Origin of the sequence: Burkholderia sp. IMCC1007 (genome assembly GCF_027257875.1) — a bacterium.
GTDB lineage: Bacteria > Pseudomonadota > Gammaproteobacteria > Burkholderiales > Burkholderiaceae > Burkholderia.
Map to the genome: position 1 here is coordinate 1 of NZ_JAPVQY010000018.1, position 113,990 is coordinate 113,990.

Annotated in this window: 102 protein-coding genes, 6 pseudogenes and 1 riboswitch (1 of these 109 running past the window's edge); of the genes and pseudogenes, 63 read left to right on the forward strand and 45 right to left on the reverse strand. The window is 65.5% G+C overall.

The features are described from left to right. The 4 genes from O1Q03_RS17390 to O1Q03_RS17405 all read left to right on the forward strand — a co-directional run. A partial coding sequence (locus O1Q03_RS17390) for an ABC transporter ATP-binding protein (RefSeq protein WP_269505016.1) occupies positions 1-1,090 on the forward strand: 1,090 nt, incomplete at its 5' end. Between the two features lie 10 nt (positions 1,091-1,100). Beyond that, positions 1,101-2,087 carry an ABC transporter permease subunit gene (locus O1Q03_RS17395; RefSeq protein WP_269505017.1) on the forward strand — a complete coding sequence of 329 codons (987 nt, stop codon included), beginning with the start codon at positions 1,101-1,103 and terminating at the stop codon, positions 2,085-2,087. Next, positions 2,084-2,923: an ABC transporter permease subunit gene (locus O1Q03_RS17400; protein ID WP_207997808.1), complete on the forward strand. Its 840-nt coding sequence runs from the start codon at positions 2,084-2,086 to the stop codon at positions 2,921-2,923. The genes O1Q03_RS17395 and O1Q03_RS17400 overlap by 4 nt, the downstream gene beginning before the upstream one ends. 154 nt (positions 2,924-3,077) lie before the next feature. Further along, positions 3,078-3,512, forward strand: coding sequence for a GNAT family N-acetyltransferase (locus O1Q03_RS17405; RefSeq protein WP_269505018.1), 435 nt, complete (start codon positions 3,078-3,080; stop codon positions 3,510-3,512). A 164-nt stretch (positions 3,513-3,676) separates the two neighbouring features. Here the strand turns inward: O1Q03_RS17405 and O1Q03_RS17410 are convergent, their stop codons facing one another. Then, positions 3,677-4,573, reverse strand: coding sequence for a LysR family transcriptional regulator (locus O1Q03_RS17410; protein ID WP_269505019.1), 897 nt, complete (start codon positions 4,571-4,573; stop codon positions 3,677-3,679). Between the two features lie 119 nt (positions 4,574-4,692). On the opposite strand from O1Q03_RS17410, the gene tam reads away from it, so the two are divergent. After that, positions 4,693-5,478 (forward strand): trans-aconitate 2-methyltransferase, encoded by a 786-nt coding sequence (gene tam, locus O1Q03_RS17415; protein WP_269505020.1) that lies wholly within the window; start codon positions 4,693-4,695, stop codon positions 5,476-5,478. A gap of 322 nt (positions 5,479-5,800) precedes the next feature. Here the strand turns inward: tam and O1Q03_RS17420 are convergent, their stop codons facing one another. The 3 genes from O1Q03_RS17420 to O1Q03_RS17430 form a co-directional block, all read right to left on the reverse strand. Next, positions 5,801-7,282, reverse strand: a complete 1,482-nt coding sequence (locus O1Q03_RS17420) for an aldehyde dehydrogenase family protein (protein ID WP_269505021.1) — start codon at positions 7,280-7,282, stop codon at positions 5,801-5,803. 277 nt (positions 7,283-7,559) lie between these two features. After that, positions 7,560-8,510 (reverse strand): agmatinase, encoded by a 951-nt coding sequence (speB, locus tag O1Q03_RS17425; protein WP_269505022.1) that lies wholly within the window; start codon positions 8,508-8,510, stop codon positions 7,560-7,562. 160 nt (positions 8,511-8,670) lie between these two features. Beyond that, entirely contained in the window at positions 8,671-9,570 is a 900-nt protein-coding gene (locus tag O1Q03_RS17430; protein ID WP_269505023.1) for a helix-turn-helix transcriptional regulator, read from the reverse strand. Between the two features lie 198 nt (positions 9,571-9,768). On the opposite strand from O1Q03_RS17430, the gene O1Q03_RS17435 reads away from it, so the two are divergent. The 4 genes from O1Q03_RS17435 (at position 9,769) to O1Q03_RS17450 (ending at position 14,059) form a co-directional block, all read left to right on the forward strand. Beyond that, on the forward strand, positions 9,769-10,113 hold the full coding sequence (locus O1Q03_RS17435; RefSeq protein ID WP_269505024.1) for a cupin domain-containing protein: 345 nt from the start codon (positions 9,769-9,771) through the stop codon (positions 10,111-10,113). Between the two features lie 232 nt (positions 10,114-10,345). Further along, positions 10,346-11,806: an NAD(P)/FAD-dependent oxidoreductase gene (locus O1Q03_RS17440; protein ID WP_269505025.1), complete on the forward strand. Its 1,461-nt coding sequence runs from the start codon at positions 10,346-10,348 to the stop codon at positions 11,804-11,806. Between the two features lie 88 nt (positions 11,807-11,894). Then, a complete protein-coding gene (locus O1Q03_RS17445) occupies positions 11,895-13,004 on the forward strand; it encodes an MFS transporter (RefSeq protein WP_269505026.1) in 1,110 nt (369 codons plus the stop codon). 134 nt (positions 13,005-13,138) lie between these two features. Next, entirely contained in the window at positions 13,139-14,059 is a 921-nt protein-coding gene (locus O1Q03_RS17450) for a LysR family transcriptional regulator (protein ID WP_175691324.1), read from the forward strand. A gap of 41 nt (positions 14,060-14,100) precedes the next feature. Here the strand turns inward: O1Q03_RS17450 and O1Q03_RS17455 are convergent, their stop codons facing one another. Continuing rightward, complete coding sequence (locus O1Q03_RS17455; RefSeq protein ID WP_269505027.1) at positions 14,101-14,931, reverse strand: helix-turn-helix transcriptional regulator; 831 nt, start codon at positions 14,929-14,931, stop codon at positions 14,101-14,103. 228 nt (positions 14,932-15,159) lie between these two features. Here O1Q03_RS17455 and O1Q03_RS17460 point away from each other — a divergent pair, with 228 nt between their 5' ends. The 4 genes from O1Q03_RS17460 (at position 15,160) to O1Q03_RS17475 (ending at position 21,059) form a co-directional block, all read left to right on the forward strand. Continuing rightward, the gene (locus O1Q03_RS17460) at positions 15,160-16,884 is read left to right on the forward strand and encodes an amidohydrolase (RefSeq protein WP_269505028.1); all 1,725 of its coding nucleotides are present in this window, start codon (positions 15,160-15,162) and stop codon (positions 16,882-16,884) included. Between the two features lie 202 nt (positions 16,885-17,086). Next, entirely contained in the window at positions 17,087-18,202 is a 1,116-nt protein-coding gene (locus O1Q03_RS17465) for a polyamine ABC transporter substrate-binding protein (protein ID WP_269505029.1), read from the forward strand. A 91-nt stretch (positions 18,203-18,293) separates the two neighbouring features. Next, entirely contained in the window at positions 18,294-19,895 is a 1,602-nt protein-coding gene (locus tag O1Q03_RS17470) for a DUF3138 family protein (protein ID WP_269505030.1), read from the forward strand. A gap of 87 nt (positions 19,896-19,982) precedes the next feature. After that, positions 19,983-21,059, forward strand: a complete 1,077-nt coding sequence (locus O1Q03_RS17475; protein WP_269505031.1) for a C45 family autoproteolytic acyltransferase/hydolase — start codon at positions 19,983-19,985, stop codon at positions 21,057-21,059. 55 nt (positions 21,060-21,114) lie between these two features. On the opposite strand, the gene O1Q03_RS17480 is transcribed toward O1Q03_RS17475, so the two are convergent. The 4 genes from O1Q03_RS17480 to O1Q03_RS17495 form a co-directional block, all read right to left on the reverse strand. Next, complete coding sequence (locus O1Q03_RS17480) at positions 21,115-22,506, reverse strand: MFS transporter (protein ID WP_269505032.1); 1,392 nt, start codon at positions 22,504-22,506, stop codon at positions 21,115-21,117. 141 nt (positions 22,507-22,647) lie between these two features. Further along, positions 22,648-22,857 carry a hypothetical protein gene (locus tag O1Q03_RS17485; RefSeq protein ID WP_269505033.1) on the reverse strand — a complete coding sequence of 70 codons (210 nt, stop codon included), beginning with the start codon at positions 22,855-22,857 and terminating at the stop codon, positions 22,648-22,650. Between the two features lie 33 nt (positions 22,858-22,890). Next, entirely contained in the window at positions 22,891-23,259 is a 369-nt protein-coding gene (locus O1Q03_RS17490; RefSeq protein WP_269505034.1) for a hypothetical protein, read from the reverse strand. A gap of 22 nt (positions 23,260-23,281) precedes the next feature. Next, positions 23,282-23,659: a winged helix-turn-helix transcriptional regulator gene (locus O1Q03_RS17495; RefSeq protein ID WP_269505035.1), complete on the reverse strand. Its 378-nt coding sequence runs from the start codon at positions 23,657-23,659 to the stop codon at positions 23,282-23,284. A gap of 136 nt (positions 23,660-23,795) precedes the next feature. Between O1Q03_RS17495 and gstA the strand changes: the two genes are divergently transcribed. After that, on the forward strand, positions 23,796-24,434 hold the full coding sequence (gene gstA / locus O1Q03_RS17500) for a glutathione transferase GstA (protein WP_269505036.1): 639 nt from the start codon (positions 23,796-23,798) through the stop codon (positions 24,432-24,434). A 42-nt stretch (positions 24,435-24,476) separates the two neighbouring features. Here the strand turns inward: gstA and O1Q03_RS17505 are convergent, their stop codons facing one another. After that, positions 24,477-25,487 (reverse strand): sodium:calcium antiporter, encoded by a 1,011-nt coding sequence (locus O1Q03_RS17505; protein ID WP_269505037.1) that lies wholly within the window; start codon positions 25,485-25,487, stop codon positions 24,477-24,479. A gap of 82 nt (positions 25,488-25,569) precedes the next feature. Further along, positions 25,570-25,745, reverse strand: a riboswitch (yybP-ykoY riboswitch). A gap of 283 nt (positions 25,746-26,028) precedes the next feature. On the opposite strand from O1Q03_RS17505, the gene O1Q03_RS17510 reads away from it, so the two are divergent. Next, a complete protein-coding gene (locus O1Q03_RS17510; RefSeq protein WP_269505038.1) occupies positions 26,029-27,840 on the forward strand; it encodes an ExeM/NucH family extracellular endonuclease in 1,812 nt (603 codons plus the stop codon). Between the two features lie 30 nt (positions 27,841-27,870). Continuing rightward, positions 27,871-27,987, forward strand: a pseudogene (locus tag O1Q03_RS17515) (2-oxoglutarate dehydrogenase); the annotation flags it as partial. Positions 27,988-28,207: 220 nt separating this feature from the next. Here the strand turns inward: O1Q03_RS17515 and glyA are convergent. Both glyA and O1Q03_RS17525 read right to left on the reverse strand, forming a co-directional pair. Beyond that, positions 28,208-29,455: a serine hydroxymethyltransferase gene (gene glyA, locus O1Q03_RS17520; protein ID WP_269505039.1), complete on the reverse strand. Its 1,248-nt coding sequence runs from the start codon at positions 29,453-29,455 to the stop codon at positions 28,208-28,210. A 581-nt stretch (positions 29,456-30,036) separates the two neighbouring features. Next, complete coding sequence (locus O1Q03_RS17525; protein ID WP_269505040.1) at positions 30,037-31,029, reverse strand: GlxA family transcriptional regulator; 993 nt, start codon at positions 31,027-31,029, stop codon at positions 30,037-30,039. Between the two features lie 89 nt (positions 31,030-31,118). On the opposite strand from O1Q03_RS17525, the gene O1Q03_RS17530 reads away from it, so the two are divergent. Next, a complete protein-coding gene (locus tag O1Q03_RS17530) occupies positions 31,119-32,234 on the forward strand; it encodes a DJ-1/PfpI family protein (RefSeq protein ID WP_442865810.1) in 1,116 nt (371 codons plus the stop codon). A 12-nt stretch (positions 32,235-32,246) separates the two neighbouring features. Here the strand turns inward: O1Q03_RS17530 and O1Q03_RS17535 are convergent. The 4 genes and pseudogenes from O1Q03_RS17535 to O1Q03_RS17550 form a co-directional block, all read right to left on the reverse strand. Next, positions 32,247-32,409 (reverse strand): annotated as a pseudogene (locus tag O1Q03_RS17535) (superoxide dismutase); the annotation flags it as partial. A gap of 129 nt (positions 32,410-32,538) precedes the next feature. Next, positions 32,539-34,023 (reverse strand): aminotransferase class V-fold PLP-dependent enzyme, encoded by a 1,485-nt coding sequence (locus tag O1Q03_RS17540; RefSeq protein WP_269505042.1) that lies wholly within the window; start codon positions 34,021-34,023, stop codon positions 32,539-32,541. A 243-nt stretch (positions 34,024-34,266) separates the two neighbouring features. Continuing rightward, positions 34,267-35,748: a virulence factor gene (locus O1Q03_RS17545; protein WP_269505043.1), complete on the reverse strand. Its 1,482-nt coding sequence runs from the start codon at positions 35,746-35,748 to the stop codon at positions 34,267-34,269. A 122-nt stretch (positions 35,749-35,870) separates the two neighbouring features. Then, positions 35,871-36,104: pseudogene (locus tag O1Q03_RS17550) on the reverse strand (T6SS effector phospholipase Tle3 domain-containing protein); the annotation flags it as partial. Between the two features lie 815 nt (positions 36,105-36,919). Here O1Q03_RS17550 and O1Q03_RS17555 point away from each other — a divergent pair. The 10 genes from O1Q03_RS17555 (at position 36,920) to O1Q03_RS17600 (ending at position 46,350) form a co-directional block, all read left to right on the forward strand. Next, positions 36,920-38,170, forward strand: coding sequence for an MFS transporter (locus O1Q03_RS17555; protein ID WP_269505045.1), 1,251 nt, complete (start codon positions 36,920-36,922; stop codon positions 38,168-38,170). Positions 38,171-38,308: 138 nt separating this feature from the next. Beyond that, positions 38,309-39,238, forward strand: coding sequence for a LysR family transcriptional regulator (locus tag O1Q03_RS17560; protein WP_269505046.1), 930 nt, complete (start codon positions 38,309-38,311; stop codon positions 39,236-39,238). A 112-nt stretch (positions 39,239-39,350) separates the two neighbouring features. Continuing rightward, positions 39,351-39,845, forward strand: a complete 495-nt coding sequence (locus O1Q03_RS17565; RefSeq protein ID WP_269505047.1) for a hydroxyquinol 1,2-dioxygenase — start codon at positions 39,351-39,353, stop codon at positions 39,843-39,845. Positions 39,846-39,896: 51 nt separating this feature from the next. After that, positions 39,897-40,916 carry a hydroxyquinol 1,2-dioxygenase gene (locus tag O1Q03_RS17570; RefSeq protein WP_269505048.1) on the forward strand — a complete coding sequence of 340 codons (1,020 nt, stop codon included), beginning with the start codon at positions 39,897-39,899 and terminating at the stop codon, positions 40,914-40,916. Positions 40,917-40,948: 32 nt separating this feature from the next. Continuing rightward, the gene (locus O1Q03_RS17575) at positions 40,949-42,415 is read left to right on the forward strand and encodes an aldehyde dehydrogenase family protein (protein WP_269505049.1); all 1,467 of its coding nucleotides are present in this window, start codon (positions 40,949-40,951) and stop codon (positions 42,413-42,415) included. 7 nt (positions 42,416-42,422) lie between these two features. After that, complete coding sequence (locus O1Q03_RS17580; protein ID WP_269505050.1) at positions 42,423-43,490, forward strand: maleylacetate reductase; 1,068 nt, start codon at positions 42,423-42,425, stop codon at positions 43,488-43,490. A 28-nt stretch (positions 43,491-43,518) separates the two neighbouring features. Beyond that, positions 43,519-44,391, forward strand: coding sequence for an intradiol ring-cleavage dioxygenase (locus O1Q03_RS17585; protein ID WP_269505051.1), 873 nt, complete (start codon positions 43,519-43,521; stop codon positions 44,389-44,391). Between the two features lie 5 nt (positions 44,392-44,396). After that, entirely contained in the window at positions 44,397-44,708 is a 312-nt protein-coding gene (locus O1Q03_RS17590) for a YciI family protein (RefSeq protein ID WP_269505052.1), read from the forward strand. Positions 44,709-44,710: 2 nt separating this feature from the next. Next, positions 44,711-45,046, forward strand: a complete 336-nt coding sequence (locus O1Q03_RS17595; RefSeq protein ID WP_269505053.1) for a Rieske (2Fe-2S) protein — start codon at positions 44,711-44,713, stop codon at positions 45,044-45,046. Positions 45,047-45,261: 215 nt separating this feature from the next. Further along, entirely contained in the window at positions 45,262-46,350 is a 1,089-nt protein-coding gene (locus O1Q03_RS17600; RefSeq protein WP_269505054.1) for a porin, read from the forward strand. Positions 46,351-46,419: 69 nt separating this feature from the next. Here the strand turns inward: O1Q03_RS17600 and O1Q03_RS17605 are convergent, their stop codons facing one another. After that, positions 46,420-47,082, reverse strand: a complete 663-nt coding sequence (locus O1Q03_RS17605) for a glutathione S-transferase family protein (RefSeq protein WP_269505055.1) — start codon at positions 47,080-47,082, stop codon at positions 46,420-46,422. 142 nt (positions 47,083-47,224) lie between these two features. On the opposite strand from O1Q03_RS17605, the gene O1Q03_RS17610 reads away from it, so the two are divergent. The 3 genes from O1Q03_RS17610 (at position 47,225) to O1Q03_RS17620 (ending at position 50,461) form a co-directional block, all read left to right on the forward strand. After that, the gene (locus O1Q03_RS17610; RefSeq protein ID WP_269505120.1) at positions 47,225-48,040 is read left to right on the forward strand and encodes a DUF6597 domain-containing transcriptional factor; all 816 of its coding nucleotides are present in this window, start codon (positions 47,225-47,227) and stop codon (positions 48,038-48,040) included. A 127-nt stretch (positions 48,041-48,167) separates the two neighbouring features. After that, positions 48,168-49,010, forward strand: coding sequence for a hypothetical protein (locus O1Q03_RS17615; protein ID WP_332112540.1), 843 nt, complete (start codon positions 48,168-48,170; stop codon positions 49,008-49,010). 704 nt (positions 49,011-49,714) lie between these two features. Continuing rightward, positions 49,715-50,461: an H-NS family nucleoid-associated regulatory protein gene (locus O1Q03_RS17620; RefSeq protein WP_269505056.1), complete on the forward strand. Its 747-nt coding sequence runs from the start codon at positions 49,715-49,717 to the stop codon at positions 50,459-50,461. Between the two features lie 384 nt (positions 50,462-50,845). Here O1Q03_RS17620 and glmS read toward each other — a convergent pair whose 3' ends face one another. After that, the gene (glmS, locus tag O1Q03_RS17625) at positions 50,846-52,675 is read right to left on the reverse strand and encodes a glutamine--fructose-6-phosphate transaminase (isomerizing) (protein WP_269505057.1); all 1,830 of its coding nucleotides are present in this window, start codon (positions 52,673-52,675) and stop codon (positions 50,846-50,848) included. 145 nt (positions 52,676-52,820) lie between these two features. Between glmS and O1Q03_RS17630 the strand changes: the two genes are divergently transcribed. Continuing rightward, complete coding sequence (locus O1Q03_RS17630; protein WP_269505058.1) at positions 52,821-53,312, forward strand: Lrp/AsnC family transcriptional regulator; 492 nt, start codon at positions 52,821-52,823, stop codon at positions 53,310-53,312. Between the two features lie 102 nt (positions 53,313-53,414). Here O1Q03_RS17630 and O1Q03_RS17635 read toward each other — a convergent pair whose 3' ends face one another. After that, a complete protein-coding gene (locus O1Q03_RS17635; RefSeq protein WP_269505059.1) occupies positions 53,415-53,954 on the reverse strand; it encodes a methylated-DNA--[protein]-cysteine S-methyltransferase in 540 nt (179 codons plus the stop codon). Next, positions 53,951-55,420, reverse strand: coding sequence for a DNA-3-methyladenine glycosylase 2 family protein (locus tag O1Q03_RS17640; RefSeq protein ID WP_269505060.1), 1,470 nt, complete (start codon positions 55,418-55,420; stop codon positions 53,951-53,953). Before O1Q03_RS17640 ends, O1Q03_RS17635 begins: the two co-directional genes overlap by 4 nt. Before the next feature lie 355 nt (positions 55,421-55,775). Between O1Q03_RS17640 and O1Q03_RS17645 the strand changes: the two genes are divergently transcribed. Beyond that, positions 55,776-57,068, forward strand: a complete 1,293-nt coding sequence (locus O1Q03_RS17645) for an MFS transporter (protein ID WP_269505061.1) — start codon at positions 55,776-55,778, stop codon at positions 57,066-57,068. Positions 57,069-57,165: 97 nt separating this feature from the next. Here the strand turns inward: O1Q03_RS17645 and O1Q03_RS17650 are convergent, their stop codons facing one another. Continuing rightward, positions 57,166-58,269 carry a LacI family DNA-binding transcriptional regulator gene (locus tag O1Q03_RS17650; RefSeq protein WP_269505062.1) on the reverse strand — a complete coding sequence of 368 codons (1,104 nt, stop codon included), beginning with the start codon at positions 58,267-58,269 and terminating at the stop codon, positions 57,166-57,168. A gap of 87 nt (positions 58,270-58,356) precedes the next feature. Between O1Q03_RS17650 and O1Q03_RS17655 the strand changes: the two genes are divergently transcribed. After that, positions 58,357-59,193, forward strand: a complete 837-nt coding sequence (locus tag O1Q03_RS17655) for an NAD-dependent epimerase/dehydratase family protein (RefSeq protein WP_269505063.1) — start codon at positions 58,357-58,359, stop codon at positions 59,191-59,193. A gap of 27 nt (positions 59,194-59,220) precedes the next feature. Here O1Q03_RS17655 and O1Q03_RS17660 read toward each other — a convergent pair whose 3' ends face one another. Both O1Q03_RS17660 and O1Q03_RS17665 read right to left on the reverse strand, forming a co-directional pair. Beyond that, positions 59,221-59,541 carry a DUF1330 domain-containing protein gene (locus O1Q03_RS17660; protein ID WP_269505064.1) on the reverse strand — a complete coding sequence of 107 codons (321 nt, stop codon included), beginning with the start codon at positions 59,539-59,541 and terminating at the stop codon, positions 59,221-59,223. Positions 59,542-59,745: 204 nt separating this feature from the next. After that, positions 59,746-60,213 (reverse strand): MerR family transcriptional regulator, encoded by a 468-nt coding sequence (locus tag O1Q03_RS17665; protein ID WP_269505065.1) that lies wholly within the window; start codon positions 60,211-60,213, stop codon positions 59,746-59,748. A 77-nt stretch (positions 60,214-60,290) separates the two neighbouring features. Between O1Q03_RS17665 and O1Q03_RS17670 the strand changes: the two genes are divergently transcribed. The 4 genes from O1Q03_RS17670 to O1Q03_RS17685 all read left to right on the forward strand — a co-directional run bounded on the left by O1Q03_RS17670 (position 60,291) and on the right by O1Q03_RS17685 (position 63,522). After that, entirely contained in the window at positions 60,291-61,535 is a 1,245-nt protein-coding gene (locus O1Q03_RS17670; protein ID WP_269505066.1) for an NADH:flavin oxidoreductase/NADH oxidase family protein, read from the forward strand. A 243-nt stretch (positions 61,536-61,778) separates the two neighbouring features. Beyond that, positions 61,779-62,117 (forward strand): DUF2946 domain-containing protein, encoded by a 339-nt coding sequence (locus O1Q03_RS17675; RefSeq protein ID WP_269505067.1) that lies wholly within the window; start codon positions 61,779-61,781, stop codon positions 62,115-62,117. 105 nt (positions 62,118-62,222) lie between these two features. Continuing rightward, positions 62,223-63,140 (forward strand): hypothetical protein, encoded by a 918-nt coding sequence (locus O1Q03_RS17680; protein ID WP_269505068.1) that lies wholly within the window; start codon positions 62,223-62,225, stop codon positions 63,138-63,140. Positions 63,141-63,156: 16 nt separating this feature from the next. Then, positions 63,157-63,522 carry a copper resistance CopC family protein gene (locus O1Q03_RS17685; protein ID WP_269505069.1) on the forward strand — a complete coding sequence of 122 codons (366 nt, stop codon included), beginning with the start codon at positions 63,157-63,159 and terminating at the stop codon, positions 63,520-63,522. 247 nt (positions 63,523-63,769) lie between these two features. Here the strand turns inward: O1Q03_RS17685 and O1Q03_RS17690 are convergent, their stop codons facing one another. The 4 genes from O1Q03_RS17690 to O1Q03_RS17705 form a co-directional block, all read right to left on the reverse strand. Continuing rightward, entirely contained in the window at positions 63,770-65,491 is a 1,722-nt protein-coding gene (locus O1Q03_RS17690; RefSeq protein WP_269505070.1) for a PepSY-associated TM helix domain-containing protein, read from the reverse strand. Positions 65,492-65,739: 248 nt separating this feature from the next. After that, a complete protein-coding gene (locus O1Q03_RS17695; protein ID WP_269505071.1) occupies positions 65,740-66,228 on the reverse strand; it encodes a hypothetical protein in 489 nt (162 codons plus the stop codon). Beyond that, a complete protein-coding gene (locus O1Q03_RS17700; RefSeq protein ID WP_269505072.1) occupies positions 66,225-66,560 on the reverse strand; it encodes a hypothetical protein in 336 nt (111 codons plus the stop codon). Before O1Q03_RS17700 ends, O1Q03_RS17695 begins: the two co-directional genes overlap by 4 nt. A 70-nt stretch (positions 66,561-66,630) precedes the next feature. After that, the gene (locus tag O1Q03_RS17705; protein ID WP_269505073.1) at positions 66,631-66,954 is read right to left on the reverse strand and encodes a DNA-binding protein; all 324 of its coding nucleotides are present in this window, start codon (positions 66,952-66,954) and stop codon (positions 66,631-66,633) included. A 600-nt stretch (positions 66,955-67,554) separates the two neighbouring features. Between O1Q03_RS17705 and O1Q03_RS17710 the strand changes: the two genes are divergently transcribed. Further along, complete coding sequence (locus tag O1Q03_RS17710; protein ID WP_269505074.1) at positions 67,555-68,187, forward strand: LysE family translocator; 633 nt, start codon at positions 67,555-67,557, stop codon at positions 68,185-68,187. A gap of 478 nt (positions 68,188-68,665) precedes the next feature. Here the strand turns inward: O1Q03_RS17710 and O1Q03_RS17715 are convergent, their stop codons facing one another. Then, on the reverse strand, positions 68,666-70,294 hold the full coding sequence (locus O1Q03_RS17715; RefSeq protein ID WP_269505075.1) for an NADP-dependent glyceraldehyde-3-phosphate dehydrogenase: 1,629 nt from the start codon (positions 70,292-70,294) through the stop codon (positions 68,666-68,668). Positions 70,295-70,843: 549 nt separating this feature from the next. Beyond that, positions 70,844-71,794, reverse strand: a complete 951-nt coding sequence (locus O1Q03_RS17720) for a LysR family transcriptional regulator (protein ID WP_269505076.1) — start codon at positions 71,792-71,794, stop codon at positions 70,844-70,846. A 218-nt stretch (positions 71,795-72,012) separates the two neighbouring features. Here O1Q03_RS17720 and O1Q03_RS17725 point away from each other — a divergent pair, with 218 nt between their 5' ends. Continuing rightward, entirely contained in the window at positions 72,013-73,038 is a 1,026-nt protein-coding gene (locus O1Q03_RS17725; protein WP_269505077.1) for a DUF1338 domain-containing protein, read from the forward strand. Positions 73,039-73,301: 263 nt separating this feature from the next. On the opposite strand, the gene O1Q03_RS17730 is transcribed toward O1Q03_RS17725, so the two are convergent. The 3 genes from O1Q03_RS17730 to O1Q03_RS17740 form a co-directional block, all read right to left on the reverse strand. Next, complete coding sequence (locus tag O1Q03_RS17730; RefSeq protein ID WP_269505078.1) at positions 73,302-73,499, reverse strand: CsbD family protein; 198 nt, start codon at positions 73,497-73,499, stop codon at positions 73,302-73,304. Positions 73,500-73,554: 55 nt separating this feature from the next. Continuing rightward, the gene (locus O1Q03_RS17735) at positions 73,555-73,905 is read right to left on the reverse strand and encodes a BON domain-containing protein (RefSeq protein WP_269505079.1); all 351 of its coding nucleotides are present in this window, start codon (positions 73,903-73,905) and stop codon (positions 73,555-73,557) included. Positions 73,906-73,977: 72 nt separating this feature from the next. Further along, the gene (locus O1Q03_RS17740; RefSeq protein ID WP_269505080.1) at positions 73,978-74,142 is read right to left on the reverse strand and encodes a hypothetical protein; all 165 of its coding nucleotides are present in this window, start codon (positions 74,140-74,142) and stop codon (positions 73,978-73,980) included. A 383-nt stretch (positions 74,143-74,525) separates the two neighbouring features. On the opposite strand from O1Q03_RS17740, the gene O1Q03_RS17745 reads away from it, so the two are divergent. The 8 genes from O1Q03_RS17745 (at position 74,526) to O1Q03_RS17780 (ending at position 83,284) form a co-directional block, all read left to right on the forward strand. Continuing rightward, complete coding sequence (locus tag O1Q03_RS17745; protein ID WP_269505081.1) at positions 74,526-76,061, forward strand: helix-turn-helix transcriptional regulator; 1,536 nt, start codon at positions 74,526-74,528, stop codon at positions 76,059-76,061. Positions 76,062-76,281: 220 nt separating this feature from the next. Continuing rightward, positions 76,282-76,485, forward strand: coding sequence for a CsbD family protein (locus O1Q03_RS17750; RefSeq protein WP_269505082.1), 204 nt, complete (start codon positions 76,282-76,284; stop codon positions 76,483-76,485). A gap of 408 nt (positions 76,486-76,893) precedes the next feature. Beyond that, positions 76,894-78,045 (forward strand): branched-chain amino acid ABC transporter substrate-binding protein, encoded by a 1,152-nt coding sequence (locus tag O1Q03_RS17755; RefSeq protein WP_269505083.1) that lies wholly within the window; start codon positions 76,894-76,896, stop codon positions 78,043-78,045. A 208-nt stretch (positions 78,046-78,253) separates the two neighbouring features. After that, on the forward strand, positions 78,254-79,426 hold the full coding sequence (locus tag O1Q03_RS17760) for an NAD(P)/FAD-dependent oxidoreductase (protein WP_269505084.1): 1,173 nt from the start codon (positions 78,254-78,256) through the stop codon (positions 79,424-79,426). A 383-nt stretch (positions 79,427-79,809) separates the two neighbouring features. After that, positions 79,810-80,556, forward strand: coding sequence for a carbonic anhydrase family protein (locus tag O1Q03_RS17765; RefSeq protein ID WP_269505085.1), 747 nt, complete (start codon positions 79,810-79,812; stop codon positions 80,554-80,556). Between the two features lie 389 nt (positions 80,557-80,945). Beyond that, a complete protein-coding gene (locus O1Q03_RS17770; RefSeq protein WP_269505122.1) occupies positions 80,946-81,548 on the forward strand; it encodes a J domain-containing protein in 603 nt (200 codons plus the stop codon). A 270-nt stretch (positions 81,549-81,818) separates the two neighbouring features. Then, positions 81,819-82,820, forward strand: a complete 1,002-nt coding sequence (locus tag O1Q03_RS17775) for a dienelactone hydrolase family protein (RefSeq protein ID WP_269505086.1) — start codon at positions 81,819-81,821, stop codon at positions 82,818-82,820. A 119-nt stretch (positions 82,821-82,939) separates the two neighbouring features. Then, complete coding sequence (locus tag O1Q03_RS17780) at positions 82,940-83,284, forward strand: hypothetical protein (protein WP_269505123.1); 345 nt, start codon at positions 82,940-82,942, stop codon at positions 83,282-83,284. A gap of 219 nt (positions 83,285-83,503) precedes the next feature. Here the strand turns inward: O1Q03_RS17780 and O1Q03_RS17785 are convergent, their stop codons facing one another. Continuing rightward, entirely contained in the window at positions 83,504-84,103 is a 600-nt protein-coding gene (locus tag O1Q03_RS17785) for a ParB/Srx family N-terminal domain-containing protein (protein WP_269505087.1), read from the reverse strand. Between the two features lie 696 nt (positions 84,104-84,799). Between O1Q03_RS17785 and O1Q03_RS17790 the strand changes: the two genes are divergently transcribed. From O1Q03_RS17790 to O1Q03_RS17810, 5 genes are all read left to right on the forward strand, one after another. Next, on the forward strand, positions 84,800-85,378 hold the full coding sequence (locus O1Q03_RS17790) for a DUF4337 domain-containing protein (RefSeq protein WP_269505088.1): 579 nt from the start codon (positions 84,800-84,802) through the stop codon (positions 85,376-85,378). A 41-nt stretch (positions 85,379-85,419) separates the two neighbouring features. After that, positions 85,420-86,373, forward strand: coding sequence for a LysR family transcriptional regulator (locus O1Q03_RS17795; RefSeq protein ID WP_269505089.1), 954 nt, complete (start codon positions 85,420-85,422; stop codon positions 86,371-86,373). A gap of 63 nt (positions 86,374-86,436) precedes the next feature. After that, entirely contained in the window at positions 86,437-87,846 is a 1,410-nt protein-coding gene (gene tcuA, locus O1Q03_RS17800; RefSeq protein WP_269505090.1) for an FAD-dependent tricarballylate dehydrogenase TcuA, read from the forward strand. Next, positions 87,833-89,047: a tricarballylate utilization 4Fe-4S protein TcuB gene (gene tcuB, locus O1Q03_RS17805; RefSeq protein ID WP_269505091.1), complete on the forward strand. Its 1,215-nt coding sequence runs from the start codon at positions 87,833-87,835 to the stop codon at positions 89,045-89,047. The genes tcuA and tcuB overlap by 14 nt, the downstream gene beginning before the upstream one ends. Positions 89,048-89,102: 55 nt before the next feature. Further along, positions 89,103-90,422 carry an MFS transporter gene (locus O1Q03_RS17810; RefSeq protein ID WP_269505092.1) on the forward strand — a complete coding sequence of 440 codons (1,320 nt, stop codon included), beginning with the start codon at positions 89,103-89,105 and terminating at the stop codon, positions 90,420-90,422. A gap of 79 nt (positions 90,423-90,501) precedes the next feature. Here the strand turns inward: O1Q03_RS17810 and O1Q03_RS17815 are convergent, their stop codons facing one another. Further along, complete coding sequence (locus tag O1Q03_RS17815) at positions 90,502-91,443, reverse strand: LysR substrate-binding domain-containing protein (protein WP_269505093.1); 942 nt, start codon at positions 91,441-91,443, stop codon at positions 90,502-90,504. Positions 91,444-91,525: 82 nt separating this feature from the next. Here O1Q03_RS17815 and O1Q03_RS17820 point away from each other — a divergent pair, with 82 nt between their 5' ends. Then, positions 91,526-91,924 (forward strand): nuclear transport factor 2 family protein, encoded by a 399-nt coding sequence (locus tag O1Q03_RS17820; RefSeq protein WP_269505094.1) that lies wholly within the window; start codon positions 91,526-91,528, stop codon positions 91,922-91,924. Positions 91,925-92,059: 135 nt separating this feature from the next. On the opposite strand, the gene O1Q03_RS17825 is transcribed toward O1Q03_RS17820, so the two are convergent. From O1Q03_RS17825 to O1Q03_RS17840, 4 genes are all read right to left on the reverse strand, one after another. Beyond that, on the reverse strand, positions 92,060-93,070 hold the full coding sequence (locus O1Q03_RS17825; RefSeq protein ID WP_269505095.1) for a porin: 1,011 nt from the start codon (positions 93,068-93,070) through the stop codon (positions 92,060-92,062). A gap of 163 nt (positions 93,071-93,233) precedes the next feature. Then, entirely contained in the window at positions 93,234-94,154 is a 921-nt protein-coding gene (locus O1Q03_RS17830; RefSeq protein ID WP_269505096.1) for an aliphatic sulfonate ABC transporter substrate-binding protein, read from the reverse strand. A gap of 91 nt (positions 94,155-94,245) precedes the next feature. Next, positions 94,246-95,406 (reverse strand): LLM class flavin-dependent oxidoreductase, encoded by a 1,161-nt coding sequence (locus tag O1Q03_RS17835; protein ID WP_269505097.1) that lies wholly within the window; start codon positions 95,404-95,406, stop codon positions 94,246-94,248. Between the two features lie 40 nt (positions 95,407-95,446). Next, the gene (locus tag O1Q03_RS17840; protein WP_269505099.1) at positions 95,447-96,295 is read right to left on the reverse strand and encodes an ABC transporter substrate-binding protein; all 849 of its coding nucleotides are present in this window, start codon (positions 96,293-96,295) and stop codon (positions 95,447-95,449) included. Positions 96,296-96,515: 220 nt separating this feature from the next. Between O1Q03_RS17840 and O1Q03_RS17845 the strand changes: the two genes are divergently transcribed. Further along, the gene (locus O1Q03_RS17845) at positions 96,516-97,187 is read left to right on the forward strand and encodes an XRE family transcriptional regulator (RefSeq protein ID WP_269505100.1); all 672 of its coding nucleotides are present in this window, start codon (positions 96,516-96,518) and stop codon (positions 97,185-97,187) included. Between the two features lie 220 nt (positions 97,188-97,407). Here O1Q03_RS17845 and O1Q03_RS17850 read toward each other — a convergent pair whose 3' ends face one another. The 5 genes from O1Q03_RS17850 to O1Q03_RS17870 form a co-directional block, all read right to left on the reverse strand. After that, complete coding sequence (locus O1Q03_RS17850) at positions 97,408-97,980, reverse strand: PAS and helix-turn-helix domain-containing protein (protein ID WP_269505124.1); 573 nt, start codon at positions 97,978-97,980, stop codon at positions 97,408-97,410. A gap of 34 nt (positions 97,981-98,014) precedes the next feature. Next, complete coding sequence (locus tag O1Q03_RS17855; RefSeq protein WP_269505101.1) at positions 98,015-98,587, reverse strand: DUF5943 domain-containing protein; 573 nt, start codon at positions 98,585-98,587, stop codon at positions 98,015-98,017. A gap of 25 nt (positions 98,588-98,612) precedes the next feature. Then, a complete protein-coding gene (locus O1Q03_RS17860; protein ID WP_269505102.1) occupies positions 98,613-99,584 on the reverse strand; it encodes a dipeptidase in 972 nt (323 codons plus the stop codon). Positions 99,585-99,639: 55 nt separating this feature from the next. Then, entirely contained in the window at positions 99,640-100,986 is a 1,347-nt protein-coding gene (locus O1Q03_RS17865) for an MFS transporter (protein ID WP_269505103.1), read from the reverse strand. Positions 100,987-101,130: 144 nt separating this feature from the next. Further along, positions 101,131-102,312, reverse strand: a complete 1,182-nt coding sequence (locus tag O1Q03_RS17870) for a serine hydrolase domain-containing protein (protein WP_269505104.1) — start codon at positions 102,310-102,312, stop codon at positions 101,131-101,133. 617 nt (positions 102,313-102,929) lie between these two features. Here O1Q03_RS17870 and O1Q03_RS17875 point away from each other — a divergent pair. The 6 genes and pseudogenes from O1Q03_RS17875 (at position 102,930) to O1Q03_RS17900 (ending at position 107,398) form a co-directional block, all read left to right on the forward strand. Beyond that, positions 102,930-104,129 (forward strand): aminotransferase-like domain-containing protein, encoded by a 1,200-nt coding sequence (locus tag O1Q03_RS17875; RefSeq protein WP_269505105.1) that lies wholly within the window; start codon positions 102,930-102,932, stop codon positions 104,127-104,129. 10 nt (positions 104,130-104,139) lie between these two features. Further along, positions 104,140-104,328: a hypothetical protein gene (locus tag O1Q03_RS17880; protein WP_269505106.1), complete on the forward strand. Its 189-nt coding sequence runs from the start codon at positions 104,140-104,142 to the stop codon at positions 104,326-104,328. An 88-nt stretch (positions 104,329-104,416) separates the two neighbouring features. Then, positions 104,417-105,019, forward strand: coding sequence for a pyridoxamine 5'-phosphate oxidase family protein (locus O1Q03_RS17885; RefSeq protein ID WP_269505107.1), 603 nt, complete (start codon positions 104,417-104,419; stop codon positions 105,017-105,019). A 6-nt stretch (positions 105,020-105,025) separates the two neighbouring features. Then, positions 105,026-105,487, forward strand: a pseudogene (locus tag O1Q03_RS17890) (epoxide hydrolase); the annotation flags it as partial. 331 nt (positions 105,488-105,818) lie between these two features. Beyond that, positions 105,819-106,862 (forward strand): alpha/beta fold hydrolase, encoded by a 1,044-nt coding sequence (locus tag O1Q03_RS17895; protein ID WP_269505108.1) that lies wholly within the window; start codon positions 105,819-105,821, stop codon positions 106,860-106,862. Then, entirely contained in the window at positions 106,862-107,398 is a 537-nt protein-coding gene (locus O1Q03_RS17900) for a cytochrome P460 family protein (protein ID WP_269505109.1), read from the forward strand. The genes O1Q03_RS17895 and O1Q03_RS17900 overlap by 1 nt, the downstream gene beginning before the upstream one ends. Before the next feature lie 188 nt (positions 107,399-107,586). Here the strand turns inward: O1Q03_RS17900 and O1Q03_RS17905 are convergent, their stop codons facing one another. Then, positions 107,587-108,930 carry a virulence factor gene (locus tag O1Q03_RS17905; RefSeq protein ID WP_269505110.1) on the reverse strand — a complete coding sequence of 448 codons (1,344 nt, stop codon included), beginning with the start codon at positions 108,928-108,930 and terminating at the stop codon, positions 107,587-107,589. A gap of 134 nt (positions 108,931-109,064) precedes the next feature. Next, a pseudogene (locus O1Q03_RS17910) lies at positions 109,065-111,242 on the reverse strand (T6SS effector phospholipase Tle3 domain-containing protein). A gap of 701 nt (positions 111,243-111,943) precedes the next feature. Between O1Q03_RS17910 and O1Q03_RS17915 the strand changes: the two are divergent. The 3 genes and pseudogenes from O1Q03_RS17915 to O1Q03_RS17925 all read left to right on the forward strand — a co-directional run. Then, complete coding sequence (locus tag O1Q03_RS17915) at positions 111,944-112,300, forward strand: DUF4148 domain-containing protein (protein WP_269505111.1); 357 nt, start codon at positions 111,944-111,946, stop codon at positions 112,298-112,300. An 87-nt stretch (positions 112,301-112,387) separates the two neighbouring features. Continuing rightward, complete coding sequence (locus O1Q03_RS17920) at positions 112,388-113,182, forward strand: alpha/beta fold hydrolase (RefSeq protein ID WP_269505112.1); 795 nt, start codon at positions 112,388-112,390, stop codon at positions 113,180-113,182. A gap of 64 nt (positions 113,183-113,246) precedes the next feature. Further along, a pseudogene (locus O1Q03_RS17925) lies at positions 113,247-113,990 on the forward strand (amidase family protein); its annotated part runs 387 nt beyond the window's last position; the annotation flags it as partial.

Sequence of the window (113,990 nt, forward strand, 5' to 3'; positions counted from 1 at the left end):
GAACGACGCGTTCGTACGCATCGAAAACGTCGTGAAGAAATTCGGCGACAGCACCGCCGTCGACAACGTAAATCTCACGATCGCGAAGAACGAACTGTTCGCGCTGCTCGGCAGCTCCGGCTGCGGCAAGTCGACACTGCTGCGCATGCTCGCCGGGCTCGAGACGGCCACCTCTGGCAAGATCTTCGTCGACGGCGAAGACCTCGCGTCGCTGCCGCCGTATCGCCGCCCGGTGAACATGATGTTCCAGTCGTACGCGCTGTTCCCGCACATGTCGGTCGAGTCGAACGTCGCGTTCGGGCTGAAGCAGGAAGGCACGCCGAAGAACGAGATCAAGGAGCGCGTGGCCGATGCGCTCGCGCTCGTGCAGATGAGCAAGTACGCGAAGCGCAAGCCGCATCAGCTGTCCGGCGGCCAGCAGCAGCGCGTCGCGCTCGCGCGTTCGCTCGTCAAGCGCCCGAAGCTGCTGCTGCTCGACGAGCCGATGTCCGCGCTCGACAAGAAGATCCGCCAGAAGACCCAGCTCGAACTGGTGAACATCATCGAGAAGGTCGACGTGACCTGCGTGATGGTCACGCACGACCAGGAAGAAGCGATGACGATGGCGAGCCGCCTCGCGGTGATGAGCGAAGGCAAGATTGTGCAGATCGGCACACCCGGCGAAGTGTACGAATACCCGAACAGCCGCTTCTCGGCCGAGTTCATCGGCTCGACGAACCTGTTCGAAGGGCGCGTGGTCGAGGACGAGCCCGATCACATCTTCGTCGAGAGCGACGATCTCGAAGCGCGCATGTACGTGAGCCACGGCGTCACCGGCCCGCTCGGGATGCCGGTCGGCATCTCGGTGCGCCCGGAGCGCGTGCAGGTGTCGCGCGAGAAACCCGGCTCGCATCACAACTGGGCGCGCGGCGTCGTGACCGACATCGCGTACATGGGCAGCTACTCGCTGTATCACGTGCGCTTGCCGAGCGGCAAGACGGTGGTGTCGAACCTGTCGAGCTCGCACCTGCTGCACGACGGTGCGCCGTCGTGGAACGACGACGTGTTCGTGTCGTGGTCGCCGGCGAGCGGCGTCGTGCTGACGGCGTGAGGACGACACGATGAGAACTTCCGCTTCCACTCCGTCCGCGCCGGTTCCGACCGGCGCCACCGCCGCGACACCGGCTTCCAGACGCCGCAGCCGCTTCGCCGCGCTGTCGCGCTTGCTGCCGTCGGGCCGCAGCGTCGCGATCGGCGTGCCGTTCCTGTGGCTCACGGTCTTCTTCGCGCTGCCGTTCGTGCTGGTGTTCAAGATCAGCTTCGCCGACCAGGTGATGGGAATCCCGCCGTACACGTCGCTCGTCGCGATGAAGGACGGCGTCGTGCACTTCGCGCTGCAGCTCGGCCACTACGCGTTCCTGCTGCAGGACGACCTGTATATCGCGACCTACCTCAGCTCGCTGAAGATGGCCGCCGTGTCGACGCTGCTGTGCCTGCTGATCGGCTACCCGATAGCGTACTACATCGCGCGCGCGGAACCGGGCCGGCGCAACGTGCTGATGATGGCCGTGATGCTGCCGTTCTGGACGTCGTTCCTGATCCGCGTATACGCATGGATCGGGATCCTGAAGGATGACGGGCTGCTGAACCACGCGCTGATCGCGCTCGGCATCATCCACACGCCGCTGCGCCTCTATCACAGCGATGCCGGCGTCTATATCGGCATGGTCTATTCGTACCTGCCGTTCATGGTGATGCCGCTCTATGCACACCTCGTGAAGATGGACCTCACGCTGCTCGAAGCCGCGTACGACCTGGGCGCCAAGCCGTGGGTCGCGTTCACGCGCATCACGCTGCCGCTGTCGAAGAACGGGATCATCGCCGGCAGCCTGCTGGTGTTCATCCCGGCGGTCGGCGAATACGTGATTCCCGAGCTGCTCGGCGGCGCCGACACGCTGATGATCGGCCGCGTGATGTGGGATGAATTCTTCAACAACATGGACTGGCCGATGGCGTCCGCGGTGACGGTCGCGATGGTAATGCTGCTGCTGGTGCCGATGGCGCTGTTCCAGTACTACCAGGTCAAGGAACTGGAGGAAGCGAAATGATCAAGCCGAGCAAACCGCTGTCGACGGGCGTTCTCGCCTTCGGCTTTCTGTTCCTGTACATCCCGATCATCAGTCTCGTCGTGTACTCGTTCAACGAATCGAAGCTGGTGACGGTGTGGTCGGGCTTCTCGCTGAAGTGGTACGCGGCGCTGCTGGACGACGACGAGCTGCTGACCGCCGCGTGGCTGTCGCTGAAGATCGGTCTGCTGACGGCCACCGCGTCGGTCGTGATCGGCACGTGGGCCGGCTTCGTGCTCGCGCGCTTCGGCCGCTTCAAGGGCTTCACGCTGTACACGGGGATGATCAACGCGCCGCTGGTGATTCCGGAGGTGATCCAGGGGATCTCGCTGCTGCTGCTGTTCGTTGCGCTGGAGCAGATGTTCGGCTGGCCGAAGGGCCGCGGGATGGTGACGATCTGGATCGGTCACGTGATGCTGTGCGTGTCGTATGTCGCGATCATCGTGCAGTCGCGCGTGAAGGAGATGAACAAGTCGCTCGAAGAGGCTGCGCTCGATCTGGGTGCAACGCCGCTGAAGGTGTTCTTCGTGGTGACGCTGCCGCTGATCTCGCAGGCGCTGCTGTCGGGGTGGCTGCTGTCGTTCACGCTGTCGATCGACGATCTGGTGCTGTCGGCGTTCCTGTCCGGGCCGGGCTCGACGACGCTGCCGCTGGTGGTGTTCTCGCGCGTGCGGCTCGGGCTGAACCCGGAGATGAATGCGTTGGCAACACTGTTCATCACGGCCGTGACGATCGGCGTGATCGTCGTGAACCAGGCGATGATCGCGCGCGAGCGGCGTCGTGTGGCCGACATGAAGGCGGCGTTCGCGGCGGCCTGAGTGGATGCGACGGATGCCGGAGCGGCGGGCGCGCGATGCGTCCGCCGTTCGCGCATCTGTCATGAAGTGCGTCAGGAGTCTGGGGCGGCGCCCGTCACGCAGCGTGCGGACGCGCTATAGTCGTGCGACGCCCGTTCACGCTCGCCTTGACTCCATGACCGCACATCCCGACGTTTCCTTCCAGCTGACCGATATCGAACAACCGGCCGCTCGCGATTTCATCAGCAGCAAGCTCGGCGAATTCAACCACGTGATGACGGGGCGCTCCGATACCGCGGCGCTCGATGTCTACGTGACCGATCCCGCAACCGGCGACGTGTTGGGCGGCCTCACGGGCCGGACGTCGCTCGGGTTGTTCTTCATCGACCTTTTCTACCTGCCGGAATCGTTGCGCGGCGGCGGCTTCGGCAGCCGGCTGCTGCGCGAGGCCGAAGCGGAAGCGAAGCGCCGCGGCTGCGCGCGTGCGGTGCTCTACACGATTACGTTCCAGGCGCCGGATTTCTACCGCAAGCACGGTTACGAGACGTTCGGCGAAGTGCCGTGTGAGCCGGAAGGCACCGCGCGCGTGTTCATGGTCAAGACGCTTTGACTCAGGTTGCGCGGTGGCGGCAGGGCGCACACATCGTCCGATAGCGGCATCCGGATGACATCCACCGACATCGCGCAACAGCGCAACGATGCATGCGACGCGGCCGAGTGTCCGCAACGATCCGCGACGGCTGCGGCTCCGGGAGCGTCCTCGTCATATCCCGATCAGCGCCTCGGCGCCGCGCGCTCCACGATCATGTCGTACAACGCCCGCGCCGCGGGCGACAACTGCGCCGCCTTGCGCGTCAACAGCACGAGCGTGCGCGACACCGACGGTTCGACGAGCTCGATCGTACGGATCATCGGATACGCATTCTTCTGGATCGCGAGCTTCGGCACCACGGCTGCGCCGAGCCCTTCGGCGACGAGCCCGAGCGCAGTCGAACTGCGCTGCACCTCGTAGAACGAATGCAGCGACACGCCGCTCGTCTTCAGCGCCCCATCGAGCAACCCGCGATTGCCGCTCACCTCGCCGGCGAAGATCAGCGGATGCGGCTGCAGCGCCGCCCAGCGAAGCCGTCGCCGCTTCGCGAACGGATGATCGTCGCGGCACACGAGCACGTACGGGTCATCGGTCAGCGACACGCTGACGAGTTCGGGATGCTGATCGCCGGCGATGCCGATGCCGAATTCGGCTTCGCGGCGCAACACGGCCTGCAGCACCGACGCCGACGCGTGATCGAGAATCTTCACGCGATCGTGCGGCCGGCGTTCGGAGAACGCGCGCAGAATGCGCGGCAGGTATTGCACGCCGACGGTCGGCACGCACGCGATCGTCACGTCGCCGCGCCGGCTCAGGCCCGTCTCGCGAATTTCGGTCAGCGCATCCGACAGCTCGTTCAGCAGCCGGCGCGCCTGCGGCAGGAAACGCAGGCCGATCTCGGTGAGAGTGGTGCGGCGCGTCGTGCGTTCGACCAGCGCAACGCCGAGAAACGATTCGAGCTTGCGCAGCCGTTGCGTGATGGCCGTTTGCGTCACGTGCAGCGTATCGGCCGCCTGCCTGAAGCTGCCGCCGTCGGCGATCGCGACGAAAGCCTGGACACCGAGCGTATCGATTTTCATCAGGATTTTGAATCAATAACGATATTAAATTCATTTTACTGAAGGCGGACGGAATCGCAGAATGCGCTGCATCGACGGCTGCTGCCCGGCACCCGTCCACGCCGACCCGGAGGAATATCGTGACGACCCCACTCGATCAATATGCAAACCAGTATGTGCAATTCGAGCGCGAACGCACGCGGCCGGTGCGCGACCTGCTGGCTGCCGTGCCGGATACGCCGATCCACACCGCGATCGATATCGGCTGCGGGCCCGGCAACTCGACCGAGGCGCTGATCGCGCGCGCACCGGACGCGACGGTGCGCGGAATCGACGCGTCGCCGGACATGATCGCGGCCGCGCGCAAGCGCCTGCCTTCGCTGCGTTTCGATCTCGCGGATGTCGCCACGTGGGACGATCCGGGCGGCTATGATCTGATCCTGTCGAACGCGGTGCTGCAATGGGTGCCCGCACACGACACGCTGTTTCCGTCGCTCGTCGGCCGGCTCGCGCCGGGCGGCCATCTCGCGGTGCAGATGCCGGACAACCTCGACGAACCGGCCCACCGGCTGATGCGCGACATCGCGGCGGCCGGGCCGTGGGCGGAGAAGCTGAAGAACGCGGCGCGCACCGAGCGGTTCGATGCGCGGTATTACTACGCGCTGCTGTCGCCGTTGTGTTCGCGCGTCGACGTGTGGCGCACGACCTACTACCACCCGCTGAGCGGCGGCGCCGACGCGGTCGTCGAATGGTTCAAGGGCAGCGCATTGCGGCCGTTCCTCGCGGCGCTCGATGAGGGCGAGCGCGATGCGTTCGTCGCGCGCTACCGCGAGGCCGTCGCGGGGCCGAACGGCTATCCGGTGCTCGACGACGGCACCGTGCTGCTGCCGTTCCCGCGCCTGTTCATCATTGCGACGCGGAAGTAACGAGTATGTGACACAGGAATGGGGCGGCGGCCGGAACCCGGTCAGGCCGGCGGCCGCACTGATGCCAGCCCAACCTTCCGGCTTTTTGCGCGCTGCCCGTTGCGTAGGTTCGTGTACCAGAAGTGGGCGACTTCGCCGGCGTTCGCGCCGTCGGCGTACAGGAAGCGGTCGTGCCCGCGACGCTTCTCCCGCTTGTGCATCCGACGGCATGACCTCGCGCGCATGCGCATCGAGCCGCCCGATCAGTTCAACGAAGCTCGCAAAAAAACGGCGCCCCGCCCACCAGGCGCGGCGCCGCCAATGGCCTGAAAGGCCGCCCTGGTCAACCGATCGCGCGCATCGCGTGGCGCAGTTCCTGGTAGCTGCGCAGGCCCGTCACGCCGAGTTCGCGGCCGATCCCGCTCAACCCGAAACCGCCCCAGCACACGTGCGGATAGATGACCTGCGGCGCATTGATCCACACGAGCCCGGCACGCACGCGCGCCTGGAACTGCTTCGCGACGTCCGCGTCCTGCGTGACGATCGTTGCGACGAGCCCGTAGCGCGTGTCGTTCGCGAGTGCGATCGCCTCGTCGTCGGTGCGGAACGACTTCACGCACGCGACCGGGCCGAACACCTCGTCGGTCCACAGCAGGTTGTCCGCGGCCGGCTCCGCGATCACGACGGGCGCCATGAAGAAGCCGTCGCCGCCGCTATCGGCCACGCGGCCGCTGAACGCGACGCGCGCGCCCGCCGCGATGCCGCGCTCGAGCATTGCGTCGACGCGCGTGCGCTGCGCGGCCGAGATCATCGGCCCCATCGCGACCTGTTCGGTGCTCGGCGGCGCGACGACGAGCGCGCGCACGGCCGTCTCGAACGCGGCCATGAAGCTGCGATAGAGGCTGTCGTGCACGAGGATGCGCGCGGTGGCCGAGCACATCTGCCCCGCGTTGGTGAACGCGCCCGCAACCGCGAGCGACACCGCGACGTCGAGATCGGCATCGTCGCGCACGATCAGCGACGACTTGCCGCCGAGCTCGAGCGTCACGCGCTTCATGTCGTCGGCCGCGGCCTGCATGACCTTGCGGCCGGCGGCCGTGCTGCCGGTAAACGAGATCTTGTCGATCAGCGGATGCGCGGTGAGCGCCGCGCCGACGTCGGCGCCACCGTTCAAGACGTTGACGACGCCGTCCGGCACGCCGGCTTCGGCAATCAGGTCGATCAGCGCGTGCTCGGCGGGCGACGTGAGCTCGGACGGCTTCAGCACGACGGTGCAGCCGGCCGCGAGCGCGGGCGCGAGCTTCCACGCGGTCGTGACCATCGGGAAGTTCCACGGCATGATCAGCGCCGCGACGCCGACGGCGTCGTAGAAGCGCTCGGCCTCGACGGCGTCGCTCGGCAGCGCGACGGGCTCAGCGGAGAACAACGCGGGGTTTTCGCACAGCTGCGCGTAATACGCGAACGTCGCGACGACGTCGCCGACATCGGCATCTGCCTCGAACGGCGGCTTGCCGCTCACCTGCATCTGCAGCGCCGCGAGGCGCTCGCGGTCGGCTTCAACGCGCTCGGCGATCTTCGCGAGCAGGCGGCCGCGCTCGGCAGGCGGCGTGTCGCGCCAGCCGGCGAACGCGTCATGCGCGGCGCGAACCGCGGCATCGACGTGCGCGGCCGTCGCGAACTCTTGCCAGCCGATCGTTTCTCCGGTCGATGCGTTGAAGATCGGCGCACCGGCTTCGTCGGAATGCGTGCGCACGGGGCGGCCGGCGATACGTGCGGCGGGCAGCACGCGCGTCGCGGCGGAAGGGGAAAGCTCAGCGGTGGACATGGCGGTTTCCAGTCGGTCGGGTTGGCGGTTCGGCGGCTCGGCGGTTCGGCCGTTCAGCGGTGCGGCGGATCAGCGGATCAGCGGATCAGCGGATCAGCGGCTCAGCGGCTCAGCGGCTCAGCGGCTCAGCGGCTCAGCGGCTCAGCGGTTCGCCGGTTCAGCGGTGCAGCGGCTCAGCGGTTCGCCGGTTCAGCGGTTCAGCGGTTCAGCGGTTCAGCGGTTCAGCGATTCGGCGAATCAGCGAATCAGCGAATCAGCGAATCAGCGAATCAGCGAATCAGCGGTAAGCGACGCCCGGCATCACGCAGAGCATTTCGAACGCGAGGTTCGCGCCGACGAGCGCGGTGGTGCCGCTCGGATCGTACGGCGGCGACACTTCGACGAGATCCGCGCCGACGATGTTCAGCCCCTTCATCCCGCGAATGATCTCGAGACCCTGCTGCACCGACAGTCCGCCGATTTCCGGCGTGCCGGTGCCGGGCGCGAACGACGGATCGAGGCCGTCGATGTCGAAGCTGAGATACACCGGCGTGTCGCCGACGCGCTCGCGCACCTGCGCCATCAGCGGTGCGAGCGACTTGTTCCAGCATTCCTCCGCCTGCACGACGGTGAAGCCCTGCTGGCGGCACCAGTCGAAATCTTCCGCGTGGTAGCCGGTGCCGCGCAGGCCGATCTGCGTGACCTTGTCGCATTGCAGCAGGCCGTCTTCCACCGCGCGGCGGAACGGCGTGCCGTGCGCGATCTTCTCGCCGAACATCGTGTCGTTCACGTCCGCGTGCGCGTCGATGTGCACCACCGCAACCTTGCCGTATTTCCTGTGCAGCGCGCGCAGGATCGGCCACGCGATCGTGTGATCGCCGCCGAGCGTGATCGGCCGGCAGCCGTTCGCGACAATCTCGTCGTACGCCTCTTCGATGCGACGCACCGAATCCTTCAGGTCGTAAGGGTTGGTCGCGACGTCGCCGATGTCGGCGACCTGCAGCGAATCGAACGGTGCGGCGCGCGTGGCCATGTTGTACGGGCGCAGCAGCACCGATTCGGCACGGATCTGGCGCGGGCCGAAGCGCGAGCCCGAGCGGTTCGACGTGCCGAGGTCGAGCGGCACGCCGACGAAGCACACGTCGAGGCCGTCGGTCGTATTGGCCTGCGGCAGGCGCATCATCGTGGCGATGCCGCCAAAGCGCGGCATCTCGTTGCCGCCCATCGGTTGGTTCAATTCGCGGTGCATGGGGCCGTCTCCTCTTTCTGGTGAAAAACGATCGGCCGATGGTAGAGGAGAACACGGGCCCGAAGATTTTGAAGTCGCAACGTTTACATCGACGTGGCTCGATGCGAGTGGCGCTGCCGCATCGACGCGGCGCAACCGTGAGCGATGCGGGCGAGAGCGATTAGCCGTTGATCGAGGGCGGCGCGTCGTTATCGCCGGTGCTGGCGCCGTGCGAAGCAGCGGCCGGGAACGCCGGCACGGCCGAGCCCCATGCGGCGAGCTCGCGTTTCGTGCGCACGCCGAGCTTCTGGAACGCGCGTTTCACGTACGACTCGGCCGTCGCGACGCGCACACCAAGGATGTCGGCGGTTTCCGGCACGGTCTTGCCGGAGATCAGGTGCTTGCAGGTTTCGTATTCGCGCTTGGACAGCTTCACGTCGTCGGCGGCGATCCGCGCATCGAATTGCGCGAGCGGATGCACTTCGGGCGTCGGATGCGCGACGCGCCGCGCGGCGGTGGTCGACGCGTGCAGTTCGAGCAGCGGGAACAGCACGTCGCTGATGCTGCGAAAGCGGTTCATCTCGGCGAGCGTGAACGGCGGACGGTCGCGGCCGCGTTCGAGCGCGATCGAATGCTGCGCATAGCGGGTGCCGCGCGCGAGCACGCATTCGTGGCCGATATGCACGTCGTCGTAGATGCGCTGGCGGAATTCGCCGGGCGGAATCGCCGCGATGTCGCGCACGACGAGCATCGTGCCCGTCTTGCCGCGCAGGCCCGCGAACAGCGGATCGCTGTCGAGAAAGCGATCGTAGTAGAGCGTCATCACGTCGGAGATTTCGGCGGCCTCGGTGCCGATGCCGCTGCTGCCGATCCATTCGCAGCGGTAGCCGGTGGGCATCGAGCCGTCGACGCGCGAGCGCTCGACGTGCGCGACGTCGAGCGGCACCACTTCGTTCAGCAACTGCGTGAGGCGCGGCACGAAGTGCGGCGTGCCGACCGTTTCGATCAGCTCGCCCAGCGCCTTGAACGACACGTTGAAGCGGTCGGTATCGCGGTGGAAGGGGTTCACGTTGAGCAGCATGCGGTTCCCCGGGTGAAAAGCGGGCGCGATTTTAGCGGTTGCAACGGAATACGTCATTAGGTGGAAATACGGTACGGAGTCCTGCCACCCCTGCGCACCCGGAAAACGCGGTTTGTCCCCCCCGAAGGGGGGCATACCGGGGCAGTGTAAATGAGTAACTTTGTCTCTGCTTTTTTCAATCAACAGACGAAGATTCAGATGACCAAACTGATCAAGGACATCCTGCCGCTCGGCGCAGGCATTGGCGAATTCACGAAGCTCGACTTCGGGATGGACGAAAGCGACTGGCGCGCGGCCGAAGGCAAGAGCGGCAACTACCTCGTCGGCTGGTGGGAAGGCAAGGTCGGCTCGGTGGAATTCCCGGAAACCGCCGCCGACGAAGCCGTGTGGCTGGTCGAGGGCCGGATTGCGCTGACGGACGTCGAAGGCAACCGCAAGGAATTCACGCCGGGCCAGGGCTACCTGCTGCCGGCCGGTTTCGCGGGCCGCTGGGAGACGATCGAGGACGCGAAGAAGTTCTACGTGCTGCTCGAGAAGTCGTGATGTGAGCAACCGCCGCCGCGGCGTCGTCGTCAGGTTGACGCGGGCCCGGCAGCGGTGGTGTTTTCGATCGACCGCAAGCGACGTGCGTTGCGCGCGTTCCGGCGGAACGCGTCGCGGCTTGCGGCGCGCGGCGCCGATCATCGCTACCGGTGAAATCGGTGAAATCGGCGAAATCGGCACGCCGCGCAAGCACGACATGCGCGGGCCGCGATCACGTGGGATGGCTGGGATCATGGATATGGAAGTCAACGAAGCAACACGAGCCGCACCGGCTCACGCACATGCCGCGCGCGGCGCACCGGTCGCACTGAGCGCCGCCGACGCGCTCGCGAACACGAAGCTGTTCCCGTACTGGCTCGACAACCCGGCCGCGCCCGCCACCGAACCGGCGCTCGTCGGCGACGTGACGGCCGACCTGCTGATCGTCGGCGGCGGCTTCACCGGGCTGTGGGCGGCCGTGCAGGCGAAGGAACAGATGCCGCACCTGAACGTGGTACTGATCGAGGCCGGCAAGGTCGCGCACGGCGCGTCGGGGCGCGCGGGCGGGATCATCTCGACGTCGGTGATGCACGGGCTGCCGAACGCGGTGCGCGTGTTCCCGAACGACATCGCGCAGCTCGAGGAATTCGGCCATCACAATCTCGACGGTTTCGAGGAAACGCTGAGGCGCTACGACATCGACGCCGACATCGAATGGAACGGCGAAATGACGGTGGCGGTCGACCCCGAGCACCTTGCGCACCTGAAGGGCGACTACGACCTGCATCGCGAATACGGGCACGACGTCGTGCTGCTCAACCGCGACGAAACGCTCGCGCAACTGAACTCGCCGCTGTTCGCGGGCGCGCTGTGGTCGCGCAATCGCAGCGGCATCGTGCACCCGGCGAAGCTCGCGTGGGGGCTCAAGCGCGCGGCGCTGCAGCTCGGCGTGAAGCTGTACGAGCATACGCCGCTCACGACCGTGGCCGACGAAGGCAGCACGGTGTTCGTGACGACGCCGAAGGGCAGCGTGCGCGCACCGCGCGTGGTGTTCGGCAGCGGCACCGCGAAGGTCGGCATTCCCGACATCAACCGCCGCGTGATGCAGGTGCGCGACCACGTGCTCGCGACCGAGCCGCTGACCGACGAACAGCTCGCGCGGATCGGCTGGAAGAATCGCCAGGGCGTGTACGACACGCGCACGCAGCTCAATTATTTCCGGCTGACGAAGCACAACAACATCATCTTCGGCGGGCTGGTCAGCTATCACTTCGACGGCGATCCCGAACCGCATCAGGACGGCCAGCGCGAAACCTACATCCGGCTCGCGGAAGCGTTCTACCGCACGTTCCCGCAGCTGAGCGACGTGCGCTTCTCGCACGCATGGGGCGGCCCGATCGACTACTGCTCGCGCGGCTCGGTGTTCGCGAAGCGCTATCTCGGCGACAAGGCCGTGTTCGTCGCCGGCTACACGGGCTTCGGCGTCGCGGCGAGCCGGTTCGGCGCGTTCATGGGCCTGAACATCCTGTTCGATCGCGACAGCCCCGAGCGCAAGCTCGACATCGCGAACCAGAGCCCGAGCTACATCCCGCCCGAACCGATGCGCTGGGTCGCCGCGAAGATCACGTTCCATGCGTTCGACGGCGCCGATGAAGAAGGCGGCTGGAAGCGCGCGTGGATCAACGGGATCAAGGCGATGGGCTTCCCGATGTAAGCGACGCGGCGGCGCGGGTCCGGCCGCGGCACGACAAAAACGCCCATGAGCGGACGGTCCGCGCTGCGGACACGGAGAGAGACACGGAATGACTGGTGTAAATCTGCAGGATGAAGCGCGACAGGAAAGCGCGCTGTTCGTCGTCGTGATGCTGCTGCTCGGCATGCTCGGGCCGACGGTCTTTCTCGGCCTGCCTGCGATCGTCGGGCAGGTCGAACGTCATTGGGGCTTCGGCGAAGCGGCGCTCGGGCTGTCGTGCTTCGTCGAGGTGCTCGGCGAATCGACCGGCACGCTGCTCGTCGCGTTCGTGCTCGGCCGCCGGCCGGTACGGCTCGTGCTCGCCGGCGCGGTCGCGCTCGCGGCCGGCGCGAACCTCGGCACGCTCGCGACGCACGGGCTCGTCGCGTATTCGGCGCTGCAGTTCATCGCGGGCGTCGGCTCCGGCGGGCTGAACGGCATCGCGCTGCGCTACCTGTCGTATTCGCGCGCGCCGGAGCGCAATCTCGGGATGATGCTGATGGGGCAGGTGCTGTGGAGCATGGTGCTGCTCGCCACCATCTTCCCGATGCTGAGCGACACGTGGGGTGCGCACGGCGTGTTCGGCTTCGTCGCGATGGTGCTCGGCGCGTTCGTGCTCGCGACGCCGCTGTTTCGCCGCGGCGAGACGCTGGCCGTGCCGACGCCGGACGGCGCGAGCGGCGGCATCGACCGCAACGGCGCGATGCTGGTGCTGTGTGCGCAGCTCGCGTTGTACGGCGGCGTGGGCGTGGTGTGGACCTTCCTCGAGAAGATCGGCACCGACGCGGGCCTGAACGGCCGGGCCGTATCGCTCGTGCTCGGCATCGCGAACGTCGCGAGCCTCGTGATCTGCGCGGCGATGCCGAAGCTCGGCGCCGGCGCGGGCCTGCGCCGCTGGACGCTCGTGAACCTCGGCGGCTGGACGGGCGGCGCGCTGCTGATCTACGCGACGATTCCGCAGTACGACCTGATCGGCAAGTCGGCCGCGCTGTCGCCGGGCTGCGTTGCACTCGGCTACGGCGTCGGCTCGGTCGCGGGCGGCTCGCTGATCGAGCGCGTCGGCACGCAGCCGGCGCTGATCGCGGCGATCGTGCTGTGCGCGGTGGCGTTCCTCTGCTACGTGCGGCTGCGGCCCGCGGTGTTCGGCATGGAGCATGCGCTCGTGGCGACGCCCGAGTGACGGACACGGCGCGCGTCGCTGCCGATGGCGGCGCGCGACCGATTCGGTTCATCGGCGAAGGCGGCCGGCGGGGCGCGCGATGCGCGCCGTGCCGTGCCGGCCCGGCAACGCGCGCATGCGCAGCGGCTTGAAGCATGTTCTCGAATACCACCGATCTCGATCTCCGGCTCATCCGGGTCTTTCTGGCCGTCGTCGACGCACGCGGCATCACGGCCGCCGAGGCGTCGCTCGGCGTGCGGCAGTCGACCATCAGCACGCAGCTGTCCGCGCTCGAAGCGCGCGTCGGCTTCAAGCTGTGCGATCGCGGCCGCGGCGGCTTTCGCCTGACGTCGAAGGGCGAGCGCTTCGCGGCGACCGCGCGCACGCTCGTCGCGGCGACGTCCGAGTTCGTCGCGCGCGTGCGCGACATCGATCGCAAGCTGGTCGGCACGTTGTCGATCGGGCTGATCGGCCAGGCGCCGCTCGTCGAGAATGCGCGCCTCGCCGACGCGATCGGCGCGTTCCGCAAGCGCGACCAGGCCGTCACGTTCGCGATGAAGGTCGCGTCGCCGCAGGAGCTGGAGGAAAGCCTCGTCAACAACCAGCTCGATCTCGCGATCGGGTATTTCTGGCATCGCGTGCCGGGGCTCGACTACACGCCGCTGTTTACCGAGGAGCAGGTGATCTACTGCGGGCGCGGGCATCCGCTGTTTCATGCGTCGCGGCCGGTGTCGGCCGACGACCTGCAGGCGCACGACTGGGTGTGGCGCACCTATCCGGTGCCGGAGGAGCAGTATCCGCTGCCGGAGCGGCGCGTGACCGCGAGCGCGGACAGCATCGAGGCCGCGACGATCCTGATCCTGTCGGGCGGGCACCTCGGCTACCTGCCCGCGCATTATGCGGAGCCGTTCGAGCAGCGCGGGCTCGTGAAGGCGGTGGGCCGCTCGACGTTCAGCTTCGACGTGCCGCTGCATCTCGCGATGAAGCGCAGCGCGAGCGACAAGCCGATCGTCGATGCATTCTGCGACGACCTGCTGCGCGCGTTCAACATCAAGGCGGTCGCGCTGGCCGCATAGCGCGCGCGGTGCTCGTGCCGCTCGCGCCGTGCCGCTTCGCGTCAGCAGTCCACCATCGCCCAGTCGAACAGCTCGCGGCGCGTGCGCACGCCGAGCTTCGCGAACGCGCGCTTCACGTACGACTCGGCGGTCGACAGCTTCACGTCGAGCTGCTGCGCGGCCTCGGGCACCGACCGTCCGCACAGCAGCAGCTTGCAGATCTCGTGCTCGCGGCGCGACAGGTGCACCTGCTGCCGTTCGAGACGCGCATCGAAACCCGCATACGACACCGCATTCGCCGACATCGACGCGACCCGCCGTGCGCCGCACGAGCGCGCGTGCAGTTCGAACATCGGGAACAGCAGATCAACCATCTGCCGGAAGTGGAACAGCTCGTCGGTCGTGAACGCGGCCTGCCCGTCGGTGCGTGCGAGCCCGAGCGCGTACTGCATGTGCGCGGTGCCGTGCACCAGCACGCATTCCTGCGCGATGCGCGGCTCGTCGAAGATGCGGCGGCGGAAGTCGCCCTGCGCGAGCCCGTCGATATGACGCTGCACGAGCAGCGTGCCGGCCTTGCCGCGCAGCGGCGCGAACAGCGGATCGACGTGGCAGTACTCCTGATAGTACGTATCCATCACGCGCAGCGTGTCGGCCGCATGGCGCGTACAGCCGCTACCCAGCCACTCGACGACGTGACCGGACGCGCTGCCCGTGTCGGCGCGCCAGCGTTCGAGATGCACGGCGTCGGCCGCGATGCTGTCGTTCACGAATTCGGTGATCGCGCCGATGAAGTCGGGCGTGCCGACCGCGCGCAGCGTCGCGCCGAGCGAGCCGGGCCGCACGCCGATCAGGTAGTGGCCTTGCGCGGCGGGATCGGGATGGAGAAGTCGCATGGTGGGCGGTCTCGAGCGGATGACAGCGCGACGTTACGCGAAGCCCGCGTGCGCGTCTGCCGGGAATTCACCGGATTTTGCGGCGCGTATCGCGCGTTGTCCTCACATTGACGACAAGCAACCCGCCGCGCACCGTCCGATTCCGCCACGCCCCGGTGCCGGGGGGGCAGACCGGTGCGTATCGTCTGCCTATAGTGAAAGCACTTCGAAAACCGGAAAGGACAGGCAATGCAGAATCAATCGACGCACCCGGCAGCGGCGCCGGCGGATTTCGTGCTGACGCACGCGAAGGTCTACACCGTCGATCCGCACCGCCCGTGGGCGCAGGCCGTCGCGGTGCGCGACGGCCGGATCGTCTACGTCGGCGATACCGCGGGCGTGCACGCGCATGTCGGCGCGGCGACTCAGGTCGTCGACGCGGGCGGGCGGCTCGTGCTGCCGGGTTTCGTCGAGTCGCACTGGCACTTCGCGACGACCGCGTTCGCGTTCCAGGCGTTCGTCAACTACGAGGATCCGCAGAAGGTGCTCGGCGCGCTGCGCGACTATGTCGACACGCATCCGGACGAGCCGGCGATCACCGGGATGGGCTGGGTGCAGGCGACGATTCCGCCGGAGCTGCTGCGCAAGGAGACGCTCGACGCGATCTGCGCGGATCGTCCGGTGTGCGTGCTGTCGACCGACTTCCACTCGATGTGGGTGAACTCGAAGGCGCTGGAGATCGCGGGCATCGACGCGTCGACGCCGCCGGTGCAGGAAGGCGCGAGCTGGTTCGAGAAGGACGCGACGACGGGCGAGCCGACCGGGCTCGTGGTCGACGGCGCCGCGTATTCGATCCTGCTGCAGCGGATCAGCGCGGCCGGGTTGCTGCCGACCGGCATCGACCTGTACCTGAAGTCGATTCCGCCGTGGCAGAAGAAGCTGTGCGCGGCCGGCGTGACGACCGTGTTCGATGCGGGCTTCTTCGATACGAGTGGCGACCAGTCGCTGCTGTACGAGACGCTGCAGACGATGGAGCGCGCGGGCGACCTGAAGCTGCGCGTGGTCGGCAGCGTCGCGGTGATCGGCGAGATCGACGATCCGGTCGGCACGCTGGTGAAGTATCGCGAGCAATACGATTCGCCGCTCGTGAAGGCGCGCGCGCTGAAGCTGTTTCTCGACGGCACCGAGGCGAACCATACCGCGTATCTGCTCGAGCCGTATGCGGACCGCCCCGACACCTGCGGCGCGCCGACGATGCCGGCCGCCACGTTCAACCGCTACCTCGTCGAAGCCGATCGCGCGAACGCGAACGTGATGGTGCACTGCGTGGGCGACGCGGCCGTGCGGATGGCGCTGGAGGGCTTCGAGCGGGTCAACCGCGACAACCCGCCGCGCGATCGCCGCCACGTGATCACGCACGCGTTCCTCACGCATCCCGACGACATCCCGCGCTTTCGCCGCGCGGGCGTGATGGCGAACACGCAGTTGCAATGGGGCGTGGTCGACGCGTACACCGAGCAGTTGCGCGACCACTACGGCCACGCGCGCTGGAGCAACATGTACAAGTTCCGCACGTTCATCGAGGAGGGCGTGACGGTGTCGATCGGGATGGACGGCCTCGCGTGCCAGTGCCGCTGCCAGCACAAGCCGCTCGAACACATCGAATCGGGCCACACGCGCCAGCTCGCGGGCGAGCCCGATGCGCCGGTGTTCCCGGACATCGCCGAGCGCCTGAGCATTCCGCAGCTGATCGCCGCGTACACGATCCACGGCGCGTACCAGCTCGGGATGGAGCACGAGATCGGGTCGCTGACGCCCGGCAAGCGCGCGGACCTCGTCGTGCTCGAGAACGACCTGTTCGAGGTCGGCCAGTACGACATCGGCCGTATCGACGTCGCGCTGACGATGATGGATGGCGCGCTCACGCATGTGAGCGACGCGTTCGGCGCGCGCACGGGCGTCGGCGCGGTGTGAGCGGCGGCGCGCGCACAAGCGGCGCGGCCAGGTCGTGACCGGTCGTGACGGGTCGGCTTTCAAACTGCTTGCGCGCTGCGCCGATTGTGTGGCGTGTCCCCCTGTCGGCAGGGCAGACCGGCCAATTTCCTCTGGCTACATTTTTGTCACTGAACGAAACACCGTTCGTGACGAACGGCTCATGATATCGACGGAGGAAAACATGGCAGAAGAGTGGAACAACAGGCTGCGAACGGCATGCGCGGCGCTCGCGCTCGGCGGGCTCGCGTGGTTCGGCGCGCCGTCCGCGCTCGCGGCGGAGGTCGTCAACGTGTACAACTGGGGCAACTCGATCGGCAAGCAGACGATCGCGAACTTCGAGAAGGCGACCGGCATCAAGGTCGTCTACCAGGAGTTCGATTCGAACGAGACGCTGCAGGCGAAGCTGCTGTCGGGCACGTCGGGCTACGACGTCGTCGTGCCGTCCGACATCTTCTGGGCGCGGCAGCTGCAGGCCGGCATCTACCGCAAGATCGACAAGGCGCAGGTGCCGAACTACGCGCTGCTCGATCCTGACATCATGAAGGTGCTGTCGAGGGACGATCCGGGCAACCAGTACGGCATTCCGTGGACGTGGGGTACCGACGGGCTCGGGATGAACGTCGAGAAGGTGAAGGCGTTGCTCGGCAACGATGCGCCGCTGAACAGCTGGTCGCTGCTGTTCGATCCGAAGTATGCGAGCAAGCTGAAAAGCTGCGGCGTGTCGATGCTCGATTCGCCGGTCGACGCGTTCGGGATGGCGTTCATCTATCTGAAGAAGGATCCGAACACGACGAACCCGGCGGACTACCAGGCCGCGTACGAGCTGCTGAAGACGGCACGGCCGTACATCACGCAGTTCAACTCGACGAGCTACATCAACGATCTCGCGGGCGGCGACATCTGTCTGGCGCTCGGCTGGTCGGGCGACGTGAACTCGGCGCGCATCGCGGCCGCTGCGGCGAAGAAGCCGTATCACATCAAGTACGTGATCCCGAGCGAAGGCAGCGCGCTGTGGTTCGACATGATGGCGATTCCGAAGGACGCGCCGCATCCGGATGCCGCGCAGAGGTTCGTCAACTTCGTGCTGTCGGAGACGGAGAGCGCGAACCTGACCAACGACACGTCGTATCCGTCGGCGGTGCCGTCGTCGAAGCGTCTCGTGCGTGCGGAAGTGACGAACGATCCGGCCGTGTTCCCGCCGGCCGACGTGATCCGCAAGCTGAACCTCGGCAAGCCGGTCCCGCCGGAGCTGATGCGTCTGCAGAACCGGCTCTGGACCAAGCTGAAGACCGAGTAAGCCGGCCGCGTTCCCCGCTTTCGTTTGCGCGCGCCCCGCCGCCCCTCGCGGCGGGCGGGGGCGCGCTCGTCCCGACGATTCCCACACCCCCATGAAAATCAAACACATGACGGCGCTGTGCCTGCTCGCGTTCGAAGCGGCATCGGCATTCGCACACACGCCGCGCGATGCGACCGACTCGAGCAAAATGAAGGCGCTGCAGGCGCAGGTCACTGCGTTGCAGCAGCAGGTGAACGCGTTGCGCGCGAGCATGCTCGCGGCGAAGGCGCCGGCCGCTGCAAGCGCTGCACCGGCATCGGCGTCGGTATCGACGTCGGCAGGCGGCGCGCCGATCGGCACGATCAACACGGCGGCGGCCGCCACCCCGGCCGCGGATGCCGCGCCCGTGTTCACGAACGACGACCTGCAGCAGATGCGCGAGCAGATCGCGAACGCGTCGCTGAAGGTCGACTCGCTCCAGGAAGCCGCGACGACCGGCCCGCTCGCGGGGCTGAGCATCACCGGCTACATCGATCCCGTGTACCTGTTCAACCGCGCGCAGCGCACGTCGGGGTTCCAGTTCCTGAACCACGATCCGGGCGCGTACGACTACTTCAACAGCACGATCGGCGACGTCTACCTCGACATCAAGAAGACCTTCGGCGTCGGCCCGACTGCGCCGTCGGCCGAGATCGTGATCCAGCCGAACCGCGGCTTCGGCAACGTGTTCAGCAACGCGCACGGCGGCATCGGCAACAACATCATCACGCAGGCGCAGGTCAACGTGCCGCTCGGCACGACGAAGACCTTCGAGGTCGGGATGATGCCGAGCCTCGCGGGCTACGAGGTGCAGCCGTCGAACCAGATGCTCACGCTCACGCACGGGCTGCTGTACGACTTCAGCGAACCGGGCAATCTGCTCGGCATCGGGCTGAAGGGCTCGAACGACGCGATGACGCGCTTCTGGCAGGTGATCGTCGGCAACGAGGTGCTGCGCACGGCCGGCGCGATCGCGAACGCGGCGAACAACACGACCAAGACCAACTGGACGCCGACCGTCACCGCGCGCTTCGACAACGCGACGTCGACCGCATTCGACTTCGGGATTTCCGGCATGCTCGGCCGGCAGTCGCTGTTCTCGCCGTGCGCGAATGCGGGCGGCTACGGCTACCAGTGCAACGGATCGTCGCCGACGGGGCTCTACAAGTACGTGGAAGCCGACATGACCTATACGCACGACAAGACGCAGATCAACGCGCAGGTCGACTACGGCGAACTGCAGAAGGGCGCATGGAACGGCGGCACCGCGCGCTGGTACGGGATGTCGCTGCTCGGCCATACGAAGTGGACGTCGGCGTGGGTCGGCCGCATGGGCGCGACGCTGCGCTTCGACTACCTGAACAACACGGCGAACGGCGGCGGCGGCACGAACATCCAGTACGGGCTCTCGGGCGGCAATCCGTCGGTGAACGGGTCGAGCGGCTTCGGCATCGATCCGTCGTGCTTCCAGGGCTCGGCGACGAACGGCACCGAGTGCAAGGGCGCGCAGCGCTATGCGATCACGGCCGACCTGCTGTTCTATCCGACGCAGCAGATCACCGTGAAGGTCGAGTATCGCCACGACGCGGCGAACCATCCGGTGTTCCTGAAGAGCAACGGCACCTACGGGCGCGGCAACGACCTGGCCGGCATGCAATTCATCTACGCGTTCTGATCGAGGCCGCGACCGGGCGTCGCCGCGCGACGCAACCCGGTGCGGGTCGGATGAGCCCGGACCCTATTCAACACAGGAGCATTCATCTTGAAGCTGCACACTTTCGCGACCGATCTCACCGATCCGCGCGAGCGCGGCCGCCGTATCGGCGAGCAGTTCGCGTCGGAGATCCGCGAGACGGTCGCGCTCTATCTCGCGTTCTTCCCGAAGCTCGGCATCGCGCCGCAGCGCGCGCGGGAGATCGGCAACGCGAGCCTCGCGGCGCTCGGCGCGTGGTGCCCGGCGCTGGCCGACGAGGTCGATGCGATCGCGGACGGCGTCGACCTGCCGCGCTGGCAGCTCGCGTGCCTGAACGCGCGCACCGAGATTCTCGCCACGGCGCCCGCGTCGGCCGAAGGCGAATGCTCGACGACCGTCTATGCACCGGCCGGCCCCGATGCGCCGCGCACGCTGCAGACGTGGGACTGGCACGATAGCCTCGCGCCGCAAGGTTTGCTGATGCAGTTCGGCACGCGGCACGGCCGCACCGTGAAGCTGTTCTCCGAATTCGGGATGCTCGCGAAGCTCGGCGTGAACAGCGCGGGGCTCGGCCTGCACTTCAACATCCTGCACCACGCGAGCGACAACGACAGTGCGGGCGTGCCGGTGCATGCGATCGCGCGGCGCATCCTCGAAGAAGCGACGACGGTGCAGGACGCGATCGACCTCGCGCGCAGCGCGCGCGTGAGCGCGTCGACGGTGCTGACGGTATTCACGCGACAGGACGCGCATCCGCGCGCGGCGAGCATCGAGCTGAGCCCGTCGGGCGTCGGTGTGGTCGTGCCGCGTCCGGACGGCTGGCTGCTGCATACGAACCATTTTCTCGATCGCGCGTTGAGCGGCGGCGAATGCATGCCGGACAGCTCGACGACGCGCGAGCGTTTCGCGCACCTGAACGATGTGGTGACGGGGATGACGAGCGCCGACGTGCGCGAGCGCGCGGCGGCGATGTGCGGCGCGGCGGCCGACGACGCGGTGGTGTGCTTCCATCCGGACTTGTCGATGCCCGACACCGAGCGCTGGGAAACGCTGCTGACGGTCGGCATCGATACCGACGCATGCGCGCTCGACTACGTGGCGGGCAATCCGCACGCGCTCGCGCGCGACGGGTTCCTGCGGTTCTGATTGGAGTATGCCGAGGAAAGCGGTGCGGCACGCGTGTGCCGCATCGCTTTCGCGCTCAGGCGTCGATGCGCTCGACCTTGCCGACCAGCAGCCCGTACGACAGGCTGCCGGCGAGCGCCATCGCGGCGATGTAGGTGATCGCGCGCGAGAAGTCGGCGCCGTCGACGAGCAGCCCGATCACGATCGGCGTCGCGATCGCGGCAAGATTGCCGATCAGGTTGAACATGCCGCCCGTGAGGCCGAGCAGCCGCGCGGGCGCGAGCCCAGACACGAGCGACCACGTGATCGACGCGAAGCCGTTGCCGAAGAACGCGAGCGTCATGAACGCGATCACCCAGCCGGTCGAGCTCACGTAGTTCGCGCCGATGATGCAGGTCGAGATCAGCAGCCCCGAGATGATCGGCAGCTTGCGCGCGAAGCCCTGCGATGCGCCGCGGCGCATCAGCCAGTCCGACAGCAGGCCCGAGCACAGCACGCCGACGAACGCGGCGAGAAACGGCAGCGACGCGACAAAGCCCGACTTGATGAAGTCCATCCCGCGATACTTGACGAGGTAGGTCGGGAACCACGTGAGGAAGAACCACAGCGTCGAGTTCAGCGCGAACTGCCCGAGATAGATGCCCCATAGCTTGCGTCGGCCGAGCACGACGCCGAGGTCGCGCCACGTCGACGGCGTGCGTTCGCTGCGCGCGGCCATACGGTCCTCGAGATCGACGAGGCCGCCGCCGTCGCGGATCAGCGCGATCTCGGCGGCGTTGACGCCGCGAAACGCGCGCGGCTCGCGATACACCGCATACCAGATCGCGGCCCATGCGATGCCCGCGACGCCCGTCGCGACGAACACCATGTGCCAGCCGAGATGCACCTGCAGCCACGCGAGCACGGGCGTCAGGAATGCGAGGCCAACGAACTGCCCGGACGTATAGCCGCCGATCGCGCTCGCGCGCTCGCGGGTCGGGAACCACGTCGTCACGACACGGTTGTTGATCGGATAGGCCGGCGCTTCGAGCGCGCCCACTGCGAGACGCAACACGATCAGCCCCCCGAACGAACCGGCGAAGCCGAGCAGCAGCGTCGCGGCCGACCACAGCGCGAGCGCGCCGGCATACAGCACGCGCGGCGATACCTTGTCGACGAGCCAGCCGCCGGGAATCTGCATCAATGCATAGGTCCAGCCGAACGCGGAGAACACGAGGCCCGCGCGAACCGGATCGATGTTCAGTTCCTTGAACAGCGCCGGTGCGGCGATCGACAGGTTGCTGCGGTCGAGGTAATTGATCACGACCGTGACGAACAGCAGGATCAGGATCAGCAGGCGCTTGCGGCTCGGCGGCGCGGTAAAGGCGGCGGCCGCGGCCGTGCGGGCGGTGGAATCGGGTGCGGTGTCGCCGCGTGTGCACGGCTGTTCCGACGGGGTGGCGTGGGTGCGTGATGCGGATTGGGCCACGGTTGTCTCCTGTGTTCTGTGCCGGCCTGCACCCGCGTGACGGGGCGGCCGTATCCAATGGCATTGGGGCGAACGTTAGAGCCGTGGAGTGAAGTGCGTCAACATTTGAACAGGCATCCCTATTAATGGGATGCCGCGCGCTCAATATGTGGGAAAGCCGCGTGAGAGCGCCTGGATTTTGCGAGCCGGACCGCCGTGCGCTATTTGCCGCGCGACGCGCGCCGTGACGGTGTCGGCGGCCTTGAACGTCAGCGGCGGCTTGGCCGCATGAGCGGCGGCAATCGACGTCAAGCATGCGATGAGCGGCGCGCCGCGGCGCAGAAGCGGTTGAAATCGCGAAGTGCGTGTCATGCGGCGTTCCGAAGCGTGGGTGGTACCGCGGGCTTACGCGCTTGCGCTGTCGTCGCGATACCCGCTCTTGCCGTCGAAGATTTCCTTCAGCGCGGCACGCAGCACGACGGGATCGTGTTCGCCGGGCGCGAGATGGATCACGTAGTGCGTATTGCCGTCCAGACGCGCGGCCGTGCGTTCGTCGAGTTCGACTTCGATCGTGTCGCCCGTCAGGCGGACCGTCAGATCCTTCACGTGCGCGGTGAGCTGGTCGTGCACCATCACCTCGATCGATGTTTCCTCCGGAAAGCGCAGCAGCGAGAAGCAATAGTCTTGCTGCGCGTCGTGGCAATAGATGTTCGCGCAGCTTTCGTCGTCGTCGACGTCGGACGTGGCCGCGCCGACGGTGGCGTGTAGTTCCATGATCTGTGTTCAGGTGTGGGGTTTATCGGGGCAGGCCGGCTTCGGCTTCGATCGTGTCGGGCGTCGTATGCGCGTCGCATTGCGCATCGCGCGCCTTCAGCCACAGCCCGAATTCGCGCATGACTTCGACGACGGGCCGCAGCCGGTCGCCGTCCGCGGTGAGATCGTACTCGACGCGCACCGGCACTTCCGGATACACGGTGCGCCGCACGAACGCGGCGTCTTCCAGCGCGCGCAGATCGAGCGTCAGCATCCGCTGCGAGATGCCCGGCATGTCGCGCCGCAGGTCGCTGAAGCGCTTCGGCCCGTCGAGCAGGTACGACACGAGCAGCAGCCGCCAGCGACCGCCGAGCATGCGCATCGCTTCTTCAACGGAACATCCTGTCGCACTCGTTTTCATGCTGCTGGCCTTTGTCGGTAACTTTTTTGTGACTACGGCACAAACGACTGCCGTCTTCTCATCGCTGCGTCGATGCGAGATATTAGCGCCCGCGTCGCGGCGAATCGAGATACGAACCCACCCACCAAGGAAACGCATGAAGCTCTATCACGCTCCCGGCAGCTGTTCGCAGGCGATCTGCATCGTGCTGCGTGAAGCAGGCCTCGACGCGGAGATCGTCGCGGTCGACGCACGCAAGCATCGTGTCGAGGACGGCCGCAACTACTACGACGTGACCGAACTCGGCTACGTGCCGCTGCTCGAACTCGACGACGGCACGATGCTGCGCGAAGGCCCGGTGATCGCGCAGTATCTCGCGGACCAGCGCCCGGAAGCGGGGCTCGCGCCCGCGTACGGCACGCTCGCCCGCTACCGGCTGATGGAATGGCTGAACTTCCTCGGCACCGAAATCCACAAGGGCTTCATTCCGCTGCTGTATGCGGTGCAGGCAGGGCAATACGTCGAGCCGGTGCGGCAGAAGCTCGACGGCCGCTTCGCGTGGATCGACCGGCAACTCGACGGCACCCCGTATCTCACGGGCGAGACGTTCACGATCGCCGATGCGTATCTGTTCGCGCTGACGGGCTGGGGCAAGGCCGACTGGATGCGCTCGGTGTACGACGCGGACATCGACCTGAGCCGGCATGCGAACCTGCGCGCGTGGTACCAGCGCGTGCAGGCGCGGCCGGCCGTGCAGCACGTGCTGCGGGCCGACGCGCGGCCGAATGCGTCCTGATGTGCTGACGCGTCCGGACACGCGCAGCGGCATTCAGCGCATTCAGCGTGTCAGCGTCACGAGCAGATAGCCGGCATAGCCGACGCCGTTCACGAGCAACGCCCAGATCGCGAGCCCGCGTGCGCGTACGTTGATGCGCAGCCAGGCCGCCGCCGCGAGCGTGATGATCACGCCGGTCAGCACCTCGCGGCGCGGCTCCCATGGCGTCAGCATGATGCCGATCGCCGGCAGCAGCGTGCCCTGGAACACCATCGCGCCGGTGATGTTGCCGAATGCGAGCGTGTCCTTGCCGCGGCGAATCCACAGCACGCTGTTGACCTTCTCCGGCAGTTCCGTTGCGATCGGCACGATGATCAGCGACAGCAGCAGCGCCGAGATGCCGAGCAGGTGCGACACGCCTTCGACGCCGTGAATGAAGCCCTTCGCACCGCCGACGAGCAGCGCGACGCCGATCCCGAGCTGCAGCACGATGGTCGCGAGATTGGTCGGCAACCCGATGCGCGACAGGAACATCGCGTGCGGCGCTTCGGTGCCGTGTCCGGCGTCGACGAGGCCGGTCGATGCGCGGAACGTCATCACGACGTACAGCACGTAGATCCCGACCAGCATCGCGGCGAGCAGCGCGCGCACCGCCCACACGTGATGCGGGACGAACATCGCGGCGGTCGCGAGCGCGAACGCGGCGATGAAGCAGTTCAGGTCGCGCACGAAGCCGCTGCGCTCGGGCGCGATCGTGCCGCCCGGCCCGCGCGTGCGGATCACGGCGAACGCCATCAGGAACGTGGTGAGCGTCGCGAGCATCAGCGGCGCGCCGAGAATCGCGCCGACGCCGATCTCCTCGTTCACCGCCGCACTCGACGTGCCGCCCGCCAGCGCGAGCAGCGGCACCATCGTTTCGGGCAGCGCGGTGCCGACGGCCGCGAACAGCGACCCCGTCACGCCTTCGGAGATCTTCAGCCGCTCGCCGAGATGCTCGAGCGCATTGGTGAAAAATTCGGCGGCAACGAGGATGACGATCAGCATGAACGCCAGTTCGACGAGCATCAACGTCATGCGGCACCTCCGCAGGCGAGCGTGCGGGCAACGGTAGCGAAACGGAAATGCGACGGGAAGGGCGGTATGAACATGGGGGCTCCGTGGTCGGACGTAGACGAACCATGACGCATCTGCCGACGTCCGACCAGGAACGACGCGATGCGTCGATGGTCTCGCCAGACCGATTCGGCCGAACGCGCCACGGCCACAGGCCGAGTATGTTGACGCGTTCGCTTTCCGGGGATGGAAAGCAGGCTACTCCCCAAAGACGAAGGGCAGTCTAGCCGAGCCGAATGCTTTCGGCAAGCATGCAGATGCGACAGCGAACCGGCGCGGGCCGACGCCGCCGCGATGCGCAGCCACGTTCGCGCGTGGGGCCGACGCAACGCGCTGCACGACGGCCGTCTCCTCACAGGCCGCCGCGGCGCGCCCCGACTCGGCGGGTACACCCGCGTCCGGCAAGCACCGCGCCAATTACATCTTGCTGTCCATTCATTACCGGAAACTGTCATTGAGCGCCGCTAAGCTTTCGTCACCCTCACAACCGGGATTTCCCGTCATGCGCTCGACCATCCGCCTGTTTGCCCCGCTATTGCTGCTACCCACGCTCGCCGCACCCGTGTTCGCGGCCACCGCCGCGCCCGTCAGCCCGAACTGCGGCGGCAGCACGACGCCGATCGCCGACATCCAGGGGCCGGGCGCGCCGTCGCCGCTCGTCGGCCAGAACGTGTCGATCGAAGCGATCGTCACCGCCGATTTCGGCGGCACGGACGGCTTCGGCGGCTTCTTCGTCCAGCAGGGCGACGCGCAGCGGCGCAACCAGCCGGGCGTATCGGAAGGGCTGTTCGTCTACGCGCCGAAAGCGCGCGCGCAGGCCGGCGATCTCGTGCACGTGACGGGCAAGGTCGAGGAAAAGTACGGGCAGACGCAGCTCACGCTGGCCGGCCCGATCGCGGTGTGCGCGAACGGCCAGACGGTCACGCCGGCGACGCTCACGCTGCCGGTCGACAACGCGAACGCGTTCGCCGCGTATGAAGGGATGCGCGTGCGCCTGCCGCAGACGCTGACCGTCACCGACAACTACGAGCTCGGCCGCTACGGCAGCGTGATGCTCAGCAACGGCCGGCTGCGCACGCCGACGAGCGTGGTGCCGCCGTCGCAGGCGCAGACGCAGATCGATGCGAACGCGCGGAACCGGCTGATCCTCGACGACGGCTCGAACAAGCAGAACCCCGGCACCGTGCCGTATCCGGCGCCGGCGCTGTCTGCCGCGAACACGCTGCGCTCGGGCTACACCGTGCGCGACGTCGAAGGCGTGCTCGAGGTGCGCTACGGCGCGTGGCGCGTGCAGCCGCTGCCCGGCGCGGCCGTGCCCGCATTCGACAAGCGCGAGAACCCGCGCACCAGCGCGCCCGCACGCGATCCGAAAGCGAACCTGCGCGTCGCGTCGTTCAATGTGCTGAACTACTTCAACGGTAACGGCGTGGGCGGCGGCTTCGACGATCCGAACAACCGCGGTGCGAAGAACTACGAAGAATTCCAGCGTCAGGAAGCGAAGATCGTCAGCGCGCTGAAGGCGCTGAACGCCGACGTGATCGGCCTGATGGAAATCCAGAACAACGGCTACGGCGAACTGAGCGCGGTGCGTCAGCTCGCGGCGAAGCTCGGCAGCAACTGGCGCGTCGTCGATCCGGGCGTCGCGCGCCTCGGCGGCGATGCGATCGCCGTCGCGCTGATCTACGACAGCCGCGCGGTTGAGCCCGTCGGCCGCGCGTCGACGCTCGCGATCGACGACAAGAACCGCCAGCCGCTCGCGCAATCGTTCCGCCGCATCGGCGGCAAGCAGGCGCTGACGATCGCGGTCAACCACCTGAAGTCGAAGAACTGCCCGGACGCGACGAACGACGATCTCGACCAGGGCGACGGTCAGGGCTGCTGGAACCCGACGCGCACGCGCGCGGCGGCGAAGGTGGCCGACTGGCTCGCCGGCACGCCGACGGGTGTCGCGGGGCAGGGCGTGCTGCTGATCGGCGACTTCAACAGCTACACGCATGAAGACCCGATCCGCCTGCTCGAATCGCGCGGCTATCGCAACCTCGTGTCGCGCTGGATCGGCGCGAACGCGTACAGCTACGTGTACAACGGCGAAACCGGCTATCTCGATCACGCACTCGCGTCGCTGCCGCTCGCGTCGCACGTGAAGGCCGTGCACGAATGGCACATCAACGCGGACGAGCCGCTCGCGCTGCAGTACACGCTCGCGTACAAGTCGGCGGATCAGCAGAAAACGTACTACGCGCCGGATGCCTATCGTTCGTCGGATCACGATCCGGTGCTGATCGATATCGCGCTGCCGGGCGGCGGGAACTGACCGCCGGCCGAACATGATCGAAGCAACGCGGCGCAGCACTTCGACGGGATCGATGCGAAACACACTGGGCGCGTGACGATGAGCGATGCGAAGCAGTTCATCGAGCAGCGGCAGGTGCAGGCGCTGCCGGAACAGCAGGCGTGGTGATGTAGCGGTGCGGCGTCGGGTGTGGGTGCACCGCGCAGGGTCGACGCCGCGCGATAAAAAAAACGGGCTGCCGAATGAACGGCAACCCGTTTTTCATGCGCTCGCACCGAAACCGGATGAAGCTGTGAGCGCAGCGGCGCGATACGCGGCGGCGCTTTCGAAACCGGCCACGTGTCGTCGAGCGTTACGCGCTACGCGCTACGCGCTACGCGCTACGCGATCAGCCGTAGACCGGGAAACGCTTGGTCAGTTCGGCCACTTGCGCGCGCACGCGCTCGATCGTCGCCGCATCTTCCGGTGCTTCCAGCACGTCGGCGATCAGGTTGCCGACGATCTCGGCTTCCTTCACGCCGAAGCCACGCGTCGTCATCGCCGGCGAGCCCAGACGGATGCCGCTGGTCACGAACGGCTTTTCCGGATCGTTCGGGATTGCGTTCTTGTTCACCGTGATGTGCGCCGCGCCGAGCGCTGCTTCCGCTGCCTTGCCGGTGATCTTCTTCGCGCGCAGGTCGACCAGCATCACGTGGCTTTCCGTATGGCCCGACACGATGCGCAGGCCGCGCTTGACCAGCGTTTCCGCCAGCACGCGTGCGTTCTCGACCACCTTCTGCTGGTATTCCTTGAACTCGGGCGACAGCGCTTCCTTGAACGCCACGGCCTTCGCCGCGATCACGTGCATCAGCGGGCCGCCCTGGATGCCGGGGAAGATCGCCGAGTTGATCGGCTTCTCGTACTCGGCCTTCATCAGGATCACGCCGCCGCGCGGGCCGCGCAGGCTCTTGTGCGTCGTGGTCGTCACGAAGTCGGCGTGCGGCACCGGGTTCGGGTACACACCGGCTGCGATCAGGCCCGCGTAGTGCGCCATGTCGACCATCAGGTAAGCGCCGACCGACTTAGCGATCTTCGCCAGACGCTCGAAGTCGATCTTCAGTGCAAACGCCGATGCGCCCGCGACGATCAGCTTCGGCTTGTGTTCGTTCGCGAGCTTCTCGGCGGCTTCGTAGTCGATGTCTTCGTTTTCGTTCAGACCGTAGCTGACGACGTTGAACCACTTGCCCGACATGTTCACCGGCGAGCCGTGCGTCAGGTGGCCGCCGTGCGCGAGGCTCAGCCCCATGATCGTGTCGCCGGGCTTGAGCATCGCGAAGAACACGCCCTGGTTCGCTTGCGAGCCCGAGTTCGGCTGCACGTTCGCGGCTTCCGCGCCGAACAGTTGCTTCACGCGGTCGATCGCCAGTTGCTCGACGATGTCGACGTACTCGCAGCCGCCGTAGTAGCGCTTGCCCGGATAACCTTCCGCGTACTTGTTCGTGAGCTGCGAACCCTGGGCGGCCATCACGGCCGGGCTCGTGTAGTTTTCCGACGCGATCAGCTCGATGTGATCTTCCTGGCGGCGGTTTTCCTGCTCGATCGCTGCAAAGAGTTCGGGATCCACATTTTCGACGGTGCTGGTGGAGCGGTTAAACATGTCGTATTCCAATGGCAGATTGAGAAATGCCATGCCGGACGGCGTCCGTCATGGCGGGGAACCTTTTCTTGCAAGGGATTCAGCGGGCCGGATGCTCGATCGCGGCGGCCCGGCGGACGACGGCGGCGATCTGTCTCCCGGCGTCATATTTGAAAAGAGCGGCCAGGTTTGCGCAAGAACGATTGCGACAAATCGGTAGAACGCCGTCGGCACGACGGCGTATGGAATCGGTGGCGGGGACGCGCGGCCGCGCGTGCGGTATTTGGGCGACAGATCGGGGCGGTGACGAAGATGGCTGGCTAGCGCCGTTGGCCACGCGCGGGTCATACGGTCAAGGAACCGATTCCGGCGTGGGAAGGCGTGCCGCTCGACGCCCGTTTCGTCAGACGCAAGGGGTAGCGCGGGGAACGGCTGGATCGCAAGCCGCGTGGTGACGGTGACGACGCTCGACGGCAAAGCCCGCACCCCTGCGGTGAACGCGTATCTCGCTTCGCACCAGAAGCGAGAGAAACCCTCCGCGTGGTCTCGCGCGCGTTCGTTCGGCTGCTCGCTTACGCCTGCGGGGTCTCGCGTGTGTCGGCTTACGCCGCCCCTCCGAACCGAGCACGATAGTCGCGCGGCGATACGCCGACCCGCTTCGCGAATGCGCGCTGCAACGCGTCCACGCTGCCGAATCCCGCACGTTGCGCGATCCGTTCGAGCGGCCAGTCCGACCGCTCGAGCAGCGCCTTCGCGCGCTCGATGCGCGCGGCCAGCACGAACTGCGCGGGCGACCGCCCCGTCTCCTTGACGAAGTTGCGCGCAAACGTCCGCTCGCTCATGTGCATGCGCGCGGCCAGCGCGGCCACGCCGAGATCGCCGGTCGGATCATCGGCGATCGCGGCGAGCAGCGCGCGCATCCGCGGCGTCGCGTTCGCATGGAGCTCGAGCCCGACGCTGAACTGCGCCTGTCCGCCGGGGCGGTGCATGAAGAGCACGAGTTCGCGTGCGACCGCCAGCGCGGTCGACGCACCGCAGTCGGCCTCGACGAGCGCGAGGCACAGGTCGATGCCGGCCGTCACGCCGGCCGACGTATGGAACGGCGGGTCGCTCACGTAGATCGCGTCCGGCTCGACCCGCACGTTCGGGCACAGCGCCTGCAGCGTCGAACACTGGTTCCAGTGCGTGGTCGCGCGCTTGCCGTCGAGCCATCCGCCCGCCGCCAGCACGAACGCGCCCGTGCAGATGCTCGCGATTCGCCGCGTGTCGGCGATCCGCGTGCGCAGCCACGGCAGCACGCCGGCATCCGACGCCGCGTGCCGCAGCGCCGCTTCGCTGCCGCCGGCGACGACGATCGTGTCGATGCGTTCGGGCAATGCCGCGAGCGCGGTCGGGCCGGCGAGGCGCAGCCCCGCATGCGTGACGATGTCGTGGCCGTGCTGCGACGCGAGCGTCAGCCGATACGGCGCGACATGGCCGGGAAGATGGCGGTTCGCGACCGCGAATACCTCCATCGGGCCCGTGATGTCGAGCGACTGGACGCCTTCGAAGCCGACGATCACGATGTCGCGTACCGGGCAGGTTGACTGGGGCATGGCAGAAAGTGCGGTGGAATTGTCGTTGTGACCGCGTGCATGATCCTTGTAATTTTCCGGACGTGCAATCGAGCGACGCGGGATGGGCGATGCGGGAACGGAAGAGAAGCGGGGTGATGCGCGCGACGGCCGCGCTGTTCGTGTGCGTGGCGTTGGCCGCATGGGTGCCGGCGCGATCCGGGCAAGCCGTCGCGGACGGCGCGCGGCCCGTCACGCAAACGCTGACGATCGGCGCGCCGAAAGACGGCCGCAAGCGGCCGCTCGTCGCGATCGTCGCGGACAATGCGGGCACGGAGACGACCGATTTCATCGTCCCGTACGCGGTTCTGAAGACGTCCGGTGCGGCCGACGTCGTAGCCGTGTCGAGCGAAGCCGGGGGCGTCGATCTGATGCCCGCGCTGCGGATGCTGGTCGATACGACGTTCGACCGGTTCGACGCGAGCGTTCCGTCGGGGGCCGACGTCGTGATCGTGCCCGCGCTGCACCGCGCCGACCGGCCCGAGGTGCTCGCGTGGCTGCGCGCGCAGGCCGCTGCGGGCGCAACGATGGTCGCGATCTGCGATGGCGCGGAGGTGCTCGCGAACGCCGGGCTGCTGCGGCAGCGCGCCGCGACGTCGCACTGGCATTCGCGCGACGGGCTGCGTCGGCGTTTCACCGATACCGCGTGGGTCGACGATCGCCGCTACGTGATGGACCGCAACGTGATGACGACCACCGGCGTGTCGGCGTCGATTCCCGCATCGCTCGCGTTGGTGAGTGCGCTGGCCGGGCCGGCAGTTGCGCACGAGACTGCGCGGAACATCGGTGCGCAAGCATGGAGCGACGAGCACGACGGCAGCCGGTTCGGGTTGAGCACGCGAGCGGTGGCCACCGCGCTGACGAATCGCGTTGCGTTCTGGCGGCATCAGACGTTCGATCTTCCGGTCGAGAATGGCTTCGACGAACTGCCGGTCGCGTTGACCGCCGATGCATGGGCGCGCACGTGGCGCAGCGACGTCGTCGCGACGGCGGATGCGCGCGTGATCGAGTCGAAGCACGGGCTGCGCTTGCTGGTGCAGCCGGCCGATGCCGCGCACGCGCGCGTGACGATCCCGGACGGGCGGCGCGGCGATGCGGTGCTGCCCGGCGTGCTCGCGGATGTCGCTGCGCGCTACGGCGAAGCGACGTCCGACTGGGTCGCGCTGCAACTGGAGTATCCGAAGTAGCCGGCGCAGGCGTTACGCGTCGCCCGATGCGAATAGCGCTTCCCAAGCCGAGAAACGGCCCGAGCGGAATGATTTCCCAGCCGATGAGCGCGGCCTTCGCTAGCGGAGACTCGTGCGGCGCTTCCCGCGCGCTGTCCGCCGACTGGCATTCGGCAATGATCGCGACACGCGGGCGATGGTCGCTGGTCGACGCGTTCGCTGCGACCGAGAATCGGCATGTGCCGCTGAAGGCGCCGGATGCGTACGACGCGTGACGAACGTGCGTTGTTGTGGCGGGTAGCGTTTCGTTACCCGCCGATAGCGCTCAGGCCGTCGCCGTGCGGCGGGCCATCAGCCGGTTCCACAGCATTCCGGCCCGGGCCCCGCTTCGGCAATACGCGAGCACCGGCTTCGGCAGTGCATCGACCAGCGCGCCGAACGCGTCGACTTCCGCGTCGCCGATGCGATCGCGTTCGACCGGCAGATAGTGCGCGTCGAGCCCCAGCTCACGGGCCGCGGCCGCGATGTCGTCGAACGCCGGTTGATCGGCGTCTTCGCCGTCGGGGCGGTTGCAGACCACCGCGCGGAATCCGGCATTGCGGATCGCTTTCAGGTCCGCCGCGCAGATCTGCCGCGACGCCGTGAAGCCTGTCGATGCCGCGATCCGGCATTGCTCGATCGCGCGCTGGAAACATGCGATCGCGAAATCGACGTCCTGCTCCGTCGTGAAGCGCCCGAAGCTCACGCGCACGGTGCGGCTCGCGGCGTTCGCGTCGAGACCGATCGCGGTCAGCACGTGCGACGGTGCGCCGCTCATCGAGTTGCAGGCGGACGTCGACGACACGGCCAGCGAATCGCCGAGCATGAACGGAAAGAAGCCCGGCGCGTTCACCGTCAGGCTCAACGTATGCGGAATGCGTCGCGCCGTTGCGGCGTTGTGCGTGACGTCGCCGAGCGCGAGCAGCGCGTTCGTCAGCCGCGTGCCGAGTGCCGCGATCCGCACGGCTTCGCGCTCGAGCTTCTCGGCAGCGACCTCGCACGCGACGCCCATGCCGACGATCTGATGCGTCGCCAGCGTGCCCGAGCGCAGGCCGCGCTCGTGTCCGCCGCCGTGGATCTGCGGCGCGATCTGCGCGGCGATGTCGCGACGCACGAACAGTGCGCCGATGCCTTTGGGACCATAAACCTTGTGCGCGGACATCGACATCAGGTCGATGCCGAGCGCGCGCACGTCGATCGGCGTCTTGCCGAGCGCCTGCGCGGCGTCGACGTGCAGCAGCGCGCCGGCGGCGTGCACGATGCGGGAGATCGCGCCGATGTCGGTCAGCGTGCCGAGCTCGTTGTTCACGAGCATCAGCGACACGAGGCCCGTATCGGGGCCGATCGCGGCGGCGACCGCGTCGACGGTGATCTCGCCGTCGGCGGTGGGCGACAGATAAGTCGCCGTCATCCCGCGCTTCGACAGATTTGCCATCGTGTCGAGGATCGCCTTGTGTTCGATGCGGCTCGTGATCATGTGGCGCTTGTCGGCCGCGTTCTCCGCATAGCCTTTCAGCGCGAGGTTGTTCGACTCGGTCGCGCCCGACGTCCACACGATCTCGTCGGCATCCGCGCCGATCAGCGCGGCGACCTGCTCGCGTGCGCGCTCGACTTTTTCCTTCGCCAGCCGGCCGGCGGCGTGCGAGCTGGACGCAGGATTGCCGAAGATGCCGTCGGCGCCGAGGCAGGCCGTCATCGCTTCGATCACGCGGGGATCCGCAGGGGTGGTGGCTGCATAGTCGAGGTAGTGCAGCGGGGTCGTATCGCTCATGTCCTTCTCTTGATCTTTCTCTTCTGAATGGGAGGAATGATACGAGGGAAGGCGGGGAAAAAGGATCCAAAGTTGGTTGGCAAATCAGCTTGATGGGGAATAACGTTTTATCTATGTGGACGTATATGGAAATTATTTTTGTTCGAGCCGGGTAGGCTGGGTGGTGGATCGATTCGTGCGGGATGCCCGCCTGGCGGCGGGCTGCCTTGATCGGGCAGGCTTGCGCGGCGGTTTGCGTTTGCATCACCACGAATAACCTTGCATTCCGTAATCGACGTCGTATCGGCGTCCCCACCACGGCAGGTAGGCGTTGTTTGCGCCGCGTGCGCGGAACCAGTCCTTGGTTGGATCTACCGAGGTGAGCTTCGACGGCGGCCTGACGATGACCGCGACGGGGTGCTCGGGGGCGGTCGTGCCGGCGACTAGCGCGTTGCCGCCGAAGTGATTGATCCGGCCGATCGCGAGCGCCACGTTCGTCAATGCGCTGCCGGTGCCCATGTCGCCAAGCAGGCCGGCCGTGTTGAAGGTCTGCTTCATGTAGTCGAATTCCGGAAGGGTTTCGGTCAGCGTTTGCGCGAGGGAGGCAACGCGTGACGACGACGCATCACTGCCCTTGCCTGCGTCGTGAACGATGTACTCGATGTCTGGAACCGAGATGCCGGCGTTGCGGGCTGCTTGGTCGATGGTCGCCTTCCACGCTTGCACGGCGCGGGTGGTGCCGACTTGCCGCGCAATCGCCTGCGTGTCGCCGGTTGCGGCCTTGCCGATCCATGCGAGCGGTTCGCGTTCGGTGTTGAAGTCCGGACCGGCGAGGAACAGCACGACAAGGTTTTCGTTGATCTGCGCATCCGTGGGCGGGAAGTTCGGTGCGTCCCAGTTGATTGCCCATACGGTCTTGTCGGGGTTCGCCTGCAAGTAGTCCAGCGCGTTGTTCAGTGACGTGAATCCGGCGTTCGAACCGCCTTGGGTGAGTCGTACATCGGGGGGCGTGTCGCGGCTCCAAAGTGTCTTGGGTGACGGCGGCCCGATTTCGAAGTATTCGACAATCTCGTTGCTCAAGTATTCCTTCGCTTCGGTCGGGTCGAGCTTGGGAGGTAGCGCGAACTCAATACGCATCCCGGCAAGTTCGCGCCAGTCCTTGGAGCTCTCTGGTTTTACGGTGTAGAAATATTTTGCATTTGCGAAATAACGCGAGCGCATCAACAGCAAGAACTTTCTCACATACTTGTGATAGAAGCCCTTGAACGTCTCCGTTCCACGGTTGCCGTATGCGATACCCGCAACCGACTGCAGCGTAGTAAAGGACTTTGGATCGATGCGAACCATATCGTCATTCTGGTTTGGCGAGGAAAGTCCTTGCGTCCACAACAATTGCCATTCGGTCGGGTAGTCCATCCGTTGCAATGGATTCAGCCAGATCAGGCCAACAACCTGCGCAACGAACGGCTTACCCGGCTCGTTGGCTGCCGGCGCCTCATTCATCGCAGACTCTCGAACAGGGACGGCTTGTGCGGGACGCGTCATGGCCGTGGTGAATACAAATGCCGCAAGTGCAGCCAAGGCCGGTAAGACGATGAATCGTTTCATCCAATCACCTATTTCCAAATGTGCGGGGTCGGGTTGTTCTACGTGCGCCATCAGGGAAGCCACGAGCACGGTGGTGACCAGCCATACCAAAGCAGCGATGACGACACGTCGAGGCCATGTAGCGATCAGCTTCTTCATACGGCACCCCCGACTTTCAAATAGAGCTGACCTTCGCGGTCATCTACGATCGCGCCGGGGATCTTGCCCTCGCTATCATTGGCATGCACCCATTCGTGCATCGGCATTCGATTCAGAATTCCGCCTTCGGAGTTCACGCCATGCACGAAGATGACGATGCCGGGCAATGGCATTTGCTTGACGCAGATAAGTCGTATGCCTTTTACGAACCTCGTCACCCCCTCCACGCGACCGACGATGATCGGCGGCGGTTCAGGGCGCGACGCAGGCGCGTCGGGTGTATTGGCATTCGCAGTGGATTGGTCGTCGGTGGGCGTGCTCGCTGGCGGTCGCAGATTGGGATGTGAATCGGTCATCCGGGTTCCTGCATGTGCTAAGAGATACTTACTGAATATCGTCGTGTTGTTCTAAATTATGATTTGTTCGAAATGGAATTATTGTTTAATCAAGCGGTGAGGCTGGAAGATGTGCGGCGAAGAATATCAAACATGCTGGGCGAAATAAATGGATTTATATTTTGAGATGATGTGAGTTGCTTTCGTCCTTGATTTGAAAAGTATTATATATGTAGGGGATTTCGATGCGTTAAATATTCGATGTCGAAATTTTGATGGGTATGGCGATGGGTATTATTAAATTTAAATCGAATGGAGATATTGAAAACTAAGATCCGTCCCATATCGAAATGCCCCGTGACCTGTTGCTGCATCGCAAAGATCGCGCGTTCAAACCCGATCCGCGCACCCAGATTCGTCCGCGATTGCCCACCAGCCGGCCAAACACCGAACAAGCCCCACCATCTACCGAGACCGAGCACCCCGCGCGCCCGAGCACACCCACCCGATATGTCTATGAGGGATTCCCCCGTGCCGCGCGATTGACCACCCGCTCGCGCCCGCATCCCACCCCACAGCGCTTCTCCACCCCCATTCCCCGCGCCCCCATCCCGATTATTCGCATTTCGCGAATGGCGCGTTCGCCGGTTGTTCCATACCCGATCTGCATCCGCGCACCTATCGTTCGGGCGTCGGCTGATTGAATTCGACGCCTGCAACCGAAAAGGCGGCCGTCACTTCCCCGCGACTCGCGTCGCATCGCACACAAAAGACATTGGAACTGGCTCGTGCACCGCTGCTCCGGCGCGCGCAAAGAGCAATCCACGGAGACAGACATGAAATCAAACGAGTGGGATACCGCCTACGAGTGGAAAGCGGTGACGCTGCTGGCGCTCGGCTTCGGCCTGGTCGGCCTCGACCGCTGGCTCATCGCGCCGCTGTTCCCTTCGATCATGAAGGACCTGCACCTGACCGCGCAGGACGTCGGCAACTGCATCGGCGTGCTCGGCCTGTCGTGGGGGATTTTCGCGGCGCTGATGGGCGGCATCTCCGACAAGATCGGCCGCCGCAAGGTGCTGATTCCGGCGATCGTCGCGTTCTCGCTGCTGTCGGGCTTCTCGGGGCTCGCGGGCGGCCTGCTCGGCCTGATCGCGATCCGCGGGCTGATGGGCGTCGCGGAAGGCTCGTTCTGTCCGACGAGTTTCGCGGCGACGGCCGATGCGTCGCATCCGCGGCGGCGCGGGCTGAATCTCGGGCTGCAGCAAAGCGGCTTCGCGCTGTTCGGGCTCGCGCTGTCGCCGATCATCGCGACACAGCTGCTCAGCTTCGTGTCATGGCGCTGGGTGTTCGCGCTCGTGGCCGTCCCCGGCCTGATCCTCGGCGCGATCATGTTCTTCGTCATCCGCGAGCCGAAGCGCACGAAGGAGGTCGTGTCGGAACACGCGCCGGCCTCGCTCGGCCACGTGCTCAAGAGCCGCAACATCCTCGTCGCGATGGCGGCGCTGTGCTGCGCGATGACGGGCGTGTTCGTGCTCGGCGCACTGCTGCCGCTGTACCTGACCGACTATCTCGCGCTCGACACGCAGAAGATGGGCCTCGTGGTGTCGGCGATCGGCTTCGGCGGCTTTCTCGGGCAGTTCGGGCTGCCGGGCCTGTCCGACCTGGTCGGGCGTCGCATCGCGAGCATCGTCGGTTTCGCCGGCACGGCGGTGATGCTCTACATTTTCCGCGGCCTCGGCCCGCAACCGCTCGTGCTGTTCGCGGTCCTGTTCGTCGCGTCGTTCTTCACGCTCGGCCTGGTATCGCTGCTGTCGGGCCCGGTGGCGACCGAAGCCGCGCCGATCGGCCTCGTGTCGACGTCGATCGGCGCGGTGGTTGGTGTCGGCGAAATCTTCGGCGGCGGCATCGCGCCGGCGATGGGCGGCTACGTCGCCGCGCACTTCGGGATCCAGAACATTCTGTGGCTGCCGATGTGCGCGGTGATGCTCGGCATCGTGGTCAGCCTGCTGCTGCGGGAGACCGCCCCCGCCGTGCTGCAGCGCCGCGTGTCCGTGCAACCGGAACTGACGGCGGGCAAGCAGCCGTAATGCGCTGCGCAGCCATACCCGCGCCGGGCGCGCTGTGAGATTGACACCCGTCAGGTGACACAGTGACGCCTTTCGCATGACCCATCCGGCCGGCAGGTCCGGTTAGACTGCCACTTTCGCTTTCAGGAAGGGCGCGGTATGGACCGGTTTCTGAGCATCGAGGCATTCGTCAGGGTCGCGGAGGCGAGCAGTTTTGCGGAAGCCGCGCGACAGCTCGGCGTGACCAGTTCGGTGGTGACGAACCGCATCCAGCAACTGGAGAAGTTCGTCAACGCGCCGCTGTTCCATCGCAGCACGCGCCATGTGCGACTGTCGGAAGTTGGCGAGACCTTCTACCGCGAGTGCGCCGAGGTCGTGGGGCGCGTCAACGAGCTGACGGACCAGATGCGCGAGCTGCGCGCGACCCCCACCGGGCGGCTGCGTATCCAGATGCTGCCCGGCTTCGCGCTCGATCACTTCGGCGTGCCGCTCGCCGAATTCCATCGCCGCTACCCGGGCATCCAGCTCGACATCATCGTCAATGACCGTGTCGTGGACCCTGTCGAAGAAGGGTTCGACATCGCGTTCCAGATCTTCCCGCCGATCTCCGAGTCGCTGATCGAGCGGCGCCTGTTCGTCGTGCGCCGCCTGTTCTGCGCGGCGCCCGCGTACCTCGAAGCGCATGGTGCGCCACAACATCCGCGCGAATTGCTGCAGCACACCACGGCGTTGTATTCGGGCTATCCATCGCGCAATCGCTGGACGATGACGCGCGGCGACGAGGTCGTCGAAATGGAGTTGCCGGGCATGATCCGCTCGAACTCCGTGCATCTGCTGCGCGAGTACGCGCTGACGGGCGGCGGTGTCGTGTGCCTGCCCACGCTGGTCGCGAGCGACGCGCTCGTCGCGGGCAGGCTCGTGCCGATCCTCACCGATTATCAGATCGCGCCGCTGAGCTTTGCCGCCGTTTATCCCGCAACGCAGCGACAGGCGTTGAAGGTGAAGGCGCTGGTCGAATTCCTCGTCGAGTACATCGGCGACGAGTCGCCGTGGGATCGTCCGCTGCTGGAGCGCGGCTGGGTCCGCTGACCGCGATTATTCGCGAAACGCAAATGCCGTAGTCGCGGTCCGTTACCTTGTTGAGGGGCGCGCTCGCCCCTAAAGTTGAATCCAACAAGCGGTTCAACTCAGGAGACAAGCAATGACCGACACGGCATTCCACACCGTCTTTGGTTCGCTCGACGGCTACACGAAGGGCGAGATCGAAATCACCAGCGGCAGCGCACAGCACTACGCGTTCTCGAACGTCTTCGAGGTGGCATCGAAGTCCGCCCCGTACGAAAAAGTCGTCGCCGGCAAAAACCTCGAATACGTGATCGAAGTGCTGCGCACCGACGGCCAGTCGCCGTGGTTTGCCTGCGCGCACGACGAGTTCGCGATCCAGATGGATGGCGAAGTCCGCATCGACTTCATCAAGCTCGACAACCCGCCGACCACCGGCCGCGGCACCGTGAGCGCCGGCACGCAGCCGGTGGGCCGCGAGATGGGCTACGTCGTGCTGCGCAAGGGGCACCAGGCACTGCTGCCGGCCGGCTGCGCGTATCGCTTCGCCGCCAGCCAGCCGGGCGTCGCGCTCGTGCAGACCATGCTCGGCGAGCTGTCCGTCGAGAAGTGGGCCGATATCTGCCTGCACTGATCGCACTGATCGCATCGATCGCCCTCATTCGAACATTCCAGGAGACACGTTATGGCCACCCTCGACACCCTCGATCATCCCGCGAGCTTTGCAGCCGATCTCGTCCAGGCCACGCAGCCCGATGCCGTGACCGGTTACTGCCGCTTCCGGCTCGGCGCGTTCGAGTTCGAGCGCGACGAGTATTTCGTGAAGATCTGCTGGCCGGCAAAAGGCCAGACCCGCACGCATGCGATACCCGCCGACGCATTCCTGCGCGCGATGATGCGCGACGTGGCATGGGGCTTCTTCTACGGCTGGGTGAATTTCGATCACGTGTTCGGCACGCGCAATCACTACGGCAAGGTCGACATGTATGCGGGCACGTTCAACGGCATCCTGAAGGAAGCGGGCGTCGACTACACCGAGACATTCGAAACGCCCACCATCATGGCGACCTTCAAGGCGATGCTGCACGACTGGACCAACGAAGGCTTCGATCCGTTCGCGGCGCCGGAGGAAACGGGCTCGGCATTCGGGCGCAAGCACGGCGAGAACGGCTCGGCGATCGAGCGCACGCGCATCGCGACGCGCCGCATGCCGGGCCTCGAAGGCGACTCGCCGCTGCGCGACGACCTGCCGGTCAATCGCGCATTCCTCGATGTCGCGCAGGACGAGCCGGAAGTGCATGCGGCGCCGGGCTTCGAAGGCGAGCTGCATGCGTTCAACCTGTTCAAGTACCTGTCGCGTTCGGACGTGACGTGGAATCCGTCGGTCACCTCCGTGTGCGGACGCAGCCTGTTCTGTCCGACCACCGAGGAATTCATCCTGCCGGTGTTCCATGGCAACGACCGCGTCGAGTGGTTCCTGCAACTGTCCGACGAAATCGTGTGGGACATCGGCGACAAGAACACCGGTGCGCCGCGTGCGCGCATCACGATGCGGGCCGGCGACATCTGCGCGATGCCCGCCGACATCCGGCATCAGGGCTATTCGACGAAGCGTTCGATGCTGCTTGTGTGGGAAAACGCGACGCCGGACCTTCCGCAGCGATACGAGAGCGGCCAGCTTGCGCCGTATCCGATCGAATTCTAAGCAGTGCTTCAGCAAAAAATCGAGGACGATTCATGCAGACCCAACTCTTCATCGACGGGCGCTTCGTCGACGCCGTCGACGGCGGCACGATCGACGTGCTCAATCCGCACGACGGCTCGCTGATCACGAAAATCGCCGCCGCCACCGCGGCGGACGTGGACCTGGCCGTCGAGGCCGCCACCCGCGCGTTCCCGAAATGGTCGGCCATGCCGGCGGCCGAACGCGGCCGGCTGCTGCTGCGCCTCGCCGACGCGATCGAAGCCAATGCAGAGGAACTCGCACAGCTCGAATCGCTGGACACCGGCCACCCGATCCGCGATTCGCGTGCGCTCGACGTGCCGCGCACGGCAGGCTGCTTCCGCTATTTCGGCGGGATGGCCGACAAGCTGCAGGGCTCGGTGATTCCCGTCGAAACCGGCTTCCTGAACTACGTGCAGCGCGCGCCGATCGGCGTCGTCGGCCAGATCGTGCCGTGGAATTTCCCGCTGATGTTCACGAGCTGGAAGATGGGCCCGGCGCTGGCCGCGGGCAACACCGTGGTGCTCAAGCCATCGGAAATCACGCCGCTGTCGACGTTGCGCATCGTCGAGCTGATGGCCGAGGTCGGCTTCCCGGCCGGTGTCGTCAACATCGTGCCCGGCTACGGGCATACCGCCGGCCAGCGGCTCGCCGAACATCCCGGCGTCGGCAAGATCGCGTTCACCGGTTCGACCGCGACCGGCCGCCGGATCGTCGAGGCATCGCAGGGCAACCTGAAGCGCGTGCAGCTCGAGCTCGGCGGCAAGGGCGCGAACATCGTGTTCGACGATGCGAACCTCGACGCGGCCATCAACGGCGCCGCATGGGCGATCTTCCACAACCAGGGGCAGGCGTGCATCGCCGGCTCGCGTCTTGTGCTGCACGAGCGCATCGCCGACGAATTCCTCGAGCGCTTCGTGTCGCTGGCTACGTCGATCCGCGTCGGCAACCCGCTCGACCCGAACACCGAGATGGGGCCGCTCACGTCGAAGCAGCATCTCGATCGTGTGCTGTCGTTCGTCGACGTTGCTCGCGAGCAGGGCGGCCGTGTGCTCGCCGGCGGCAGCGCGCCGCAGGACGCGGCACTCGCGAACGGCTACTACGTGCGCCCGACCGTGATCGAAGCGAAGAGCGCCGCCGACCGCGTCGCGCAGGAGGAAGTGTTCGGGCCGTTCGTTACCGTGCTGCGCTTCGGCAGCGACGAGGAAGCACTGTCGATCGCGAATGCGACCGAATACGGGCTCGGCAGCGGCCTGTGGACCAACGATCTTTCCCGCGCGCACCGGATGGCGTCGCAGATCGACGCGGGCATGTGCTGGATCAACTGCTACAAGCGCGTGAATCCGGGCAGCCCGTTCGGCGGCATCGGGAAGTCGGGCTATGGCCGCGAGATGGGCTTCGAGGCGATGCACGACTACACGGAAGCGCGCTCGGTGTGGGTCAACGTCGACGGCAAGGTGCCGCCGCACTTCAAGCGTTGAGGGCGACATGGAGCGCTTCGTCTATCAGGGAACGCCTTCGCGCGTCGTATTCGAATGGGGCGCGCTCGCACGCCTGCCGGACGAGCTGTCCACGCTCGGCGCGCAGCGCGCGCTGATCCTGTCGACGCCCGAGCAGCAGGCGCTCGCCGAACGCGTCAGGGACGTGCTCGGCGAGCGGGCCGCCGGCGTATGCGCGCAGGCCGTGATGCACGTGCCGATCGAGGTCGCACGCGCCGCGCGCGCGACGGCCGCCGAGTTGGGCGCGGACTGCTGCATCGCGATCGGCGGCGGTTCGACGATCGGGCTCGGCAAGGCGATCGCGCTCGAGTCGTCGTTGCCGATCCTCGCCGTGCCGACGACGTATGCGGGCTCCGAGATGACGCCGATCTACGGAATCACCGAGGGGCGGCTCAAGCGCACCGGGCGCGATGCGCGCGTGCTGCCGCGCACCGTGCTCTACGATGCGTCGCTGACGGTGTCGCTGCCGCCGGCGATCTCGGCGGCATCCGGCGTCAACGCGATGGCGCACGCGGTCGAAGCGCTCTATGCGGAAGATGCGAACCCGGTGATCAGTCTGATGGCCGAGGAATCGATTCGCGCGCTCGGCGAAGCGCTGCCCGGCGTGGTTCGCGAGCCCGGTGACCGCGAAATGCGCAGCCGTGCGCTGTACGGCGCGTGGCTTGCGGGCACCTGCCTCGGCGCAGTCGGCATGGCGCTGCATCACAAGCTCTGTCATACGCTCGGCGGCACCTTCAACCTGCCGCATGCGCAGACGCACGCGGCGATGTTGCCGCATACGGCACACTACAACCACGCCGCGGCGCCCGATGCGCTGCGACGTGTCGCGCGGGCGCTGGGCGGCACCGACGCGGCCGACGCCGGCCCGCTGCTGTTCGGGCTGAATCGGCAGCTCGGCATTGCCCCGGCGCTCGCCGCCATCGGAATGCCGGAAGCGGGCCTCGACGAAGCCGCCGATCTTGCGTGCCGGAATCCATATGCGAATCCGCGGCCGATCGAACGTGCGGCGATTCGCGAATTGCTTCAGCATGCGTGGGAAGGGCGCGAGCCGCATTGAGCGGCCGGCTGGATACAAGGAGACGAACGTGACGAATGATCATCAAGACGGCGACACCCGGCTGACCGAACAGGTCGTCGCCAGCTTCGACGGTACGCCGAACCCGCGCCTGCGCGTGCTGATGCAAAGCCTCGTGCGGCATCTTCATGCGTTCGTCCGCGAGACGGAGCTGACCGAAGCCGAGTGGATGGCGGCGATTCGCTTCCTGACCGAAACCGGGCAGATGTGCGACGACGTCGTGCGCCAGGAATTCATTCTGTTGTCCGACACGCTTGGCGTATCGATGCTGGTCGATGCGATCAACCATCGCTTCGCGACCGGCGCGACGGAAACCACCGTATTCGGCCCGTTCTACATCAAGGGCATGCCCGATCGCGCGTATGGCGAGAACATGGCGTTCACGCCCGGCTCGCCGGTCGTCGTGCATGGTCGCGTGCTCGACACCGACGGCGCGCCGGTGGCGGACGCCGTGCTCGACGTGTGGCAGACCGCGGACAACGGCATGTATTCCGGGCAGGATACCGAACAGCCTCACGGCAATCTGCGCGGGCGCTACCGGACCGATGCCGAAGGCCGGTATGCGATCACGACGATCCTGCCGGTCAGCTATCCGATTCCGACCGACGGCCCCGTCGGCAAGATGCTCGACGCCACCGGCCGTCATCCGTGGCGGCCCGCGCATCTGCATTTCATGATCGACGCGCCCGGCTATCGCACGCTCGTCACGCATCTGTTCGATGAAGACGACGAATATCTGAAATCGGATGCCGTGTTCGGCGTGAAGCCGTCGCTGATGGTCGCGTATCGCCCGCGCGCCGCGGATGAAGGGATCGCGCGTCAGGTCGGGCTGAGCGGCCCGTATCGCGAAGCGACGTACGACTTCGTGCTCGACCGGAGTTGATCGACATGGCGCGTTTTTTTGCGGTGTTCGCCACCGACCAGCCCGGGATGCGCGAGGTGCGCGAACGCGTGCGGCCCACGCACCGGACCTACCTGCGTTCCGCCGCGCAGCAGGGCGTGTATGTGCGGCTCGGCGGCCCGACGCTCGATCCGCAGGGCGACGCGATGAACGGCACGTTGCTGGTCATCGAGGCGGACGACATCGAGGCCGTGATGCAGTTCATCGGTAACGATCCGTATGTGAAGGAAGGGCTGTTCTCGCGTGTCGAGGTGCGTCCTTGGGACTGGAGCGTCGGCAACCCCGAGCGGAGGGTGTGAGCATGGGCGCCACGCAACTCTGCCGCTTCTCCGATGTGCCCGATGGCGGTGCACGGGTCGTCGATGAAGCGACCATCGGCCGGCCGGTGATCGTCGTGCGGCGCGGGGAACAGGTGTGGGCGTATGTGAACCGTTGCCCGCATTTCTCGGTGCCGCTCGATTTCGTGCCGGGCAATGTTTCGTGCTATCGGTCGCAGGTGCTGATGTGTGCGCATCACAGCGCACTGTTCCGGTTCGACGATGGCGTGTGTATCGACGGGCCGTGCTCGGGTTCACGGCTCGAAGCGGTGGCAGTCGAAGTGGATGCGGCGGCGTGGGTGGTGTGTCGACGCGCGTGAATCGGTAGATGAGTCGATCGCCTCTAGTTCGGTGAAGTCGGGGAATTCGCGGGATTTCATCCGTTCTACTGACTCAGTACGACTAAGTAATTTCAGAATTCCGGCCCGGATGAAAGCCTGATCCGAGCATGTGAAGGTGTTGCTTCTCGAAGCGCCGGGCGAGTACCCGCGATCTGGTGGGCACGCGCTTGAATTTCAAAAAAGACGGAGACAAGATGAAACTGAGGTTTGGCGTATTCGCGATGCTTGCCATCGCGCAGGGCGCGTACGCGCAGAGCAGCGTGGCGTTGTTCGGTCTGATCGACAGCGGCATTTCATACGTCAGCAACGAGGGCGGAGGGAAGAACGTCAAGTTCGACGACGGCATCTTCACGCCGAACCTGTTCGGCTTGCGCGGCACCGAAGATCTCGGCGGCGGATATCGCGCGACGTTCGCGCTCGTGAACCAGTTCTCGATGGCGAATGGCAGCATCGTCGGCACCGGCCTCTTCGGGCGTAACGCGTACGTGGGTATCGAGAGCGACCGGTTCGGCAGCATCCGGCTCGGTAATCAGTATGACTTCATGGTGGATTCCCTCTTTGCGAAGGACAATGAGATCGCGATGGATCTCTCCGGGCTGTACGGCTTTCGCAACGGCCCGTTCCAGCGCCTCGCGCTTCCGGCTAACCCGACCGGCGCGTTCGACTGGGATCGCACGGCAGGCAGCAAGCCGGTCGCGAATTCCGTCAAATACAGCTCGCCGACGATTGCGGGTTTTTCGGGCGGCGTGATGTATGCGTTCGGCGGTGTGGCCGGATCAGTCGGTGCGGACAATACCGTGAGTGCCGGATTGAACTACGAGCTCGGCGCGTTCGGTATCGGCGCGGCCTATACGAACGAGAAATACGGGCCCGCGCCGGGCACGCCGTCGACCAGCGTGCGCAACTGGGGCGTCGGGATGCACTATGACTTCGGTGCCGTGACCGCGAAGGCGTTGCTGACCACCGTGCACAATTCGTTCAACGACGCCGGGGTGTGGATGGCTGAAGCCGGCGGCCTCTGGCGCATCAGGCCGGACGTTTTTCTCGGCGCGAAGTACATGTACATGAAGGGCAACGAAGCCGTGAACGACAATCACGCGCATCAGGTCAGCGTCGCGCTTCAATACCTGTTCACCAAGCGGACGATGGTTTATGTGTCGGCGGACTATCAGCGCGCGAACAGCGGCGCGAACGCGCAGATCAACGGCGTGCTCGATCCGAACGGCGCGTCGAGTTCGGCGAGCCAGGCGGTCGCGCGGATCGGGTTGCATACGATGTTCTGATCGAGCGCCGCTTTGCCGGTATCCGGACGATGGCAGGCGGAACTTGTGTTCCGCCTGCCGTCGTTCGAACTACGATCTTGTCGTTGCGGCCGCTTCCTTGGCCTTGTCCTGCTCTGCCGCCAGCGCGGCATCGGCGGCCTGCGCGCGCTGGATGGCCGGGCGTGCAAGCACGCGATCGATATACGCGCGCATGAGCGGCGTCCCGGGTACCAGCTTGAACATCGTGGTCCAGTTCAATGCCGAGGCCCACAGCACGTCCGCGGCCGTGAAGCGCTCGCCCAGCAGATAGGGGCCGTTGGCCAGTTGCTTTGCGATCGCGTTGAGCACGGCATCGAAGTCGCCGTAGGGCGACGTCGAGTATGCCGCCGGCGGACGATTCATCGAGCGATCGACGAGCGCCGGCTCGAAGCATGAGCCGTAGAACGTCATCCAGCGCAGATAGGGCCCGCGCAGCGCGTCGCCCGGGGCGGGCGACAGGCCGGCTTCCGGATACAGTTCGGCTGCGTACATGTAGACGGCGGCTTGCTCGGTGACGATCACGTCACCGTGGCGCAGTGCGGGAACCTTGCCGAGCGGATTGACCGCGAGGTAGTCGGGTCCATGATGCTTCCCCGTCGAGAGATCGAACGCATGCACTGCGTAGTCGGCGCCCAGTTCCTCGAGCAGCATGCGGGCGCCGGCCGATCGGCTGCGCGGCGAGTGGTACAGGATCAGATGGCGGTCTTGCGGCATGGGCGGGCTCCAGTGTGAGGTCGGCGGTTGGCGGTCAGCGGTCAGCGCCGGGAATTCAAATGTAGGGTGCCCGCGTATCGCCGTCTTGGAAAAATCCGCTGCGGCGGTGCATCATCACGCAATCATCTCCTGGTTCGTCACCATGGCCGACTTGCGTAACGTGACCGACACGCCCAAAGGCGTCGTCGCCCCGAAAGCCTTCAATCAGCGGTTTCGCCTGAATCGCTATCACCCGTGTGCCGAACTGGCCGGCGTGCTCGATCACCACTGGATCGTCGAATGGGATCTGCGCGGCCAGCCGCCGTACGTGCAGCGCACGCTGCCGTATCCGTGCGTGAATCTTGTGTGCGATCGGCGGCAGACGGGCGTTTTCGGGGTGGTGTCGGGGGCGTTCGAGACTACGTTGGCCGGGGCGGGGAGAGTGATTGGCTTGCGGTTTCGACCGGGCGCGTTTCGGGCGTTCTTCGGCAAGCCGGTGCATTTGCTGACCGACAAGGTGCTGCCGGTGTCGACGCTGCTCGACTGTGGCGATGCGGAGGCAGAGAACGCCGTGCTCGGTGCCGACGATGATGCCGGGATGGTCGCGGCGGCGGAGGCGTTGCTGTTGCGCGTGCTGCCGCCAGCTGATCCGCAGGTCGAGCGGATTCATGCCATTTTGCAGATGCTGCAGCAGGATATCGGGCTTACGCAGGTGCGGGATCTGGCCGAGCGTGCGGGGTTGAGCGAGCGTACGCTGCAGCAGCTCTTTTCCAGCTACGTGGGCGTGACGCCGAAGTGGGTGATCTGTCGTTACCGGCTGCATGAGGCCGCGGATAAGCTCGCCGGTGGTGAGCCGGTCGATCTCGCGGAACTGGCTCATTCGTTGGGGTATTTCGATCAGGCGCATTTCACGCGGGATTTTCGGAAGCTGGTCGGGAAGGCGCCGGCGGAGTATCGGCGGGAGGACGGGCAGGGATGAGGTTGCGGATTCGTATGATCATTGAGCTGTCGCGGACCGTCGATGAACCGACGATGACGGCGCTGGTCATCGATGAATTTCAGGCAGCAGGTGCGTGGCCGATCGGTCGCGCTTATAGTGCTCGTCGTTGATCGATCTGCAAGAAAATCAGGAGTTCGTCGTGTTTGACCGGAAATCCAAGTTGAGTCGTTCGAATCTCGTGCGCATCGTCGCGCTGACGATGATGCTGGCGCCCGTCGCTGCGCATGCGGAGGAGGCTGTCGGCGGCGCGACGCGCGCCGCGCACGCTGCCAATAACGGCACGTCACCTGCACAACCGATCGTCGGCGACGACGCGGTCGCCATTCGGGATGCGCTCAAGAAGCTGCACATCAGCACTGACCAGCCGTCGTTGAGCGCGCGGGTTCGCGGGCTGGTGTCCAGCGTCGCGGACCGGCATGGCCCGAATCCCGACCTCGCGGCCGTCGATCTCGATCGTGACGTGACGTTCGTAATTCCGGTGCGCTACGGGCTGAGGTATTCGACACGGCAGCAGTTGTTGACGCTGGACGTCGACCTGTTCGACGCGGAGCGCAACGACCGGACGGACATCGTGCTCAGAAAGGTCACGACGGGGCCACGCGGGCGAGGGCTCGTGATTGCGCCCGAAGCGAAGGCGAAAGGGTATATCCAGCAGGTCGACATCATCGAGATCGATGCCGGGCAAGGTCAGAAGACTTCGGTCCGTAGCCGCATGCGGGTTTCGCCCGCTTTATACGCTCAATCGAATGGCGACTTCGCACTCCTTTTTTCCGGGCGGCTGGTTCGGCCTTATCTGACTGAACAAAGCGAGCATGTCGATCCCAGTATTGACGAGCCGACGGACATTACGACCCGGATCTCCACGTTGCATATGGATATCCGGTCGATCTCGCTGGTGAGTCCGTCGAGTGGGGTTGTGTTGGCGAAGAAGTTGCGGTTGTCGAAGTAGGGTTTTTACCGGACGACGCGGTAATCGTGACCGGCTTCCGGCGTGCACGCATGTGCAGTGCTGCTATGTCGGCCCGCTGCTTGATCTGCGGTGCGTCGATACTGACGTAACCACCACTTCCGGGACGAGACGTCTCAGCACCGAAAGCATGAACCACGACTGTGCGATTGGATTGCGAGCGGGCTAAAGAATCATCTATCGCACAAAGGTGCCATCGCATATCGTGAAGTCCAGGTGAGGTCCCGTATTCCGAAGGGCATGGATGAGCGAATCAATATTCTTATTGAGCTATCCATACCTGTGACGGCCGACAAACGCCAAAGCATGCTGCGGCTTGCAATCGAGGTCAAAGATTGGTGGAATGCGGAGTTGCCAGCCGGTCTGGACATACAATTGCGCGACGCCATCTTCGGCATCTACGTCGTCCAGCGGTTCATATGTAATAGATGGAATAAGGACGACCTGGGCAATCGGACTCGCGGAATCCCGTTCCCGGCGAGACGCGCGAAGCATGTGTCAGTGCCCGCCGACGCATGCACTATTGCTTCGGTTGGCACAGCGTCTATAACTCGAATTGGCATTGACTGCGCGTACCAGGGTGCGCCGCCGCGCTTGGGGAGAGAATTCAATCACGATTGTGGCTCTGGCATGGTAGAAAGCCTATGTCGTATAGTGCAAACATTAATTTTTGGGAGGTGGAGACTATGACTACGCTCGAGAGCATCCAAACGAGAATCGCAAGGCTGCAGGCCCAGGCCGAGGCACTGGTCGCAAAGAAGTCGACCGAAGTGTTGGAAAGAATCCGTGGGCTGATGGAGAAGCATGGAATTACGACGGCCGACATCGACGCGCATGTGGGCGGAAAACAGCGTGGCCGGAGAACCAGCATCAAGGCGGCTGCAAAGCGCGGCACTTCGGCTGCGAAATACCGCAACCCCAAGACCGGGGCGACGTGGACGGGTCACGGTCGCGCGCCGGGATGGATTGCGAATGCCAAGGACCGGAGTAAGTTTTTGATTGATGGTGTGTCGCCCAAGGCGGCCTCCGCCGCCAAGAAGTCTGCAGCGGACGGCAGCCGTTCGCAGGGCGCGCTGCCGCCGCTATACCGCGACCCGAAAACCGGAGCAACGTGGAGTGGCCGAGGCCGCGCGCCAGCTTGGCTCGCGGGCGCCAAGGACCGCTCCAAATTCCTGATTGCAAAAGCAGATGTAACCGCCGCAGGACCGACGGCAAAAGCGGCAAAAAAGAGCGCAGCAGCTAAAAAGGTTTCCAGCAAGAAGGTAGCTGCCAAGAAAGTCGCGGCAAAGAAAGGCGCCCCGGTCGCCAAGAAGGCCGCGGCGAAGAGGCCCGTGGCAAAGAAAGCGAGAAAAGTAGCGGTCAAGAACGTGGCGGGCGCGGTCGAGCCAGTGCAGGCGGCCGAGACGTCGGCTACTGCACCCGCTGCCGCATAAGCGCTGGCCTTCGCAGCGCCCGATAAACCTCGAATCGAGCTGCGTCGCAGTCGGCGCTGCTCGAGATCGATTTCGATGCCAGGTTCTGCGCCGGCAACTGTTCGGAACGGTAGGCCACGTGGGACTTGGCGCGGTGGTTTCCCTGAGAATTTGCTCCGTCTCTGCTCAATTCTGAGCCGATATCCAGGGCTCGGAAGAGCGCGATGATGCCGTTCGCGCTGCTTTCCCTGGAGCGTTTTGGCATCGGAATCGGAGTTTCAACCTGCGTCACACACAAAAAATTCCGGATGCATCCAATAGAAGCCGCAAATTTACGCGATTTCACACCACAAATTTTGGACTTCTATTTCGCTTTTCCACGACACGCGATAGCGACCGCCTCCCTCACTCCACCGTCACCGACTTAGCCAAGTTCCTCGGCTTATCAATATCCGTCCCCCGAGCCAACGCCGCGTGATAAGCGAGCAACTGCATCGGCACCGTATGCAGAATCGGCGACAGCGGCCCGTAGTATTCATTGAGCCGAATCACCTCGATCCCTTCACTGGGCACCAGCCCGCAGTCCACATCGGCGAACACGAAAAGCCTGCCATTCCGTGCACTGACCTCATGCATGTTCGACCGGAGCTTTTCCAGAAGCACGTCATTCGGCGCTACCGCAATAACGGGCATTTCATTGCTGACCAACGCCAGCGGCCCATGCTTCAGCTCCCCGGCGGGATAAGCCTCCGCATGAATATACGAAATCTCCTTCATCTTCAGCGCGCCCTCGAGCGCGATCGGATAATGCATCCCGCGTCCGAGAAACAGCATGTTGTCGCGCCGCGCGAGCAGTTCCGACCAGCCCATGATCTGCGGCTCCAGCGCGAGCACCTTCGACATCGCATCCGGCAGATGCCGCAACGCGCGCAAGTGCTCCTTCTCGTCGTCGTCGCTCAACCGCCCGCGCACCTGCGCCAGTGACAACGTCAGCAGGAACAACGCGACGAGCTGGGTCGTAAAAGCCTTCGTCGAAGCCACGCCGATCTCGATCCCCGCCCGCGTGACGAACTGCAGCGCGCATTCGCGCATCAGTGCGCTCGTCGCGACGTTGCAGATCGCGAGCGTATGCGTCATCCCGCGCTGCTTCGCCACATGCACCGCACCGAGCACGTCAGCCGTCTCGCCACTCTGCGACACCGCGACGACGAGCGTGCGCGGATTCGGCACGCTGTCGCGATACCGAAACTCGCTCGCGATCTCGACGCTCGCCGGCAGCTTCGCGATGCTCTCGATCCAGTACTTCGCGGTCAACGCCGCGTGATAGCTGCCGCCGCACGCGAGCAGCAATACCGAATCGACGTCGTTGAACACGCGCCATGCACCGTCGCCGAACAGCTCCGGCATGATCGACCCGACATCGAGCAACGTATCGGCTACCGCCTGCGGCTGCTCGAAGATTTCCTTCTGCATGTAGTAGCGATACGACCCGAGGTCGGCCGCACCGCTATGCGCGGCCACGCGCTGCACCGCGCGCTCGACACGCTGGCCGGCTGCATCGACGATCCAGTAGCGATGGAGCTGGATATCGGCGACGTCGCCGTTCTCGAGGTAAGCGATGCGATCGGTGATGCCCGACAACGCGATCGCATCCGACGCGAGGAAATTCTCGCCGTCGCCGACACCGACGACGAGCGGCATCCCGTCGCGCGCACCGACGATCCGGTGCGGCTCGTCGCGGCACATCACCGCGATCGCGTAGCTGCCGCGCAGTCGCGCGACGGCGCGGCGCACCGCGTCGAACAGGTCGCCGTCGTACAAATGGTCGATCAGGTGCGCGATCGCTTCGCTGTCGGTCTGGCTCGCGAACACATAGCCGTGCGCCTGAAGCTCCGCGCGCAGTTGATCGCAATTCTCGATGATCCCGTTGTGCGACAGCGCGATGCGTGCGTTCTCGTCGCTCGGCGAGAAGTGCGGATGCGCGTTGAGCGTGACGGGCGCGCCGTGCGTCGCCCAGCGCGTATGCGCGATGCCCGTGTAACCGGACAGCGCATGCGCGGCGATCTCGCGCTGCAGGTTCGCGACGCGGTCGACGCTGCGTGCACGCGCCAACGCGCGGTCACGGTAGACCACGACGCCGCACGAGTCGTAGCCGCGGTATTCGAGCCGCTTCAGCCCGTCGACGAGGTTCGGCAGGATGTCCCGCTGGGCAACCGCCCCGACAATTCCACACATATCGCGCTCCGTAAATGACCGTGACAGCGATGGTAGAGGCGGGAGAATGGAATTAAATTTCAAAACACGTCGTGAAATGAAACACGCAGGCGATCAGCTATCATGTTGAAATTAAATTTCACACCCTGACCGTAAGGAGCCGCCAATGCCCGGCATCACGCTCGACGATCTCGACCTGCGCATTCTCGCGATCCTGCAGGAGGACGCGTCGGTATCGAACCTGGAGCTGGCCGAGCGCGCGTTGTCGTCGCCGCCGACCTGCATGCGCCGCGTGCGCCGGCTGACGGAAGCGGGCGTGATTCGCCGGCAGGTCGCGGTGCTCGATCCCGTCGCGATCGGCACGGCCGTCACGGCGTTGATCGAGATCAGCCTCGACCGGCAGACGGCCGAAGACTACGACGCGTTCGAAGCCTACGTGTGCGCGGAGCCGGCGGTCACGCAGTGCTACCGCGTGTCGCCGGGGCCGGACTTCGTGGTGGTGGCCGATCTGGCCGACGTCGCCGAATACGACGCGTTCGCGCGGCGGCTGTTCACCGGCGCATCGAACGTGCGCAACGTGCGGACGTTCTTCTCGACGCATCGCGCGAAGTTCGAAGCGAACGCGCGCGTCGCGCATGCGCTGCGCAAGCGCGCGTGACCGTATCGCGGATCGGCGTCAAGCTGCGGCCGTGAACGCGCGCACCATGTCCTCGGGCACGATCACGCGCCCGTCACAAACTGGCGCCGCGTCGACGTTCAATCAGAACGCGAGCGACTGCTGCATCGCATGGCGCTCGCCACGCTGAAATCCCGCCCCTTCGAGCGACAACAACGCGCGTTTCCGTTCGATTCCGCCCGCATACCCGGTCAGGCTGCCCGACGCGCCGATCACGCGATGGCACGGCACCATGATCGACACGGGATTGCGACCGACCGCACCGCCGACGGCGCGCGCGGCACTCATTGGCAGTCCGACGCGTTCGGTGATGTCGCCGTACGACACGAGTTCGCCGAACGGAATCGCGAGCAGTTGCTTCCACACGCTGCGCTGAAACGCAGTGCCGCGCAGGTGAATCGGCACCGTGAAGGTCTCGCGCGTGCCAGTGAAATACTCGGCGACTTCTTCGGCGACCTTGCGCGCGAGCGGCGATGCGGTGCGTGCGTCCGCGCTCGGGTCCGGTGCGATCGCGAGCGACGGATAGTATTTCTGCCCGACGAAAAAAAGGCCCGTCAGCGCATCGTCCTCGATGCGGATGGCGATGTCGCCCAGCGGGCTCGGAATCAGATGAGCGGGAGTCATCGCGAAGCGTCTCCATGAAGGCGCCACACATGCAGTGCGGCATACGCGCGCCACGGCGCCCAGCGCGCGGCATGCGGTGCGGTTGACGGGGTGCGCGAACGCTCGGCGCGTGCGGCGGGAAGCCACGCGTCGTCGGCGGGGAACGCGTTCGGCCAGCCCATCGCGCGCATCGCGACGTACTGCACCGCGCGTTCATCGAAACCGGGCATCGCGCGCAACGCGGCGAGCGTCGCATCGAGCGGCGCCATCGGTTCGAGCGCGAGCGTGCCGTCGGCGACCGCGCGTGCCAGCGACACGATCGCGCGCGCCGCATCGCGTGCGACACCGATCGCTTCGAAAGCGGCCGGCGGCGCGCAAGCGAGCGTCGCAGCGGAAGGCAGCGCGTGCGTGAGGCCGGGCGGCGCGTGGTCCACCGACGTGCCGAACCGTTCGGCAACGCGCGCGAGTATCGCGGCGGCGTGCGTTGCCGCCAACCGCTCGCCCGCGATCGCGCGGATCGCAATCTCGAGCCCGTCGAACGCACCGGGCACGCGCAGGCCGGGCGAGCCGTCCGCGAGTTCGCCGAGGTGCGCGTCGATCACGTCGGGCCGGCTGTCGAGGTCGAACAGCCGCCGCACGCGCGCGAGCACGGCCGGCACGACGGGCGTCAGCGCGGGCGATACGGTGACCGCGAGCGCGAACCGCTGCGGCACGTGCGCGACGGACAACCAGCCGTTGACATCACCGTCGCCATGTCCGTTCGGCAGCGCGACGACGCGTGCATAACCGTTCGCGTCGATCCGCTCGACGCCGTCGATCTGCCGCTGCGCGAGAAACTGCATCAGCGCGGCCCACGCGAACGGCGGCCGGTACGGCAGCAGGAACGTCATGTCGGCGCCCGCCGTCGCACCGGCGCCCTTGCGCAGGCGCAGCGGATTGAGGCCGTAGCGTTGCCGGAACAGATCGTTGAAGCGCCGCACGCTGCCGAATCCGGCGGTCGATGCGACGACGGCCACCGGCAGCGCAGTGTCGGTCAACAGGCGCTTGGCCATCAGCAGCCGGTGCGTCTGCGCGAATTCGATTGGCGACACGCCGAACTGCGCGGCGAAGATCCGGCGCAGATGGCGCTCGGTCACGCCGACCCGCTGCGCGAGTGCATCGACCGCGTGTTCATTCAGGAAACCGTTCTCGATCAGCGTGGCGGCCGCGTCGGCGAGATTGCCGGACAGGTCGAGCAGCCCGTGACCGGGCGCGAGCTCGGGCCGGCAGCGCATGCACGGCCGGAAGCCGGCTTTCTCGGCCGCGGCGGCGGTCGGGTAGTAGCTGCAGTTCTGCGCCTTCGGCGGCTTCACCGGACAAACGGGGCGGCAATACACACCCGTCGTCGACACGCCGACGAAGAACCAGCCGTCGAAGCGGCGGTTTCGTGAGAGCAGGGCGTCGTAGCAGGTGTCGGGATCGAGGCGCATGCGACGACTGTAAACCATCCGCGCCACCGATTCTGGCTGGAATCGGACATGTGTATCGGCGCGGTCCGCTTGCGTCATGGCACCACGTTGGAGACCCGTTTCCCGCGCAGGAAACCGCCGAAAAAACGGTTAATGCCACTCTCCGAAACAGTCGTCTCTTTTCGCGCGGCTCGATGTGAGACGACTCATCGAAATCCCCGACTGACATGCGGGGGGCGCCCATCCTATTCTTTGAAAAACGTTTTCCAGACATCGACAGGCGACCGGCCGTGCCACCCGTGCGGCGTGCCGCCGCCCGCCCGGCGCCCGCCGCCGGTCACGGACACGCATCATCCAGCGGCGCGGCGGGCGCGGCCGCGCATCGGAGACACTCATGCAATCTGCCGTCGTCGGCGCCGTGCGCGCCGCGGCCAGCCGCTACCGCTGGACCGTCTGCGCGCTGCTGTTCTTCGCGACCGTCATCAACTACATGGATCGGCAGATCCTCGGCCTGCTCGCGCCGATGCTCCAGCACGACATTGGCTGGAGCCAGGTGCAGTACGGCCGCATCGTGATGGCGTTTTCCGCGTTCTATGCGATCGGGCTGCTCGGCTTCGGCCGCATCGTCGACTGGCTCGGCACGCGGATCTCGTACGCGGCCGCGATGCTGGTGTGGAGTATTGCCGCGATGCTGCATGCCGCGGTCGGCTCGGTGATGGGCTTCGCCGCGGTGCGCGCGCTGCTCGGGATCGGCGAGGGCGGCAACTTCCCGGCGGCGATCAAGACGACGGCCGAATGGTTTCCGCGCCGCGAACGCGCGCTGGCAACCGGCATCTTCAACTCGGGCGCGAACATCGGCGCGGTGTTCGCGCCGGCGATCATCCCGGCGATCGCGGTGGCCTACGGCTGGCGCGCGGCGTTCGTGATCATCGGCGCGATCGGCATCGTGTGGCTCGCGGTGTGGCTGGTGATGTACCGCACGGCCGACACGCGCGCACTCGCCGCGGAATACGACGAACCGCGCGACGAAGCCGAAGCGCTCGACGCGGCGAACGCGGACGCCGGCGCGCCGCGCTGGGGCGAGCTGATCCGCAAGCGCGAGACGTGGGCGTTCCTGATCGGCAAGTTCCTGACCGACCCGGTGTGGTGGTTCTACCTGTTCTGGCTGCCGAAGTGGCTGAACGAGTCGCGCGGGATGGACATGCAGCATATCGGCCTGCCGCTCGTGTGCATCTACGCGCTGACGACGGTGGGCAGCATCGGCGGCGGCTGGGTGTCGTCGGCGCTGCTGCGCGCGGGCTGGAGCGTGAACGGCGCGCGCAAGACGGCGATGCTGATCTGCGCATGCTGCGTGCTGCCGATCGCGTTCGTGTCGCAGGTGCAGAGCCTGTGGACCGCCGTGCTGATCGTCGGCCTCGCCGCGGCCGCGCATCAGGGCTGGTCGGCGAACCTGTTCACGACGGCGTCCGACCTGTTCCCGCGCCGCGCGGTCGCGTCGGTGGTCGGCATCGGCGGGATGGCCGGCTCGATCGGCGGCGTGCTGTTCTCGGAAGTGGTCGGCCAGGTGCTGCAACGCACGGGCCACTACTGGGTGCTGTTCGCGATCGGTGCATCGGCCTATCTGATCGCACTGGCCGTGATGCACGCGCTCACGCCGAAGATGAAGCCCGCGAAGCTCGACGCATAGTCGCAGGCCCGCAAACGAACGCGCCGCCTCGAAGGTCGAAGGCGGCGCGTTTGCTTTGGGCGCGAAAGGACGCGATGCCGCGCGAGCGTGGCGCGCTTCAACCGGCCTCGGCCGTCGACGCGCGGACGATGAGTCGCGGCTCGAACGTCGAATAGCTCGCGTCGGTGCGGCCGGCGAGCGCGTCGATCAGCTTCTGCATCGCGAGTTCGCCCATGTTCTCGCTCTGGATGTCGATGGTGGTCAGCGCGGGCGCGGCGTACTGGCCGTACGGCACGTTGTCGATGCCGGCCACCGACACGTCCTGCGGCAGCCGGAACCCGAGCGATGCGGCTTCCTTCATGAAGCCGAGCGCGATCAGGTCGTTGTAGCAGATCACGGCCTGCGGGCGCTGCGGCCCGAGCATCACGCGCGAGCACGCGCGCTCGCCGGCGTCGGCGGTCGGCGCATGCGCGTCGTGCACGTCGAGCGTGAGGCCCGCTTCGGCGAGACAGTCGCGCGCGCCCTGGATCCGTTCGTCGTTCGGGCGCGCCTGCCCGAAGCCGAGATACGCGATGCGCGTATGGCCGAGATTGAGCAGGTGACGCGCGAGCATGTAGGTCGCGAGCCGGTTGTCGATGCCGACGGTCGGAATCGGCAGGCCGGGGCTGCGCCGCAGCAGCACGAGCGGCTTGTGCAGATCGAGCATCCAGCCGGCTTCCTCGTCGGGCAGCCGCGTACTGACGATCAGCCCGTCGACGCGCTGCGCGAGCGCCTCGATCAGCGAGCGTTCGCGCGCCTGGCTCTCTTCGGTGTCGACGAGCAGCAGCGTGTAGTCGTGCTGGAGCGCGACGCGGTTCGCGCCTTTGACGATGTTCGTGAAATACGGGTTGCTGATGTCGAGGATCACGACGCCGATGGTGCGCGTGCGCCCGGTGATCATCGAGCGCGCGAGCGGGTTCGAACGGTAGCCGAGCCGCTCGATTGCCTCCTTGAGCCGCGCTTCGACGGTCGGCGAAAAGCGCTGCGTGCCGTTCACGTACTTGGACACCGTCGCGACCGATACGCCGGCGTCCGCGGCGACGTCGCGGATCGTCGGGGAAACTTTTTTCATCGCAAGGGTAACGTTTTCGTTAGCTTGCCCCGGATTGTGGCAGAAAAACCCGGCGTTCGGCCACGGGACCAGATCGGGAAAGTGCGGATGGCCGGCAGCAAGTTCAGCCATTGACGTTCGGCTTTCTGACCACGTATAGTTGGAAAACGTTTTCCGCCTTTCGATGTACTTCAGCACAGATTCAAGGAGACATACTCGATGAACGCCTCATCCACCGGTGCGCGCAAGCCGTTCGGGCGCCTGCTGCTGACCGGCGCGGCCGGCAATCTCGGCCGCCAGGTGCGCGGCGCGCTGGCGAACTGGGCCGACGTCGTCCGCGTGACCGACATCGCGGCGCTGGACGACGCGGCCGCGCACGAAGAAATCCGTGTCGTCGACCTGGCCGACCGCCCGGCGGTGATGGACCTGGTCGACGGCGTGGACGCGATCGTCCACCTCGGCGGCATTTCGGTCGACGCGCCGTTCGACGATCTCGTCGATGCGAACATCACCGGCACGTACAACCTGTACGAAGCCGCGCGCAGGCACGGCGTGAAGCGGGTCGTGTTCGCGAGTTCGAACCACGCGATCGGTTTCCATCCGGTCACGCAGGTGCTCGACGCCGATGCGCCGCTGCGTCCGGACAGCCTGTACGGCGTGACGAAATGCTTCGGCGAGTCGCTGTCGCGGTACTACTTCGACCGCTTCGGCATCGAGACGGTATGCCTGCGGATCGGCTCGTCGTTCGAGGTGCCGAAGACGCCGCGCATGCTCGTGACGTTTCTCAGCTACCGCGACTTCATCGAACTCGTGCGCTGCTCGCTGCTGACGAACCGCGTCGGTCACGCGATCGTCTACGGCGTATCGGACAACCCGGTGAAGTGGTGGGACAACACGAAGGCCGGCTTCCTGGGCTTCCGGCCGCAGGACAGCTCCGAGCAGTTCGCCGGGCTGTTCCCCGTGACGGCCCCGACGGCCGAGTACGACGATGCCACGCAGCAGTATCAGGGCGGCGCGTTCGTCGTCGGCGAGCCGATGGAGCGCGACGCGACGTAATCGCCGCAGCACCCCGTGCGGCGTGGCTCAGCGCAGGATGTCCGTCGCCTTGTGCCGCGCGTCCACGCCGTCGATCAGGATCAGCGGGCCGCTCGCGTGTCGCGTGCGCAGCGGCTGAATCTTCTGGTACGCGTCCGATTCGTACCACGCGCGCGCCGTATCCAGATCGGGGAATGCGATCGCGATCAGGTCGCCGCGCCACACGCCTTCGCGCACCTCCGGCCGCGCGCCGTGGATGACGAAATGGCCGTCGTACGGCGCGAGCGTGCCGTCGATCCGTTCGAGGTATTCGACGATGTCGTCGCACATTTGAACGTCGTGCAGGTGGGCGATGGCGTAGGCGGTCATGGCGGGCTCCTTGGTCGATACCGCTGGCTGATCGGTAAGGCCATGATTGGCGCGCGGGCCGCGCGCGTCGATTACCTGCGACGTAAGCGAATTCCGCCATGCCGGCAATGCGCTGCCGATGCCGCGCGCATGCGACGCTACACAACACCCGATCATTGGTCGCCAGCAGGGCAGGCTGATAACGGTCGCCGGGTGCCGACGCACTTACGCGCGCTTTCGTACCGGCCGTGGCGGCGATGCTGGTACGGGCGCCGGCCCCGACTCCGCCGCTTCCTTGCACAGTTTGTCGAGCATGCGCTGCGCGGCGGCCGAGCAATCCTCGCCCGCCGGCTTGTTCGCGATCTCGTCGATCAGCGCCTGCAGATCGCGCCGGTTCTGCGCGAGACGCTGTTCGAGCAGCGCGATTTCATCGACCTTGTGCCGCAGCGCGTGCAGCAACTCGTCGTGCGGCCATGCGCCGAGGTTGGGCGGCAGCAGCGCGCGGATCTCGTCGAGCGCGAAACCCGCGCGTTGCGCGCGGTCGATGATCGCGAGCCGCGTCAGCGCATCCGGCCCGTATTCCCGATAGCCATTCGCCTGCCGGCGGGCCGGTTCGAGCAGGCCGCTCGCTTCGTAGAAGCGGATGCGCGACGCCGCGAGGCCGCTGGCACGCGCCAGTTCGCCGATTTTCATGCTGGGCTCCGAAGGGGCTTGACCTTGAAGCTGACTTTAAAGTTATGGTTGGGCCTCGTCAATCGAGGATGTCCACCATGAACCTGTTTGCGCCCCTCACACTGCCCAACGGCGCAGTGATTCCGAATCGGCTCGCCAAGGCCGCGATGGAAGAGAACATGGCCGACGCGGATCACGCGCCGTCCGACGCGTTGCTGCGCCTGTACCAGGCGTGGGCCGATGGCCGGGTCGGCCTGATCCTGACCGGCAACGTGATGGTGGACGGCCGCGCGATGACCGGCCCGAACGGCGTCGTGCTCGACAGCGAAGCGCACCTCGACCGCTTTCGGCGGTGGGCGCAGGTGTCGCGTTCCCGCGGCGCGCAGGTGTGGATGCAGATCAACCATCCGGGGCGCCAGATGCAGGCCGCGCTTGGCCAGGTGACGCTCGCGCCATCGGCCGTGCCGCTCGCGCTCGGCGCGCTGTCGAAGCAGTTTCCGGTGCCGAAGGAGATGAGTGAGGCCGACATCGCCGACGTGCAGCGGCGCTTCGTGCGCGCCGCGCAGCTCGCCGAGCAAAGCGGCTTCACCGGCGTGCAGATCCACGCGGCGCACGGCTACCTGCTGAGCCAGTTCCTGTCGCCGCTGACGAACCGCCGGCAGGACCAATGGGGCGGCAGCATCGAGAATCGCGCACGCCTGCTGCTCGACATCGTGAAGGCGGTGCGCGCGACGGTGTCGCCCGCGTTCGCCGTGGCGGTGAAGCTGAATTCGGCCGATTTCCAGCGCGGCGGCTTCAGCGCGGACGATGCGAAGCGCGTGGTCGAACTGCTGAATCCGCTCGGCGTCGATCTCGTCGAGCTGTCGGGCGGCAGCTACGAAGTGCCGGCGATGCAGGGCGAGGCGCGTGACGGGCGCACGCTGGCCCGCGAAGCGTATTTCCTCGAATTCGCGCGCGACATCACGACCGTCGCGCGCATGCCGCTGATGGTCACGGGCGGCATTCGCCGCCGCGCGGTGGCCGAGCAGGTGGTCGACAGCGGCGTGGCGATGGTCGGCATCGCGACCGCGCTGTCGATCGACCCGAACCTGCCGCGCGACTGGCAGGCCGGCAAGGACAGCGCGCCGGTACTGCAGCCGATCCTCTGGAAGAACAAGGCGCTGGGCGCGCTCGCCAACATGGCGGTGGTCAAGTTCCAGCTCGCGCGATTGAGCGCCGGCCGACGCACGCATCCGGACGTGTCGCCGCTGCGCGCGCTGGTGTCGCAGCAACTTGCCGCGCAGTGCCAGACGCGCCGCTACCGGAAGTGGATGGCACGCCGCGTGGCCGCCCCGCGCGCGTGACGGGCATGCGTGATGTGCACGCGTGTCAGGCCGCAGTAGCGCGCCGGATGAAGGGCCGCCCGGCGCGCCGTGTGCCGAGTCGATTCTTTCGGATTACTGTCTGAAATATCGCATGCGTTTACAGTGAAATTCGGGCGCTGGATCGCGATTGCCGCGTGGCATAATCCAGCACCCTGATTTCACGCCTTCATCCTGCGCGTCATGCACGGCCCCCGATTTCGCAGACCCGGCAGCTTCATCGGATTGATCGCAATCCTGATGATGGCGCTCGCGCCTGCGATGTCGCAGATGATGGCGTCGCGTCACCGGCTCGTCGATGCGCTGGCCGTCTACTGCACGGCGAGCGTCGACGATACGCTGGCCGCGCACGACGACAAGCCGGCGCACGGCGCGCACGCGCACTGGCAGGCGTGTCCCTATTGCAGCTTCGTCGCGCATGCGGCCGCGCTGCCGGGCCGTCCCGCCGCGTTCGACGCTGCGCTGTCGGGCTCGCAGCGGCCCGTCGTATCGGCGTCGATTCCGGCGCGCATCCAGGTCGTTCACACCGTCGCGCAATCGCGCGCGCCCCCCGCGTTCTCCTGATTCCGTCCGGCTTTTCCCGTGACTTGCCGCCGCTTCGCCACCGGAGCGCGGCCGTTCGTCGCGCGCGTGCGCGACAGCACCGAACCGCAATCGGAGAACACCTTCATGCCCCGCTTTACCGAACGGCGTGCGCTTCGCGCATGCGCCGCGCTGCTGGCCGCCACCGCCGGCCTTTCCCATGCTTCCTTCGCCAATGCGCACGCCGTGGTCGGCGACCGCGTCTTTCCGGCGACGATGGCCGTCGACGATCCGGGTGTCGGCGACGAATTCGATACCCGGTTCGGCCATATCAAGTCCCCCGACGACAGTGGCGACGGCATGAACGTCAATACCGTGTCGTACGAATGGGACAAGCTGATCACGAAGAACCTCGCGTTCAGCGTCGCGAGCCAGTACGTATCGCAGAACGATCCGAACGGCGGCTCCGCGAAGGGCTGGGACAACGTGACGCTCGGCCTGAAGTATCTCGTCTACGCGAATGCGCGGCACGAATTCATGGCGTCGGTCGGGCTTGCGGCCGAGGTCGGCGGCACCGGCGCGAAATCGATCGCTGCGCCGTATTCGACGTTTACGCCGACCGTCTATCTCGGCAAGGGCTTCGGCGATCTGCCGGCGTCGCTCGGTTATCTGCGTCCGTTCGCGCTGACGGCCACGGTCGGGCCGAACCTGACCACGGCCTCGTCCGACCAGGGGCCGAACGCGCTCGGCTGGGGGCTGACGCTCCAGTACAGCATCCCGTACCTGCAGCAGCAGGTGAAGAACCTCGGCCTGCCGCAGCCGTTCAGCAACATGGTGCTGGTGGTCGAGGCGCCGATGAGCACCTGTACGGCGGGCGCATGCGCGGGCCAGACGACCGGCACGATCAATCCCGGCGTACTGTGGCTCAATCGCTACGGGCAATTCGGCGTCGAGGCGCAGTTGCCGGTCAATCGTGCGACGGGCCGCCACGTCGGCGTGATCTTCGACGCGCATCTGTATTTCGACGACCTGTTCCCGCGCTCGCTCGGCAAGCCGCTGTTCTGATCCACGGAGAAACCGCATGAATCTTTCAACCACGATGCGCGCGGCCGCCGCCGCAATGCTGCTCGCCGGCACGCAACTCGCGCACGCGCATGCGTATCCGACGCATGAAGCGCCGTCCGCGGGCGAGACCGTGACCACGTCGCCGAAAGCCGTCGCGATCGATTTCGACGATGCGCTCGAACCCGCGTTCAGCTCGATCGCCGTCACCGATGCGCAAGGGCACGCCGTCACGCACGGCAACGCCGAAGTCGACGCGGCGAACAAGAAGCACATGTCCGTCGCGCTGAATCCGCTGACGCCGGGCGTCTACGCGGTCGCGTGGGTGGCCGTCGCGGTCGACGGCCACCGCACGCAAGGGCATTACGCGTTCACGGTGAAGTGACGTTCGGCAGCTCGTCGTCGCACGTGCGTCGACGGGCCGTCGTGCCAGCGTGCCAGCGAGGCGAGGCGAGGCAGGCCAGCGAGCTACCGAGCTACCGAGCCGCGCGGCGTCAGAATCGGTAGTTCGCGAGCACTTCGAAGCGACGGTCGTCGCCGAGCAGATACTACGTGTCGTTGTAGTACGCGGACTGCACGTAGCGTCGGTTTTTCATGTTTCGGTTTCCTTGAAATCGGGCGTCGCTCGGCGATCAGGCTGCCGCGCGCGTCGCGCGGCCGAACAGCAGGCGGTCGATTGACCACACCGCGACGATCGTCAACCCCATCAGCGGAAACACGATGCCGAGCAGCACGAGCCCCGCGATCCAGCCGCGCATCGGCGGCGCGCCGCGTTCGCGCGACGGTGCGCCCAGCTTGCCCGCCGGACGACGCTTCCACCACATCACCGTGCCCGTGACGGCCATCGCGGCCAGCCCGAGCGACAGCACCGCACAGACGATCTGGTTCGCGAGCCCGAAGTAGCGGCCCATGTGCAGCGACGTGCCGTACGACACGGCCTGCGATACCGCGCCGTAGTCCTCGTAATGGATGTCCTGCAGCACCGCACCGCTGTACTGGTCGATGGCGATCGTGCGCTCCGCCTTCGGGTCGGCCGGGAAGTACGACGCGGTGAATACGCCGTCGGGGCCCGACGGCAGCGCGAGCGTGTATCCGCTCGTCACGCCGAGCCCGGCGACGATCGCGATTGCGCGTGCCAGCGGCAGCGGCGCGGACGATGCCCGCGCCGACGGCGAATCCGGAACGGGTACGTTGCCGACCGCCCACGGCGTTTGCGGCAGCGGCAGGTCGTCCATCACCATGCCCGGCATCGCCTCGGCGGATTCGTGATGGTGATGGCCGGCAGGTACCGTCGCCGGTGCCGGTGCAGCCGACGTAGCCGACGTAGCCGACGTAGCCGACGCAGTCGACGTAGCCGACGCAGTCGACGTAGCCGATGCAGTCGACGTAGCTGATGCAACCGATGCAACCGATGCAGCCGATTGAGCCGATTGAGCCGATTGAGCCGATTGAGCCGATGGAGCCGATGGAGCCGATGCAGCCGATGCAGCCGATGCAGCCGATGGAGCCGATGGAGCCGGTGGAGCCGACGCAGCCGATGAAGCTAACGCATCCGCTGCATCCGCCGCCGCGGCCCCCGGCCGCGTCGAGCGCATCGATCCGCCGCCCCATGCGCCGGGCGGCGCGCCGAGGTTCACGGTCGCGGCCAGCGCCTTGAAGTTCTTGCCCCACGAGCCCGACCACGGCAACCCGGTCAGGATGAACGCGACCGTGCCGGCCGTGAGCCAGATGCCGGCCGTCGCGTGAATGCTCTTCCACAACGGCCTGCCGCGCAGCGACAGGTCGGGCCGCAGCGCACGGCTCATGCGCATGGCGCCGCGCGGCCACCACAGCGCAATGCCGGTGCCGATCATCACGAAAGTCCAGCATGCGGCGAGCTCCATCAGCAGCTCGCCGGTCTTGCCGAGCAGCAGCTTGCGATGCAGCATCCGGTCGACCTGCATGAAGCGTTGCTCGACGCTCAGCGTGCCGAGCACGCTGCCGTCGTACGGGTTCACGTACACGCTCTCGCGGCTGCCGTCGCGCAGCCGGAACACGTATTCGGCGCTGCGCTCCGGCGCGGTGGAAACCTGCACCGAAACCGGCGTCGCGTCGGCCGGCATCGCGGTGCGCGCCTTCGCGAGCAGCGTGTCCGGATCGAGTCGCGGCGTCGCGCGCGGTTCGACGATCAACCGGTGCGGATACAGCAGCGGCTCGATTTGCGGCTGGAAGCAGTAGAGCGTTCCCGTGATCGCGAGGATCACGAGAAACGGCATCACGAACAGGCCGGCATAGAAATGCCAGCGCCAGAGCGTCCGGTAACCGGCGCTGGCGGAACGGGCGGGCGACAGGGCCCGCTCGACGGTGGTCGACATGGTGTCAGCTCCTCGGGTTGGTCGAGCGGTCGAGCCGGCTTGGGCCAGCTGCCGTCGACGTGCGGCACACCCGCGTGCGCACGGCGGCGCACCGGACGACGGCACGTCATGCGCGCACGGTCATGGCGCGCATGGCGACGTCGCGCGAGCGGCGCGCGCACGCGGGTGATCGCTTGAATCGGATGGCGTGAAACGAACGGCGTGACGACCGGCGCACGTCGACGTGCGCAGGACGTCACGCGAAACGATCAGCAGGACAGAGGCGGTGCGCGGGAGGGCGGGCGGTCGTCGAATATCGACCGCACGACGCGAGGGATGTCGAAACGAATCCGGAACCGCCGCGGTACCGCGGCGGGAAACAGCAGCACCAGCACCGCGAACGACGCCAGCGCCGTGAACAGCGCCGCACCGAATGCGCAGAGGCCGTCGTCGCCGCCGGCGGACGACGCTGGGTTGCCGGCGTGTGCGTCATGCTTCAGCGCGTCGGCGAGCGCGAGCGCATCGTTGGCCGGCGTGATCGGCGCGCGCGCGTCGAAACGGGCGGCGAGTGCCGCCACGCCGACGAGCAGCGGGCCGCGCCCCGAACACAGCACCACCGAGCCCGCATCCGGACCGTCCGGATCGAGCATCACGGCGCCCGACATCAGCGCGCGGGACAGCAGCGTGACGAGGAGGAAACCCCACAGAAGCTGTCGCGCGACGCCTTGCCGGAGCAGGAAGCGGCGAAGTGCGTTCATGGCGCGCGATTGTACATCCGATCGTGCGGCGGGCCGATTGCGGTGCCGGGGAACGGGGTGGGGCGGTGTGACGTGGAAGGGCGTTCAGCGGGGGCGATTCGTATCGGCGGCGCGGTCGTCGTCGCGTCGATCTTCGCCCTCGTCGGCCAGCAGGTCGGAAAGGTCGGAAAGATCGGAAAGTGGGCAGCCGCCAGGCGCCGCATCGCCCGCTCGACGTCGTGATCGTAGCGGCGATCGTTCGCGTTGAGATGCTTCCGGGCCTTGCGTCCGGACTGCTTCACGAAGACGCCGAGTGTGCCGGCCAGCCGGGATTTCCGGGTCCCGACGCTCATCCGGTGCGGTTATCGGCCATGCGCGCGCATCCGCGGCCGTTCGTCATGGTGATCGATCGTGCACGCCGGTTCAGACCGGATACGCATCGTCGACTTTCAGGTTCGCGAGCCGGAACAGCGTGCGCAGCGTCTGCGGATGGATGTCGCGGCGTGCGGCGAGCGACGTCAGCATGAAGTCGAGCACTTTCGCGTAGCGCAGCAGCACGAGGCAGCGCGCGAGATCGACGTTGCCGTCGCGCATCTCTTCCGCGAGACGGACCATCCGGCCGGACAGCGTGCGCGCCATGTCCAGTTCCAGCTGCTGCTTTTCGGTCCAGTCGGGCAGCGGCTGTTCGAGCAGCTTCGCGAGAAAGATCTGGAACGACGTATCGGACGAGTTGGGCAGCGTATCCATGAATGGCCTCGTTGCTTCGCGCGGTTCGTGGCCGCGCCGATCGGCGGCGCGACTTTCGTGAAAACGGGATGCAGATTCCGTACCAGCGCGGCGATCCGGTCGTCGAGCAACGTTGACGCGTGTCGCGGCGTCGGGCGTGGCGTCCCGCCGATACTGGCTCGCGCGGGAAATCGAGGCGGCCGTTCATCCGCGTCGCGACGTGGCGCACGCAGGTGCGGCGGCGGTCGGACGAGTGAAATGCTTCAACGATGTAACGTTACGCGCGGTCAAAACCGGTTTCGTGTGTCTGACGGCGACGCGCGGGGGCGGCCGCGGCCCGGCGATTCACGTGGCATCCGCGCGGCGCCGGGCGCGGCGGCCGGCGACGGCGGCGCCCCGCGACGCCGACGCTGACCGAGCAATGCCGCAACGCGCACGCGCCAGATGTTTCATAACCGAGACAGTCCGAACGCGGCGGCGCGGATGCGCACGCAATCTCACGCCGCGTCACGCCGATCGTGCATTTCGCCCAACTGGCCCTGCGAATTGGCGACCAACTGTGCATGGGCAGAGGCCGCGCATTTGCGAACAATCAACCGATCATTCCTCGCGAGGTTCGACATGAGCGTCCACGCCTTTTTCTCCGCCAACCTGCTGCTGGCTTACACGGCCTATTTCGTCGGCACGGCCAGCCCGGGCCCGAGCAACCTCGCGATCATGTCGGTCGCCGCCAACCACGGCCGCAAGGCGGCGCTCGTATTCGCGCTCGGCGTGATGTCCGGATCGATGTGCTGGGCGCTGGTGGCCGCGCTCGGCGTGTCGGCGGCGCTGCTCGCATGGTCGAAGCTGCTGGTCGCGATCAAGCTGTTCGGCGGCGTGTATCTGCTGTGGCTCGCGTTCAAGTCGGGCCGCACCGCATGGTCGCCCAACGCGGCCGCGACGCTCAAGACGACGACCGAGCAGCGGCTGTCGCGCTTCTACGCGCGCGGTGCGATGCTGCACCTGACGAATCCGAAAGCCATCCTGGTGTGGGTGTCGATCGTCGCGCTGTCGTCGAACGGTTCGGGCGCGTCGCACGGCGCCGTCGTGCCGGGTTGCCTCGCGATCGGCTGCATCGTGTTCGGCGGTTATGCGCTGGTGTTCTCGACCGACGGTGCGCGCCGGTTGTATGTGCGTGGCCGGCGGGCGATGGAAGCGTGTCTGGCGGTGGTGTTCGGCGTCGCGGGTATCCGGCTGTTGGCGTCGAACGTGTAGCGTCCGGCCGTCGTGCGGCTAGACGATTTCTGCGAGAGGAAGATCGGCCGTACGATCGAGATCTGGAAAGTCGGCATGGTGCTGGCGCCGAACGGCGTGCGCAGCGTGCGGTTACATCGCCGATGGCAGGGCGGCCAGTCGCCGATGTCCGCTGACGAGAAGCGCACGGCGCCCGACGCCGAACAAGCGATCGCGTTGACGCGATGTGGAAAGTCGGCATGGTGCGGCCGCCGAAGCGCGTGAGTAGCGTGCGATTACGCCGCTGACGGCGGCGAGTCTGCCGATATTCGCTGACAAAAAGGGCGTGGCGGCCGGCGCCGAATAAGCGATCACGTTGACGGGCAGGCGAGCGTGTCGTCAGTCCCGGCCGGTTCTTGAATCGAACCGATCCATAGCCGGACGCGAACCCGCACGCGCGGCGCCCCGATCCACGAACCGGATCCGGGGCGCCGCGCGAGCGTGCCACCCGCGCCGTGCGTCAGAAAATGAAGCCCGTGTTGATGAACTTCGAGTAGTGATCCGACACGATCGAGTCGAGCAGCTGCTTGCTGTCGTCGGTCTGCTTCGCCGCAACCATCGAGCGGATCGAGAACGCGCGCAGCGCGTCGGTCACCGACAGCGTGCCTTCGGCCGAATCCTTGCGCCCCGCGAACGGGAACACATCGGGCCCGCGCTGGCACTGACAGTTGATGTTCACGCGGCACACCTGGTTCACGAGCGGATCGACGAGCGCGCCGATCTCCGCCGGATCGGAACCGAAGATGCTGACCTGCTGGCCGTGATCCGACGTCGTCACGTAGTCGAGCGCGGTTTCGACGTCGTCGAACGGCGCGACCGGGATGATCGGCCCGAACTGTTCCTCGCGATACAGCTTCATTCCTTCGGATACCGGATAGACGACGGCCGGATAGAACAGCGTCTTGCTGAACTCGCCGCCCTGGTGATTGACGACCTGCGCGCCGCGGGCCTTCGCGTCGTCGATCGCATCGGTCATGTACGCGGTGCGATGCATGCCCGGCAGCGGCGTGATGCTGACGCCTTTCTCCCACGGCATGCCGATCTTCAGCTGTTCGAGCGCGGAGGTGAAGCGCTTCAGGAATTCGTCGACGATCGAGCGGTGCACGAGCAGCATCTTCAGCGCGGTACAGCGCTGGCCGTTGAACGACAGCGCGCCGAGCAGACACTCCTTCACGGTGAGATCGAGATCGGCGTCGGGCAGCACGATCGCCGCGTTCTTCGCGTCGAGCCCTAGAATCGCGCGCAGCCGGTGCGACTTCGGATGCTGCTTCTTCAGGTGATCGGCGACCTTGCTCGAACCGATCAGCGCGAGCACGTTGATCTTGCCCGACGCGAGCATGTGCGGCACGACCACCGCGCCCGGCGCGTAGATCGTATTGATCACGCCTTTCGGGAATGCGTCGCGGAACGCCTCGAGCAGCGGTTCGAACAGCAGCGTGCCGTACTGCGGCGGCTTGAACACCACGGTGTTGCCCATCAGCAGCGCGGGGATCAGCGTCGCGAACGTTTCGTTCAGCGGATAGTTGTACGGGCCCATGCACAGCACGACGCCGAGCGGCGTGCGGCGGATCTGGCCGATCGTGCCTTCGGCGATCACGAAGCGCGAGTTTGCGTTGTCGAGCTCCTTCAGCGCGTCGATCGTCTGCGTCATGTACGTGACGGTGCGGTCGAATTCCTTCTGCGAATCGGCGAGGCTCTTGCCGATTTCCCACATGATCAGGTTCACCACCAGCTCGCGCTGCGCGACCATCCGCTTGATGAAGTCCTGCATGCACGCGATGCGCTGCTCGACCTTCATCGTCGGCCACTCGCCGCGGCCCGAGTCGTACGCGCGCACCGCGGCGTCGAGCGCCGCGTCGCTTTCCGGCTCGCCCATCACCGGGTAACTGCCGATCTCCATCTGAGCGACGCTGCCGTCCGGCTGGCGCACGCACACGGGCGACAGCACGGTTTTGGTCGTGCCGTCCCACGGGCGCAATTCGCCGTCGACCAGCGACACGCGCTGGTGAATCGGCGAAGCGAGCCGGTATTCGGCGGGGATGTCCTGATAAGCGGGAAACAGCTGTTGCAGCGAAGCGGAATCGGGCATGACGGTCTCGTTTGACGGGTGTCCTGAAAGGACGGGCGACACGGAATCCTGAGCTGAATGATCCTCGATCCTGAATCGACATCATGACGCGCGCGCGACGTTGCGTCACGCGACGGCATGGCCGAAACGCGGAATGGAACCAGTTCCATTAAAAAGCAACGCCGTGCCGATTGCAACAATTGCCGACCGTCATTGTTTAATTCGAAAGGAATTTGAAGGATTGTGTCCGGATAGGGCGACTATGCCGCTCGATGCATGCGCAAACGTTTTACTTCCGTCGGTTTGCGTGGATAATGGGCCAACGCGGCGACGCAAAATATGCAGGGACCTGAGAGAACCTAAGTAGTGAAGAAGAAAGAAAGTCCGCCGCGCTGCCGATACGAGGTCGGCTGCCCGGAGCGTCGGGCCGGGGTGTCCCGGCCCGACGCGCGCCGGACACACGGGCCGTCGTGCGTTCGGTCCTTCCTACCGGCGAATTCGCCGCCGCGATGTTCGTTCCCGTGATTTCTCCGCTGCGAAGCACGCGCTGAACGCGTGCCGCACGTGACGCTATTCGACGTCCTCGTCGTCTTCGTCATCCTCCGCTTCGCTTTCCTCCCGCCCCGGCGCCGCATACGCGCTCGCCTGTTCCAGCAGCCATGCGCGGAACGATTCCAGCGGCTTGCTGTGGCTGAACTCCGTCGGATACACGAGGTAGTACGCGGAATCGCCGACCGTCGCCGCGTCGCACGGCACGACGAGGCCGAGCTGCTGCAGCTGTTCCTCGACGAAGAACTTCGGCACCAGCGCGATGCCGAGCCCGGCCGCGGCCGCGCTGATCAGCATCGTATGCAGCTCGTAGCGCACGCCATGCATCGTGCGGATGTCCTCGACGCCGTGCGTCTCGAACCATTGCGCCCACGCGCCGGGGCGCGTGGTGGAGTGCAGCAGCGGATACGCGAGCAGATCCTCCACGCGTTCGACCGGCCCGTGGAGCAGCGCCGGCGAGCAGATCGGCACGACTTCCTCGCCGAACAGGTAGTCCGACGACGTGCCGGGCCAGGTCGGCTTGCCGTAGTGGATCGCGGCTTCGAAGTGCGTATCCTCGAACGAGAACAGGTCGGTGCGGCTGCCCATGTTGACGCGCACGTCCGGCGTGCGGTCGTAGAAGCTCTTGATACGCGGGATCAGCCAGTGCGACGCGAAGGTCGGCAGCACCGCGAGCTCCAGGTAGCCGCCGCCGCTGCCGTGCGCGATGATCGACAGCGTGTCGCGGTCGAGCGACTCGAGCGCGCGCCGCACCTGCGTGCCGTACAGCTTGCCGGCGCGCGTCAGCACGACGCGCTGCTTCACGCGTGCGAACAGCCGCACGCCGAGGCTCGCTTCGAGCGTCGCGATCTGCCGCGACACCGCGCTTTCGGTCAGGAACAGCTCCTTCGCCGCGTGCGTGAAGCTCTCGTGGCGCGCCGCGGCTTCGAAAGCCACGAGCGCACCCATGTTGGGGATCTTGAATTTGCGCATGATTTTGTCTGACGAACGGACCCGCCCGAGACGGGCCGGCGGACGAGTGCGGAGCCGTGAATAATTCCAAAAACTCATCACGTGTCAATTTAATCTCGCTTTACGCCCCGCTGCAACCCTTTGAATAATGCTTTCCGTGCAAGGTCAGGCGCCCGCCGGGCGGCCGGCCACCGAGTTGCCGGCACGTTTGCCGGCGGTCCCCCGACACGAGAATCCTGATGCGCAATCCGAATATCGAGAGCTTGCTGACGAAGCTGCTGGGACAGGCGAAGACCGACGCCCTGTTCGCGACCCTGAACATGCCGGCCATCCTCGAAGAGTGGGAAGCCGACGTCGTCACGCGCGCGGAAATCGCGCAGGCGATGAACATGGCGCTGTTCGAAGGGCTGCTCGAACGTTCGGCGAACGGTCGCGCCTATACGGCCGAAGCGGTCGAAAACGGCGGTTCGGTGTACTTCGATCACGGCGCGCTGCGCACGGTGCGCTGGCCGCATACCGGCGCACTGCCGCCGGGCGAAGCCGCGTTCACGCGCATCCTGCGTCCGCTCGGCTTCCGGCTGAACGGCCGTTATCCGCTCGACAAGCTCGGCATGACGGGCCGCGCGTACGCGCATGAAGATGCGCCGGACGAGATCGCGCAGTTCTTCGTCAGCGAACTGCATCCGGAACGCTTCTCGAAGGAATTCCAGCAGGCCGTGACGAACGTCGTGAGCTCGTCGCGCGATCCGCTGTCGCCGGCGGCCGTCGCGCTGCTGTGGGAAATCGAGCGCGAAGGGTGGCTGTCGCTCGACGCCGCGCACGCGCTGCTGCCTGAAATCGTCGGCGCATTCGCGCGTCAGCACGACGTGCCGAGCGAACTCGACTACGAGACGCTGCTGCTCGAATCGGCCGAGATGGCGTGGATCGCGACCGAAGGCAACGCGTTCAACCACGCGACCGATCGCGTGATCGACGTGTTCAAGCTGTCCGACGACGAGAAGGCGAAGGGCCGGCCGATGAAGCCGGAAGTCGAACGCTCGCGTTCGGGCCGCGTGTTCCAGACGGCCTATCGCGCGGACATCGTCGAGCGCGAATTCCGCACGCGCGACGGCGGCAAAATCACGCGCAACGTGCCCGGTTCGTTCTACGAATTCATCACGCGCCGTCGCACGTTCGACCAGACGGCGCGCCGCTGGGTGACGGACCTGCGCTTCGATGCGGGCAACGCGCAGGGCATCTTCAAGATGACGGCGAACGCGAAGTAAGCGCGGTATATCGCGCCGCGTGCATCTCGTGCACCGCGCGTAAAAACAGGCGGGCCGGCGGCTGAGATCAGCCGCCGGCCCGTTTTCGTTGCATGGGCGCCGCGTTCGTCAGAAGAGGTGCGTGAACAGAAAGAACAGCACCAGCAGCCCGATCGGTACGCCGAGCAGCCATGCGATCAGATACTTGCCCATGTTGGTGTCCTCCGCATGGCCGCGACGTGGCGTACGTCGCGGCCGGTTGAGACGACCCGCGCGTTACGGCGTTACAGCTCGCGATCGAAATCCTTCAGCTGCCGCTCGGCCTCGTCGCGCGCGATCCCGTAACGCTCCTGGATCCTGCCGACCAGATACTCACGGTTGCCTTCGGCGACCTGCAGGTCGTCATCGGTCAGCTTGCCCCACTTGGTCTTCAGCTTGCCGGTCAGTTGCTTCCATTGACCCTTGATCTTGTCTTCGTTCATCGTTTGCTCCTGTCTCATTGGGGGAGAAAAGCGCGGCGGTTGGCCGCGGGATAGCTCAGGCCTTCGCCTTCAGGCCGGATGAGTCGACGTGCTTCACGCCCTTGATCGAGCGCGTCACGGCGACCGCCTTCTTCACTGCGCTCCTCGACGGCAGTACGCCCGTCAGCGTCACGACGCCGTCCACCGTCTTCACGCTGATGTCGGTACTCTTCACGCCTTTGGCGGTCGCGAGTTCGCTCTTCACCTTGGTCGTGATCCACGTGTCGGTCACGGGCTGATCCGATCCGTTCGTCATGCCGCTGTCGGCCGACGACGACGCGGCCTGTGCATTCGTGAGCGGCGCGGCCGAAAGCGCGAGGGCCGCGGTGATGGCGAGCAGCGTCGAAAGGTGCGAGATCTTCTTCATATGATTTCTCCTTCGATTGGCTAGGTGGGCGGATGAACCGACGAACGCGACGCACGTCGCGTTCCCGGGCCGTCAACGGGCGATCGGCGTGTCGTAGCCGGGCTCGCGCGGCGGCATGTCCGGGCGCGGCACGTCGGGCGGCAGCGGCACCGGCGGGTCGGTGCCGGGCGATGGTTCGGGCGGATGGTCCGGGGCCGGTTCGGGCCGCGTCGGATCGGGTGTCTGATGCTGTTTCATCAGTGGTCCTCCTCTGCGGTATGGAAGGGCAGCGCGTGAGCGCCGATGCAGTACCAGCGTACCGGCGCGAACGCACGCGGACATCGCGCAAATTCACCGGGTTCGCTAGTGCGTTTGCACGTTGTGACAGTATCCAGCGCGGGAATGGGAGATGCTGCTGTTGCGGGCACAACGCGCGGCAACAGGCGCGGGAGACCTGTTGCGCCGCTCGGCGCGGTAACGCACGTGTCGAAGCTGCATGCGAATGTACTATTGGGCGTAGTGCATCCGCGTCTGTCGCCCGTATCGGCGGCACGCGATCATCGCCGCGCGCGCTGGCCTGCGCGTGCCGGCCACGATGCGACCGCACCGGCAACCAAGCTGACGACGTGGACCACCCATCAATGGACGAACGAGTAAATGAGCAGGCGCTGAAGTCGCATACCGACCGGCGCCAACTGCACCAGATCATCGCGGGGCTGACCGAGGGCGTGATCCTGATCGAGCCCGACCAGCGCATCGTATGGGCGAACGAGGCCGCGCTCGCGATGCACGGTGTCACCGAGCTCGACGCGCTCGGTGCGGACGTCACCGAGTACCGCGAGCGTTTTCGCCTGCGTTACCGGAACAATCATCCGCTGCGCGACGGCCACTATCCGATGGACCGCGTGATCGCGGGCGAGGAGTTCAGCGACGTGACGGTCGAGGTCGAATCGGCCGCCGACGAGAACCTGAGCTGGGTTCACCGGATTCGCAGCCTCGTGCTGACGAACGCCGCCGGCGAGCCGGACTGTCTCGCGCTCGTCCTGCACGACGCGACCGAATGGGCGAGCGCCGAGGAGCGCTTCGAGCGCACGTTCAACGCGAACCCGGCGCCCGCCGTGATCTGCCGGCTCGACGATTTGCGCTACGTGAAGGTGAATCAGGGCTTCCTCGACATGACGGGCCACGCGCGCGACGACGTGCTCGGCCGCTCCGTCTACGAGATCGATGTGCTGGAGCAGGCCGAGCAGCGCGAGCTCGCGATCGAGCGGCTCGGCGAGGGCGCGACGATCCCGCAGATGGAGGCCGTGCTCAAGCGCGCGGACGGCAGCACCAAGGCGGTGGTCGTCGCCGGGCAGCCGATCGACATGAACGGCGAGGCGTGCATGCTGTTCACGTTCATGGATCTCGAGCCGCGCAAGCAGGCGGAACTCGCGCTGCGCCAGAGCGAGGAGCGGTTCGCGAAGGTGTTCCGGATGGCGCCGGTTGCGACCGCGATCGTCACGGCCGACGGGTTCGAGCTGCTCGACGTCAACGATGCGTTCGTCGCGATGACGGGCCATACGCGCGACGACCTGCTCGGCAAGTCCGCCGACGAGATCGGGTTGTGGGCCGAACGCGGCGCGCGGCAGCACCTAGACAGCCAGCTCGCGCGAGACGGCAACGTGCGCAACGCCGACGTGCAGATCCGCACGCAGGACGGCGACGTGCGCGATTGCGTCGTGTCGGCCGAGCCGGTCGCGATTCACGGGCAGGATTGCCTGCTGATCGCGCTGCTCGACATCAGCGACCGTAAGCGCACCGAAATGGAGCTCGTCTATGCGATCGAGACGGCGATGCAGGATGCGTCGTGGTTCAGCCGCACGCTGATCGAGAAGCTCGCGAACGTGCGGCGCGCGAATGCGCCGGATGCGGGCGCGCAGCTGTCGGATCTCACCGCGCGCGAACGCGACGTGTTCGACCTGCTGTGTCATGGTCTCGCCGACAAGGAAATCGCCGGACGCCTTGGGCTCGCGCCGAATACGGTCCGCAATCACGTCGCGACGATCTACGCGAAGCTCGACGTGCATAGCCGCGGCGAGGCGATCGTGTGGGCGCGCGAGCGCGGCATCGTCGGCGCGGCCGAGACGAACGGTGCGCGCGGGGAGAAGGGCTGCGGCGCGAACGGCAAGGACTGATGCCGAGCGTGCCGCTCTCGGCGGCGCGATGTGGCGTATTGGGTGCGTCGCGCACATCCGCGCACCCCGCGCCATCGGTACGAATGCACCACGCAGACTGGTGCATCCGCATCTGCCCTGCGCGGCGCGCGGCTGCGATCCTGTCCACTCGGCGGTGCGGCGCGGGGGCGCCCGCAAGCAGCCGCATTGCCGTCTCCCCAAATCATCGCAGGAGACGACCATGGACAGGAATCGCATCGAGGGCAAGCTCAAACAAGTGAAGGGTTCGGTCAAGGAAGCACTCGGCAAGGTGACGGGCGATCGCGAGACGGAAGCCGAAGGCGTGGCGGAGCAGCAGGCCGGCAAGCTCCAGGAGAAGGCCGGCGAGGCGGCCGATGCGGTGCGTAACGATACGGGCATCGACACGCACATCGACCGGCACTGACGTACCGCGCGTCTTCGGCCGGAATGCGCGATCGCGGCACGTGACAACTGGCGCGGCCGCGTGACACGCCGAGCCAACCCGAAGTGACGTTGATTCGCCATCGGCATTACCCGGCGCAGCCTTGGTGCAAAGGCATCCGCGCGCACCCGCCTGATATTTCCCCTCCCGGCCCGCCGTCGCGCGGGCCGTCCATCGTCCGACGCGACGGCAGTTGATGATAATTCCTCACTACGTAGTTCCGATATTTCGTTTGCCGCACGCGTATTGGCTACCCACAATCGGTTCACCTCTTTCGCGCTGACAGGTTCCCCGGAGACGGAGCCGCGGCGATCCGCCAGCACGCGAAAGGTCGCCGGCGCGCGGCAGTCGCGCGTCGCATTCCGACACACCGAAGAGAAGGATTGGCCGATGACGTTCCGCATTCGTTCGCTTTCCGGCATTGCGTTGACCGCCGCGATGTTCGCGTTCCAGACGGGCACGGCCCACGCACAGGAGACGGTCGTCAAGATCGGCGTCGCCGTGCCGTTGACCGGCGGTGGCGCCGCGTACGGCAAGGACATCGAGAACGGCGTGCGCATGGCCGTCGACGAGGCGAACGCCGCGCACACGACGATCGGCGGCAAGCCGGTGAAGTTCGTCGTCACGTCGCAGGACGACCAGAGCGATCCGCGCATCGGCGTGCAGGCCGCGCAGCAGCTGACCGACGCGCAGGTTGCCGTCGTGATCGGCCACTTCAATTCGGGCACGACGCTGCCCGCGTCGAAGATCTACGCGAAGGCCGGCATTCCGATGATCACGCCGTCCGCGACCAATCCCGACATCACGCGCGCCGGGCTCGGCACCGTGTATCGCGTGATCGCCACCGACGGGCAGAACGCCGGCAACGCCGGTGCGTATGCGGCGGGCGTGACCAAGGCGAAGCGCATCGCGATCATCGACGATCGCACCGCGTTCGGCCAGGGCGAAGCCGACGAATTCGAGAAGGCCGTGAAGGCCAACGGCGGCACGATCGTCGCGCGCGAGTTCACGAACGACAAGGCCGTCGACTTCAGCGCGCAGCTCACCAAGATCAAGAGCACGAACGCCGACCTGGTGTTCTTCGGCGGCCTCGACGCGCAGTCGGCGATGCTCGTCAAGCGCATGCGCCAGCTCGGCATTCGCGCGCAGTTCCTGGCCGGCGGCGGCGTGATGAACGCGAACTTCATCAAGCTCGCCGGCAACGCGGCCGAAGGCGCGTCCGTGTGGGAATACGGGCAGCCGCTCGCGCGTCTCCCGAAGGGTAAGCAATTCGAAACCAGCTTCAAGCAGAAGTACGGCGTCGACATGCTTGCGTACGCACCGTTTGCGTACGACGCGACGTGGATCGCGATCAACGCGATGCAGAAGGCGAACTCGACGAAGCCGGCCGATTTCAACGGCGCGCTGAAGAGCACGCGCTACGACGGCATCACCGGCACGATCACGTTTACGAACACGGGCGACCTGAAGAACCCGAGCTCGACGCTGTATGAAGTGAAGAACGCCGCGTGGCAGCCGGTCACCACGCAGACGGCGAACTGAACACCCGAATTACCCGAACGCGCGCCGGCTTCCGCGGCGCGCCCGGACGTGCTGAAATAGCCAACGCGATCGGATGCGATCGCGGCGCATGTCGGAGCGACTCGCCGTGGTCATGGTCTGCCGCGCACGGCGCCGCGCACGACGCGGCATGAACAATTTTCGGGCGCGGCCGGCTGGCCGCGCCTTATATGTGCAACTGGAGTCAGTCGTGAGTTCTCAAGTCGTCATCGTTGGCGGTGGTGTGATCGGCAGCTCGATCGCCTATTTCCTGCGTGCTACCGATCCGACGGTTTCCGTGACCGTCATCGAACGCGATCCCACCTATGCGAAGTCGTCGTCGGCGCTGTCGGCCGCGTCGATTCGCCAGCAGTTCTCGACGCCGTTGTCGATCGAGATGTCGCTGTTCGGGATCGACTTCCTGCGCAATATCGGCGAGCGGCTCGAGGTGGACGGCAGCCGGCCGTCGATCGATCTGCACGAAGGCGGGTATCTGTTTCTCGCGACGCCCGCGGGCGACGCGACGCTGCGCGAGAACCACGCGCTGCAGACCAGGCTCGGCGCCGATATTCGCCTGATGGATCGCGATGCGCTGCGCGCGAAGTTTCCGTGGCTGAACGTCGACGATCTCGTGTCGGGCGCGTACGGCGTGAGCGGCGAAGGATGGTTCGACGGCTACGGGCTCGTGCAGGCGCTGCGCAAGAAGGCGCAGGCGCTCGGTGCGCGCTACGTGCCGGCCGACGTGAAGTCGGTCGTGCGCGACGGCCGCAAGATCACGCATGTCGTGACGGGCGACGGCGAGCGTTATGCGTGCGACACGGTCGTCAATGCGGCAGGCGCGTGGACGCGCACGCTGTCGGCGATGATGGGCATCGATATTCCCGTGTATGCGCGCCGTCGCAGCATCTTCAACGTGTCGTCGCCGGCGAAGCTGACCGATTGTCCGCTGCTGATCGATCCGACCGGTGTGTATTTCCGGCCGGAAGGGCGCACGTATATCTGCGGGACGTCGCCGAGCCCGGATCGCGATCCGGACGACCTGCCGCTCGACGAGGTCGATCACGACCTGTTCGACGAAGTGATCTGGCCGACGCTCGCGAATCGCGTGCCGGAGTTCGAGGCGCTGCGCGTGGAGAACTGCTGGTCCGGCTACTACGAGTACAACGTATTCGATCACAACGCGATCATCGGCTATCACCCGGACCTCGACAACGTCGTGTTCGCGAACGGGTATAGCGGCCACGGGTTGCAGCAGGGGCCTGCGACCGGGCGCGGGGTGAGTGAACTGATTCTGGGCGGGCGGTACGACTCGCTCGACCTGTCGTCGCTCGGCTGGGCGCGAGTGCTGGAAAACCGGCCGATCGTCGAAAAGAACGTCGTGTAGCGCGGCGTGACCGCCCGGTGTGGGGTGGGCGGGATTCTCCTTGTGTCTCAATCTGATTGGCCCGGCTTTGCCGGGCTTTTTTTGGTTCTCGCGGATTTACGGGGAATGTCGGGGAGGAACGTCGGCGTTCGGCCATGTAGGGAACTCATCCGTCGCTTCAGGCTGACTATGCGCTGCAGAAAGCGATGACCAATCCTTTCACTTCACTTGAACGCGGCTAGCGATCGCCTATATTGAATCGATCCCTTGCGGCGGACATAGTAGCCTTCAAACTCCGTCAGGGCTGCGGCGACGATCGGCCACTTCCAGTAACTCCCGCGAGCGTGGTGATCAGGACATGCTGGAACCGTGGGCGCCAGTTGGCAAAAGCGAGGAAGAACGTCATGTGCGACACATTCGAGTATCCGAGGCAATACAGAGGCTCAGGTCGCCGGAATTTTCTCAAGCTTGCCGGCACCGCCACCGTGGTTGGGCTCGCCGCTGGACCACTCTTTACGAAGCCCGCACGCGCCGACGCATTGACCAAGGCACAGCGCGACAGCATGACACCGGAACAGATAATCAAGGTCATGAACCAGGGGAACGCGCGCTTTCAAAGGGGCGAGAGGAAAGCCCGCAATTATTTGCGAGAGCAGAGGGCGAGCTCAGCCGGGCAGTATCCCGCCGCAGTGCTGCTGAGTTGTATCGACTCGCGCGCGCCAGCAGAAGTGATCATGGATCTCGGTATCGGCGATGTCTTCAATTGCCGTGTCGCCGGGAATATCGAAAACAACGACATCCTTGGCAGCATGGAGTTCGCATGCAAACTGTCTGGCGCAAAGGTAGTCGTCGTGATGGGACACACGGCCTGTGGCGCGATCAAGGGAGCCATTGCCAACGCCGAGCTAGGCAATCTCACCGGCTTGTTAGCCAAGATCAAACCCGCCGTGCAGGCAACGATCTACGAGGGAGATCGCTCTGCAACGAACTATGCTTTCGTGGACGCCGTGTCGCGCAAGAACGTCGAGTTGACCATCGACAGCATTCGTCAGCGTAGCCCCGTGCTCGCCGAACTCGAGACCACGGGAACGATCAAGATCGTTGGCGCGATGTACAACCTTCGGACTGGCGCAGTCGAATTCTTCGGCTGAGCACGTCGACGTCCCTCTTCAACAAAATCGCGGAGTACGAGGCGGCCGACCTGACAACACGGACGACCGCTTTCCCATGCAGCGGTCGTAGTGCTAACGCGGCTGCGCACGGCGGGAGAGGGGCGATCCGCGTCGGTCGCGCGTTGCAGAGCGGCGGCCGGCCGCGTTCGGCCATGAAGCGCCGTCAGCCTGCCTGCTCATTCGGACATGCGAGCGGCCGCACCAGTCGGCAAACGGCCGTTCCGATGAGAATGATTCCGATTTCTTCATCTGCCGAAGCGCTGCCGACCTGCACTCAGGGTGTCGGAACTGGTGAATTCTCGACCCGACGGATTGGCGCTCCGGGACATGCTACGATCAACGCGATCCGACTTTCATTCCGACGCACGATGACGACAATGTATGAATTGCTCGGTGTGTCCGAGAACGCCACCGACGAGGAAATCAAGCGCGGCTACCGGAAGGCAGCGATGAAAGCGCATCCCGACCGCAACGTCGGGTGCGAAGCGGAAGCGCATGCGCGATTTCAGGAGATCAAGGAGGCATACGCGATTCTCTCGAACCCGGAGCTGCGCCGCGTCTATGACACCGCTTATGCAGAGGAAATGCTCCGTCAAGCACAGCTTCGCGAAGAAGAGGAGCGCTTGAAGGCCGAGCGCGAAGCGGAATATGAGCGGTTCGTGGCGTGCGCGATGCGCTTCGCCGAGCAAGGGCACAACCGCGACGTCGTGTTCGGTGTGCTGCTCGGCCGTGATTGCGATGTTCAACTGGCCGAGCGCATTGCCGGCAGCGTGGTCGAGCTGCACGCGTCGCGCCAGCCGGGTGCATCGCGGGACGGGCAGCATGATGAGCAGATGCCGGAATGCGACGAAGGCGCGACGCAGGCGGCATCGGCGCAGGCGCCAAAGAGCGACGCGCGAAGGAGCGACGAGCACGCGCATACGGACTTTTTCAGCGCTCTGTGGCACGGCATGTTCGGGCTGCGCCAGTGAGTCCTGAGTGACCCGTTCTGCGAACGCGGAACTCGACCGCGATCGGTGCCGTCTTCGGGGGATGGTTCTTTGATCGACTGCTTCATGAGTTGACGGGTAAGTGGGTAGTGTTCGGCCAGGGCTGCGAGCGTCGGCAAACCGCCGAGCCGCCATTTGTGCGCAGTACCTTTGCTCGCTTCAAGTCTCAAGGGGAAACCAGAATAGCTCACCGTGTGGCGTGGGCTACTCTGCGTTCAAGCAGGTCTTGACCGATTTGAGGGAGGCGCGGCCATGCTCACAACCGAAAGACGTCGGTCACATCCGCGACACGTGATTTCGCTTGCGTTCGTCCTTGTTGCCGCAACGCTGTCGCAACCCGGTTACCCGCAAGTCGCCCGAATGGAAGTTCTCGCCCTTCAGTCGACGACTTTGACGGACCAGGAATTTCTGGTTGGCCGCAAAGATGGCAAGCCGGTGACCTTAGCTGGCGAGCTTCGCCTGCCACGCTCCGGAAGCGAGCGCTTTCCCTTGGTGATTCTGTTACACGGCTCAGGTGGTATATCGAGCTATGTGACCGATTGGGAACAGGACCTGCTGGCAATGGGCGTTGCCACCTTTGTTGTTGATAGTTTCTCCGGTCGCGGCATCAGCAGTGTCAACAACGACCAGTCTCAGATTGGCCGATTGGTGCAAATCGAAGACGCGTACCGGGCGCTTGAGCTTTTGGAGAAACATCCGAAGGTTGACCCGGCGCGAATCGTGCTCATGGGATTTTCGCGAGGCGGCAGCGCCGCGCTCTACGCCGCACTGAAACGATTTCAACGGATGCACGGCCCTGCGTCCGGCCACGAGTTCGCCGCTTATCTGGCGTTCTATCCGACTTGCAACGTGACCTACAGGAATGATGAGGACATCACTGCTCGACCCGTGCGCATCTTCCACGGTGAAGCCGATGACTATGCTCCGATTGCGCCCTGCCGAGCATATGTCGAACGACTCGCTGCGAAGAAAGGGACCGAGGTCAAACTCACGGCATATCCGGACGCGTTGCACGTGTTCGATTGGCAGGCTGTCAAGCAACCTACAAAGTTGCCGCAAGCGCAAACGACACGAAACTGTCAACTCGCAGAAGCAGACAACGGCCAAATCATTAACATTAAAACAAAGCAGCCGTTTACCTACAGCGACGCCTGTGTGGAACGGGGGCCGTCGATTGGCTACAACCAGAAGGCGTCAACCGAGGCTCGAGACGCTGTTAGGCAGTTCCTGACTACTACACTCAATATCCAGTAACCCGATGGCCCAAGCCGTGACTGGAACGATGCGCTGAACCAGATGAGTTTCCGCACGGATGCGATCGCGCGTGAATCACGGTCGCGTGGCCGGGCGGGAGCTTCAGTGTCGGGAAGACTATCAACAACCGGGGACAAATAGCCGGCTACGCCTATCCCGCAATTGGGGACTTGCGCGCTTTTCTGTATGACCACGGTGTGATGAACGACCTCGGCACTCTCCGTGGTGGCGGATTCGGTGCCGCCATTGGGATCAACGACCCTGGCCAAGTAGTTGGCTATGCAACGATCAAAAGCGGGCAATATCACGCTTTTTTATATGACCATGGCGTGATGACGGACCTCGGCACCCTGCCCGGTGGCGGAAGCAGCTTCGCCAACAACATCAACGCGTCGGGCCAGGTGGTGGGTCAATCGCAAACGGCGAATGGTAATACCCACGCTTTTTGTATGATCACGGCGTGATGACGGATCTCGGCACTTTGTCCGGTGGCCGCAACAGCTATGCGACGAGCATTGACAACGAGGGTAATGTGACCGGCGTGGCATACACAGCGGACGGGGCGGGCCACGCTGTCGTCTGGACGGCAGGCCCTTGACGACACCACATGTGCTTGTGCTTATACGCGATCACTGCAAACTCCCGCCGGGAAAGCTGCCGATGGAACCCACCCGCCGCACCGATCACGACAGCTTGTCGCCAAGATAGCCCGGCATGCGTTCGGCGGCTTTGCTGCGGGCAATCTTGATGGCCCTGAGCAACGCCAACGAGAACGACCCCGCTTCCTTGTCGGGCGCAGCCACATGCTTGCGCAGGAAATCCGACCACACGAAGGTGACGAACGCATGCGTGGGCTTGCGGTACGCGCCTGCGTGCCGCGCAAACGCCGCGAGGCTGTGGTACGGGTCGTCGATCAGCCCGTGGATCGTCGGTGGCAGGTCGTCGATGCTGCGTCGCCGGCCGTTCTCGTTGAAAGGATGCACCCAGCGCCTCGATTGCATCTTCTTCCAGAAGCGCTGACGCCCGAGGTGGTGCAAGTCGGCGACGACGGTAACCGGCGCGTCGACATAACCCAGATCCAGCCACGCGCGCGCCCAGTGATGATGGTCGACGATATAAAGCGCGTTGTGCGGACCGACGACGACGCGCACCGCGTGATCTCGCATGAACCGCTCAAGCCGGGTGCCGGTGTAGCGAGCGGTGATCAGCGACTTCGCATGCACGTAGTCCATCCCGATCGTGATTTGGGTCGGCCTCAATACCGACAGCGGTACCCGGTACATGTCATGACCTCAACGTTGTTTCCGGTGCGCGGTCGCCGATCGGACCGGCGGCGGACCGTTCCCGTTCCCATTCCCGGTCTCGCAATATGCGCCCGCGCAGCGTATCGACGAGGCGGCTCGGCGAATGGCCGACGTAGGTTTCGCCGGCTGTGTTTCGACCGATACCAAAGACATGATTCGTCCCTTCGACAACGCTGCCGCTCATCGGGCAGCAAGAAGTGCTCCCGGCCTTGTCAGACCTTCGCAGCCTCGCGTCGGATGGTCGATGGAGGTCAATGTTCCGCGTCGGCGGTTCGGCGCATCAGCCGCCATTTGTTTCAATGTCCTTACGGCAGATTTCGTGCGCACAACGTACATAACGACGGCGACCGACTGTGTCGAGCGCCGGTGAGGCACCATGATCGGTCGTTCGATTTTCCATAATCGTGTCGTGCATGACACGGGCGACTGCTGTCGACTTGCACTTTGTAGCCGGCAATTCATTCACAATGTCGAACCGTCGCCTTTTTCTGCGGGAGTCGGCGCGCAACCAGCGCGAGGGGCCGCAGCCCATCGTCAGTTCGTTCTCACTTTCGCGCGAACGGACTGCCGCAACCGACCTGCGACCCAGCGATAGTGCCACCGCGTGTGCTACCCGCTTCCCACGTGCGTGAGAAGCGCGTATAAGCCCATTCAACTCATGCGAACCTTTCCGTTATGCCAGACGATTTCGAAGTTCACGGCCCGCACGATGATGCGGTAGAGCACCATGCGGCGCATGGAGAAAACCACGGCGCGGCGCGCATCGCGGTGATGACGGCCGTCCTGGCCTGCATCGGTGCGATTTCCGCATACCAGAGCGGTGCGGACGAGAACTTCGCATTGCTGCACAAGAACGAGGCCGCGATCCAGAAAACCGAGGCGGCCAACCTGTGGGCTTATTACCAGGCAAAGGGCGAAAAGCAGAATCTAGCCGAGCTCGGTGCGGCCTTGAGCCAGGAAGGGTCGCCGCAACGAAAGCGTTTCGAAACAGACGCGGCGCGGTATCGCGCAGAGAAGGAGCCGATCCGCGCGCGCGCCGAAGCGCTCGAGCAGGAAGTCGTGAAGAGCAATGCTGCAAGCGAGGCGCGGCTACACCGGCACCATCGCTGGGCGCAGGCCACGACCATCATCCAGATCTCGATCGCCCTTGCCGCGATCACGATTCTCACGCGGCGCCCATGGATGCAACGCCTGTCGATGGGGGCTGCAGCGGTCGGCGTCGTCCTCGCAGGGCTGGCGTTCTTCGGTGTGTAGCGGCCGACGAGCTCGCCCCAATCTCTCTGACCGATCGCGGAATGGAACTCAGACAACTACGCTATTTTCTCAGCGTCGTCGAACACGGAAGCATGGGCAAGGCAGCGCTGGAACTCGGCGTGGTGACCTCGGCATTGAGTCAGCAGATCAGCCGTCTCGAAGGCGAACTGTCCACGCGTCTGCTGCAACGCACGTCGGGCGGCGTCGTTCCGACCGACGCGGGTTTGGCGTTCTGGCGACAGGCCCAACTCGCGATGCGTCATATCGACGATGCCGCGCTCGCTGCACGCTCGGCCCGTCTGTCGGGGCATGTCAGCGTCGGCATGGCGCCGAGTACGGCCAGCGTGCTAGGTGTCGCATTCATGCAGGCAATGCGCACGCGCTATCCCGACGTGCGGCTGCACATGGTCGAAAGTCTCTCCGGCTATCTTGCGTCCATGCTGAGCGCGCGCCAGATCGATCTCGCCGTGCTGTTTCGCGAGGAGCCCGCGCAACGCTGGAGCGTGCTGCCGCTGCTGGACGAGCGGCTGTTCCTGATCGGTGCGGGCGATCTCGATGGCATGCCGACGAGCCCATCCGTCCGGCTGAAAAATCTCGGCAGGCTTCCGCTCATCCTTCCCAGCGGTACGCACGGGCCGCGTTCGCTGCTGTTATCAGCGTTCAGGCGCGCCGAGTACGAGCCGAACATCGTCGCCGAAGTCGATGGCCTTGCGCTGCTGATGGACTTCGTCCGCACCGGCATCGGCGCGACGATACAGCCGGGCGCGGCGCTCGCAAGGCCGGAGAATATGGTGCTGACGAGCGTGCCCGTCGCGGAGAAATATGCGGCGCGGCCCAACATGATCGCCAGCATCTCCGACGACGAACTGTCTCCCGCCGGCCTCGCCGCGCGCGTGGTCCTCGCCGATGTCGCCCGTCAACTGGTGCGGGAAGGCCGCTGGCCCGGCGCCCGACTGCGTGAGTCCGACTCTTCACGAAACGTGAAGACCCGTTGACGGCTGGCTGGTAGCGAAGCGGGCACGCGACCCTTACGATGCGTCCGAAAGGAGACGAATCCAATGGTCGATGTGCTCGTAATCGGAGGAGGCAATGCCGCGCTGTGTGCGGCATTGATGGCGCGCGAAGCGGGCGCCTCGGTCCTGCTTCTCGAATCCGCACCGCGCGAATGGCGCGGCGGCAACTCGCAACACACGCGCAATCTGCGCTGCATGCACGATGCGCCGCAAGACGTGCTCGTCGATGCCTACCCGGAAGAGGAATTCTGGCAGGACCTGCTGAAAGTCACCGGCGGCATCACGAACGAGCATCTCGCGCGGCTGACGATCCGCGCGTCGTCGTCGTGTCGGCCGTGGATGCAGAAGCACGGCGTGCGCTTCCAGCCGCCGCTGTCCGGCGCGCTGCACGTGGCACGCACGAATGCGTTCTTCATGGGCGGCGGCAAGGCGCTCGTCAACGCGTATTACCGCAGCGCCGAAGCCCTCGGCGTCGATATCCGCTATGAAACGCCTATCGATTCGCTCGAACTCGACGGCAGCCGCTTCATCGCGGCGCGCAGCGGCAGCCGGCGCTTCGAGGCGCGCGCGTGCGTGCTGGCGGCCGGCGGCTTCGAATCGAATCGCGAATGGCTGCGCGACGCGTGGGGGCAAAACGCGCGCGGCGAATGGCCTGCCGACAACTTCCTGATTCGCGGCACGCGCTTCAACAAGGGCGTGCTCATCAAGCACATGAGCGACGCCGGTGCGGACATGATCGGCGACCCGTCGCAGTCGCACTGCGTCGCGATCGATGCACGCGCGCCGCTGTATGACGGCGGTATCTGCACGCGCATCGACTGCGTGTCGCTGGGCGTCGTGGTGAATCGTGACGCCGAGCGCTTCTACGACGAAGGCGAGGATTTCTGGCCGAAGCGCTATGCGATCTGGGGGCGGCTCGTCGCGCATCAGCCAGGTCAGATCGGCTATTCGATCATCGACTCGAAAGCGATCGGCCGCTTCATGCCACCGGTGTTCCCGGGCGAAAAGGCCGACACGCTGCTGGAACTCGCGCGCAAGCTCGGGCTGCCGGAAGCGCGCTTCATGGAAACGCTCGCGCGCTATAACGATTCATGCCGCGACGGCACGTTCGACCACACCGCGCTCGACGACTGCCACACCGAAGGCCTCGTGCCGCCCAAGACGCACTGGGCGCGCCGCATCGATACGCCGCCGTTCTACGGGTATGCGTTGCGGCCAGGCATCACGTTCACGTATCTCGGTCTCAAGACCAATGATCGCGCGCAGGTCCACTTCGGCGGCAACGCCAGCGAGAACCTGTTCGTGGCCGGCGAAATGATGGCCGGAAACGTGCTCGGCAAAGGCTATACAGCGGGCGTCGGCATGTCGATCGGCACGGCCTTCGGGCGCATTGCCGGCACGCAGGCCGCGCGCGCCGCGCTCGAAACAACGGAGGCAACCCATGCAGCAGTCTGATTCGCTCGCACCCGAACGCCCGCACACCGCGTTATCGGTCGACAGGAAAAAAACGTCACACGACAGCACGGCGCGGGTGATCCCCATTGTGCCGATGAGCGCCGGCGAAACCGAAGTGGCGCGGCAGATGCAGATCTGCAACGCGTGCCGCTATTGCGAAGGCTTCTGCGCCGTGTTCCCGGCGATGACGCGCCGCCTGGAATTCGGCAAGGCGGACGTCAACTACCTGGCGAATCTCTGCCACAACTGCGGCGCGTGCTATCACGCGTGCCAATACGCGCCGCCGCACGAATTCGGCGTGAACGTGCCGAAAGCGATGGCCGAAGTCCGGCTCGAAACCTACACCGAATACGCGTTTCCGGCGTCGTTCGGCGCGCTGTACAAGCGCAACGGCCTGACGCTGTCGGTTGCACTGGCGGTGGGGCTCGCGCTGTTTCTCGTGCTCGGCACGGCATTGCACGGCGGCTCGTCGGGTGATATCGCGCCGGCGAACTTCTACGCGATCTTCCCGCACAACCTGCTCGCGGCGATGTTCGGCATCGTCTTCCTGTTTGCGATGCTCGCGCTCGCTGTGGGCGTCACGCGCTTCTGGCGCGACGTGTCGGCGGGAACGACGAGCGCGAGCGCGCCGGCCGTCGCGGAAGCAGCGAAGAACGCACTGACGCTCAAGTACCTGGACGGCGGCCACGGTGACGGCTGCAACGAAGAGAACGATGCCTTCACGCTGGCGCGGCGCCGTTTCCATCACCTGACGTTCTACGGATTCATGCTGTGCTTCGCGGCAACCGCGGTCGCGACGCTCTATCACTATGCATTCGGTCTGGAGGCGCCGTATCGGTTTCTGAGCGTGCCGGTGCTGCTGGGAACGGCAGGCGGCATCGGACTGATTGCGGGGCCAGCGGGCCTCCTGTGGCTGAACCTGAAACGCGTTCCGGAGCGGGGCGATGCCCGTCAGCGTCCGATGGACCGCGGCTTCATCGCGCTCCTGCTGCTGACCAGCGCATCGGGGCTCGCGCTGCTCGCACTCCGAACGACCTCGGCGATGCCGATGCTGCTCGCGATTCATCTCGGCGTCGTGATGGCGCTGTTCGCGACGCTGCCTTACGGCAAGTTCGCGCACGGCATCTTCCGCTCGGCGGCGTTGCTCAAATCGTCGATAGAGAAGCGGCAACGCAACACGCTGAGCCTCGGTTCGGACTAGCACTCAGTGGGCGCCTGCGGGCGCTCGTCACGATAGACAACAAGCAGGAGACACAATGAATCGCACCGAAACGAGCGCCACTCCGTCCGCCGTTGCTCGCACGACGAGGGCCGCCGCCGTGTTGCGCGTGACCAGCGGCAATTTCATCGAACAGTTCGATTTCTTTCTGTTCGGCTTCTACGCGACATCGATCTCGAAGATCTTCTTCCCGTCCACCAGCGTGTTCGCGTCGCTGATGCTCACCTTCGCGGTGTTCGGCGCGGGCTTCCTGATGCGCCCGCTCGGCGCGATCTTTCTCGGCGCGTATATCGACAAGGTCGGCCGGCGCACCGGGCTGATCGTCACGCTGTCGATCATGGCGAGCGGCACCGTTCTGATCGCCTGCGTGCCGGGGTACGCGACCATCGGCCTGCTCGCGCCGGCCCTCGTGCTGCTCGGGCGTCTGTTGCAAGGCTTCTCGGCCGGCGCGGAACTGGGCGGCGTGTCCGTCTATCTCGCGGAAATGGCGACGCCCGGCAACAAGGGCTTTTACACGAGCTGGCAGTCGGCGAGCCAGCAGGTCGCCATCGTCGTGGCGGCGGCCATCGGCTATGGGCTGAACGAATGGCTGTCAGCGCAGCAGATCGGCGCATGGGGCTGGCGCGTGCCGTTTTTCATCGGCTGCGCGATCGTGCCGTTCCTGTTCATCCTGCGCCGCTCGCTGCAGGAGACCGCGGCGTTCGAAGCGCGGCGGCATCATCCGCAGGCGCGCGAGATCTTTGCGATGCTGCTCCGCAACTGGCGCACCGTCATCGGCGGCATGCTGCTGACGGCGATGACGACCACCACCTTCTATCTCATCACCGTCTATACGCCCACCTTCGGCAAGTCGGTGCTGAAGTTGTCCACCTCCGACAGCCTGATGGTGACGCTGTTCGTCGCCGCATCGAATTTCGTGTGGCTGCCGATCGGCGGCGCGATTTCCGACCGGATCGGCCGCAAGCCGCTGCTGCTCGCGATTTCCGTGCTGGCGATCTGCACGGCTTATCCCGCGCTGTCCTGGCTCGCCGATGCACCGAGCTTCGCGCGCATGCTGATCGTGCTGCTGTGGTTCTCGTTCTTCTTCGGCATGTACAACGGCGCGATGGTCGCCGCGCTCACCGAAGTGATGCCGGTCGAAGTGCGCGTCGCGGGCTTCTCGCTGGCGTTCAGTCTCGCGACGGCGCTCTTCGGCGGCTTTACGCCGGCGGTGTCGACGTATCTGATCCAGGTGCTGCATGACAAGGCCGCACCCGGCTACTGGCTGAGCTTCGCTGCGCTCTGCGGCTTGTGCGCGACGCTCGGGCTGTATCGCCGGCGCGCGGGCAGCAACGCGTCGGCGGCATCGTCGGCCTGATGGCGATTGCATCGCGCGGTGCAGCAAGCCCGGCTTCGCGCCGGGCGTCCGCCGCAGGTATCGGACGCTCGCCTGTCGATCAGTCCTCTCGCGCAAGGCGTAGCAAGATGTCGGCGAGCGCGCGAATTTTCGGTTGTGCCGCACGTTGGGGTGGGTAGACGAGGAAGTAGGAAAGGCCGTCTTCAACCACATCCTCGAACGGTGTCACCAGCGATCCGGCACGGAGCCGGTCTCTTGCCATTCGTGGGTCGCCGATTGCAATTCCGTGTCCTTCCATCGATGCCGCGAGCGTCAATTCGAGGGTATCGAATACAAGCCCACGTCCCGCATCGATCTGGCGGGCCCCAACGTGATCGAGCCAGCATCTCCACTCTGCGTGGCTGGGCCCCGGATGGAGCAAATCGACATGCGCAAGGTCGGCAACGGATCGCAATGAGGTTGCCAATGCCGGCGCGCACATCGGCGTGAGCCATTCGGGAAACAGCGGTACCGCTTCCATGCCGGTCCACTGTCCCGTGCCTCGCACGATGACGGCGTCGACGTCGGATGTCGTGAAATCCGGCGTATCGTCCGCGGACGTCGAAATACGAAGCTCCGTCCCGCTCATCGCGCGATGAATGTCCGGCAGCCGCGGAAGCAACCAGCGAACGGCGAACGTGGACGGCAACTTCAACGTGAGAACCGAAGTCTCCCGTGCATGGAAGTCCGCGTGCCGGACCAATTGCGTGAGCACGTTGACCGCGACCGTCAGCAGTGCGTTTCCTTCTGCCGTCAACGTCAGGCCCGATGCATGCCGCACGAACAATGCGCACCGGTAATGCGTTTCCAGCTGCTGTATCTGGCGGCTCACCGCGCCTTGCGTACGGCACAGATGATCCGCAGCCTTGCTGACGCTGCCGAGCTGCGCCGCGGCGACGAAGGACTGAATCGCTGCCAACGGCGGGAGGGGCCGCGTCAGGGCGGCCAGCGGATATGCATGCGCCGCATACCCGGGTTGCAAATTTTTCGATTGTTCGGTCATCGGTGCGTCGCTATCGTGCGTCTACCGGGTGCCCCGTTCTCATGCACGAACGGGATCGTCAACGAATGATCGGAGGATAACTTTGGGCTCAACGTCGGAATCACTCTATACGGAACAGGTTCGCGCTTACCTTCGGGAACTGGAGCGAGGCGATGTCGGCGCCATCTGCGCGCTATTTACGCCGGACGCGCAGATTTTCTCGCCATTTCTCGGCTGGATGCACCCGGAGCCCTTCTTTTCGAAGGTCGCTGCCGCATCGGGAGAAAGCAAGATTACACCGATCGATATCTGCGTCAGCGCGACCGGGGCTCGACGTGCGACAGGTTACTTCATCTACGACTGGGGCCTGAAAGACGGTGCGGTGGCGCGCTTCGAGTGCGTCGACGTGTTCGAGTTCGACGTCGCCGGGCTCATCGAACGGATGGTCATCGTTTACGACACCCATCCGATTCGCAGTACGGTCGGCGACAAGTACGCTTAGCCGGATCGGTGTCGCTCGATACGGCAGGCTGGCTTTGTGGCGCGCTGTTCTGCAGACGAGCGATGTCGATCAAGGTCGCGTTTCGGGCCCGAGCGCCTGCAGCAAGATCTCGAGAAACGCGGCGTGCGCGGCCAATCAGAATCGATGCTGGATGCCGATTTCGACGCCCTGCGCATCGGCGCCAGGATAGGCCACAGCCACGCCCGGCGTAGTCGAGGCCGTCAACGCGTAGGCCGAGCGCCCCTTGTTGACGAGCACCGCGCCGCTCGCGTACACCCAGGTCCGTTTTGACAGCCAATACGATGCCATCGCGCCCACGTGATCGGCGTTCAACCCGCCGCTGGTTCGGTCTTGCAAATGCGTGTAGACGAGCGCGAGCGTACCTGCCGGCGTGACACGATAGCCGCCGGATACGGTGTAGACGTTCTTGTCGACCGAGCGATCACTCTGCTGTGCGTGGTGGAAGCCCGCATAGAGGCGCAGCTTGCCGAAATCGTACGAGCCGCCGCCGAAGAAATCCTTCAACGTGCTCGAATTCGCGGCGTTGTCGACCGACTGGAAACCCACATCGAGATCGATCGGCCCGCGCGCGTAGGTTGCTGTCAGGTGATAGTTGTTGATGCCGCTGCTCGGGTGAGTCGAGCCGTCGCGCAAGCCCAGCATCGCCACGGCGGAAAAGCCGTACAGGTCGGGCGTGCCATAGTAGATCGCGTTGCTGGCGCGCACCGACAGCGTCGCGAAGCTGTTCAAGCCCGAGGCGATGGTGGAGGCACCGGTCGCGTCGAACTTGCCTTCGAGCGGCACGTAAAGCGGCGAGTTCTGGCGCCCGATGCGCACCTCGCCCCAACGGCCCGACAGGCCCACCCAGGCCTGCCGGTTGAACAGCGCCGTCGAATCGATCAGCGCGCCGTTGTTCAGCGAAAAGCCATTCTCGAGCGCGAAGTTGACGCGATTGCCGCCGCCGATCTCCTCCGAACCGCGGATACCGAAGCGCGAGCCCGTCTGCGCGCCGGACAGCTCGCGCACGGTGTTGCGGTTTCCCGAGTGCGACCAGTCGATCGACATGTCGAGCAGGCCGTAGATCGTCACGCTCGATTGCGCGTGTGCCGCCGGTGCGACGGCCGCGTAGGCGAGCAATGCGGGCAAGACGCGGCGCAACGATCGTTGAAACGGTTGACGTGTGTGGTTCATCATTAATTTTGAGCTACTGATTGTTGTGAGGTAGAGATCTCCAGCCCTGCCGCCGGACGCGATAGCCCGGCTCGACGCCGCCTCGCCCGGCCGCGCGGGCGAGGCGGCGCCGGTCCTGCTAGCGCCCTGCGTCGATCACGTGCGCGGGGACATCGGGCGCTTTCGGAATGATCCCGTTCTCCGCATACCAGGCCGCTACGCGCGCGATGCGTGCTGTGTCGTCCGGGGCGACGGCGCGCAGCGGCGAGACATTGTGCGCGCCAAGTGCCGGGGCGAGCGAGGGTGGCAAGCTCAGCTCCTTGGCCCAGATCCGGCCTGCCTCGTCGCGATGCGCGGCCGTCCAGACGTTTTCGTCGCGCAGCACCTTCAGCACGGTGCGCACCACTTGCGGATGCGCCTTCCAGTAATCGTCGCGCACGAAATAGCCGATTGCGTTGTCCGAACCGATGGCCCGGCCGTCGGCCAGCACGCGCGCATCGTAGTTCGATTCGGCGATCGTCAGGAACGGGTCCCAGGTCGCCCAGCCTTCGACGCTGCCGCCCACGAACGCGCCGCCCGTGTCGCTCGGCGACAGGTATTTGCGCTTCACACTGTGCGGGTCGATGCCGTTCTTGATCAGCGCGCGCACCAGCAGATATTCGCCGGTGCCGCCGCGGTTGACGGCCACCGACTTGCCGACCAGGTCGGCCAGCGTGCGGACGCTCGACTTGGCCGGTACCACGATCGCCTCGTTCTGCGCCGTCATCGGCTGATAGCCGAAGATCGACATTGGCGCGCCGCCGGCGATCGCCGTCACGAACGAGGTGGAGCTGCCGCTTGTCAGATCAACGGCGTTGGCGTTCAGCGCCTCGAATGCGGGGGCGGCGGCCGGAAACGGCCCGGCCCACACCACCTTGACGTGCTGCGCAGCCAGCGCGCTTTCGAGCGTGCCCTTCGCCTTCGCCAGCGTCAGGTCCGAGGTGCCCTTGAGGTAGGCGATGCGCAGCGTGGTGTCGCCGTTGGCATCGGCGGCTCGTACGGACGGGCTGGCCAGCATCATGCCGAGTGCGCCTGCACCTGCCGCGAGTGCCCCAACGGCGGCCAGCAACGCGCGCCGCGCGCGTGATTTCGGGTAAGTCGTTGTCATCGCGTCACTCCTTGGCCGCGCCGGTAGCCGGCGAAAACGCCGACAGGTCGCGATCGAACAGCGTCGACCATGTGAATGCTTTCTCGACAGGCGCCGCGCGACGCACCGGCAGATGCGGCAGCACCTGCTCGGCGAACCGGTAGGACTCCTCGAGCAGCGGCATGCCGGACAGGATGAACGTATCGATGCCGCGCGCCGCGTAGTCGTTCAGCGTGCGGATCACCGTTTCCGGCGACCCGACGATCGCCGTACCGGGCCCCGGCCGGACCAATCCGAGCCCGGACCACAGGTTCGGCGCAATTTCGAGCTCGCGCGCGTGCTTCGGGCGCTTGCCGCCGTGCAGCGCGCTCATCCTGCGCTGACCGACCGAATCGCTGCTCCCCACGAAACGCTGGTTGGCGGCGATTGCGTCGTCGTCCATCAGGCCGAGCAGTCGATCGGCTTCGGCCCACGCGGCCTCGTCGGTGTCGCGCAGGATCACGTAGAGGCGAACGCCATGACTGAGCGTGCGCCCGTAATGCGCGGCGCGCGCGTTGACCTGCTCGACGCGGCGGCCGATCTCGTCGGGCGTCTCGCCCCAGGACAGATAGGTGTCCACGTGCTTGGCCGCCACCTCGATGGCGGGCTCCGACGAGCCGCCAAACCAGAGCGGCGGCAACGAAATCGTCTTGCCGGCTGGCAGCGCGAGCTTCGCACCCTCTACGCTGAAGTACTTGCCCTCGTACGTGACCGATTCGCCCGCGAACAGGCGCTTCAAGATGGTCAGGTATTCGTCGGCCATCAGATAGCGCTCGTCGTGCGGGATCTTCATGCCGTACGCGCCGAGCATCTTCGCGTCGCCGGACACGATGTTCAGCAGCAGCCGGCCTTTCGAGAACTCCTGGAACGTCGCGGCCATCTTCGCGAGCAGCGTCGGCTGAATCAGGCCGGGGTGGATCGCGAGCAGGAAGTTCAGGTCGTCGGTGTACGGCAGCAGCGAGCCGCCGAGCACCCACACGTCGTGGGCGCCGGTTGCGAACAGCGCGCCGGTGAAGCCGAGATGGTCGTATCCGCGCGCCAGCTGTTGCAGGTAGCGATAGTTGATCGGGCGGGCGCCCTCGGGCGCCCACGGTGCATGTCCGTCAGGCGCGGTCAGGTACCAGAACACGTTCATCGGTGTCGTCATGGGAAGGCTCTAATAGGGAATCGAATGGGCGGGCTTGCGCTCAAGGGTGTGCGGTGGCGTGCACGTCGAGCGGCGCACGCAGCTCGCCGTGACGTATCAGCAGGTCCGCTTCGCGTTGTTGTTCGTCGAGAAATGCGGCGTCGGCCGCATCTAGCTCCCACGTGCGATCGGCAAGCGCCGCACGCCAGCCGGCCGCGTCGATACCGCTGACGCCGGCTTCGGCCAGTTGCCGCGCGTAGGGTGCGGGGTCGGCTGCGATCGACGCGCCAAGCGCATCGAGTGCGACCAGGAACGCCGCGATGTCGGCGGCTTGCTCGGTTGCCACCTCGCGATGCGCCCAGAACACCGAGCGGTTCGGCACGTGTTCGCCGATCCCGGCCAGTTGCCGCCAGCCGGTTTCGGCGCGCACGCGCTCGATCCACGGCGCCATCGCGATCCAGGCATCGGCCTCGCCGCCGAGAAGCGCGTCGTACGAAGCGGCCGGCGGCAGCTCGATGCGCGTGACATCAGCCAACGTCAAGCCGTCGCGTTCGAGCGCGGCGGCCAGGAACGAGGTGTGGAACGACCCGTCCAGCAACGCTATACGGCGGCCGGCCAACTGCGAGACGCGCTCGATGCCACCCGCCTCGCGCACCACGATTGCGCCGTTCGCCGCGCGCGGCCGCGATACCGCCACGTAGACGAGCGGCACACCGGCCGCCTGCGCGAGAAGCGGTGGCGTCGAGCCGGTGCCGCCCAGGTCGATTTCGCGTGCGGCGAGGCGCCGGCCCGTCTCGCGTCCTTCGGCATAGGGCACGAATCTCACGTCGACAGGCGCGGCTTCCGCCCAGGCCAGCGCCGCGATTTGCAGATGCAGGTTGTTCGGGTGCACGCCGATCCGCAAGCTCATCGGCCGCCTCGTCGGTGGCGGGTGTCGTCAAGTCGTCGCATGCGGTAAGATCCTCGCTTTAGTGAATAAAAATCGATCAGTAATTCGCTATAGGGGATTCTATTTCCTGATAGCGCACGAACTTAATGATCATTTCTCTTATCGTTATCGAATTTTGTGCGCTACGACCGCACGCGAATGGCGCACACTGCGCTCCGGCACAACCTGGGAGACGCCGCCTATGACGGGCATGGCCAACGAGATCGACGACGCATTCGTGGCGCGGCTGCGTGCGCTGGTGGCGCGCGCAGGCAGCGCCAGCGCGCTGGTCAAGCGCGCCGGCATTTCGACGAGCGGATTCCATAAATATCTGGCCGGTGCCGAGCCCACGCGCCGCGTGCTGATCGCGCTGGCGCAGGCCGGCGGCGTGCAGCTCGAATGGCTGGCCACCGGCGCGGGCGCCATGGATGCCGTTCCGCGCGACGACTGGCCTGATAACCACCTGACGTTGTTGCCGCTCTATTGCGACCGCGATCCCGCCGATGCCGCCGCTGGCCCGTTGAGCGATGCGCAGCAGGACAAGCTCGTGCAACTCGCGTTCTGCCGCGAGTGGCTCGCGAAGCACGGCTTCGATCCGGCGCATCTGGCGACGATCCGCGTGGCCGGTGATGGCATGGCGCCGACCTTCCGCCACGGCGACACGCTCGTCGTCGATACCCACCGGGAGACCGTGACCGACGGTGAGATCTATGTCGTGCGCGACAACGGTGCGCTGTTCATCAAGCGGCTGCAGCGCGGGCTCGGCGGCCGCGTCACGCTGCTGTCGGACAATCCGCGCTATCCGGCATTGGAGACGGAGTTGGGGCAGCTCGATATTGTGGGGAATGTGATCTGGCGCGGTGCGCTGTTGTAGACGGGAGGCATTGCGGCCGCACCGAACGACTGCTCAGGAACAAGACTGATGACCGCTTCGGGTCTGGTCGGCAAGCGACGTCCACGCAAAATCCACGAAGAACCTTTTTGCAGAGACCGAACGGCCGGAAGCCCGCCTCCTGCGACATGGCGCGCTGGAGCATGCGCTGTCGCGCGCGATCCAGCGTCACCACGCTCACGACGATCGGAACGCGCGCGACTCACGCCAGCAGGCGGCCGATAAGATCGTGGGTCGTTCGGACTTCATACTTCCGCAACAGGCTCGCGCGATGGATGTCGACGGTGCGCGGGCTGATGTTCAGCTCCTTGCCGATTTCCTTGCTGGTCAGGCCGTGAACCAGCAATGCGGCAACGTCGCGCTCGCGGTCGGTCAACGTGCTGGTGACGTCGGGATGCTTCGTGTCGCCCGACAGGTCGGTGAAGGTCCAGATGGCCAGCTCGAACGGGCGCTTCGAGTTGTAGCCGAAGCCGCACACGGTGACCCAGAAGTGGCTGCCGTCGATGCGCCGCATGATGCGGTCGTCGCTGAAGCCCGCGTGTTTCGCGAGCAGCGGGGCGAGGCGGCGGCCGGTCGTCGCGAAATCCTTCTGCTGCGGATACAGCTTCGCGAACGACTGGTCGATGATGTCGTCGCGGGTCGCCCTGAACAGCTGCAACGCGCGGTCGTTGCAGTCGACCATGATGCGTTCCTTCGCCACGATGGCCGCGACCGGCAGATGCCGGAAGAGATCTTCGTAGTCGAGGCTGGGCATCGTGTCGGTCATGTTCGGCATCGTGTCGACGGGCCCGAACGGGTTCGGACCCAGGCTAGCTGGCGGGTTCACTCCGGTCCGATTGTAGCGCTTGCCGCGCGAGCGGCTCGACATGAAAGACGCAGCACGCGTGCCCTTCGCCCGCACATTGCACTTCGGACGAAAACGCGCGCGGGCCCTTGCGTGCCGCGTCGGCCGCGGTGTCGTTGACCCAGTCCATCGCACCGGCGAACCAGCCGGCGAACATGTAGCAAAGCTTGCCGTGCGCGTCGGGTTGGGCCAGCACGAAGGACGAGTGATGCAGGTGGATGCGCGCATGCGAGGTTGCCGGATCGGCATCGACGATGCTGAACACCCCCCAGCCGCGCTGCGACAGCCGCGTCAGATAATGCTCGAACACCGCCATGCCGCCAATGCCGTGCTGCTTCGCTTCCTTGTCGCACCAGTGATAGGCCGACTTGTAGCCGGCGGGGTAGAGGATCGACGCATAGGCTTCGCGTCCCAGCGCTGCTTCGACCGCCACATGATTGTTCGTGAAGAAGTGGCGCGGGACGTACAGCATCGGCAATGCGTCGGTGGTCCAGACACCGGTGTCCGGATCGACGTCGATCGGTAGTTGTGGCTGCATGGCGGCGACCCGTGCGTTGTGGGAGTCAGACGTTCCAGACTTCGCCGAAGACCCGCAGCCAGTTCTCGCCCATCACCTTCCTGATGCGCGACTCGCTCCAGCCGGCGCGCTGCATCGCGGCGGTCAGGTTCGGGAATTCGCCGATCGTTCGGATCCCTTCCGGATTGATGACCTTGCCGAAGTCCGTCAGGCGGCGATAGCGGCCCTTGTCGTGCGTGATCCAGTCGAAGAATTCCGTGCTGTAGCCCTGCGTGAAGTCCGTGCCGATGCCGACCTTGTCTTCGCCGATCACGTCGATCACGTATTCGATCGCCTCGAGATAGTCGTCGATGGTGGCGTCGGCGCCGCGCCGCAGAAACGGCATGAACATCGTGACGCCGACGAAGCCATTGGCTTCCGCGATCTCGCGCAATTGATCGTCCGTCTTGTTGCGCGGATGCGCTTTCAGTGCGGACGGGCAGCAGTGCGAGTAGGTGACCGGCTTCTTCGAGCATGCGATCGCATCGGACGATGTCTTCGCGCCGACGTGCGACAGATCGACCATGATGCCGACCCGGTTCATCTCCTGGATCACTTCGCGGCCGTATCCGGACAAGCCGCCGTCCGGTTCGTAGGAGCCCGTGCCGACCAGGTTCTGCGTGTTGTAGCAGAGCTGCACGACGTTCACGCCGAGTTCCTTGAACACTTCGATATAGCCGAGGTTGTCCTCGAACGCATACGCGTTCTGGAAGCCGAAGATGATGCCCGTCTTGTTCTCCTTCTTCGCGCGCAGGATGTCGTCCGTCGTGCGCACCAGCGTGAGAATCTCGCTGTATTCGCGGATCTGCTGTTTCATCTCCGCGATGTTGTCGATCGTCTTCTGGAAGTCTTCCCACACCGAGACCGTGCAATTGACGGCCGTGACGCCGCCCTTGCGCATGTCTTCGAACACCGAGCGCTCGAATCTGGAAATGTTCAGGCCGTCGATGATGATGCTGGAGTCGTGAAGGCTGGTCATGGTGTCGCTCCGTGCGATGCTTTTTGCAGGCCGGCTCGAGGAGCCGGACGTAGGCTCAAACGGTGCGCCCGACGCCGCGCTTCGCGGTTTGGGCGGAGCGTGCCGTTGCCGGGCCGGCATCCTCGAGCGTCGTCTTCGACGTTTCCGGCAGCGCCAGGCCGCCGATCATCGCGAAGATCGACACGGCGATCAGGTAGTACGCCGGCGACAGGTTGGTGCCCGTCACGGAAATCAGCCACGTGGCGACGAGCGGCGCGGTGCCGCCGAAGATCGTGTACGCGAGGTTGTACGTGATCGCGGACGCCGTGTAGCGGGTCTTCGTCGCGAACACTTCCGACATCAGCGGTGCCGTCACGACGCCAGAGAACACCGCGCCGATGGCGAGCAGCGCGACGCCCACCAACGAGTGCGACAACACGCCCGAACCGCCCAGCGAGAAAGCCGGGTAGACCGACACGATGATGAAGAGGCAGGTGGTGGCGATCGTCGCGCGGCGGCCGACGAGGTCGGAGTAGAGGCCGGCGACCGGACACAACGCCGCGGCGAACAGAAGGGCGAGGACCGTCACGAGCAGCGACGTGCCGCGCGACAGGTGGCCGGCCACCTGCAGGTACGTCGCGAAATAGGTTGTGAACGTGTAGAACGACAGCGCGGTCACGGACACGAACGCGCCGAGCTTCAGGATATTCCACGACTGCGAGTGCAGCGTTTCCATCAGCGGTGCGTGCGCGATGTCGTGCTTGCCTTCGAGCGCCTGGAACGCCGGCGTTTCGTTCAGGTTGACCCGCAAGTAGACGCCGATGAGGCCGACCGGTGCGGCGATCAGGAACGGCACGCGCCAGCCCCAGTCGGTCATGGCCTGCGACGACAGCGACGCTTCGAGCAGATAGGCGACCACGGCCGCGCAGGCGAACGACGAGAACGTCGACACCGGCACGAAGCTGCCGAAAAAGGCGCGACGGCGGCGCGGCGCGTGTTCCATCACGTACGCGCACGCGCCCGCGTATTCGCCGCCCGCGGAGAAGCCCTGCACGCAGCGAATCATCGTGAGCAGCAACGGCGCCCAGTAGCCGATGCTTGCGTAGGTCGGCAGCAGGCCGATCAGCGTCGTCGAGCCGGCCATCATCAGGATCGTCAGCGCGAGCGTGCGCTTGCGCCCGATGCGGTCGCCGATGACGCCGAAGATCAGGCCGCCCAGCGGACGGAACGCGAAGGCCACCGCGAAGACGGCGAAGGTCTTCAGGAGACCGATGGTCGGGTCGCCGCTTGGAAAGAACTCGCGCGTCAGGATCGTGGCGAGAAAGCCGTATGCGGCGAAATCGAACCATTCGACGAAATTGCCGATGGACGCTGCGGCGATCACGCGCCGGAGTGTTTTGGGGTCGACGTCCTGGGTGGTCATGGTCATGTCCTCTCTACGTGTGGGCGCTCGGGTTCGCGTCGGAAATCATGGTAGGGAGGCCAATTACCTAGGTCGATAGGTGTCAATTACCTAGGTAATCGGGGGCGGGTGTGGGGCAGGGGGGAGCCTTTCCCATTCCACGCGTTACCTCGCGCCATAAACCGCATTACGCAGATCGACCGTGTACTGCCCGTTCATCCCTTCATACAGCGTGTTCGACAGCGACACGACCGTGAGCCCGCGTGCGCGGTCGACGAACCACGAGTGACCATACACACCGCCCCAACGCCAGGTCCCGGCCGATTCGGGCGACGCGGCCGCCCGCGGGTCGCGCAACACGGAAAAGCCGATCCCGAAGCCCGCGCCGGGCCGGTCCGGCAACGCGATATCGCCCGTTTGTACGCGGCCCATCTCGTCGACCAGCGCGGCAGGCAGTAGCGCACCGCCGCCCGCGCGCAGCGTGTCGAGCACGTTCAGCACGTCGCCGGCGGTGCCGACCATGCCGGCGCCGCCCGACGGGAACGCTTGCGCATCGAGCGCGCGCGACGGGGCGTAGGTCACGCCGACGAACCCTTCGACGATGGGCACCGTCTCGTTCTCCGCGAGCCGATGCGGCTGCGGCGTGTCGTTGACATAAGGGGTGGCGAGCCGCGCGGCATCGCGTGCGACGAACGCCGTGTCGCGCGCACCGAGCGGACGCAGCACGAGCGCATCGATCGCTTCACCGAGCGGCACGCCGCAGACGGCCTCGATCAGCGCGCCGACGACGTCGATCGCGACCGAGTAGTTCCAGTTCGTTCCGGGCGCATACAGCAACGGCACGCTCGCGATCCTGCGCACGTTTTCGCCGAGCGTGATCGTCGCGCCATCCAGGCCGTCGGAGATGCCCGCGCGTGCATAGACGCCATTCTCGTCGAGTTCCGCGAAGCGATAGCCGAGGCCGGCCGTATGCGTGAGCAACTGGCGCACGGTGATCGCCGGCACGCGACCGTCGGGCAGCGCGGGGCGGAAATCGGGCAGCCAGCGCGTGACGTCTTCGTCGAGCGACAGCTTGTGTTGCGCGACGAGCACCATCGCGGCCGTCGAGACGATCGGCTTCGTCACCGACGCGAGCCTGAACAACGTGTCTTCGCGCATCGGCGAGCGCGCCTCGCGGTCGGCGAATCCGCCGGCGCGGCGATAGACGAGCTCGCCGTTGCGCGCGACCAGCACGACCGCGCCAACGAGGCGCTGCGTGTCGAGCTGGCGGGACAGGACCGCGTCGATGCGCTCGACGAGCGCAGGATCGGTTTGCGGTTGCGGTGACGATGAGAGCGAGGCGGGCATGCGGGACTCCGTCGTGATGGGGTTTGCCCGACATGTTACGGGCGTTCGCCGGAAGCGGCGCTAACCCGTACGCGGAGCAGGGCTACGAGCGCCGGGCGCGGCGGCGTGTCAGCTCGCAGCGGCGATCACGAGCACCGACTGTGGGGTATGGGGCGCTGCGGTTCGGACGTCGTCGGGACTGCGACGGGAGCCCGCGCGAAAATGACCGACCACGTTGTGCCGCTGGAAATCGACATCGAATGATGCAAATGAAAGTCGTGCCTCCGTGGCGTGTCACGGGGGCGGGGCGCGCCTGCGAATGATGTCGTCGTCACACGGCATTGAAGACGGTCGCTGCAACGCCCCGTCTCGGTACTAATGGGAACGTGGGCCGTACCATCCAAACTTGCTCTGGTGGACAGGAAGCGCGAGTGCTTCCGGAAGCCATGGCTGATTCGTTACGTCTCTCCCCAATTGATGACCAAACCGCAAGACCTAGTGCATAGATATCGTTTGCCGCCGCGTTAATGACTATCGACAATCGTGGCTCGAATTCACCGCCGAGGTGCACCGAAGCGCCGCGGCGGGCGGCATTTGTCGGCTATCCCGGCCGTCCCTGCCATCCAGCTCACGACGACATGTACGCGTTCACGCCCTCATTCCAGAATCCTGCCGGTTCGCCGATCCGCGAGCTGTTCAAGTACCTCTCCGAACCGGGGATGATTTCGTTCGCGGGTGGCTACCCGGCCAGCGACCTGTTCGACGTCGACGGCCTGAACGCGGCCGCCGAGCGTGCATACGCACAGCCGGTCCGCTGCCTGCAGTACGGTCCGACCGACGGTCTCGCCGAACTGAAGCAACAGCTGATCGCGTTGATGGCGCGCCGCAACGTCACCTGCACGCCGGCCGAGCTGCTCGTCACGACCGGGTCGCAGCAGGGCCTCGACCTGCTGCTGCGCGTGATGGTCGCGCCGGGCGACGTCGTGCTGACCGAACAACCGGCGTACCCGGCGACGCTGTCGGCGATGCGGCTGCAACAGGCGCGCATCGTGACGATTCCCGTCGACGGCGAAGGCCTCGACGTCGATCGCCTCGCGTCGCAACTCGCATCGGGCGAGATCGCGCAGCCGAAGCTGCTGTATACGGTGCCGACCTTCGCGAACCCGACCGGCGCGACGCTCACGCGCGAACGCCGTGTGAAGCTGCTGCGTCTGGCCGTGCAGTACCGTTTCCTGATCGTCGAGGACGATCCGTACGGCGACCTGCGTTTCGCGGGCGAAGCCGTGCCGTCGATGCTCGCGCTCGCGAGCGAAGTCGACGGCGCACGCGACTGGATCGTGCACTTCGCGAGCCTGTCGAAGATCGTCGCGCCCGGCCTGCGTGTGGGCTGGACGATCGCACCAGCCGAGATCGCGCGACGCTGCGTGATCGCGAAGCAGACGGTCGACCTGTGCAGCACGCCGTGGACGCAAGCCACCGCCGCGGAATATCTCGCCGACGGCGCACTCGAGCGCCATCTGCCGCGCATCACGGCGGCCTACCAGCGCAAATGCGACGCGATGTGCGACGCGTTGCGCGACGGTTTCGGCGATGCGATCACGTTCCATCGTCCGGAAGGCGGGATGTTCGTGTGGGCGCGAATCGGCGCGGTGTCGTCGGATGTGCTGCTGCAACAGGCAATCGCAAACAAGATCGTGTTCGTGCCGGGCAAGGCGTTCTTCGCGGACAACGTCGACGCCGCATCGCTGCGCCTGTCGTTCGCGGCGCCCGACGTCGACGCGATCCGGGAAGGCGTTGCGCGCCTCGTGCGCGCGTATGGTGCGGCGCTCGCCGCGTGAGGAGACATACATGAACTTCATCGTCAACGACAGCGCATGGATGGACGAAGCGCCGGGCATGGCCGACATCCGTCCCGTCGAGCACAAGTCGTCGCAGATCAATGCGGGCCCGCAGTATGTCGCCGACGTGCTCGGCCGCTTCGGCGCGGATTCGACCGACTTGAATGACGCGGCGCCGGTCGTGCTCGGTTACAACTGAACCGCGTGGTGGCGCGCAGCGGACGAGGGTGCCGCCGTCGAAACGGTTAAGCTGACGCGATCAAATCATGCAGGATCGCCGCATCATCATGTCCGATATCGCTTCCGAATCGCTCGCGCAAACGTACGATCGTCTGTGGGCCTGCCTCGAGTCCGGCGTCAGCGTGCAGCGCTCGCCGTTCACGATGCTGCAGGCCGCGACGCTCGGCCTCGACGGCGCGCCGAAAGTGCGCACGATCGTGCTGCGGCAGGTGTGCCGCGCCGATCGTCTGCTGTCGTTCCATACCGATGTGCGCTCTGCCAAGGTCGAGGAGCTGCGTCGCGATCCGCGTATCGCGATCGTCGCGAACGATCTCGATGCGCTCGTGCAGATTCGCGCGGAAGGCGTCGCATCGATTTGCGACGACGACGCGCAACGTCGCGCGATCTGGCAGTCGAGCCGCCCGCATACGCTGCTGTTGTATCGCGCGCCGTTGCGGCCGGGCACGCCGATCGAGTCGCCTGAAGAGGCGTACATCGAGGCGAACGAGAGTCCGGCTACGGCACCCGATCACGACGGTTACCAGAATTTCTGCCTGATCCGCGTCACGGTGATGCGCATCGACTGGCTCGAACTCGCGCGCACCGGCCATCGCCGGGCAGTGTTCGACCTGAACGACGACGGCTACGAAGGCGGCTGGGTCGCCCCCTGACTGCGGCGGCTTCGCTGCTACAAACGCGTCATCACGGACATCGACGGGCTCGACATTCACTTCATCCACGTGCGCTCGCGTCACGAGAACGCGATGCCGATGATCATGACGCATGGCTGGCCGGGTTCGGTCTTCGAGCTGCTGAAGGCCATCGGCCCGCTGACCGACCCGACCGCACATGGTGCAAGCGCCGACGATGCGTTCCACGTCGTCGTGCCGTCGCTGCCGGGCTTCGGTTTCTCGGGCCGTCCGGCGGAGACGGGCTCGGGATCCGACCACATCGCGCGCGCATGGGGCGAGCTGATGGCGCGCCTTGGCTATACGCGCTTCGTGTCGCAGGGCGGCGACTGCGGATCGGTGATCTCGCACCGGATGGCAATGCAGCGCGTGCAGGGGCTGGCCGGGATTCACGTGAACATGCCGGCGACGGTGCCGCCGGACATCGCGATGCTGCTCGCGACCGACTCCCGACATCGAAGCGGCAATACGCGGACGGCTACGTCGCGGTGCTCAGCGTGCCGGGATCGTCAAACCTGCGCCGACGCATCGGTGCACGGGCCCGCATGTGCCGCGCAGCCCCGAAACGTGCGGTTTCGCGCGCGATTTTGAATCGCTGTGTGTCGTTCCTGAACGCAGATACGTTGGGATACAAAGCATCCGGACCGTTCGGATATAAAAGCGGTGAAGCAGTTCACACGACGGCGCGGTGCCATGCGTCGCTCCCGTGAACGGCGATACCGAAGCGCGCGCACGTGCCGCCGGCCCCCCTTCCTTAGCGATCGACAATGGAGAACGAGTCATGCCTGATACCGTGAACAACCGCCGCCGCCTGCTCCTCGGGACGGCGATCGCAAGCCTGAGTCTCGCGGACTTCGGGTTCGGCTCGCTAGCGCATGCGCAGTCGGCGCCCGATGCGTCGACGCCGAAGCGCGCGGCCGGCGTTGCGTCGCTGGGCAAGATTCACCAGATCGACGCGGGCGTGCTCAACGTCGGGTATGCGGACCTCGGGCCGAAGAACGGGCCGGTCGTGTTCCTGCTGCACGGATGGCCGTACGACATCTACAGCTACGCGGAAGTCGCGCCGTTGCTCACGGCGGCAGGCTACCGCGTGATCGTGCCGTATCTGCGCGGCTACGGATCGACGACGTTCCGCTCGGCCGACACGGTGCGCAACGGCCAGCAGGCGGTCACCGCCGTCGACATCGTCGCGCTGATGGATGCGCTGAAGATCGACCGCGCGGTGTTCGGCGGCTACGACTGGGGTGCGCGCACGGCCGACATCATCGCGGCGTTGTGGCCGCAACGCGTGAAGGCGTTGGTGTCGGTGAGCGGCTATTTGATCGGCAGCCAGGAGGCGAACCGCAAGCCGCTGCCGCCGCAAGCCGAATTCCAGTGGTGGTATCAGTTCTATTTCTCGACCGAACGCGGCGCGCTCGGCTATGCGGCGAATCGCGATGCATTCAACAAGCTGATCTGGCAACTCGCGTCGCCGAAGTGGCAGTTCTCCGACGAGACCTTTGCGCGTAGTGCCGCGTCGTTCGAGAACCCCGATCACGTGGCGGTGGTGATCCACAACTATCGCTGGCGCCTCGGGCTCGCGAAGGGCGAGGCGCAATACGACGACATCGAGCGGCGTCTGGCGGCCGGCCCGGCGATCACCGTGCCGACGATCACGATGGAAGGCGACGCGAACGGCGCGCCGCATCCGGAACCGGCTGCGTATGCGAAGAAGTTCACGGGCAAGTATCAGCATCGGACGATCACCGGCGGCATCGGCCACAACCTGCCGCAGGAAGCGCCGCAGGCGTTTGCCGATGCAATCCTGCAAGTGGAGCATCTGTGATGCGGGCGGGGGCTGGCGTTTTGCGTGGCGGCGCGCGGCATGCGCTCGTCGCGGGTGTGCTGATGGCGGGTGCGTTGACGTCGAGCGGGCCGGCCGCGTTCGCGGATGAAGCGAAGCCGGCCGCGTCGCCGATCTACGGTGTGACGATCCCGCCCGGTTACCGGAAGTGGGAAATGGTTGCGCCAGCGGAAGAGGCCGCGCCGCTCGACGAACTACGCGTTGTGCTCGGCAACCCCGTCGCGATCCGCGCGCTCGAACAGGCGACGCTGCCGTTTCCGGACGGCACGATCCTCGTGAAGCTCGCGTACAAGCGCAGGCAGTCCGACGAGTTCGCGCCGGCGACGGTGCCCGGCTCGGCGACGACCGTGCAGGTGATGGTGAAGGACTCGCGTCGCTATGCGTCGACGGGCGGGTGGGGTTTCGGGCGCTTCATCAACGGCGTGCCGGCCGATCTCGGTCAGCATCAGACGTGCTTTGCGTGTCATCAGGCGCGGGTGAAGAATCATGACTATGTGTTTACGCGGTTGGTGCCTTGAGCGGGGGCGCGTGCGCGACGACGCGCGCTGCGCATTGGCGGTGTAGCGTCGGTGGAATGTTGCGTGGGACTATGCGCGGCTCTGATCGGCGCCGGCTGCCCGGCTGGTGCGGCGCGTTTTGGTCGTTCCGTTGGATGACGCGGCGGCGCGAATTCAGCTGCACGGATCGCACCGCCGTGTCGTTGTCATTACCACGAATAACCCTGCATCCCGTAATTGACGTCGTATCGGCGCCCCCACCAGGGCAGATAGGCATTGTTTCCGCCGCGTGCGCGGAACCAGTCCTTGGTCGGATCGATCGGCGTGAGCTTCGATGGTGGCCTGACGATCACCGCGACGGGGTGTTCGGGGTCGGTCGTGCCGGCGACGAGTGCGTTGCCGCCGAAGTGATTGATGCGGCCGATCGCGAGCGCGACGTTGGTCAATGCGCTGCCGGTTCCCATGTCGCCAAGCAGACGCGCCGTGTTGAATGTCTGCTTCATGTAGTCGAAGTCCGCAAGGGTTTCGGTCAGCGTTCGTGCGAGCGAAGCAAGGCGTGATGACGCTTCGTGACTGGGTTTGCCGACGTCGTTGAAGACGTACTCGATGTCCGCAACCGAGATGCCGGCGTTGCGGGCCGCCTGGTCGATGGTTGCCTTCCACGCTTGCACGGCACGGGTGGTGCCGATTTGCGGCCCGAACTCTTGCGTGTTGCCGGTTGCCGCCTTGCTGATCCATGCGAGCGGTTCGCGCTCGGTGTTGAAGTTCGGGCCGGCGAGGAACAGCACGACGAGGTTTTCGTTGATCTGCGCATCCGTGGGCGGAAAGTTCGGTGCGTCCCAGTTCATTGCCCAGACGCTTTTGTCGGGGTTCGCCTGCAAGTACTCCAGCGCGTTGTTCAGTGACGTGAAGCCGGCGTTTGCGCCGCCTTGGGAGATTTGCACATCGGGGGGCGTGTCGCGGCTCCACATCGTCGGGAAGTATGGATTTCCGATCAAGAAGGTTGACTTGATCTCCTTGGTCAAGAATTCTCTCGATTCGGCGATTTCGAGTCGTTCGGGAATCGCCAATTCAACGTGAATTCCTGCCAGTTCACGCCAGTTCTTGGGATCGTCGGGCTTTACCGTGTAAAAGTAGGATGGGTTCATCGCGTAGCGGTTGCGCAGCAGATCCAGGAATTCCTCCATATATTTATGGTAGAAACCCTTAAACGTTTCCTCGCCATCGTTTCCGTAAACCAAGGAGCCAATGGATTGAAGCGTCGAATATTTTTGGGGCTTCGTGCGCACCATGTCGTCATTCTTGTTTGGAGCGGCAAGCCCTTGCGTCCACAATAATTGCCATTCGGTCGGATAGTCCTTGCGTTGCAACGGATTCAACCAAATCAGGCCGACAACCTGCGCCAAGAATGGCCTCGCCGGTTCTTCCGCTGCTAGCGCAGTGTTGCCCTTGGACTCCTGCGCAGGCACAGCTTGCGCCGAGCGTATCGCAGCTGTGGTGAACAGAAACACCATAAACGCAGTCAGGCCGGGCAGGATAATGAATCGTTTCATCCAATCACCTATTTCCAAATGTGCTGGGTCGGGTTGTTCTACGTGTGCCATCAGCGTGGCCATGAGTGCGGCGGTGAGCACCCATGTCAAAACGGCGATGGCAACACGGCGTGGCCACGTAGCGATTAGCGCCTTCAAATCACACCCCCGACCTTCAGATAAAACTCACCCTCACGCTCATCCGCGATCGCGTCGGGTATCGTCCCCTCGCTTTTCTCGGCATGTACCCATTTGTGCATAGGGAGGCCATCGACAGTTCCCGATTTGAAATACCTCGAGTATTTCTTGACCTGATCGTCATCCGAGATGCCGCTCGCCATGCGCCAGTCGGCCTGAATACGCAGATCTCTGAGCTGCTTTTCCGTCAGGTAGCACAGACCCAACGCAATGTCATACGCAAGCGCCTTTTCAGCGTGCTCGGGATTGGTCATCGTCGTAGAGTGGTTCGTCGGGCTATTGGTCGCACCGCGATCGAGCCAGTCGACAATCTGCTTGTCGCGCCACTCCTTGTAGCCCTCGGGCATTTCGCTTTTGCCGTCCTCGCCAATCACATGGCCCTCGCCATCGAGCCATTCGGTGTTCAGCGTGCGACGCGCCTCCATCCGCATCAACGCGCGATCCTCGTAGCGCTGCCCGGCTTCGGTTGCTGCCGTGCCTTGAGCAACGCTGTCTTCGTTCTTCGGCGCGTACTGGTCGTAAGGGTCGTCCGCGCGCTTGTCTGCGTCGGCCTTGTTCGCATCGCGCCATGCGGCCGGTGGATCGTTACCTTCGTTGAAGTCGCTTATTGCGTCGCCATCCTTCGTTTCGACGGGTTTACCGAACCGCAATGCTTTCGGCGGAAATGGATCATCCAGCGCGGGAGCGTCCGCTACCACCGTCCACCCCTTCGGTGGATCAGCGTTCACGCGCAGCATGTTCAATGCCGAACTGATGCCAGTCACGACAAACATGAGCGGTGCAGTAGCCAGCGTCGCCGCTATTCCGAACACGCTTTCATTTCCTTTGATTGCGCCGATCAGATTGAACTTGGCTGGCGGCGAGGGCGGATACCAGAAGCCCGACTTCGTTCCTTGCTTGCCATGCCGCCAATCGTCGTCCCAATAGCGGTACGGTTTCTGCACACCAACAGGAAAGCCCGATGCGAACACTCGCTGCGTCAGGACGCCTGCCGCGCCGATGTCATCCAACTCGTGCTTGCTGATGCCTCGCCAGCCGATGTCTTGAACCGTGACCGCCGAAATCACCTGATCGTGCGGACAGCAATACGCGGTGACGCGGCCATACGTCGACCCGTTCAAGCCGTGCCGATCGCGATCGTCTTGTGCGGCATAAGACCGGTTGCTCGTCGGCGATACCCGTTTGTTCTTCATGTCTTCATCGACCTTGTCGACCGGCTGCTCGAAGTCTTTTCGGGCACCGATGATCGACAGGAACTTGCCGAAAGTCTTCGTGCGGGCCGCATAGGTCTACCGACCGCGATGCCCACTTCCATCTTTCGTCGCACGTTGCGACCACGTATCCATGAACGTGTCGGATTTGTGTGGGCCCTCTGAATTCGCGAGGCTGTACGGCGCATTCGCCAGCACATAGGCATCTGCCACGCAGTGGCCCGTGCGTCCCCATGGATCTTCGACATCGGGAAATGCGTCGCCGAAGAAGGCTGCCGTAAGGCCGACGATGTTGCCCTGGCTGTGGCACACGACGGTGATCGGTACGTCGGCCTGCATCTGTCGGATTGACTCGATCAATTTGGCCAAGCGCAACGCCGCGAGCACACCGTACGCACGCGGCGGCGCTCGATACAGCGGCCGATTGGTCGGATTAATGCCTTGTACTGTCATCCATCCCATCGTTCGATCGTCGAGACCGCCGTGCCAAAGGTCGGGCAAACTGGAGCAGCCATTGGTGAACGGACCGCCGCCCCAATAGTCCTGTTCGTTCAAGAAAATCTTGTCCCCGTACTCCTTCAATTCCGCCCCGGTCGCGCGATACCCCCACCGAAAGTGAATGACAGGCGAAAACGACGGATCCGGGGTGATGTAGTTGTCAGCCAGCAAATCGGGGTTCAAGAACCCCTCCGGCGTCACGCTCTCCGTGTACTTCGCCGGCGTCAATTGCCCGGCTTCGATGCCGTGATACATCATTTGGTCGTTGAGTCGCCCGATCCGTCGATTGAGGCCTTTGCACACCCCTTCCTCCGTCGCATCGAACCATTCGCCTTCGGAGTTCACGCCATGCACGAAGATCACGACCCCGGGCAATGGCATCTGCCTGATGCAGATGAGCGGTGTGCCTTTCATGGGCAGTGTCATCCCTTCGACGCGACCTACGATGATCGGTGGCGGTTTAGGACGAGTCGCAGTTGAGGCGGGAGGATCCACCGAGATGATGGTTCTTTGTCGGGCGCGTCCGCTATCGGTTTCGGATCGAGAATTGAATCGGTCATCCAGACTCCTGAACATGTCTGATACGTTGCCCTTCGCAGGATCGATACGAACTGAATCGATAAGTATCCGAAGCAATGGGGAACCGTAACGAGGCGGCAAGCATAGCGACTCGGAGTGCACGAAAAAACACCCGTGCCGGAAAAACGCGCGCAAAGGCCGTGGTAACGATCGCGGATTGTCAGAATGTGTTTCAGACAGAAATCGGAAGCAGTACTGCATCGCCAAGGATGGACGACGCGAAGCGCGTGACGTAGCGATCCGCTTCATCTTTGAGGTGCATCACCCAGTGACGAAGCCTTGCGCCACACCTGCATACGCCATTACGTCCATACGTTTCAGAGCTTGAATCGTTATCGTCCGTGCACGCATGGCAAGAAACACGCGTTTGTATCGGAATGTATCTAACACCGCTTCAGAAACATCGGATTGCACTGAAGCCATGTTGCGGAAACATGCCGGATACGTGAGCGGGTTCTACTGTCGACATGCAGCAAACGTTCGGCGCCAGACGGTCGCGTCGGACGCCCACTGATCGACACCCCAAACTTCCTTCAAGGAGAACGCTCATGAAAGCCGCTCGAATCCTCGCAGTTGCAGTGCTCGTTTCCATCCCCGCGTTGTCGTTCGCCGACGTCGGCCACGGCCTCACGCGCGCTGACGTGCGCGCCGAACTCGTCCGGCTCGAGAAGGCCGGCTACAACCCGGCGGGCAGCGAAGCGCATTACCCGGACGATATCCTCGCCGCGCAGAACGCCGTCGCCGCCGCGCAGCAGGTTGCGCGTTCCGACCAGAACGGCCCGTCGAAATCGCAGGACGACAACGTGGCCGCCGCATCGTCGCCCGCCGCGCGCTACACCGCCGCCGACGCGCGTGCCGCACGGCACGCACGCACGGACACCGACGATCTGTACGCGCATTCGTGATCGGTGGTCGCCGCGTCTGCGGTACGCGAACGCGGCCCATCCACGGCACTTCATCTGATGAACAACACGACGGAAAGGAGCAAGACGATGATCGGTTTGACGAAACGGTTTCTGGTGTCCGCAGCGGTGATCGGCGGGCTGTTCGGTGCGATGACGGCACACGCTGCACCGAAGGACGACCTGAAGGGCACGAACGTCGTGCTGGTGCACGGTGCATTTGCCGACGGGTCGAGCTGGAATCGCGTGATTCCGCTGCTCGAAGCACGCGGCCTGCATGTCGTGTCGGTACAGAACCCGCTGAGCACGCTCGCGGACGATACGGCCGCGACGAAGCGCGCGATCGACGAACAGAATGGGCCGGTCGTGCTGGTCGGACATTCGTGGGCCGGCGTCGTGATCAGTAACGCGGGCAACGACGATAAAGTGAAGTCGCTCGTCTACGTCGCCGCGTTCGCGCCGGACAACGGCCAGTCGATCGCCGACGTCACGCAGGGGCTGCCCGCACCGGCGTGGGCCGGCGAGTTGCGCAAGGACGCAGGCGGCTTCACGACGCTGTCGGACAAGGCGATCGCGCAGGATTTCGCGCCGGATCTTTCGCCCGCGCAGCAGCGCATCGTCGCCGCAACGCAGGGGCCGTGGTACGGTGGCTGCATTTCGGAGAGGGTGACTCAGGCCGCGTGGCACGTGAAGCCATCGACGTTCGTCGTCACGACGCAGGACCGGATGATCGATCCGAAGCTGCAGGAGGCGATGGCGACGCGGATCGGCGCGACCGTCACACACGTGAACGGCAGCCATGTCTCGATGCTGAGCCAGCCGAAGGCCGTGGCCGATGCGATCATCGCAGCGGCCGCGCGCGCGAAGCAGCAGGATGTGCAGTGAGTGAGAGCGGCGCCGCGATGCACGCAAACCGCGGCGCCTTGCGTGATTGTGATGTCCTTTCCCGACCAACGGCACGCGGCTGCAGGAAAACCTGATCGCGCATGCCGACAGTCCGTCGGTCTCGAACCTGAGAAAGGCCGGCGCGGTGCTGCTCGGCCGCACGAATTCGCCGACGTTCGCGCTGCGCTGGTTCACGTCGAATCTCGTGCACGGCCCTACGCGCAATCCGCGCAACCTCGCGCTGACGCCGGGCGGATCGAGCGGCGGGGCCGCGGCGGCGGTGGCCGCGGGGATCGGGCCGATCGCGGTCGGCACCGATATCGGCGGCTCGGTGCGTTACCCGGCGTACGCATGCGGCGTGCACGGCATCCGGCCGTCGCTTGGGCGCGTGCCGGCATTCAATGCGTCGTCGCCGGAGCGTGCGATCGGCGCGCAACTGATGTCGACGACGGGGCCGATCGCCCGCACGATCGACGATCTCGCGCTGGCGCTGCGCGCGTTCGCCGCGCCGGACCCACGCGACCCCTGGTACGTGCACGTGCCGATCGAAGGCCGTGCGGTACCGAAGCGCGCGGCGTTGTGCGTGCGTCCGGGCGGCCTGCAGGTCGTGCCGGAAGTGGAGGCGGCATTGCGCGATGCCGCGCGCCGGCTCGTCGATGCGGGCTGGACCGTCGACGAGATCGACGATACGCCGCCGATGCGTGAGGCAGCACTGTTGCAGGAGCAACTCTGGCTTGGCGACGGTTTCGATGCGTTGGCGGACGCGGTCGGCCGCGATGGCGATCCGGGCGCGGCTGCGGTGATCGCC

Bases quoted from the DNA above. Each gene is read 5' to 3' on its own strand.
- O1Q03_RS17395 (WP_269505017.1), top strand. From the start codon at position 1,101: ATGAGAACTTCCGCTTCCACTCCGTCCGCGCCGGTTCCGACCGGCGCC.
- O1Q03_RS17400 (WP_207997808.1), top strand. From the start codon at position 2,084: ATGATCAAGCCGAGCAAACCGCTGTCGACGGGCGTTCTCGCCTTCGGC.
- O1Q03_RS17405 (WP_269505018.1), top strand. From the start codon at position 3,078: ATGACCGCACATCCCGACGTTTCCTTCCAGCTGACCGATATCGAACAA.
- O1Q03_RS17410 (WP_269505019.1), bottom strand. From the start codon at position 4,573: ATGAAAATCGATACGCTCGGTGTCCAGGCTTTCGTCGCGATCGCCGAC.
- O1Q03_RS17420 (WP_269505021.1), bottom strand. From the start codon at position 7,282: ATGTCCACCGCTGAGCTTTCCCCTTCCGCCGCGACGCGCGTGCTGCCC.
- speB (WP_269505022.1), bottom strand. From the start codon at position 8,510: ATGCACCGCGAATTGAACCAACCGATGGGCGGCAACGAGATGCCGCGC.
- O1Q03_RS17430 (WP_269505023.1), bottom strand. From the start codon at position 9,570: ATGCTGCTCAACGTGAACCCCTTCCACCGCGATACCGACCGCTTCAAC.
- O1Q03_RS17435 (WP_269505024.1), top strand. From the start codon at position 9,769: ATGACCAAACTGATCAAGGACATCCTGCCGCTCGGCGCAGGCATTGGC.
- O1Q03_RS17440 (WP_269505025.1), top strand. From the start codon at position 10,346: ATGGATATGGAAGTCAACGAAGCAACACGAGCCGCACCGGCTCACGCA.
- O1Q03_RS17445 (WP_269505026.1), top strand. From the start codon at position 11,895: ATGACTGGTGTAAATCTGCAGGATGAAGCGCGACAGGAAAGCGCGCTG.
- O1Q03_RS17450 (WP_175691324.1), top strand. From the start codon at position 13,139: ATGTTCTCGAATACCACCGATCTCGATCTCCGGCTCATCCGGGTCTTT.
- O1Q03_RS17455 (WP_269505027.1), bottom strand. From the start codon at position 14,931: ATGCGACTTCTCCATCCCGATCCCGCCGCGCAAGGCCACTACCTGATC.
- O1Q03_RS17460 (WP_269505028.1), top strand. From the start codon at position 15,160: ATGCAGAATCAATCGACGCACCCGGCAGCGGCGCCGGCGGATTTCGTG.
- O1Q03_RS17465 (WP_269505029.1), top strand. From the start codon at position 17,087: ATGGCAGAAGAGTGGAACAACAGGCTGCGAACGGCATGCGCGGCGCTC.
- O1Q03_RS17470 (WP_269505030.1), top strand. From the start codon at position 18,294: ATGAAAATCAAACACATGACGGCGCTGTGCCTGCTCGCGTTCGAAGCG.
- O1Q03_RS17485 (WP_269505033.1), bottom strand. From the start codon at position 22,857: ATGACACGCACTTCGCGATTTCAACCGCTTCTGCGCCGCGGCGCGCCG.
- O1Q03_RS17490 (WP_269505034.1), bottom strand. From the start codon at position 23,259: ATGGAACTACACGCCACCGTCGGCGCGGCCACGTCCGACGTCGACGAC.
- O1Q03_RS17495 (WP_269505035.1), bottom strand. From the start codon at position 23,659: ATGAAAACGAGTGCGACAGGATGTTCCGTTGAAGAAGCGATGCGCATG.
- gstA (WP_269505036.1), top strand. From the start codon at position 23,796: ATGAAGCTCTATCACGCTCCCGGCAGCTGTTCGCAGGCGATCTGCATC.
- O1Q03_RS17505 (WP_269505037.1), bottom strand. From the start codon at position 25,487: ATGACGTTGATGCTCGTCGAACTGGCGTTCATGCTGATCGTCATCCTC.
- O1Q03_RS17510 (WP_269505038.1), top strand. From the start codon at position 26,029: ATGCGCTCGACCATCCGCCTGTTTGCCCCGCTATTGCTGCTACCCACG.
- glyA (WP_269505039.1), bottom strand. From the start codon at position 29,455: ATGTTTAACCGCTCCACCAGCACCGTCGAAAATGTGGATCCCGAACTC.
- O1Q03_RS17525 (WP_269505040.1), bottom strand. From the start codon at position 31,029: ATGCCCCAGTCAACCTGCCCGGTACGCGACATCGTGATCGTCGGCTTC.
- O1Q03_RS17530 (WP_442865810.1), top strand. From the start codon at position 31,119: ATGCGGGAACGGAAGAGAAGCGGGGTGATGCGCGCGACGGCCGCGCTG.
- O1Q03_RS17540 (WP_269505042.1), bottom strand. From the start codon at position 34,023: ATGAGCGATACGACCCCGCTGCACTACCTCGACTATGCAGCCACCACC.
- O1Q03_RS17545 (WP_269505043.1), bottom strand. From the start codon at position 35,748: ATGAAGAAGCTGATCGCTACATGGCCTCGACGTGTCGTCATCGCTGCT.
- O1Q03_RS17555 (WP_269505045.1), top strand. From the start codon at position 36,920: ATGAAATCAAACGAGTGGGATACCGCCTACGAGTGGAAAGCGGTGACG.
- O1Q03_RS17560 (WP_269505046.1), top strand. From the start codon at position 38,309: ATGGACCGGTTTCTGAGCATCGAGGCATTCGTCAGGGTCGCGGAGGCG.
- O1Q03_RS17565 (WP_269505047.1), top strand. From the start codon at position 39,351: ATGACCGACACGGCATTCCACACCGTCTTTGGTTCGCTCGACGGCTAC.
- O1Q03_RS17570 (WP_269505048.1), top strand. From the start codon at position 39,897: ATGGCCACCCTCGACACCCTCGATCATCCCGCGAGCTTTGCAGCCGAT.
- O1Q03_RS17575 (WP_269505049.1), top strand. From the start codon at position 40,949: ATGCAGACCCAACTCTTCATCGACGGGCGCTTCGTCGACGCCGTCGAC.
- O1Q03_RS17580 (WP_269505050.1), top strand. From the start codon at position 42,423: ATGGAGCGCTTCGTCTATCAGGGAACGCCTTCGCGCGTCGTATTCGAA.
- O1Q03_RS17590 (WP_269505052.1), top strand. From the start codon at position 44,397: ATGGCGCGTTTTTTTGCGGTGTTCGCCACCGACCAGCCCGGGATGCGC.
- O1Q03_RS17595 (WP_269505053.1), top strand. From the start codon at position 44,711: ATGGGCGCCACGCAACTCTGCCGCTTCTCCGATGTGCCCGATGGCGGT.
- O1Q03_RS17600 (WP_269505054.1), top strand. From the start codon at position 45,262: ATGAAACTGAGGTTTGGCGTATTCGCGATGCTTGCCATCGCGCAGGGC.
- O1Q03_RS17605 (WP_269505055.1), bottom strand. From the start codon at position 47,082: ATGCCGCAAGACCGCCATCTGATCCTGTACCACTCGCCGCGCAGCCGA.
- O1Q03_RS17610 (WP_269505120.1), top strand. From the start codon at position 47,225: ATGGCCGACTTGCGTAACGTGACCGACACGCCCAAAGGCGTCGTCGCC.
- O1Q03_RS17620 (WP_269505056.1), top strand. From the start codon at position 49,715: ATGACTACGCTCGAGAGCATCCAAACGAGAATCGCAAGGCTGCAGGCC.
- glmS (WP_269505057.1), bottom strand. From the start codon at position 52,675: ATGTGTGGAATTGTCGGGGCGGTTGCCCAGCGGGACATCCTGCCGAAC.
- O1Q03_RS17630 (WP_269505058.1), top strand. From the start codon at position 52,821: ATGCCCGGCATCACGCTCGACGATCTCGACCTGCGCATTCTCGCGATC.
- O1Q03_RS17635 (WP_269505059.1), bottom strand. From the start codon at position 53,954: ATGACTCCCGCTCATCTGATTCCGAGCCCGCTGGGCGACATCGCCATC.
- O1Q03_RS17640 (WP_269505060.1), bottom strand. From the start codon at position 55,420: ATGGTTTACAGTCGTCGCATGCGCCTCGATCCCGACACCTGCTACGAC.
- O1Q03_RS17645 (WP_269505061.1), top strand. From the start codon at position 55,776: ATGCAATCTGCCGTCGTCGGCGCCGTGCGCGCCGCGGCCAGCCGCTAC.
- O1Q03_RS17650 (WP_269505062.1), bottom strand. From the start codon at position 58,269: ATGGCTGAACTTGCTGCCGGCCATCCGCACTTTCCCGATCTGGTCCCG.
- O1Q03_RS17655 (WP_269505063.1), top strand. From the start codon at position 58,357: ATGAACGCCTCATCCACCGGTGCGCGCAAGCCGTTCGGGCGCCTGCTG.
- O1Q03_RS17660 (WP_269505064.1), bottom strand. From the start codon at position 59,541: ATGACCGCCTACGCCATCGCCCACCTGCACGACGTTCAAATGTGCGAC.
- O1Q03_RS17665 (WP_269505065.1), bottom strand. From the start codon at position 60,213: ATGAAAATCGGCGAACTGGCGCGTGCCAGCGGCCTCGCGGCGTCGCGC.
- O1Q03_RS17670 (WP_269505066.1), top strand. From the start codon at position 60,291: ATGAACCTGTTTGCGCCCCTCACACTGCCCAACGGCGCAGTGATTCCG.
- O1Q03_RS17680 (WP_269505068.1), top strand. From the start codon at position 62,223: ATGCCCCGCTTTACCGAACGGCGTGCGCTTCGCGCATGCGCCGCGCTG.
- O1Q03_RS17685 (WP_269505069.1), top strand. From the start codon at position 63,157: ATGAATCTTTCAACCACGATGCGCGCGGCCGCCGCCGCAATGCTGCTC.
- O1Q03_RS17690 (WP_269505070.1), bottom strand. From the start codon at position 65,491: ATGTCGACCACCGTCGAGCGGGCCCTGTCGCCCGCCCGTTCCGCCAGC.
- O1Q03_RS17695 (WP_269505071.1), bottom strand. From the start codon at position 66,228: ATGAACGCACTTCGCCGCTTCCTGCTCCGGCAAGGCGTCGCGCGACAG.
- O1Q03_RS17700 (WP_269505072.1), bottom strand. From the start codon at position 66,560: ATGAGCGTCGGGACCCGGAAATCCCGGCTGGCCGGCACACTCGGCGTC.
- O1Q03_RS17705 (WP_269505073.1), bottom strand. From the start codon at position 66,954: ATGGATACGCTGCCCAACTCGTCCGATACGTCGTTCCAGATCTTTCTC.
- O1Q03_RS17710 (WP_269505074.1), top strand. From the start codon at position 67,555: ATGAGCGTCCACGCCTTTTTCTCCGCCAACCTGCTGCTGGCTTACACG.
- O1Q03_RS17715 (WP_269505075.1), bottom strand. From the start codon at position 70,294: ATGCCCGATTCCGCTTCGCTGCAACAGCTGTTTCCCGCTTATCAGGAC.
- O1Q03_RS17720 (WP_269505076.1), bottom strand. From the start codon at position 71,794: ATGCGCAAATTCAAGATCCCCAACATGGGTGCGCTCGTGGCTTTCGAA.
- O1Q03_RS17725 (WP_269505077.1), top strand. From the start codon at position 72,013: ATGCGCAATCCGAATATCGAGAGCTTGCTGACGAAGCTGCTGGGACAG.
- O1Q03_RS17730 (WP_269505078.1), bottom strand. From the start codon at position 73,499: ATGAACGAAGACAAGATCAAGGGTCAATGGAAGCAACTGACCGGCAAG.
- O1Q03_RS17735 (WP_269505079.1), bottom strand. From the start codon at position 73,905: ATGAAGAAGATCTCGCACCTTTCGACGCTGCTCGCCATCACCGCGGCC.
- O1Q03_RS17740 (WP_269505080.1), bottom strand. From the start codon at position 74,142: ATGAAACAGCATCAGACACCCGATCCGACGCGGCCCGAACCGGCCCCG.
- O1Q03_RS17745 (WP_269505081.1), top strand. From the start codon at position 74,526: ATGGACGAACGAGTAAATGAGCAGGCGCTGAAGTCGCATACCGACCGG.
- O1Q03_RS17750 (WP_269505082.1), top strand. From the start codon at position 76,282: ATGGACAGGAATCGCATCGAGGGCAAGCTCAAACAAGTGAAGGGTTCG.
- O1Q03_RS17755 (WP_269505083.1), top strand. From the start codon at position 76,894: ATGACGTTCCGCATTCGTTCGCTTTCCGGCATTGCGTTGACCGCCGCG.
- O1Q03_RS17765 (WP_269505085.1), top strand. From the start codon at position 79,810: ATGTGCGACACATTCGAGTATCCGAGGCAATACAGAGGCTCAGGTCGC.
- O1Q03_RS17770 (WP_269505122.1), top strand. From the start codon at position 80,946: ATGACGACAATGTATGAATTGCTCGGTGTGTCCGAGAACGCCACCGAC.
- O1Q03_RS17775 (WP_269505086.1), top strand. From the start codon at position 81,819: ATGCTCACAACCGAAAGACGTCGGTCACATCCGCGACACGTGATTTCG.
- O1Q03_RS17785 (WP_269505087.1), bottom strand. From the start codon at position 84,103: ATGTACCGGGTACCGCTGTCGGTATTGAGGCCGACCCAAATCACGATC.
- O1Q03_RS17790 (WP_269505088.1), top strand. From the start codon at position 84,800: ATGCCAGACGATTTCGAAGTTCACGGCCCGCACGATGATGCGGTAGAG.
- O1Q03_RS17795 (WP_269505089.1), top strand. From the start codon at position 85,420: ATGGAACTCAGACAACTACGCTATTTTCTCAGCGTCGTCGAACACGGA.
- tcuA (WP_269505090.1), top strand. From the start codon at position 86,437: ATGGTCGATGTGCTCGTAATCGGAGGAGGCAATGCCGCGCTGTGTGCG.
- tcuB (WP_269505091.1), top strand. From the start codon at position 87,833: ATGCAGCAGTCTGATTCGCTCGCACCCGAACGCCCGCACACCGCGTTA.
- O1Q03_RS17810 (WP_269505092.1), top strand. From the start codon at position 89,103: ATGAATCGCACCGAAACGAGCGCCACTCCGTCCGCCGTTGCTCGCACG.
- O1Q03_RS17815 (WP_269505093.1), bottom strand. From the start codon at position 91,443: ATGACCGAACAATCGAAAAATTTGCAACCCGGGTATGCGGCGCATGCA.
- O1Q03_RS17830 (WP_269505096.1), bottom strand. From the start codon at position 94,154: ATGATGCTGGCCAGCCCGTCCGTACGAGCCGCCGATGCCAACGGCGAC.
- O1Q03_RS17835 (WP_269505097.1), bottom strand. From the start codon at position 95,406: ATGACGACACCGATGAACGTGTTCTGGTACCTGACCGCGCCTGACGGA.
- O1Q03_RS17840 (WP_269505099.1), bottom strand. From the start codon at position 96,295: ATGAGCTTGCGGATCGGCGTGCACCCGAACAACCTGCATCTGCAAATC.
- O1Q03_RS17845 (WP_269505100.1), top strand. From the start codon at position 96,516: ATGACGGGCATGGCCAACGAGATCGACGACGCATTCGTGGCGCGGCTG.
- O1Q03_RS17850 (WP_269505124.1), bottom strand. From the start codon at position 97,980: ATGCCGAACATGACCGACACGATGCCCAGCCTCGACTACGAAGATCTC.
- O1Q03_RS17855 (WP_269505101.1), bottom strand. From the start codon at position 98,587: ATGCAGCCACAACTACCGATCGACGTCGATCCGGACACCGGTGTCTGG.
- O1Q03_RS17860 (WP_269505102.1), bottom strand. From the start codon at position 99,584: ATGACCAGCCTTCACGACTCCAGCATCATCATCGACGGCCTGAACATT.
- O1Q03_RS17865 (WP_269505103.1), bottom strand. From the start codon at position 100,986: ATGACCACCCAGGACGTCGACCCCAAAACACTCCGGCGCGTGATCGCC.
- O1Q03_RS17870 (WP_269505104.1), bottom strand. From the start codon at position 102,312: ATGCCCGCCTCGCTCTCATCGTCACCGCAACCGCAAACCGATCCTGCG.
- O1Q03_RS17875 (WP_269505105.1), top strand. From the start codon at position 102,930: ATGTACGCGTTCACGCCCTCATTCCAGAATCCTGCCGGTTCGCCGATC.
- O1Q03_RS17880 (WP_269505106.1), top strand. From the start codon at position 104,140: ATGAACTTCATCGTCAACGACAGCGCATGGATGGACGAAGCGCCGGGC.
- O1Q03_RS17885 (WP_269505107.1), top strand. From the start codon at position 104,417: ATGTCCGATATCGCTTCCGAATCGCTCGCGCAAACGTACGATCGTCTG.
- O1Q03_RS17895 (WP_269505108.1), top strand. From the start codon at position 105,819: ATGCCTGATACCGTGAACAACCGCCGCCGCCTGCTCCTCGGGACGGCG.
- O1Q03_RS17900 (WP_269505109.1), top strand. From the start codon at position 106,862: ATGCGGGCGGGGGCTGGCGTTTTGCGTGGCGGCGCGCGGCATGCGCTC.
- O1Q03_RS17905 (WP_269505110.1), bottom strand. From the start codon at position 108,930: ATGAAACGATTCATTATCCTGCCCGGCCTGACTGCGTTTATGGTGTTT.
- O1Q03_RS17915 (WP_269505111.1), top strand. From the start codon at position 111,944: ATGAAAGCCGCTCGAATCCTCGCAGTTGCAGTGCTCGTTTCCATCCCC.
- O1Q03_RS17920 (WP_269505112.1), top strand. From the start codon at position 112,388: ATGATCGGTTTGACGAAACGGTTTCTGGTGTCCGCAGCGGTGATCGGC.